Source organism: Intrasporangium calvum DSM 43043 (assembly GCF_000184685.1).
In the GTDB taxonomy this organism is placed as follows: Bacteria; Actinomycetota; Actinomycetes; order Actinomycetales; family Dermatophilaceae; genus Intrasporangium; species Intrasporangium calvum.
Map to the genome: position 1 here is coordinate 3,822,190 of NC_014830.1, position 110,850 is coordinate 3,933,039.

Here is a 110,850-nt window from a genome sequence, read left to right on the forward strand (position 1 = left end):
CGACCCGGTCGGCGATGTGACGGACGACCGACAGGTCGTGGGCGATGAAGACGTACGCGAGGCCGAACTCCTCCTGCAACCGCTCGAGGAGGTTGACCACCTGCGCCTGGATCGAGACGTCGAGGGCGCTGACCGGCTCGTCACAGATGATGATCTCGGGGTTGAGCGCGAGCGCCCGGGCGATCCCGATCCGCTGCCGCTGGCCGCCCGAGAACTGGTGCGGGTAGCGGTTGATGTGGTCGGCGTTGAGGCCGACCAGATCGATGAGCTCGCGAACCCGCGTCATCCGACCCTTCTTCGGCACCACCTCGGGGTGGATGTCGAACGGCTCGCCGATGATGTCCCCGACCGTCATGCGGGGGTTCAGCGAGGTGTACGGGTCCTGCATCACCATCTGGATGTTGCGACGGACCGCGCGCATGTCGCGGTGCGAGACCGTGGAGAGGTCCTTGCCCTTGAGCATGATCGTGCCCTCGGTCGGAGCCTCCAGCCCGACGAGGAGCCGGGCCAGCGTCGACTTGCCGCAGCCCGACTCGCCGACGACGCCGAGCGTCTCGCCACGGCGCAGCTGGATGTCGACGCCGTCGACGGCGCGAACCGCGCCGACCTGCTTCTTGAACACGATGCCCTGCGTCAGCGGGTAGTGCTTCCGCAGGCCGTGGGTCTCGAGAACGACCTCTCCGATCTTGTTCGGGGCGTCGGTCATGAGTCGATGACCTCCCTCCAGTAGTGGCAGGCCGCAATTCGGTTGACGTCGACGTCGTAGTGCGGCGGCTCCGGCGGAACCTTGCAGTTGTCCTGTGCGAACCGGCACCGCGGGTGGAACGCGCAGCCGGGCGGAATGTTCGTCAGCACGGGCGGAAGGCCCTTGATGACGCTCAGCTGCTGCCCCTTCAGGTCGACGCGCGGGATCGACTCCAGCAGCGCCTTCGTGTAGGGGTGGGCCGGCCGTGCGTAGATGTCCCCGACGGGAGCGTCCTCGACGACGCGGCCGGCGTACATCACCGAGATCGAGTCGGCGACGTCGGCGACCACCCCCATGTCGTGGGTGATCAGGATGAGACTCATGTTGTGTTCGCGCTGCAGCTCGGACAACAGATCCATGACCTGCGCCTGCACCGTGACGTCGAGAGCGGTCGTCGGCTCGTCCGCGATGAGGATCTCGGGCTCGAGAGCGAGCGCCATCGCGATCATGACGCGCTGGCGCATCCCACCCGAGAACTGGTGCGGGAAGTCGTTGACGCGCTGCTTCGCTGCCGGGATCTTGACCATGTCGAGCAGCTCGACGGCCTTGGCCTTCGACGCCTGACGGGACATGCCACGGTGCTTCCGGTAGAGCTCCCCGAGCTGGAACCCCACCGTGAAGACGGGGTTCAGCGCCGAGAGCGCGTCCTGGAAGATCATCGCGATGTGGTTGGCCCGCACGCGCCGACGGTCCTCGTCGGAGAGCTTGAGCAGGTCGACCCCGCGGTACAGGATCTCACCGTGGGTGATCTCGGCAGGCGGGCTGTCGAGAATCCCCATGATGGCCTGCGCCGTGACGCTCTTTCCCGAACCGGACTCGCCGAGGATCGCTCGGGTCTCGCCCTGGTCGAGGACGAAGTTCATGCCGTTGACGGCATGCGCCTTCCCACTCGTCGTGTGGAACAGGACGTGCAGGTTGCGGACCTCGAGCGGCGGGGCCGTCATGTCGAGCTGGCTCAGGAACCGGGCCGTCGAGGGGGACTTGACGGAGGTTTCGGTGGTCATCCGGTCACCGCATCTTCGGGTCGAGGGCGTCGCGCAGCGCGTCACCCATGAGGATGAAGCTGAGCACGGTGCCGATGAGCAGAGTCGTCGGGAAGATCAACAGCCACGGTGCCTCGAGGAAGTACACCTGGTGATCGGTGATCATGATCCCCCAGGACTCCTCGGGCGGCTGGAGACCGACTCCCAGGAAGGTCAGCGTCGCCTCGGCGGCGACGAAGCTGCCGAGCGCGATGGTGGCCAGGACGGTCACCGGCGCGACCGCGTTGGGCAGGATGTGCCGGAGCATGATCCGGACGTTGCCGGCGCCCAGCGACCTCGCCGCGAGGACGTAGTCGAGGTTCTTCGCCGACAGCACCGCGCCGCGCATCACTCGGGCGATCGTCGTCCACCCGAGGATCACGAGGACCATCGTGATGGTGAGGATGTTCTGCACCTTCACGACCGTGAGGAACACGAGCGCGCCGAGGAGGAACGGCAGCGACAGGAAGATGTCGACCACGCGGGAGATGATCGTGTCCGCCCAGCCGCCGTAGTAGCCGGCGAGCAGGCCGAGGATGCCGCCGATGAGGACGATGCCCACGGTGGCACCGATGGCGATCGACAGCGACGGCTGCGCGCCATAGATGGCATGCGAGTAGTAGTCACACCCGAGGATGTTGAACCCGAACGGGTGCCCGTCCTGGGGAGGCTGCCGGCTCCGACTGATCAGGCAGTCCCGAGGGTCCTGGTCGGTCCACAACGTCGGGAAGATCGCCATCGAGCCCACGACGAGGATGTAGAGGGACGACAGGACGAAGATCGGGTTGCGGATGAGCTGCTTGCGGGCGTCGCTCCACAGGCTGGCGTTCCCGCCCGAGGTCCCCGTCGACTCCGAGGTGGGCCCCTGGAGGGCGGGCTGGTCCGCGGTGGCGGATGGTAACAGGTCACTCATGTTCTTCTCCGCTCACTCGTATCGGATGCGTGGGTCGAGGACGGCATACAGGATGTCGACCAGGAGGTTCGCGACCAGGAAGATCAGCGCCGCGAGCGTGACGATCCCGATGACGACACTGGCATCGCCGGTTCGTGCGCTCTGGGCCGCGACCCGACCGATGCCGGGCACGTTGAAGATCGTCTCGGTGACGACCGCCCCGCCCATGAGGACACCCAGGTCGACGCCGAGCGAGGTGACGACGGGGATGAGTGAGTTGCGCAGCGTGTGCACGCCGGTGATCCGGCGCGGCAGCAGGCCCTTGGCCCGAGCGGTCCGGACGTAGTCGGCGCGGACGTTCTCGACCATGCTCGTGCGAGTCAGCCGGGCGGTGACCGCGAGGCTGGTCGCCCCCAGGACGAGGCCCGGGATGACGAGGCTGGCCCACGGATACTCGGGTTTGTACCCAGCGGCGAGGAAGCCCCTCGAGATGATTTCCGGGAAGTTCGGGTCAGCGCGCAGCTGGTTGCCGAACTTCACCGCGACGAACTCGCGGATGACGATGCCGAGGACGAAGATCGGCACCGCGATGATCAGGGTCGTCGAGATCTTGACGAAGTAGTCGATGAAGCCACCGCTGCGCAGGCCCGCCAGGACGCCGGCCAGGACGCCGACGACGGCCTCGAAGACGAAGGCGATGAGGGCGATGCGAACGGTGTAGGGCAGCGCGGCACCGATGATGTCGGTGACCTCACGTTGGCCCGACAAGCTGATGCCGAAGTCCCACTGGGCGATGTTGACGAGGCGGTCACCGAAGAGGCCGATGCACGGGTTGCCCGTCTGGGTGAGACAGGGATCGTTCAGGTTCAGGCGCTCGGAGAGCGCCGCCATCATTGCGGGCGTTGGCGTGCGGTCGCCGAACAACGCCCGGACCGGGTTACCGGTCAGCTGGATACCAAGGGATGTGAGGTAGTGCAGCAGGAACATCGTGCCGAGCACGGTCGGGATGAACTGAAGCACCCGCCGTATGACATATCTCCCCACGGTGGGGTCTCCTATCGACGTGCGGTGGCGGCGACGACCCTACTCGGGGTCGCCGCCGCCACCAAGTCTGGATCTGGTCAGCTGGGTAGGACGGGGATCACTTCTGCTTGAGCGTGATCTTGCCGTACTCAGCGTCGGAGATCTTGTTCCAGACGAACTTGTCAACGTTGGAGCTGTACAGCGCCGCGGTCTTGCTGAACCACATCGGGATGACGGGGATGTCCTCGCCGAGGATGTCCTCCGCTGCCTGGTACTTCGCGATCGCTTCCTCGACGTTCGCGGCGGAGTCACCCTCGGTGATCAGCTTGTCGAAGTCGGGGTTGGCGTACGTGGAGTTGTTGCTCGAGGCACCCGTGCCGTAGAGCGGCTTGAGGTAGGTCTCGATGACGGGGTAGTCCGGGCCCCAGCCGAGGCGGAACGGGCCGGTGAACTTCTTGGCGTCTGCCGTGGCGAGGTACTCCGGGAACTGGAGGTTCACGCGGATGTCGTAGTCGATGCCGAGGGCGGCCTTGATCTGGTCACCAACAGCCTGGAGCCACTTCTCGTGACCGGCGCCGGCGTTGGCCCACAGGGTCATCTTGCCGCTCTTCCAGCCACCAGCCTCCTGAAGGAGCTGCTTGGCCTTCGCGACGTCCTGCTTGCAGTACTTGCAGACGTCGGGACGGAAGCCCTCGAAGGTCGGGGCGACGAAGCCCGTTGCGGCGGTGAAGCGACCGTCGAACACGGCGTCGATGATCGGCTGCCGGTCGATGGCCAGCGACAGGGCCTGACGGACGCGCTTGTCCTTGTACTCGTCGCGGTAGAGCGGCAGGCCGACGTAGGTGAAGGAGTCGCCCGGCGCCTCGTACATGAGGTCGCCGTACTGGGCCTTGGCCTCCTTGTAGCGAGCCGGCGGGATGGTGTACATCACGTCGATCTCGCCGGCCTGGTAGGCGGCGTAGCCGGCGTCGACGTCAGCGTAGATCTTGTAGGACAGCTTGTCGGCCATCCCCTTCTCGTCGCCCTTCCACGTGTCGCTCCGGACGAGAGTGACGCCGACGTTGTGCTCCCACTTGCCGTCGATCTTGTAGGGGCCGTTGCCGATGGGCGTCTCGTTGCAGACCTTCGTGTCCTTGATGCAGGCATCTGCCATCGGGAAGAAGCCCGAGTAGCCCATGGTCACCGGGAAGGCCGCGAAGGGCTCCGACAGCTCGACGGTGAACTCGGTGTCGCTGACCTTCTTGAGGCCGGAGAGCTCCTTGGCCTTGGGCTCCGGGGCCGTCTTGGGGCCGTCGCCGTCCGGGTCGGAGGAGGTCATGTCGTCGATGCCGGCGATGCGGCTCATGAAGTAGGCGTTGTTCTGCGCGTTGGGCGAGTAGGCGGCGTAGTTCCACGCACGGATGAACGCGTCGGAGTTGACGGGCTCGCCGTTCTCGAACGTGTAGCCGGGCTTGAGCTTGACCGTCCAGTTCTTCTGGTCGCTCGACTCGATCGACTCCGCGAGGTCCATCTCGGCCTCACCGGTCTCGGCGTTGTACTTGACGAGACCGCGGTACAGCTGGCGGATGACGAGAATGGACGGCTCGTCGTCGCCTGCAGTGGGGAGCAGGAACGCGGGCTCAGAAGCGTAGATCCGAAGATCCCCACCCTGCGCGCCGGTTGCCGCTCCGGTGCCACCATTCGTCGTACCTGGCGTGGGCGTCTCGCTGCTGCTGCTGCACGCTGCCACCGCCATCATGGTCATTGCGGTTGCGACCGCGATAGTCGCGGACCTGCGAACCTTCATCGGCTCCTCCTTGTGAAACCCCGGGGATGACTGGGGGTTGGGGACACACTTGCACCGGATCGGGCGAGTGAGGCACCTCAGCCCCGTCCTGTTATGGAAGCGTTGTCAACGGGGTGTCCAGATCGTGACCTCCCCGAAGCGTCCCCACCCGCTGCCTGAGCGCCCCGACCAGGGCTCCGGCAGGCGCGTTCGGCCCGCCCCCGGCCCCGTGCGCCGGACCCCGCCCGCCGGCGCACGCCCCCTACGCTGGAGCGCATGTCCCTTCACATCGGCGCCCACGTGGACCAGGAAGATCCCGTGGCCGAGGCCCGGGCCCGCCATGCCACGCTCTCGCAGTTCTTCCTCGGCGACCCACAGAGCTACAAGGGCCCGGTCGTGCGCCACGCCGGTGGGGCAGCGGGCCTCAGGGCGGCGGCCGAGACGGCCGGAGTCGACCTCTACGTCCACGCGCCCTACCCGATCAACGTCGCGAGCCTGAACAACCGGATCCGCATTCCCGGCCGCAAGCTCCTCCAGCAGCACCTGCTCGCTGCCGCCGAGATCGGCGCCAAGGGCGTGATCGTCCATGGCGGGCACCTCGGCGTCGACGAGGACAGCGCCCGGGGTTTCGACAACTGGCGCAAGTGCATCGACGGGCTCGAGATGCCCGTGCCGCTCCTCATCGAGAACACGGCCGGCGGCGACCATGCGATGGCTCGCCGGCTCGAGGCGATCGCTCGGCTCTGGGACGCGATCGGCACGGCCAGCGGTGGCGACACGGTCGGGTTCTGTCTCGACACGTGTCACGCGCACGCGGGAGGCAACGACCTCGGGACCATCGTGGACCGGGTCAAGGCGATCACCGGTCGGATCGACCTCGTGCACGCGAACGACTCCCGGGACGCCTTCGACAGTGGTGCCGACCGGCACACCAACCTCGGTTCGGGCCACATCGACGCCGCCGCCCTTGCCGACGTGGTCCGCGCCGCGAGCGCCCCGGTCGTGTGTGAGACGCCGGGGGGCCGGGAGGGGCAGTCGGCCGACATCGAGTGGCTCCGCACCCGGCTCACCTGACATCGAAAGAGCAGTTCATCCCCCCGCGCGTGGGCTCACCCTCCACGGGGACCCGGGGCAAACTGCTCTTTCGATGCCTTCGGGGGATGGGTCAGTCGGTGGCGCGCCGGTTGAAGGCGCGGATCGACAGTGGGGCCAGCACCAGGGTCAGGGCGATGGCCCACAGGATGGTCGACACGATCGGGTGGTGGAGCGGCAGCGCAGCCTCGGGCGGCGGCGGTGGCGCGTTGCCCCAGAGCTCTCGCATCGCCTGGACGAGCGACGAGATCGGGTTCCACTCCGCAACGGTCCGCAGGAACGGCACCATCCGCTCGGTCGGTGCGAAGGTGTTGGCGAGGAAGGTCAGGGGGAAGATCGCGGTGAACATGACCCCTTGCACCGCCTCGGCGGTCTTGAGCGCCGAGCCGGCCAGGATGCCGAACCAGATCATCGCGAACCCGAAGAGCAGGAGGAGCGCGAAGCCGAGCACCGCGTCGCCGAGCCCGGACCGGATGCGCCAGCCGATGACGAGCCCGGTCACGGCCATCACGACGACGCCGATGCTCGAGTGGATCAGGCTCGAGATGCTGCGGCCGATGAGCACGGAGGCTCGGGAGATGGGCAGCGACCGGAAGCGGTCCATGATGCCCTTGTTGATGTCGTTGGTGAGGCCGATGGCGACGATGAAGCAGGAGAAGGCCATCGTCTGCGCCATGATCCGCGGCAGCATCCACTCGCGGTAGCGGCCGAGCTGGCCGTCGCGATCGACCCGAACCGTTTGACGAGGTGCTCTGCCTCGATGGCCGGGCCGTTGAACCGCTCGCGGGCCGGCCGCGCACGCGTGGTGATGGTCATCTGGGTCCCTGTCCGTGGAGGTGTGGCGACCGACGCTACGGGCGCACACTGACAGCCTAAAGACGGTGTGCACGCCGTCAACATGTTTCTGCGGCGGGCGCGGGAGCCACCCACCCAGTCGTATGCCGCTGGGCTGGCTGCCGAGACATGATCGGCTGCGCCCCCTCCCGCCCAACGCAACCCGTCGGTAACCTGACGACCACGCGGGCCCCAGCCCAGCGGCATCCGACCTGAGGAGAGGTTCCATGGAGACCGACGTCGTCGTCGTGGGGGCCGGGCTCGCCGGCCTCGCCGCCACCGCGGAGCTCGCCGAGGCAGGCAAGCGGGTGGTGCTCGTGGAGCAGGAGGGCGAGCAGTCGTTCGGCGGGCAGGCGTTCTGGAGCTTCGGCGGCCTCTTCCTCGTCGACAGCCCGGAGCAGCGGCGGATGGGCGTCCGGGACAGCCTCGAGCTCGCGACCCAGGACTGGATGGGGAGTGCGGGGTTCGACCGGGAGGAGGATCTGTGGCCGAAGCGGTGGGCCGAGGCCTACCTCGACTTCGCTGCGGGCGAGAAGCGGTCGTGGCTGCGCCAGCAGGGGCACCGCTTCTTCCCGGTCGTCGGGTGGGCGGAGCGAGGGGACGGGCGGGCGGACGGGCACGGCAACTCGGTGCCTCGGTTCCACGTCACCTGGGGCACCGGCCCCGGGCTCGTCGAGCCCTTCGAGCGCCGGGTGCGCGAGGGCGTGGCCCGCGGACTGGTCACCTTCGCCTTCCGGCACCGGGTGGACGAGCTGGTCCTCACCTCCGGCGCGGTCACCGGCGTGCGGGGCCGGCTGCTCGCCCCGGACGACGCCCCGCGGGGCCGGGCGACGAGCCGCGACGAGACCGGCGACTTCGAGATCACCGCGCAGGCGGTCATCGTCACGAGCGGCGGGATCGGCGGCAACCACGACCTCGTCCGACGAGCCTGGCCCGCGCGGCTCGGCACGCCTCCGGCCCGGATGGTCGCCGGCGTCCCGGCGCACGTCGACGGAAGGATGGTCGGCATCACCGAGGCGGCGGGCGGACGGGTCATCAACCCGGACCGGATGTGGCACTACACCGAGGGCCTGCGCAACTGGGACCCGATCTGGGAGAACCACGGCATCCGGGTCCTGCCCGGGCCTTCGTCGCTCTGGCTCGACGCGCGGGGGCGACGGCTGCCCCCGCCGTTCTTCCCCGGGTTCGACACGCTCGGGACGCTCCGGCACCTGATGTCGACGGGTTACGACTACTCGTGGTTCGTCCTGACGCAGAAGATCATCGAGAAGGAGTTCGCGCTGTCGGGGTCCGAGCAGAACCCGGACCTCACCGGCAAGGACGTGCGCCAGGTCCTCGGACGGGTGAAGAAGGGCGCGCCCGGTCCGGTCGAGGCGTTCAAGCAGCACGGCGAGGACTTCGTCGTCGCCGCGACCGTCGAGGAGCTCGTGCCCCGGATGAACGCTCTCGTCGGCGACGCCCTGCTCGACACGGGCGAGGTGCGGCGGACCATCGTGGCCCGGGACAACGAGATCGCCAACAGCTTCTCCAAGGACGCCCAGGTCACCGCGATCCGCGGCGCCCGGAACTACCGCGGGGACAAGCTGATCCGGGTCGCGACTCCGCACCGGCTGCTCGACCCCAAGGCAGGCCCGCTCATCGCGGTCCGCCTCAACATCCTGACGCGCAAGACGCTCGGGGGTCTCGAGACCGACCTGTCCGCACGCGTCCTGAGGTCGGGCGGCGAGCCGCTGGCAGGGGTCTATGCCGCCGGCGAGGTGGCCGGCTTCGGCGGCGGTGGGATGCACGGGTACAACTCGCTCGAGGGGACCTTCCTCGGCGGGTGCCTCTTCAGCGGACGGACGGCTGGGCGGGCGGTGGCGGCGGCGCTGTAGCCGCGAGTTCGTTTGAGGTAAAACGCGATTCGATGAGACGGGCGGTTGCCTGACGCGGTCCGCGTGGGCTAGGATCGAACACGTGATCGACATCCAGGGGGGTCCGGACCGGGCGGTGGCGCGGCCCGGCGACGACCCACTGGGCGCCGCTGACCTGGACGGGCTGGTCGCGGTGCTGGCCCTGCTCGACGGGGATGCCGGGGCCGCCGATGATGCAGGTCGCGTCGACCAGCTCGACGCCCTGGAGCGCGTCAAGGCGGCCTGTGCCGCTGCGCAGGTGCGGATCACGGCGCGGTTCGTGGACTCACAGGCCACGGTCGCCGAGGACCACCGGGCACGGGCCGCGGAGCGGTCGGCCGCCAACGACTTCGAGGGCTGGCGGGCGAAGCGAGAGCTGGCGCGTCGGTCCGAGTTCGAGCCGGTCAGCCTGGATCCGCGGGCCGTCCGAGCAGCCGGTGCGCGGCGGCGCGGGACCTTCGACCGGGCCGGCATCGCTGCGCAGGTCGGCCTGGCGCGGCACGAGTCCCCCGCTCGTGGGGCACGACTGGCCACCATCGCCTTGTCCCTGTCACGGGACCTGCCCCACACCCTGGCCGCCCTGGGTGAGGGCCTGCTCGTCGAGCGGCGCGCGGAGCTCGTCGCCCGGCTCACCAGCCATCTCGACCGTGACCAGCGGGGCGAGGTCGACGCCGAGGTCATCGGCGGGGCCGGTGCAGCGGTCCGGACGTGGGGTGACCGGGAGCTGGAGCAACGCATCCGGGCCTGCGCCGACCGGATCGACGCGGCCGCGGCCGTCGCCCGAGCACGCACGGCAGAGTCGGAGCGGCGAGTGACCCTGCGACCGATCCCCGACACCATGGCCATCGTCTCGGCGGTCCTCCCGGTCCGGGAGGCAGTGGCGGTCCACGCCGCGCTCACCCGCGCGGCCGACCGGGCCAAGGGCGAGGGCGACGACCGGAGCCGCGGGCAGGTCATGGCGGACACCCTGGTCGACCGCGTCGTCCGGTCCGTCGCTGCGACCACCGCCTCGGGCGAGGCACCCCCCGACCAGCCGGCGGACGGGCCGGCGGACGGGCCCGTCGAGGTGCAGATCGTCATCACCGACCGCGCCCTCCTCGCCGGTGCCGACACTCCGGCCCACATCCCCGGCTACGGCCCGGTGCCCGCCGGCTGGGCCCGTGAGCTGCTGACGCGCAGCCTCGCCGACGACGTCATCGCCGCTGGCAGCCCGCCTCGCCCAGGCGCTCCGCCTCCCCACCGGGCTCACGAGCGGGCCAAGGTCTGGTTGCGCCGGCTCTACACCCATCCCCACACCGGGGCCCTCGTGGCCATGGAGTCCAAGCGACGACTCTTCCCACCCGGGTTGCGCCGCTTGATCATTGCCCGAGACGGCACCTGCCGGACCCCGTGGTGCGATGCGCCGATCCGTCACGTCGACCACGTCCGGGCCCACCGCACCGGAGGCACCACCAGCGAGCGCAACGGCCAGGGACTCTGCGTGCGCTGCAACCTCGTCAAGGAGCAGGCCGGCTGGCATGCCCGAGTGACCGACCCGGGCCACTCGAGCGGCAGCGAGCAGCCGCACGCGGTCACGCTGACGACGCCGACCGGTCACCGTCACACGACGGCCGCGCCACCGGTGCTGCCGGGCACTGCCTCCACGCGGTCGGACAGCCCCCTGGAGTCCCACCTCGCCCACCTGCTGGCGAGCTGACTCCCGGAAGCGAGCCCAGCGGCATACCGTCTAGCCATGGCTGACCTGCGCCCGGTACGGCGACACGAGCACCTCAGCGCCGGCGGGACGAGCGTCATCGTGGAGATCGGCGCCGACACGATCCCGCGGGTGCTCCACTGGGGACCCGACCTCGGTGACCTCGACGACGCAGCGCTGAGCGCGGTGGCCGACGCGGCGCGGCCTACGACTGGCGACTCGGTCGTCACGCACCAGACGTCGGTTCCGCTCGTCCCGCAGCACGGCACCGGCTGGCTGGGGCGGCCCGGCATCGCGGGCAACCGGATCGTCGATGGGCGACCGGGCCCCGGCTGGTCACCCCTCTTCACCTCGGTGCAGCATGCCCGCGCCGACTCCGACGCGGTGTGCCGCCTCGTCAGCGAGGGAACCGACCCGGTCGCCGAGCTGTTCCTCACGACCGAGGTCGAGGTGCACCCGAGCGGCCTCGTGCGGGTCCGGGCCACGCTGCGCAACGACGGCACCACGCCGTATGTCGTGGGCGGCCTGGAGTGCGCCCTGCCCGTTCCGGCCGCCGCCGACGAGCTGCTGCACCTCACCGGCCACCACACCCGCGAGCGGATGCCGCAACGCCAGCCGTTCACCGTGGGACAGCTCGTGCGCGAGGCACGCGGCGGCAGAGCGGGGCACGACGCCACCACGATCGTCGCCGCCGGCGTCCCGGGCTTCGGCTGGCGGTCCGGGCGCGTGTGGTCGGTCCACGTCGCCTGGAACGGCAACCAGGTCACCGTCGCCGAGCGCACCGACGGCGGCTGGCGGCTGCTGCGCGGCGGCGAGCTCCTGCTGCCCGGTGAGATCGTGCTCGACCCCGGCGACACCTACCCGGGCCCATGGCTCGTCGCCTCGTGGGGAGAGGGCCTCGACCAGCTCGCCGGACGTCACCACGACTTCCTGCGCGCCCGGAACCAGCACCCGACGCGGGCCCGGCCGGTCCTGCTCAACACGTGGGAGGCAGTCTACTTCGACCACGACCTCGACCGCCTGACAGCCCTCGCGGAGGCGGGCGCCGAGGTGGGGGTCGAGCGGTTCGTGCTCGACGACGGGTGGTTCAGAGGCCGCCGCAACGACCGGTCCGGCCTGGGCGACTGGTTCGTCGACGAGACCGTCTGGCCCGGGGGGCTCCGGCCACTGGTCGAGCGGGTGCACGCGCTCGGGATGGAGTTCGGGCTGTGGTTCGAGCCGGAGATGGCCAACCTCGACTCGGACCTCGCGCGCGCCCACCCCGACTGGCTGCTCGGCGTCGGCCGCGGCCCGGGGCCGGAGTCGCGCTACCAGCACGTCCTCGACCTGTCGAAGGACGAGGTCGTCTCCTACGTCACCGAGCGGATGTCCCAGCTCGTCGGTGAGCTCGACGTCGCCTACGTCAAGTGGGACCACAACCGCGCGCTCGTCGACGCGGGCAGCCAGCCGTTCGGCACCCCTGCCGGCCACGCCAACGCCCTCGCCGTGCCGGGCATCATGGCCGAGCTCAAGCAGCGCCATCCCGGTCTCGAGATCGAGTCCTGCTGCGGCGGCGGTGGCCGGATCGACCTCGGCATCATCGAGGTCGCCGACCGGGTCTGGGCCTCGGACTGCATCGACGCGCACGACCGGCTCGACATCCAGCGCGGGACGAGCCTCCTGCTCCCCCCGGAGCTCGTCGGCACCCACATCGGCTCACCGCGAGCGCACACGACGGGGCGCGTCCAGCCGTTGTCGCTCCGCGGCGGCGTCGCCCTGTGGGGCCACCTCGGGATCGAGTGGGACCTCACCCGCGCGAGTGCCGAGGACCGGGCCGAGGTGGCCGAATGGGTCGCCCTGCACAAGGCCCTCCGCCCCCTGCTCCACACCGGCCGGGTCGTGCACGCCGACCTCTCCGGGGACGCATTCCGACTGGAGGGCGTTGTCGCCCAGGACGGCTCACGAGGCATCTACGGGTTGGCCGGGTACGACCGCCCACTCACGTCCTCCTACGGCCGTATGCCGCTGGGCGGGCTCCACGACGACGTGACCTACCGCGTCAGCCTCCTTCCCCCCGGCGACCGGGCGACCGTCGGGCGCCGACCGGTGTGGCTGGACTCGCCCGTCACCCTGACCGGGCGGGTCCTGCGTGAGGTCGGGCTCGAGGTGCCGATGCTGCTGCCGGACGGCTACCTGCTCATCGACGCCAGCGCCGACTGAGGCAGTGAGGTCAGCGGCATACGGCACGATGAGGTGTGTGACGGAGGATCCGCGCGCGTGGGTGCTGCACGTCGACCTCGACCAGTTCATCGCCGCGGTCGAGGTCCTGCGGCGTCCTGAGCTCGCCGGCAAACCGGTCATCGTCGGCGGCCGCGGCGACCCGACCGAGCGAGCCGTCGTGTCGACCGCGTCGTACGAGGCGCGGGAGTTCGGTGTCGGGTCCGGCATGCCGCTGCGGCTCGCCGCCCGCAAGGCGCCCGACGCCATCATCCTGCCGGTCGACGCCGACGCCTACAACGCGGCCTCCGAGCAGGTGATGGCGTCCCTGCGCGCTCTCGAGAGCGAGCACGGCCGGGTCGTCCTCGAGGTGCTCGGCTGGGACGAGGCCTTCATCGGCGTCACCACTGCGGACCCCGAGGCCTTCGCTCGTCACGCGATGGCGGCGGTGCTCGAGGCGACGCAGCTGCACGCGTCGGTCGGCATCGGGGACAACAAGATCCGGGCCAAGATCGCCACCGGCTTCGGCAAGCCGCGCGGAGTCTTCCGGCTGACGAAGGACAACTGGCTGGACGTCATGGGCGACCGGCCCACGATCGATTTGTGGGGGGTCGGCTCCAAGGTCTCCAAGCGACTGGCGGGCCTCGGGATCGACACGGTTCGCCAGCTCGCCCACTCCGACGAGTCGGCGCTCGTCGCGGAGTTCGGCCCGAGGATGGGGGCCTGGTATCGCGAGCTCGGGCGTGGCCTCGGTTCCGCCGTTGTCGACGACAGGCCGTGGATCGCCAGGGGTCACAGTCGCGAGACGACCTACCAGCAGAACCTCACGACCCCCGAGGAGATCCGCGAGGCCATCCGGGTGCTGGCCGAGCAGGCCCACGCGGACACCGCCAAGGAGGGCCGACCGGTCTTCCGGGTGACGTTGAAGGTGCGTTACGCGCCGTTCTTCACGCAGACGAAGGCGAGCAAGCTCAAGGCACCGACCCACGACAGGGACGAGGTCGTCGCTGCCGCCGTGGCTCTGGCGGACAAGCTCGAGGCCGGCCGGGAGGTGCGCCTCCTGGGCGTGCGAGCCGAGATGGTGATGCCTGACGAGGGCGACCCGGCCGAGCGGACGCCGGTCCGCGGCCGGCTCTGAGTCACCTCAGGGGTCGCGGGGGCGGAGCCCCTCCCAGCGGGCGAGCCGGTCGGCGATCTCGCGCTCCTGCTCGAGGTGGAGCCGGGCCCGGTCCTGCTCGGTGGCCGCCGTCATCAGACCTCGGTAGACGGCGAAGACAGCCACCGCCGTGACCGCGTAGGCCACGATCGCGAGCGGGACCGCGCTGCTGCCCCCACTGAAGGCCGACCGGAACAGATGGAGGAACGCCGCCGCCGCCCCGGCGACTCCAGCGACGACGAACCACACGATCGTCGCCCTCGTCACGCTCGAATGCACGGCGTCACTCTCGCACAGGCCGCGGCTCCATCGACAGTGCACCTCCGGCGAGACGGCGGCTTCCGTGTCCCTGCGGACCCGGGCACTAGGTTTGGGTCATGGTCCGCGGAGAACGCAACGTCCTGGGCGGCGACCTGGCGGAGTGCAGCACCGACCCCCTCACCGGGTTCTACCGCGACGGGTACTGCACGGCCGGCCCGGAGGACCGGGGCAGCCACACCATCTGCGTCGTCGTCACCGCCGAGTTCCTCGAGCACCAGCGGAGCGTCGGCAACGACCTGGTCACCCCCCGCCTGGAATGGCGCTTTCCCGGGCTCGAGCCCGGCGACCGCTGGTGCGTGGTCGCCAGCCGCTGGCTCGAGTCGCACCAGGCCGGCCTCGCCGCGCCCGTCGTGCTCGCCGCCACCCATGAGCGGGCCCTGGACGTGGTGCCGCTGCAGCTGCTCCAGTCATACGCGGCCGACGTCCCCGACGACCCCAGCTCGCTGCTCTGAGCGGTCGCGGTCACAGCACGGTTTGAGAGCAATCTGACCATTTCTTCCCACGGCGGGCGCTGAGGTCCGAGAATCAGGGTCGGCGCCCCTGTTGATCCTCCCCGTCCCCGAGCGGCGCCACCGGAGGGGTCCATGCGGGTCGTCCGACTCGGCGTGACGCGCACCGGTGCCGCACTGCTCGCGGCCACCGCGATCGCCGGCGCCTCGTCGTGCTCCACCCCCAACGCGCAGGTCGAGCTGAGCCAGGCACCGGCCGGCTCTCCGGCGTCCCCCACCGTGACGGTGACGGTGCCTGGGTGGCGAACCGTGACCCACACCCTGACGGCGACGACGACCATCGTCACCCCGACGACGGTCCGGGCGACGCCGACGGTCACCGTGACGCTGCCTCCACGGCCGGCCGCGACATCGACCGTCCCGTTCAGCGAGGCGGCCGCCCTGGCCGGCTACGCGGCGATCATCCGCGACATCGCCGCCCTCGACGCCACCGGCGGCGCGGGATCGACGGCGGCGGTCCAGTTCGAGTCCCTGGCCCGCCACCTGACCCAGCTCGAGACGATGGGGGCGCCTCCCGGCCTCGACCCGCCGAGCTGGTTCGGCCGGGTCATCTCCCTGCGGCTCTTCGCCGACGCCGCATCGGCGGAGGCACTGGCTGGCTCGCCCCAGGCTCCTGCCCGCTTCGCGGTGATCCGCTCGGAGGTGGGCGTCCTCCTCGCCATGGTCAACGGTGCCCTCCGCACCAACCTCACGCTCCCTCCACCTGCGTCGCCGACGCTGCGCTGACGCTGACGCGGACGCGGACGCGGCACGGGCCGGTGAACCGCGCAGGCCGATCTGTCGTATCCACATCCGCCAGCCCATCCCGTCAGACCACGCAACCCTGGAAGGACTCACCATGCACCGAACCCGTTTCGTCACCGCCGCGGCCACCCTTGCCGCGGCCGCCGCGCTCCTGGCGCCCACCACCGCCCTGGCAGGAGGCCGGCCGTTCACCACCGACCTCATCGGGGCCGACGAGCCGGCCGGGGGTGACCCGGACGGCATGGGCACCGCCCACGTCTGGGTGAACGTCGGCCAGACCGAGGTCTGCTACGACCTCGCCGTCTCCGGGCTCGACCCCGTCGTCGGCGCGCACATCCACAGCGCGCCGGCAGGCATCATCGGCCCGATCGTCGTGCCGCTCGAGGCACCGGTCGACGGCACGTCACGTGGCTGCGTCGACGTCGACATGTCGCTCGCCAAGGCGATCCTCAAGGCGCCGCAGACCTTCTACGTCAACGTCCACACGACCGCCTACCCAGGGGGTGCAGTCCGCGGCCAGCTCGGCTGATCGCAGTCGAGGGCACGCGGGGTTCGGCGAAACCGTTGCATCCGGCCCCGCCGAGGAGCAGGCTCACCCCACAGACTCAATGGGGAGGACCACATGCATCATCCTTGGCGCTTCCGCGCCGTCCTGGCCGCAACGGTCGGGGCCGTGCTCGCCGTCCCGCTGCTCGTCGCACCGTCCCAGGCCGCCGACGGCCCCGCCGGTCCGGCCGCAGCCCGCCCGGGCAAGCCGCTCACGGCGATGACCCGCAACATCTACCTCGGCGCCGACATCAACCGTCCGGTCCTCGCGGCCCAGCAGGCGGCCGCCCAGCCGGGCGCGACCCAGCAGTCGATCATCACGGCCCTCGCGGTCGCGACCGACGCGACCCGACGCATCGTCGACCAGACGAGCTTCCCGGTCCGGTCGAGGCTGCTCGCCGCGGAGATCGCCGCGGCCGAGCCGGACCTCGTGGGGCTCCAGGAGGTCGCCCTGTGGCGGTCCGGGCCGTTCAACCCGGCAGCCATCGCCGACCCGAGCGCGTCGACCGTCGACTACGACTTCCTCCAGATCCTCCTCGACGACCTCGCAGCCCTGGGTGCCGACTATGACGCCGTCAACGTCGGCGCCCGCGCCGACGTCGAGGCGCCGGCCTTCACCCCCACCGGACAGAACAGGCGCAACGTCCGCCTCACGATGCACGACGTGATCCTCAAGAAGGCCGACAACTCGTTCCGGGTCACCGGCATGGACGACCAGATCTTCGACGCCAACCTGCCCGTGTCCATCGCGGGGATCCAGCTCGACTTCTCCCGCGGGTACCAGTGGGTCGACGTCCTCGCCGGGAAGCGGAAGCTCCGCTTCGTCAACAGCCACTTCGAGGCGTTCAGCTCGACGCTGGCGCTGCTCCAGGCGCAGCAGACGGTGGCTGAGGCGACCGCCGACGACCGGACCACCGTCTTCGTGTGCGACTGCAACTCGGACCCGCTCGACAGCTCGGTCAAGGAGAACGACAACAACGTCCCGCACCAGGCCCCCTACCAGCTGATCACCGGCCCGGGCGGCTACACCGACCAGTGGCTCGAGTGGGCACCCGCCGAGCAGGGCTGGACCTCCGGGCTCTCCGAGCTCGTCAACGACGAGACCGCCGCGAAGTTCGACCACCGGATCGACATGGTCTTCTCGCACACTCTCAGCGGACGGCCGCTCGGGGTGGACGCGGGCTTCATCACCGGCAACGAGGTCACCGACCGTGACCCCACGACCGGCCTCTGGCCCTCCGACCACGCCGGCGTCGTGCTCCGCGTCCGGGGTTGGTGACCCCACCCCGCACCTGACGAGGCCGTATGCCGCTGAGCCCGCTCAGCGGCATACGGCGTGCTTGCGTGGTGGCCGGGAGCGGCAGGGCAGGATGGGGGCATGTCCTCGCGGAGCGGTCACCAAGGAGTCGTCGAGCGGGCGGTCGCCGAGTACCGCGAGCGTCACCCGCAGCTCGTGGAGGCCACCCGCCTCTTCGTCGAGATGGTCCAGGACCTCCTCGACGACGCCGGCATCAACTATCTGAGCGTGTCCGGTCGGACCAAGTCGGTCGACTCGTTCCGCGGCAAGGCCGAGCGGATGGCCGACGGAGTTCCGCTGCACCCCAGGCCGAGCGAGGACATCACCGACGTCATGGGGGTGCGGGTCATCACCTACGTCCAGGCCGACGTCACCGCGGTCGCCGACCTGCTCGCCCAGGAGCTCGCCGTCCTCGACGACCGCGACCTCGGGCTCGAGACGGCCCGCGCCGGACGGTGGGGCTACGCGAGCCGACACCTGCTCGTCGCGGTCGACGCCAGCCGCACCGTGCCCGCGGCGTACGAGCCGCTCCGGCGGCTCAGCGCGTCCGTGCAGATCCGGACGGTGCTCCAGCACGCCTGGGCCGAGTTCGAGCACGACATCCGCTACAAGGGCACGGTGCCCGAGGAGCACGCCTCCGACCTCGACCGACGGTTCACCCTGGCGGCCGGACTGCTCGAGCTGGCCGACCGGGAGTTCGCCGCGATCCGCGACCGGCTCCAGGTGGCGATTCCCGCGGAGCCGCAGGAGGACCAGCCACCTGCCGAACCGCAGATCGGGTCGCAGGACCTCGCCCGGTTCCTCGCGAGCCGGTACGCCGACGCCGGCTGGTCCCGGACCGACCACTACGCGTGGATCTCGGGGCTGCTGCGCGACCTCGACATCACCGACGTCGAGACCCTCGAGAAGGTCCTCGCTCCGGTCGACACCGCCCTGATCACCGCACGGATGGGCTACAAGTACCCGCCCGGGGCCGTCCGGCACCTCGACGACGCACTGCTCGAGGCGTTCGGCAGCCGCTACGTGGAGCTCCCGGGGAACGCGCACCGGCGAACCGCCCTTGCGGCGAGGCTGGCGAAGCTGCGCGCCTGACCGGCCGGCGCGCGGCCCGGGCCTACTCGCGGGCGAGCATCGTCACCCCGAGGCCGATCATCATCGAACCGCCTGTCGCGCCGAGGTGGTCGAGCCGCCTGGGATGCCGCGCGAACCACTCTCGAGCCTTGCCCGCGACCAGCGCCCACACGCTGTCCGAGCAGATGGCCATCACGCCGAAGGCCACCCCGAGCACCGCCATCTGGGCACCGACATGGCCGGCGCTCGCGCGGGTGAACTGCGGCAGGAAGGCGACGAAGAAGAGGATGGTCTTGGGGTTGGTCACCCCGACGACGAAACCGATCCGCAGGGCGTGCCCCCGCTTCGAGGCCATCTGACCCTCCAGAGCCACGCGGGCGGCCGCCCGGTCCCGGATCGCCTGGATGCCCAGCCAGATGACATAGCCGGCACCGGCGATCTTGACGACCGTGTAGGCCGTGGCACTGGCGGCCACCACCGCGCCGAGACCCACCGCGACGAGAAGCACCTGGGTCGTGATGCCGAGGCCGTTCCCGACGACCGACAGCAGCGCCTCGCGACGCCCGACCGTCAGGGCGCGCCCGATGGTGAACAGCAGGCTCGGTCCCGGGACCTGGATGAACAGGATCGAGGCGATGAGGAACGCGATCCACTGGTTCGACGTGGGCACCCCCTCAGTGTGCTCCTGCCCCTCCGACGGCGGGAGGTGCGGTCAGTCGGCGCGGTCCACCGGTGGCAGCGGACCGAACGTGAAGCCGTGCGTGGCGGACTCACGTGAACCCTGCGCGAGCGGCTCCTCGGAGAACCCGTCGGCGAGCGCCGCTGCCACGTCGAGGAAGGCCCGTCTCGTCCCCCGCTGGAGACCGGACAGGGTGGTGCGACCGCCCGCCTCCAGGGTCGCGTCCCACGGCACCATGGTCACTTGGCGGCAGCGGCTCTCGAAGTGCTTGCGGGCGAACTGGACGATGGGGTCGCTCTCCCGCTCGATGCCGTTGACGACGACGACGGCCGAGGCGACGAGCTCGTCGTGGCCGTGCTCCTCGAGCCAGTCGAGCGTCTGCGCGCCGGCCTTCGCGCCGTCGAGCGCAGGGCGCACGACGAGGAGGAGCTGGTCCGCCTCGTTGATCAGGCCCTGGTTGGCGCTGTCGAGGATGCCCGTCCCGGTGTCGAGCATGATGAGGTTGTAGAAGTGGTCGAGCAGCGACACTACCTGGCAGTAGGCGTCCCGGTCGAGGCCCTGGGCGATGCGGGCGTCGTCGTCGGAGGCGAGCACCTCGAGGCGGGACTCCACGCACTGGGACGTGTAGCCCCGCATGTGCGCGAAGGACCGGACCCGGCCCGAGTCGGCGAGCAGGTCGGTGATGGTGCGCTGGCAGTCGCCCGCGATGCGGTGGGCGAGGTTGCCGGCGTCGGGGTTGGCGTCGACGGCGACGACCCGGTCGCCGCGCACGGCCGCGAAGGTCGACCCGACGCCGACGGTGACCGTCGTCTTGCCGACGCCACCCTTGCGGCTCATGACGACGATGCGCCGGGTTCCGTCGAACGGCGTACGGACGCGGTTCATCAGCTGGTTGCGGCGCATCTCGGACAGGCTGGGAGGCAGCCGCAGACGGCCCCCGGTCAGGTCGGTCAGCAGGTGCCGCCAGCCGCTCCGGGCCGCCTGCCCGCGGCGGCCGAGGACGGTGGCCTCACTGAAGTCCGACGCCGTGGGCCGGTGCAGGGGCGCCGGCTCGGACGAGGGCGACATCTCGACCGGGGGCGACGTCTCGGCCGGGGGCGACGTCTCGGCCGGCTCGAACGGCTCGGACGGTTGGGCCAGAGCGTTGTGGAGGGCGTGGGGTTCCATGAGTGACCCTTCATCGGGGACCAGCAGGGCGCAGCCCGGCGCTTGATGTGCCAATTCAACCGTGCTCGTGCGCGACTCGGCACCCGGGTCGGCACATGAGTGCATGTCCACCGCCTCACCGCCGATATGTCCATTGGCAACGCTCGCAGCTTTTGGTTGACTCGAAGCATGCCGACTCGGGTGGCAGCGGATCGCATCGTGGGTTCCATCGAGGCAGCGGCTCGGGACTTCGCCTCCCAGCCGCCGGACCGTCCCGTGCGCCTGGCCAAGCGCACCTCGAACCTCTTCCGGCACGGGAGCGCCCGCAACCGGGCGAGGACCGGTCTAGACCTCGGTTCCTTCCGGGGCGTCTTCGACGTCGACCCCGAGTCGAGAACGGCTCGCGTCGGTGGCCTGACCACCTACGAGGAGCTCGTCGACGCGCTCCTGCCAGAGGGATTCGTGCCCCTCGTCGTGCCGCAGCTGCGCACCATCACCATCGGCGGCGCGGTGACCGGGCTCGGGATCGAGGCGTCCTCCTTCCGCAACGGACTTCCCCACGAGTCGGTCCTCGAGATGCGGGTCCTCACCGGCGGCGCCGACGGCCGCGGTGAGGTGGTCACGGCGAGGCCCGACAACGAGCACGCCGAGCTCTTCCGCGCCTTCCCCAACTCCTACGGCTCCCTCGGCTACGTCCTCGACCTCGTCATCGAGCTGGAGCCGACCTCTCCCTACGTGGCCCTGCGCCACGTCCGCTTCGACGACCTCGACGGGCTCACCGACGCGATCCGGCTCGTCATGGACACCCGGGTGTGGGAGGGCCAGCGGGTTGACTTCGTCGACGGTGTCGTCTTCGGGGCCCGGGAGGCCTACCTCACCCTCGGTCACTGGTCCGACCGCGTCGAGGGGCAGCCGAGCCCGAGCGACTACACCGGCGACCGCATCTACTACCGGTCGCTCCGGGAGCGGCGCTCCGACGTCCTCACCGCGCACGACTACCTGTGGCGCTGGGACACCGACTGGTTCTGGTGCTCCGCGGCGTTCGGCGCCCAGCACCCCACGATCCGGCGTCTCTGGCCGAAGGGCAAGCTGCGCAGCGACGTCTACTGGAAGATCGTCGCCTTCGAGCAGCGCCACGGCGTCATGGCCGCCATCGACGCGAGACGCGGGCGGCTGCCCCGGGAGAGGGTCATCCAGGACGTCGAGATCCCCTTGGACGGGACCGCGGAGTTCCTCACCTGGTTCCTGCACCACGTTCCGATCGAGCCGCTCTGGGTGTGCCCGATCCAGCTGAGACGCAAGGACGGTGCCAGCGGGAGCGAGCCCAGCGGCATACGGCCCCCTCTCGACGAGCCGGGCGACCACGGGAGCCCACCCTGGCCGCTCTACCCGATGCAGCCCGGCGTCCCCTACGTCAACGTCGGCTTCTGGTCGTCCGTCGAGATCCGGCCCGGCGCCCGGCCCGGCGACGTCAACCGGGCCATCGAGGCGAAGGTGACCGAGCTCGGGGGGCACAAGTCCCTCTACTCGGACGCCTACTACGACGAGGCGACGTTCGCGCGCCTCTACGGCGGCGCAGCCATCGCCGCGGCCAAGCGGCGCTACGACCCCCGCGGACGATTCCCCACCCTCTACCAGAAGGCGGTGCAGGCACGATGACGATCTCGGTTGGACAGGCCTTCGAGCGCATCCTCGGCAGGGACGCCCACCTGCGCGTCGTCGCGTGGGACGGCTCCGCGGGCGGTCCCGACGACGGGCTCACGATCCGGCTCCACTCACCGAGGGCCATCAGCTACCTGCTGACCGCACCGGGCGAGCTCGGGGCGGCCCGCGCCTACCTGCAGGGCGAGCTGAGCATCGACGGGATGGACGAGGGCAACCCGATCGAGGTCCTGCGGCACCTCGGTGGTGACTTCAGCGCGAAGCTGCCCGCGTGGCGCGACCTTCGCGAGATCGTCGGCGTCGTCCGAGCCACCGGGATCAGCGTGCCCGAGCTGCCGCCCGAGGAGACGCCGAGCCAGCTGCGTCGCCTCACCTACGGGCTGCGGCACGGCCGACGCCGTGACGCGGCGGCGATCCACCACCACTACGACGTGGGCAACGACTTCTACGAGTACGTCCTCGGGCCGTCGATGACCTACACCTGCGCGGTCTTCGAGACCCCCGAGACGACGCTCGAGGATGCCCAGTTCGCCAAGTACGACCTCGTCGCGCGCAAGCTCGGGCTCGCACCGGGCATGCGGCTGCTCGACGTCGGCTGCGGGTGGGGCGGCATGGTGCGGCACGCGGTGAAGCACTTCGGCGTCACGGCCCTGGGGGTGACCCTCTCGCGGGAGCAGGCGGCGTGGGGGCAGGAGGCGATCCGGCGGGACGGGCTGGAGGGCCGGGCCGAAGTGCGCCACGCGGACTACCGGGACGTCACCGAGCGCGGTTTCGATGCGATCAGCTCGATCGGCCTGACCGAGCACATCGGGGTGAAGAACTACCCCGACTACTTCCGGTTCCTCCGCGAGCACCTCCGGGACGAGGGGCGGCTGCTCAACCACTGCATCACCCGGCCCGACAACCAGCACCCGGGCCTGCCGACCCGCGGCTTCATCAACCGCTACGTCTTCCCCGACGGCGAGCTGACCGGCTCCGGGCACATCGTGCGGGTCATGGAGGACGAGGGGTTCGAGGTGAAGCACCACGAGAACCTCCGCGAGCACTACGCGCTGACGCTGGCCGGCTGGAGCGCGAACCTCTCGAAGCACTGGGACGACTGCGTGGCGCTCGCCGGGGTGGGCCGGGCGCGAGTGTGGGGCCTCTACCTGGCCGGTTCGCGGGTGGGGTTCGAGGACAACGGGATCCAGCTGCACCAGGTCCTCGCGACGCGCACGAGCGAGTCGGGCGCGTCCGGGTACCCGTTGCGCCCGCAGTTCACCTGAGCTCGGCCGGACCGGATGCCGCTGGGCTGGCGCGGCGTCAGCCCATGCCCCCCAGGTCGACGCTGTAGGCCTCGTAGACGAGGTCGCCGCCGGCCTGGCGGTGCCGGATGAGTCGCCCGACGAGGATGGTCAGCTCCTCGCGGAGGGCGAACAGGTCGGAACCTGCTCCATCGTGCTCGAGGCTGGCGAGGTGGTTGTGGATCTGCTCACGGAAGGCCACGTGCTCGGCGAGCAGCCGGGTCACCGCGCCGCCGAGGCGAGGTGCGCTCTGCTGGGCGCGGTCGTAGATCCCGCCCTGGCTCTCGGTGATGGCGATGTGCTCGTCGAAGTCCTGGGCCAGCACGGTCAGCGCGGCTCGTACCCGGTCGCGCCAGGTGCTGGCCTGGGCGATGGGGGCCTCGAGGGCCCGGACGACGCCGCGCACCGCGTCGCGAAGCTCGGCCCGGTGGGCCCGCAAGCGCTCGATGTGCTCGGTGAACTCGCCGCTGGGAGCGGCACCGGCACCGGACGGGGCAGGGTCGGTCTCGGCTGGTGCGTCGGGGAACATCGTGGTGTCTGAACTGGCATCCATGCGGCCTCCTCGGGTGGCTTCCATCGTGGTCCTCGACTGCCCCGTCGTCCACCCCTGCGCGCCGACTTATCCGGCCGCCCGTGTGACCTTCGCCTCAGGCGAGCGAGAGGAAGAGCTTCTCCATGTCGCTGATGTCCATCGCCTCACCGTCGGGGTTGGTGATGCACTCCTTGAGGCCGGTCGCGATGACCGCGAAACCTGCGCGGTCGACGGCTTTGGACACGGCCGCCAGCTGGGTGACGATGTCACGGCAGTCCCGGCCGTCCTCGATCATCTTGACGATCCCGCCGAGCTGGCCACGAGCTCGGTTGAGACGACGGATCACGGACTGCATCTCGGCGACGTCGAGCTCCATGGCTTCCTCCTCCGGTTGAAATATGCGCGAGTTTGGCCCATGATACCCCGCCGGGTATCCAAAAACCTCACATCCGGAACCGGGCCAACCCGGAGGTGTCCTTCGTCAGTCTCGCCGGAGCACGACGACGGTGTCGAGGGCCTCTCGAGGTCCCTCCTCCGTCTCGACCGGGCGGACCCGGATGCCGGCGTGCTCGACCACCACGGGCAGCCCGTCGACCGCGTCGACGACCTCGTCCGGGTCGTAGAGGACGTCGCGCGAGCTCGGGCCGCCCCAGCCCTCGGCGAGGTTGCGCCCGGCATGTCCGACGACGAGGACGCGCCCGCCCGGACGCACGGCCTCGACGCCGTGGCGCAGGGCCACCCGCAGCTCGGAGGCGGGGAGCTGGAGGTAGCAGAACAGCGCGAGGTCGTATGCCGCTGGGCCGCCTGGCGCCGGCACCGTGGCGTCGGCGACGAGTGGGGTCAACCGACCCGCCTCCGCACCGAGGAGCGCGTCCGCCCGGGCCCGCATCCGTTCGACGGCGACGCTCGAGTAGTCGGTGGCCGTCACCGTCCAGCCCTGCTGGGCGAGCCAGATGGCGTTGCGCCCCTCGCCGGCAGCGATGTCGATGGCCGTGCCGGCAGTGAGGGGCGCGACGATCTCCTCGACGAAGCGGTTGGGCTCGGCCGACCAGACCAGGTCAGCCGTGGCGTATCGCTCGTCCCAGTCCTTGGCGTCCATCTCCGCCCTCCTCTGCGCGTCTTCCGCTGCCCCGCTGGGCCCGTCCATTGTGCGCCGCAGCTGGTCCCGGCGCCGCAACGGGTCTGATGGATCACCATCCGGCGCCGGCTGCGCGGGAACGTCCTAGCGTGAGGCGTGGAGACCAAGGGGGTTGGCCCATGAAGGCACTCATCATCCACGAGTCCCTGTTCGGCAACACCAGGGCCGTTGCCGAGGCCGTCAAGCGCGGACTGACGCGCAGCAGACCCGACGCCGTCGACCTGCTCCGCTCGGACGAGGCCCCGGGCGTCATCCCGGAGGAGGTCAGCCTGCTCATCCTGGGCGGACCGACACACGCCTTCAGCATGACGCGCCCGTCGACGCGCACCGACGCCGAGGCCAAGGGGGCGAAGGAGCACGTGCGGCTCGGCATCCGCGAGTGGGTCGACGCCGTCGTCCCACGCCCGGAGCTGCCCGTCGTCACGTTCGACACCCGCGTCAAGGTCAGGCTGATGCCCGGATCGGCTGCCAAGTCCGCCGCCCGGGCGCTTCGCGCGCGGGGCTTCCGGCGGGTGGAGCAGGGCGAGACGTTCTGGGTGGAGGACACCGACGGACCGCTCAGGACCGGCGAGCTCGAACGCGCCGAGGGGTGGGGGCACGAGCTCGGTGCCCGGTCGGACCTCCGGCCGGGCGCGCCGGCGGGGCGCTGAGTCACCTCCCGTTCAGCCGCGCGGCTCCGCGAGCCAGGCTCGGACAATTGCGACGAAACGGTCGGGCACCTCGAGCTGCGGTGTGTGCCCGACGTCGGCGAGTCACTCGGTCCGCCAGCGCGGCGCGGGTCGGCCGCGGCGACCCGGCGCGCCGCCGAGATGGGGACCAGTCGGTCTGCCGCACCGTGGATGAGCAGGACCGGGGCGGTGACCGCGCGCGCCGAGGCCGTGGACGAGGACGAGGGGCGCGACCGACGGGTCCCCGCTGGGACCCGACGGACTCACGGATGCGGGCCCAGCGGCATACGGCCCGGTGCTTCGTCATGACCGAGCGGGATCCCGACTACGTCGTGCTCGGGGAGACCCGGACCTACTCGTTGAGTCGATCACCCGCGCGATCCGCCTCATCGAGAAGGGCGCCCGGTTCATCGCGACGAATCCCGACCCGAGCGGCCCGAGCCCGTTCGGGACCCTGCCGGCCACCGGGTCGGTGGCCGCACTCATCTCGACCGCGACCGGGCGGCAGCCCTACTACGTCGGCAAACCGAACCCCCTCATGATGCGCAGCGCCCTCAACCGGCTCGACGCCCACTCGGAGACGACGATCATGGTCGGCGACCGGATGGACACCGACATCGTCTCCGGGCTCGAGGCCGGCCTGCGCACCGTCCTCGTCCTCACCGGGTCCACGCGCCGCGAGCAGGTCGAGACGTTTCCCTACCGGCCGAGCCGGATCGTCGAGTCCGTCGCCGACCTCATTCGCTTCGTCGACCACGGGAAGCCGACCGCCCACTGAGGTGCCGGAGGCCACCGAGCCGGCTCAGCGGCATACGGCCTGCTCATGGCACGTGCTGAGGCGAGGACAACCGGTCGACGCGCTCGGCGGAGGCGAGCTCCCACGCCTCGACGAAGGCCCGGAACTGGTCGGCGTCCAGCTGCCGGATGACCTCCTGCGCCCCCTCCGTGTCACAGGCGGTGAGGACCGCCTCGAGCGCCTCGCCCGCCTGGAAGGCCTCCACGGCAACGAGCGGGGCGTAGGGCAGGAGCGGCAGGTCGTTGACCGTGGTCCCGTCAAGAGTGAAGTCGAAGCGGTTCTCGGGCAGGCCCTTGCGGGAAGGCGGGATATGGAAGGCCATCGAAAGGGCTCCTTCGGGATGGTGGCCGTTGCCGGTCACTTGGGTGGATGTCGCCACGGCCACGTGCCGCGGGCGATGGGCCGGAGGGGTCTGGTCGGGCTGGCTCCGGAGGTGGCGCTTGAGCTGGTCCCCCTCGACGTCGAGGTTGGGCAGGACCGCCGAGAGTCGGCGCGGCAGCCACCAGGCGGCCTCGCCGAGCACCGACATGACGGCAGGGACGAGGGTCATGCGGACGAGGAAGGCGTCGACGAGGATGCCGACGGCGAGCGCGAGGCCGAACTGCTTGATCATCGGGTCCGCGCTGAAGATGAAGCCCGCGAAGACCGAGACCATGATGATCGCCGCGGCCACGACGACACGGCTCGCCTGGTCGAACCCGTGGACGATCGCGTCGCGACCGCGGTGGCCGTGGACATGCGCCTCGCGCATCGAGCTGACGAGGAACATCTCGTAGTCCATGGCGAGGCCGTAGAGGATGCCCGTCACCATGATCGGCAGGAAGCTGAGGACGGGCCCGGTCGTGTCGAAGCCGAAGAGGTCCTTGAGCCAGCCCCACTGGAAGACGGCGGTCACGACCCCGAAGGTCGCGCCGATGCTCAGGAGGAAGCCGAGGGTCGCCTTGAGGGGGATGACGACGGAACGGAAGACGAGGAGCAGGACGACCAGGGAGAGTGCCACGACGATGCCGATGTAGAGCGGCATGACGTCCGCGAGCTTCTCGGAGATGTCGATGTTGACTGCGGTCAGGCCGGTCACGCCGAGGGCGACGCCCTCGGTCCTGGTCACCGTCGGCCCTGACGCCCGCAGAGTGTCGACGAGGTCGGCGGTTGATGCGGCGTCCGGCCCCTCCTCCGGGATGACGGTGAAGATGGCCGTGCCGCCCTGGGGGTCCGCCCCCATGAGACTGACCGCCTTGACGTCGGGGGTGTCCCGCAGCCCGGTGGTGAGCCGGGCGACGTCCTCCTGGCCCAGCCGGCTGCCGTCATCGGGGGTGGCGACCACGACGAGGGGCGCGTTGTAGCCCTCGCCGAAGCCGCGGGTGATGGCGTCGTAGGCCTGCCGCTCGTCCGTGTCGAGGTTGGCGGTGGACCCGTTCGGCATGCCGAGCGAGATGTCGGCCACCGGGACCGCCGCCAGGCCGAGGACCGCGACGACGCCGACGATCGCGAGCCACCGGTGCCGGACGACGCCTCCGGACCAACGGTGGGCGAGGTGGCGGTGCTCCTCCACCGTGAGGCTCCTCCCGCGGGCGCGCGCCTGGGCACTGGCGATGCGCTCGCCGACGACGCCGAGGAGGGCGGGCAGCAGGGTCAGGGCCACGAGGACGGCGAGGACGACGGTGGCGGCCGCGACGAGGGCCATCGTCGTGAGGAAGCTGATCCCGATGAGACTCAGCCCGGTCAGCGCGATGACGACCGTGATGCCGGCGAAGAGGACCGCGCTGCCGGCGGTGCCGATGGACCGCGTGGCCGCCTCCTCGGCTCTGAGGCCCTGGGTCACGATGAGGCGGCGCGTGCGGTTGACGATGAAGAGCGCGTAGTCGATGCCGACGGCGAGACCGACCATGAGCGCGAGGACGGGAGTGGCCGTCGTCATGGTGATGGTCTGCGAGAGCGCGAAGGCGCCGCCGAGGCCGATACCCACCCCGGTCAGCGCGGTGAGGAGCGGCAGCCCCGCGGCGCGGAGCGACCCGAGCGTGATGAGCAGCACGAGCGCGGCGATGCCGAGACCGATGGCCTCGTGACCGCCCACGGGCGCCTCGATGGGCTTGAGGGACTCGGTGGTGAGGACGTCCACGCCGGTGCCCGCGGTGGCGGCCTCGGCGAGGTCGGTGACCCGTTCGACCGTTCCGTCCGGGAGGTCCTGGACCTGCTCGGTGAACTGGATCTGCAGCATCGCCACGGAGCCGTCCTCCGACACGACGACACCGGGGACCGGCTGGCCGCCCACGACGAGGGGCCGTATGCCGCTGGGCTGGCTCCCCTTGTCACCGGCACGGGCGGCGGGAGCGGGCTCAGCGTCCGGGGCGGACGCTCCCGAGGAGGACGCCTGCTGGCCGCGGTCGGCCACGGTCGGCAGGTCGCCGATGGTCCGTGCCGCGTCGGCGATGCCCTCGGCTCGGTCGCCCGAGTCCAGACGGTCTCCCGCGGGCACGGTGAAGACGACGGTGCCCTGTCCGCCGGCGGCGTCCGGCAGCTCGGCGCGGAGCCGGTCGGTCACGTCCTGGCTCTGGGTGCCGTCGATCGTGACGCTGGAGGAGATCTTGCCGCCGCCGTTGGCGACGGCGAGCCCGACGATGCCGCCGAGGACGAGGAGCCAGAGCGCGATGAAGGCCCACGGCCGCCGGTACGCGGTCCGACCGAGTCGGTAGAGCAGGAGGGACATGGTGAAGCCTTTCGGGTAGGCCGGCATCGCGGCTCGTCGGCCGTGGTGGCCGGGCGGGCTCGGCGGAGGGTCGGCGGAGGGTCGGCGCCGGAGCGGGGAGTCAGAAGCCCTGGCGCAGGTGCGTGAAGACCGTGGTGAGGAACTCCTCGACGGTGACCGCGTCAGCTGGTAGGTCAACTGGGAGGTCAGCGGTCTCGGCCACGGAGGTCGGATCGCCGGGGAACCGAATCGGGACGCGCCCGTCGAGCACGGACATCAGGGCGCCGTAGGCAGCCCCCACCAGGATGTGGCTCGACAGGCGCGAGACGTTGGAGCCGGCCCGTGCGGACACCGCGTCCTGGGCGGTGCGACGGATCTGGAGCTGGACATCGGCGAGGTAGGGCTCGAGACCGCGGTGCTCGCTTGCCAGGCGTCGCAGCTGCTGCAGGAGCGGCAGCATCCCGCCCGAGAGCTGGTGCCGGGCGAGGGCCATGAGCCAGTCGAGGAGGGCCGTGTCCTCGGGGACGCTCGGCAGGGTCTCGAGCCCGTCCTTGAGTCGCTCGACCGCGAGCCCGGTGATCGCCTCCTCCTTGCACGTGAAGTGGTTGGCGAAGGTCCGGCGCGAGTAGCCCGCCCGCGCCGCGACATCGTCGATGGTGAAGCCGTCGACCCCGCGCTCGACCGCGAGGTCGAACGCCGCCTCGGCCAGAGCGTGCGCGGTTGCGCGGCGCTTCGCCTCCCGCAGTCCTGTCTCGGTCATGTCCACAGGATTGCACAATCTTGCCCATTGGGCAATCTTGCCCATTGGGCAGATCAGAGGCGGGCGATGACGGCGTCGAGCATCACCTCGGTCAGCTTGCCGGTGAAGGTGTTCTGCTGGCTCACGTGGTAGCTGCCGAGGAGGCGGACGTCGGTGCCGTCGGGGAGGGCCAGCGCGGCCTCGGCGCCGTGCCCGAAGCGCGGCTTCGGCCGCGGCACCTGCCAGCCCAGGCGGCGGGCCGCTCCCAGGACGCCGTCCCAGCCGATCGAGCCGAGCGCCAGCAGCGTCCGCAGACCGCCCGGTCCGGCCGAGGTGAGCTCCAGGTCGCGGGCGAGCCACCCGGAGCACGTGGCCTTCTCCTCGGTCGACGGCCGGTTGGCCGGAGGCGCGCACCTGACCGTCGCCACGATCCGGATCCCCGTGAGCTCCAGACCATCACCGGCGGCGACCGAGGTCGGTTGCGACGCGTAGCCGGCACGGTGGAGCGCAGCGTAGAGCCAGTCCCCCGAGCGGTCCCCGGTGAACATCCGGCCCGTCCGGTTGGTGCCGTTGGCGGCAGGGGCCAGCCCGACGATGAGCACGGACGCCGCCGGGTCCCCGAAGGACGGACCGGGCCGGCCCCAGTAGGGCTGGTCGGCGAACGACGCTCGGCGCCCCCGGGTCGCCACCGACTCGCGCCACGCCACGAGGCGGGGGCAGGCCCGACACACCGAGACCCGCGCGTCGAGCTCGGCGGGTGTCAGCGCGGCCGCGCCGAGCCGACGCACCTCCGCCGCGGTCGCCGCAACCGGCGTCGCACCGGTGGCCGGGTCGCCCGGCCAGCCCGTCCCCGGCGGCACGGGGGACGGGAAGAGCTGGCCCGTGACCGGGTGTGGGTCGAGGCGCTCACTGGGCATGGACCGACTCTGCCACCCAGCCCCGTCCGTCGGCTGCTTCCCCCGCTCCGAAATGGCCAGCGCGCCAGGCGGCAGGGGGCGCACGAGCGCTCTACAGTGAGGCGACAGGAGAGGACCTACACGTCATGTGGCAAACGGCGACTGCGCGGACGCCCCCGCTCCTCTTCGCCCGCGTCGAGCTCAAGGCCCGGCTGTTGTTGCCGGGAATCCGTCGTTCCGTCGTCGAACAGGCCCGCGAGCTGCGCGAACAGGGCGGCACCCAGCCGGAGCGACTCGCCCGCGCCCTCGAGCGACTCGCCGCGGACCGGGTCAGCGACGAGGCACGCCCTGTGCTGGATCGGGTCGAGTCGGCCCGGCGGGCCCTGCTCCGCAGCGCCGAGCGGGTGCCGTGGGCCGAGGACACCACCCAGTCGGTGGCGCTCATCTGCGCCCGGGCCTCGCAGCCCCCCTCGGGAGCCCGCCTGCTCCACCACGTCGTCGCGGCCTGGCAGCCCACCCGCGCCCTCGAGCTGGGCACCTGCGTGGGCGTCTCAGCGGCCTACCAGGCGGCCGCGATCGCTGGGAGCGGCACGGTCACCTCGCTCGAGGCCTACCCTGCGCTCGCCCGCCAGGCCGAGCAGCTCTGGGAGCGGGCCGGCATCGACAATGCCCGAGTCGTCGTGGGCCGCTTCGCGGAGACGCTCGCCCCCACCCTCTCCGAGGCGCCGTGGGACTACGTCTTCATCGACGGGAACCACCAGGGACCCGCGACGGAGCGCTACGTCGAGCAGGCGGCGCGGGCCACCGCGGCCGGCGCCCTGCTGGCCCTCGACGACATCGACTACAGCGACGGCATGCGCGCTGCCTGGCAGTCCGTGCGCCGGCGGCAGGACGTCGCCGCGAGCGCCGTGGTCGGCAAGATCGGGCTCCTCGCCCTGCGCTGACCCCGGCTGGGGCTCGGGAGCGAGCCCAGCGGCATACGGCCGGCTCGGCGGCGAGGATCATGGGGAGCACGCGGGCGACGCCAGCTCGATGAACCGGAACGACGGGAGCGGCGTCTCCGGGGGCAGGAGCGCCGAGGGAGGTTGGTCAGATGCCGCTCGACGAGGAGGCCGTCGAGGCGATCTACCGCGAGCACGGGCCGATGCTCCGACGCGTCGTGTGGCGGGCGACGAGCGATCCCGACCGGGTGGAGGACATCGTCCAGGAGACGATTCTGCGCGTCTGGCGGCAGGCCCCGGAGGCCGACAGCCTGCGCGCCTACCTCATCACGACGGCCCGGCACCTCATCGTGGACCAGCACCGCGCGGCCGGGCGACGGCCCCAGCAGGCGCGCCTCGTCGACCTCCCCGAGGCGGAGTCGGCGATCGACCGGGCGCTCGACCAGGTCCTCGTCGAGGAGGCTCTCGCGCGGCTGCAGCCGGCGCACCGGGAGGTCGTCACGTGTCTCTACTACGAAAGGCTCTCGGTGGCCGAGACCGCAGCCCGGGTGGGGGTGCCCGAGGGCACCGTGAAGTCCCGCGCCTACTACGCCGTGCGCAGCCTGCGCGTCGTCCTCGACGAGATGGGGGTGACGAGATGAGCGCCGACGGCGAGGAGACCCACGTGCTGCTGGGCGGCTACGTCCTCGGCGGGCTGTCCGACGAGGACCACCGCGCGTTCACCGAGCACCTGCGCACGTGCCCCGCGTGCCAGGCGGAGCTCGGCCAGGTCTCCGGGCTCCCCCGGCTGCTCTCGCTCGTCGAGCGACCACCGACCGAGGAGCCGTATGCCGCTGGGCTCGCTCCCGGAGAGGAGGCACCCGAGGTGGGGGCCGGGTCCGCTGCGGCGGGTCCGCCCACCCTGCCGGGCCTCACCGACCTCCTGGCCGAGGCACGGCGGCGCCGTCGACGGCGGCGGGACTGGCTGGTCGCCGCGGCGGGCGTCGCCGCCGCGGGGGCCTTCGGCGCCGGAGCCTGGCTGGGCCCCGGGCTGCTCGACCCGCCGCCCCCGTCCGAGCACTACACGGCGACCGCACCCGCCGGGTCGACGGCGCAGGTCGGGGTCCACCTCGTCACTCGAGGGTGGGGCACCCAGCTCGACCTCGCCTGCTCGAACATGCCGGTCGGCGAGGAGATCACCCTCTACGTCATCGACGCGGCCGGGCGCGAGTCGCCGGCCGGGTCCTGGCTGGGGACGCGATCCGGCTACGCCACCGTCACCGGGGCGACGGCGCTGCGGCCGGAGCAGATCCGGTCCATCGAGGTGCGCACGGCGGACGGGACCCTCATCGCGGCCGTGCGGACCTGAGGGGGCGCAGTCGTGATCGTGGGCCGGATGCGTGGGAGGCTGACCACATGGCTGACGACCTGCACATCCAGCACCGGATCACGTCTCTGATCGACGAGGAGCACCGCCTGCGTGAGGCCCTCCAGCACGGGTCCATCTCCGCGGAGGACGAGCGGGCCCGGCTCGGCACGATCGAGGTCGAGCTCGACCAGTGCTGGGACCTGCTCCGCCAGCGCCGGGCGAAACGGGAGTTCGGCGCGAACCCCGACGAGGCTCAGGTCCGCGACCCGAAGACGGTCGAGGGGTACCTCGGCTGAGGAAGCCACGACCTCCCGATCGCGTTGAGCGATCCACCCGACCGAGCGCGGCGTCGGAGCTAAGGTCGCTGTCGTGATGATCGACGTTGCGGCGGCCGACGGTCCGGCCGAGGCCTGGCTCGCCCGACCCACCAGCGCGAGAGGGGAGCCCCCCCTGCCCGGGGTCCTGCTCTTCATGGACGCGATCGGGTTGCGGCCCCGGATCTTCGAGATGGCGGACCGCATCGCGTCGTGGGGATACGTCGTGCTCGCCCCGAACGTCTTCTACCGCGACGGAACGAGTGCCGAGACCACACCGGGACATCCGCTGGAATCGGAGGAGGCGCGCCGGGAGTTCTTCAAGGTCGCCTCCGGCCGCATCGCGTCGCTGACGGCGAAGCGCGCGGTCGCGGACATCGCCGCGTACGTCGAGGCGCTGACGTCGCTGGAGGACGTGCGGACACCGGTCGGTGTCGTCGGCTACTGCATGGGGGCGCGGCTTGCCGTCCGAGCGGCTGCCGCCCACCCCGACATCGTCGCCGCCTGCGGCGGGTTCCACGGCGGCGGCCTCGCCGGCGACGCCGCTGACAGCCCGCACCTCGCGCTCCCGGCGTCGCGCGCCGAGTTCGTCTTCGGCCACGCCGACCACGACCCCAGCATGAACGCAGAGGCGGTCGCCCGCCTCGACGAGACGCTCCGTACCGCCGGCCTCACCGCGACGAACGAGATCTATCCGGGAACAGCCCACGGGTACACGATGGCCGACACGGGGGTGTACGACGAGGCTGCGACCGAGCGCCACTTCGCCGCGCTGAAGGACCTGTTCGCGCGCACCCTCGGCTGAGTCTTTCCGCCAGATCCCGTGCCGGGGCCGGCGGGTCGGGATCGGGCTAGGCTCGGTGCCGTGGCTGGTGGCGTGCGGGCAGCGGTGGTCCTGGGGTCGGGTGGGGCGAGAGGCTATGCGCACATCGGAGCGCTCCAGGTGCTGCGTGAACGGGGCCTGGAGGTCGTGGCCATCGCGGGCACGTCCATGGGTGCCCTCGTCGGGGGGGTCGCTGCCGCGGGTCGGCTGGACGAGTACACCGAGTGGTCGTTGTCGCTGACGCAGCGCGAGCTGTTCCGTCTCCTCGACTTCACCCTGTCCGCGCCCGGCGGGGCCATCCGGGCCGAGCGGATCATCGGCAAGGTGGGCGAGATCCTGGGCGGCGCGACGATCGAGGACCTGCCGATCCCCTACACGGCCGTCGCCACCGACCTCGCGGCGCGGCGGGAGGTGTGGTTCCAGCACGGTCCGGTGGTTCAGGCCATCCGAGCCTCGATCGCCATCCCCGGCGTCATCACCCCCATCGTCATCAACGGCCGCACGCTCGTCGACGGCGGCCTGCTCAACCCCCTGCCCATCGAGCCGACCGCAGCCGTGAGCGCGGACGTGACCGTGGCCGTGAGCCTCTCCGGGCCGAGAGCCCCGATCGGCCATGCCACCCCCGTGAAGGAGACCTCCGAGACGAGGCCCTTCGACGAGTGGACGTCCCGGCTGCGGCGCAGCACCGCCGAAGCCCTCGAGTCCGACCGGCTCCGCGCCCTCGTCGGTCGCTTCGGCGCCGGCCACCGCCGTGACGAGACAAGAGAGACCGAGGAGGCGGTCGACGCGACGGCCGACGCGACTGGGGACCTGGTTGCCGCGGCTGCGGAGGCCGCCGACTCAGACCTCTCACCGACGGCAGCCGCCGCGGAGTGGGTGGTCGGGAAGGCCGACATCGGGACGATCAACCTGCTCAACATGAGCTTCGAGACGATGAGCGCGCTCATCACGCGCTACCGGATGGCCAGCAACCCGCCCGACATCCTCATCACGGTCCCCTACAACGCCGTCAACACGCTCGACTTCCATCGGGCAGCCGAGATGATCGACCTCGGCCGCACGCTCACGACCCAGGCCTTGGACCGAGCCGGCCTCTGACCGCAACGCGCTCTGCCGCCCCCGTGCCCGTCTGTCCTCACATCAGGTCATCACGACAACCCCTGGCGAGCACGCCCGGGTTGTTGGGGCGGTGCGTCCCAGCGGCGGACCGGAGAGCGGCGCGCTACTGGCCGGCCAGCTCGGCGACCATCGGAGCCAACACGTCGGCGGAGTCGGCGCCCAGGACGAAGTAGGAGTAGCCGACCTCCTCACGGCGGCGCTGGACCTCCTCGGCAGCGGCGGCGGGGTCGTCCGGGAGGACGGCCAGCGAGTCCGCTTCCCGCAACGCGGCCGGGTCGGTGTCTCGCGCGGACGCCATGAACGGCGCGACCCTGTCGCCGACGACCGGAACGTGCAGCGCGAGCTCGACATCTCGCACGGTGCCCAGGTCGCGGGCCATGCCCGCCACCGCGGCCCGAGTGTCGCTCGCGAACGAGGCGATGGTGACCGTGTCCGCCACTTCCAGGGCGAGCGCTTGCGCCTTCGGCCCCCGAACGGCCATGACAACCGGCGTGTGGCCGTCCGGACCGTCCAGATCTCGCAGTGCCGTCACCGTCTCGCGGACCCGGGCCAGCCTCCCGCTCGGTGATGAGACGGGCAGGCCAAGATCCCGCAGCTCATCCTCGATCCCGGGCCTGCCGGTGCCGATGCCCATCTCGAAGCGACCCTGCGTGAGCACCGACATCGAGTGGGCCTCCCACGCGGCGCTCCAGGCAGGCCGCAGTGGCGAGGCATAGACCCAGGTGCCGACCCGCAGGTTCGTCCGGGCTGCCGCCATGGCGAGCGTCGGAGCGGGGGCGGGCTGCCAGCGCGGCACGTCGGGCATCAGCAGGGTCGAATACCCGCTGTCGGCGAACCGCTGCACCTGGTCCAGCCACGTGGGCACGTCCGACAAGAGGGGCGCGACGACTCCGAATCGAAACGGTCGGATCATGGGGCGTCTCCGTTCACACCGATGGGGCCTCCGCAGGAGCCGATGCCTCGGCCTCACGTGTACGCGCCGCGTCCAGCTCTGCCTCGGAGCGCAGCACGCAGAACTCGTTGTCCTCTGGGTCGGCGAACACCACCCAGCCGGTGCCACGCCCGTCCGTGCCGCGCAGGTCGGCCACCACGGTGGCCCCCGTGTCGATGAGCCGCTGGACCTCCTCGTCGCGGCTGGACTCGCGTGGCCGAAGGTCGAAGTGCAGCCGGTTCTTGGTCTGCTTCTCCTCCGGGACCTCGATGAAGAGGATCCGATGCCCGGTAGCCGGGTCCTGGATCATGCACTCCTCGTGCCCGGGCTGGTTGGGATCTCCCTCGATGTCGCGGTACCCCAGCAAGCTCTTCCACCATTCCGACAGGTCGTAGGCGTTGCGGCAGTCGACGGTCGTATGTGAGACGAGGCAGCCCATGCAGGCATCGTCGCGATATCGCCGTCAGCGCGGCAAGCGCTTTTCCGCGGCGCTGGCCAGCGGGTCACGAGCGCGTCCGCGTGGGGCTAGCCTCAGGGCATGGATGCACCCGAGCCCGGCACCGATGATTCGTCGGAAATCGAGTCCTTCTGGCAGGTCGCCAAGGTGCGAGCCAAGCTCAACCCGACTGGGTACTACACCGGTGAGCGACCCCTGGGGTCGCTACGGCCGCCGGCCTGGGCCTTCGGGGCCACCCCCGAGCAGGCCGACGAGCTCCTCGCGCTTCTCCTCTCCGGCACGAAGACCGCGACTGCCGGCGCGCTGTGGGACTACGAGGCGGAGGGTGAGGAGCTGCCGACGCCTGGAGCGCTCGGCATCGTCACCGACGGTCACGGGGTCCCGCACGCCTTGGTCGTGACGACCCAGGTCGATGTCGTCCCCTTCGACGAGGTGAGCGCCGAGCACGCGCACCTCGAGGGTGAGGGCGACCGGTCGCTCGCCACGTGGCGCGAGGTGCACGAGCGCTTCTTCACCGAGCACGCGGTGCACACTCGGGGGTTCACCCCGAGCATGCCGGTCGTCCTGGAGCGCTTCGACGTGCTCTACAGCGATCCCTCCGCCGGCTCGGACATGGGCTGACGAGGCCGCCAACGCGGTGGCCGTGTGGATGTACCGGCGGACGGGACGCAAGGTCGGCGGCAGGGCGAAGGGCGGCAGCTCCGTGCTCCTGCTCACCGTGGCCGGACGCAGGTCCGGCATGCCCCACACGGTGCCAGTGGCGTACGTGCAGCGCGACGGCGCCTATTACCTCGCGGCGACCGCGGGGGCCAGCCAAGGAGCCTCAGTGGGTCCGCAACCTGCGCGCCGCCTCCACGGCGACCATCGAGATCGGCCGCGACAAGCGGACGATGTCTGTCGAGGTCCTGCGTGGCGCCGAGTCCGACGCCGCGTGGAAGGACATCATCGTCGCGACCCACCCCGCCTTCGCATCGTACGAGACGAAGGCGGGTCGCAGGATCGCGGTTGCGCGACTGACACCGACGGGTTGAGCCGGCCGGGACCTGTCGATGAGGTCAACTGACGCTTACGGCTTCGACTCCAACAGGAGGACGGCGCTGGAAGTCGAGCGACGGGCCATTCGAGCGTCACCTGCCAGCTGACCCCAGGCCCAGCACGGCCATGGCGACGGCCAGCGAGAACCCGGCGGCCACGATGGGGGTCGTCGTCGGGTTCCAGCCCGCCGGCGACAGTGCGCTGCGGACCTCCGGCTCGAGCAGGGAGGCGCAAGCCATCGTCGCACCCAACGACCCGAGAGCCCGCGTCGCCACACGGCTGGGGCCCTCCCCGAGCCGAACGGTCGCGACGGTCTGGATCGCGAGCATGACGACGGGGGCCGACAGGGCCGTCCCGACCAGCCATGAGTCGCGGCCCACCCGTTCCGGCTGTCCACGCCAGCCCAGCAGCGCGATGTCAAAAGCCCGACGCTCACGGAGCGCGACGAGTTGACCCATCACCCCCGCTGCGAGCTGAGCACCAGACACAGCGACGAGAACTCCACGCGAACCATCCGGCAAGCGTATTTCACGCCTGCTGACCGCGACGCTGGTCCCGGGGATCCCGTTGGGCACCCTCACCGGCAAGGCGACGCGGCCGAATCAAGTCCTGATCAGTGGTGTACGACTGTCCGTCGAGGTGGGGCAGGTCAGGTCTCAAGGGCGCCTGGCGAGCAGGTCGGGGCTCGCCGCGGGCAGTTCAGCGCCGCCGAAACACCTGACGGACGCCCTGCATGGCGGCGAGGACCGCGCCACTCACTCCGGGCACCATGATCCACAAGAGCGTCGCGATGACCAGCACACCGATCACGATGATGAGCACGTCCACGTGAAGCACCCTAGGGCAACTCCTGGGCACGCCTCCCGGCTCACGTCGCCGGGCTGACCGCGCGGCTGACGACCACACCGCGGCGCTGGGAGATGCGAATGGCGCCGCAGCGATGCGGTGCTCCTGTGCTAGCCACTGAGAAACTCGTCCATGATGTCGGCGAGCTCTGGGCTGAACAGAGAGGGCCAGATGCCATGCCGGGCACCTTCGACAAGCACCAAGTCGCACGTGTGGCCGGCCTCGCGCAGCGCCATCGCGTAGATACGGCTGTGTTCGCAGGCGACGACCTCGTCGTCGGTGCCGTGCACCAGCAGCACCGGGCCCCGGCGCCGGCGGTCGAGATGGTTTGCGGGGCAGGCAGCCCGGGCGTCGTCCGGGGCTTGACTCGGGCGTCGACCGCCGAGCAGGTCGCGGACGGCGTCGTCGTCGTCCATGAGTGTGAGGTCCGTTGGGGAGGAGAACACGACCGCGCTGGACAGGTTCAATGGGGCGGCTTCTGGGTCCTCGTCCAGCGCTGCCGACCCGTCGGTGGCGTGGACCAGCAGAGCGGTGTGCCCGCCGGAGCTGTCGCCCGAGATGGTGATGCGGTCGGGGTCGATGCCGTACTGATCGGAGTTCTGACGCAGCCATCTGACGGCGGTCTTGGCGTCGTGAACTTGGGCAGGGTGCGGGGCCACCGCCGAGGGGCGGTACTGCACGATCGCGATGACGTAGCCGCGCTCGGCGAACCGGCACAGGTACGACATCGCCGCCCCGAGAGCCTGCTCTCGCCACCCTGAACCCTGAATGAAGGCGATGCACGGATAGCGGCCCGCGAACGCCACCTCCCAGCCGAGCATCGCCGCGTCGCCACTGGGCTGGATGATCTGCAGGTGAAGGTCGAGACCACCACGACGCGCATAGACCACGTCGAGGTGGACGTAGACGTTCGTGCGACCGGGGACCGCGGAGATGACGTGGGCGTTCTCAGTTTGGGGCTGGGACACGCCGTCACCCCATCACCCGGTGTGCTGATGCGCAACGGGTTTGGGACTGGACCGCTGACCGCAGGCGCTACTGGGGTCGAGGGCGCGGCGTCACGGTCTGACCGCCCCACTGCTCGGGCGCGACGTCGACGATCGTCTGGTTGAGGACCCACTGGTGCCCGAACGAGTCATCGATCGTGGCCTGCCGCTCGCCGTACTCCCAGTCGTGCGGCGGGTCGACCAGAACGGCGCCTCGAGCGGTCGCCGTCTCGGCGACTCCCGCGACATCGGCGACCTTGAGCATCACTTGGTGAGAACGCCCGCTCTGAGGGGTTCGCCGCCCGGGCCGAACCTCGGCCACCACGAGCTCGGCCGGCTGCCCGTCCGGCAGGCCGAGCTGCGAGCGGTGCCCTTCACCGATGCGGACGTGTTCGACGAACCCGAAGACGTCGGCGTACCACGCCACCGCCGCCCGAACGTCGGCCACGGTCAGAACCGGTGTCACTCGCGCCTGCGGCGCCGACCGGTTCGTGAGCATCCAGCCACAGTAGATCGGTACGGCCAGGTGCGCACCGACCCGCCAGCTCCCCCGGCAGTCGCCGGAGGGACGCGATTGGGCGCCGTCGCCTGGAACCGGCGACTGCCGGCACGATCGCGCCTACAGCGTCATTGCGGGCGCTGCTGACGGGAGAGCTCGGGTCAGCTCTCGTCGTTGGCGACGGTGTCGATCCAGTCGCCCGCTTCGTCGGTGAGCTGGGTCTGCCCTCCAAGGAGGGGCCGCCCCACCACTGAGCGTTCGGTTCGGCGCCTGCGACGCTGACGATCTCTGCAACGAGTTGGTCGGGCAGCGGCTCCCCATTGTGCTCGATCAGCCACGCGCGGCTCGAGGGGCTCAGGTGCGCGATCAGTGCGCCAGGGCGAGTCGGCCCGCGGCATGACGGCGCGTTGAGGGCCCGCCTCAGATGGTCACTGCGCCGTTGGGACTCAACGGTTCCCCATGGCCTGGCGGGCCTGGATCTCGAGGCCGCGGGCCCGCTCGTGGCCGCGGATGGCACGCAGCTGTGGCCCGAGGTCGTCGTCCGCAAGAACATCCCAGCCCAGACGCTGGTAGTACGGCGTTCCATGGCACGTCCCGGTAGGTCGTCAACGTGATGCGGGGTGTGCCCGCGCCGAAAAGCCCAGTCCTCGGCGGCGGCGATCATGGCTCTGCCGACCCCATGTCGGGCATGCTGGGGCAGGACACTGACCTGCTCCAGGTGAGCCGTTTCGTCGACGATCTCAGTCCGGACGAACCCCGCCAGCGGGCCAGTAGGGAGCTCCGCGACCAGGACGCTGCCAGCCTCCTGAGCCTTGGCATAGTCGGCGGTGGGCGGGGCCGGCGCATCGAGAATGACGTCGACACCGACCACGCCGAACAGGCCGTCTGCCTCGTGCTCGATCCATGCCAGTTCTTCAAGCTCATCCAGCTGTGCCGGACGAATCCTCATCTCCACGCCCTGAACCTAGACACCGGACCCAAGTCGATAACTGACTCCGCCTCCGGGGCGTGTCATACAACGCCCTCATCGGCCTGTCCGTGGAACGACGGCCATCCGACTTGCGGCGTTGTGACGCACGCCGATCTGCACCTCATGCTCCCGATGCAGAGATCCGCGCGGCAACGCCTACACCGCGGCGCAAGCGTCACGCTTCAGGTGTCATCGGGTCGGTCGACGTTGAACACTGCCTCCCCGCTTCCGGCTCTGACGACGATCACCGTAGCCTCCGCCGATGCCGGGTTCCCCTCGCGATGCACCGTGTACGGTGGCACGAAGACAAAATCGCCGGGCTCCGCATCAACCACGTCCTGGCCACCGGGACCGGACTCCATCCGCAACAGTCCCGAGACGACGTAGATGTGACTCTCGTAGTCTCCGTGATGGTGCCACCCGGACACCATCCCGGCCTCCGTCGTGACGTGGCCGGCCCAACTTCTATCCGTGCTGACGGCCTGCTCCCGGCGCATGCCTGGCGTCATCTGGCCTTCTGATCGATCTCCCGGTCGGATCAGCTTCACTCGCCTCTCGTCGCCCACGGCGCCCTCCATGTTGCCCGCGACTTGCTCATCGTTCGACGCTGCTCGCGAACGCACAGATTGTCAAGACGCGCATGACCGCATCCGTGTGAGTCCCACCGAGATCGCCGATCGGAGGGTCGACAGGCGGCGAGGTGGGCTACGGCCTGGTCAGGACGGTCGTGGCGGCGGCGGGTCGGCGGTCAGGTTGCGGGTACCAGTCGGCGCGCACGCCGAAGCCGGGCCCGCCGCGTCCGCACCGAGGTCGTGAGGCCGGGTAGGGCCCTCGACACGCTCCTCTGACGGGTCACCCCCACGTCGGCGCCCGTGACCCCTGGAAACCGTCCAGACTAGAGCGTGTCTCCCAAACTTGAGCGGCCCATCCTGAGAGTGTCGGACTCATGGTGCGACAGGGTCAGGTTTCTGACGAGTTCTGGGCGGTCGTGGAGCCGCTGCTGCCGTGTTCGGCGGGTCGTCGCGGGCGGCGCTGGTCCGATCACCGTCGGGTTCTGGAGGGGATCTGTTGGCGGTATCGCACCGGGTCTCCGTGGCGGGATGTGCCCGAGGAGTTCGGTCCGTGGCAGACCTTGTGGAAGCGGCATTTCCGCTGGTCAACCGACGGCACGTATCACCTGATGATGGCCGCGGTGCAGCAGGCCGGACTGGTCGATGAGAACGCCACCGACGATGTTGAGCACCTCCTGTCGGTGGACTCGACGATCGTGCGGGCGCACCAGCACGCGGCCGGCGCCCGGCACGACTCGGCCACCGCGGAGGTCGTTTCCGAGCCTGCAGGCCACACAGGGGGCAGGATCGAATTACAAGAATCTGCCGCCCGAGCCGGCTGACCACGCGCTGGGGCGCTCCCGCGGCGGACTGTCGACGAAGATCCACACGCTGGCCGACCAGGCCACCGCCACGGTCCAGATCCGGTTGACCGGTGGGCAGGCCGGGGACAACCCGCAGCTGATCCCGCTGATCGAGGACTACCGCTCGGCCGGGAAGCGTCCGCCGTTCCGGCTGCTGGCCGACAAGGCGTACTCGCACCCGTCGACACGAACTCGACTGCGAGCGTTCAAGATTGCGCACACGATCCCGGAGCGTTCCGACCAGATCGCGCGCCGCAAGGCCAAGGGCAGCCGCGGTGGGCGCCCACCGGGCTTCGACCCGGGCGCCTACAAGAAGCGCAACACCGTCGAGCGCAGCTACCTGCGGCTCAAGCAGTGGCGCGGCATCGCCACCCGCTACGACAAACAGGCCCGAACGTTCCTCGGTGGTGTCCTGCTCGGTGCCAGCCTCATCTACTTCACGACCCACTGATGGGAATCAAGAGACACGCTCTAGACGGCTTGAGCAGGTGATGTGGTGAAGGATGGGTCAAGTTTGGGTCCCGTCATGCGGCCAGTCCTGCTGTGGTGACGAGGTCATTCATCGCGGCACGGTAGGCACGGTCGGCTGAGCGGAGTCGCGTGTTGAATTTGGTTGGGGTGGAGGCGATCTGGGCGAGGCCGGCGCGCAGGACGCGGTCGTGGGCGCGGGTCAGGAACAGTGCTTGGGAGTGGCCGGTGTCGGTGACGGTGTAGCGGTGGCCGCCGGGGACGCGTTCGATGAGGCCGTGATCTCGCAGGCAGCGCAGGGCGTAGGTGGCCTGACCTCGGGTGAGTGTGCCCGACGGCGTCCCGAGCAGCGGCTCGAGCAGGTCGCGCAGGTCGCGGTTGGTGAACCCGTGCGGTAGGAGCCGGAAGACGCAGAGGGCGGACAGCAGCGCTTGGGCGTGCGCGTCGGTGAACCGCAGCCCGGGCACGCGCTGTCCGGTGGCGGTGAAGGCGGGGCTGGTGACCGCGGCGAGGGTGGCGGCGCCGTCGGCAGGGCTGTGGCTGAGTCGTTGGACGCCCAGGCGGCGCCGGTTGGCTGAGAAGCCGATCTGCCGCAGGGCGGGCAGGTTGGTCAGCCGCCTGCCGACGTTGAAGCCGTAGGTGTCGTTGATGGTCGTCTCGGTCCGCAGGGCTCGTCCTTCCTTGTGGTACTGCTTGATCGTCGTGTGCTTGTAGTCGACGTACAGGCTCGGGGTGACGTGCGCGGTGATGACCCGGGTGCGGAACCGTCCCGGGGTCGGGCGCTTCCTGCCATTGTGGATGCGGCGGTTGAAGATGAGCTGGACCCGGTCCGGTCGGCCGAGGTCGAGGTTGTCGTGGATGACCTGCTCGAAGAACACTCGACCGCTGACCGGGGCGTCGAGAACCTGGGTCAAGGAGAACTCGGCCTGCAGCACGGAGATGTCGTACCGGTACCCCGCGGCCCGGTCCGCTGCGGAGTAGGGGTGTGGCAGTCGGGCCAGCCACTTGCGCATCAGCGCGTCGATCCGCTCCTCGGTCAGCCCGTCACAGATGGCCTGCACCGCCGCGACGTCGTTCTGGTCGTCGATCGCGGCGAACCCGTTGTCGAGGGCTTGGAAGCGGATGCCAGCCTTGACCGCCTGCCGCTTGGCGTACTGGTGCCCGTTGATGCAGAGCCGGGCGGCGTACGGGAAGTAGGAGCAGAACTTGAGGAAGAACGGGCCGAAGTCCCCGTCGACGGCGTACACGTAGTAGTGGTTGACCACGACGCTCGCCGGCACGATCCAGGGGTAGGGCGCGCCGGTGACCGGGTTGTGCCGCCGCTCGGTGCGGAACACGTGGGCCTTCTCCTGCGCCACCCCGATGAACACGACCTCATCGGTGCCGGTGAACCCGCGCAGCCGTTCGTGCATCACGTCGTCCTTGCGCTGCCCCTTGGCGAAACGCACCACCGGTACCCCGTGCGCGGCGGCGTACCGGTACAGGCCGTCGACGAACGCCCGCGACATCGGCGCAACCAACGCCGTGGAGGCGATCGGGAACCCGTGATCGCGCATCAGGAACCCGGCCACCTGACCCGCCCGCTGCAGCTGCGGGACGTACACGTTCAGGTACATCCGGTCGATCGACTCGACCTCGAACACGACGTGCTCGGACAGGACCTCAGCGACGCTCCGCGGTAATGTCATCACAAGCTCCGATCGTCGGGCCGACCCCAAGCACGGGGTCAACCACCGCCACCAAACGGGATCACGACGAAGACCGCAGGGTCCTCGACAGACCCAACGATCGGAGCCTACGACCAAGCGAGGCAGCCGACGAGACGCACCGCGTCCGCGGGCTGGGGCGGAGCCCCGTTAGGACGTGGCTGCGAGATGATCGACTGGGTTGCCGTCGGCACTGCCGCACGCGCGGCCCAACCCCGAGGCGAGGCGAGCATGACATCCATCGGTACGGCGTCCGCAGGCGCGGTTTTCGCGGGCAGGCAACTGCGTAGCACGCTCTCGGGCGAGGGCGTGCTCACGGTCGAGTTGGTTGACCACGAATGGGCCGCGCCCACCGGCAGCCAGATCCTCGTCAAGGTGGAGGCTGCCCCGATCAACCCGTCCGACCTGGGCCTGCTGTTCGGCCCTGCCGACACCGAGAACGCCGAGTACTCGCCCGGCCGGGTCGTCGCGCGTGTGTCCCAGGGCGCGGTGCAGGCGCTGCGGGCACGGCACGGGCTCTCGCTGCCGGCGGGCAATGAAGGGGCCGGGACGGTGGTCGCAGCGGGCGAGGACCCCTCGGCGCAGGCACTCCTCGGCAAGCGCGTCGCCGCCGTTCCCGGCACCGCCTACGGTACCTACGCCCACGCCGAGGCGAGGATGAGCCTGCCGCTGCCCGACGACGTCAGCGCCGAGCAGGGCGCGTCGAGCTTCGTCAACCCCATGACTGCGCTCGGGTTCGTCGAGACGATGCGCGCGGAGGGCTTCATCGGGCTGGTCCACGCCGCCGCCGCCTCGAACCTCGGACAGATGCTGGTGCGGATCTGCCGCGAGGACGGCGTGCCGCTGGTCAACATCGTGAGAAGCCAGGCGCAGGTGGAACTGCTCCAGGGTCTCGGCGCGAAGTACGTGCTCGACTCGACCGATCCCGCCTTCACCGCGCACCTGGCCGAGGCGATCGGCGAGACCGGGGCCATGCTCGGCTTTGACCCGATCGGCGGCGGCACGATGGCCGGTCGGATCCTCACCGCGATGGAGGCCGCGGCAAGCCGGGGCGCGGCCTATTCGCCCTACGGCTCCTCGACCCCGAAGAGGGTCTACATCTACGGCGGGCTCGATGCCGGTCCGACGATCCTGCACCGCTCGTTCGGGCTCACCTGGGACCTCGGCGGGTGGCTGCTGTTCCCCTTCGTCACCAAGGCAGGCCCGGCGGTGGTCACACGGATGCGCGAGCGGGTGATGAGGGACCTGACGACCACGTTCGCCAGCCACTACAGCGACCGGGTGAGCCTCGAGAGGATGCTCACACAGGAGGCCGTGAGCCGGTACACCGCGCGGCGCACCGGCGAGAAGTACCTCGTGCTGCCCAACGGGTAAGCGCCGCCGGTGCGGGACGTGTCCCTGGTGAAAAGGGGACCCTCGGGATGGGAATGCGATGTGACCGAATATCGAGTGGCACGCGTTACGCGCTCCAGGTCGGCGCCGCGGCATAGGACCACTTCAGGCACCTTGACAGTCGAACGATCGCGTTGGTGGGCCATCGGTCACGCGCTCGTCGGCATCGGCGCCAGCACCTCCGGTGTGACGCGGCTGCATGCGCGTCCGCGCTTCGAGGGAGCCGCACTCGGGTGATCGGGTGATGCTCGGACGACGCTATAGGTCTAGCAGTAGCGCCAGTGTCTCGCGGACCTCGTTGAGGACCACGGGGCCGACATTGCCGGTGCGCTCCTGAATCCGTGTCGTGGCCACGGAGCGTACGTGCTGGCACTGCGCCGAGGAACGCGCCGCAAGGCGGTTGTCCTCATCGGGGTCGATCAGGACCTCGGTGCTGCTCGTGCGGATCGTCCGGGTCAACGGCACGACCTGGACGACGTTGGGTCCACCCCTCAGAATCCGGGCGGCTGTCACGACGACGGCGGGGCGACGGAGTCCGGCCTCGCTACCGGCGGGCATGCCGAGGTCGAGTTCGACGACGTCACCCGGCGTCAGCATCTAGCCACGCCGTCTCATGCTCGGTGAGCGTCGCCGCGAGGTCCCGCGCCATGGCGTCCTGGCGCAGCGCGCGGATGGCCTTGCTCACGGTCTCATCGATCGTTTCGTGGCGTTCGGCCGCCAAGCGCGTAACCTGCGCATGAGTGTCCCTGCTGATGCGGATCGTCGTTGTCTCGGCCACAACCCAACGCTACCTCCTGTAGACAGATCCGTCTACATGATGCCTCGCGGCGGAGCAGGCCGAAGGTAGCTGAAGGAACCGCCGAACCCCCAGCCCCTGCCCCGCTCGCGGCGATGTGACGCGCCTGCGCGAGTACGGATGGGCAAGCCAGGGCCTCGCTGATGGGTGGCCTACGTGAGAGCATCAGGCTCGTGCCCGCCAAGCCCGACGCCCGGCCCCGGACGGTGATACGAGCACGCGGGTACGTGCGGGTGGTCACCGGGTGGGCGGTGGCCATGCTGGCCATCGCCACGACTGCGTTCCTTGACCCGCAGCTCGAGGGTCTGCGCGACCCGGACTGGATGTACTGGCTGTGCGCGATCGTCTTCGCTGCTCTGATCGCGCGCGCACCTTTCGTGGGCGTCGTCGTGGGCGATGACACCGTCCGCCGGCGCAGTTGGCTCCGGACGCAGACGTGGGCTGTCCAAGACGTCTACCGGGTGGGATCGTCTGGGTATTCGGGAGCGCTCACCCGGTACGCGACCTCCAAGCGATACCGCATGGTCGTCTTTGTGCTCAGGCACGGTAAAGGAGGTCAGGACCTCCCTGAGCTGTCCGGCCGTCCCGCCACAGTGGAACGACTCGCCGCCACGTTGAGTGGAGCTCTTGGCCTTGAACAGACCAAAGGGCCTCGAAGTTGATGACAGGCGCGGTGATCCATACGTTCTGGCATCACGGGCGGCGCAGAGCGTCGGGCTCTCGCGGCCTGAGGCGAGAGGCGTCCGGGTCAGTCGCGGCTGTTAGACGATTGTCGGCGGGACCGGTGTCCGGCCAGACTCGGTTCCAGGTGCCCGGTGGGCTGCTCTTCTCGCGGCTGCCCACCGGTGTGATCGGTGTGGCTCTCTTTCGGTTTGCATCCCGCCGGGGGCCGTGACGAGGTGTGGCTCCAGAGGGGACTGCCCTGCTCGTAACAGCAATGCCCGCCTCGCGATCCCTGCAAGTGCACGACGAGACGAGGACGAGGTGGCGACATGGCGATGGTGTTCATCGGGGTCGATCCCCACAAGCTGTCGGTGACGATCGAGGTCGTCGATGACCACGAGAGCGTGCTGGGCACGGGTCGGTTCGCCACCGACAAGGCCGGGTACGCCGCGATGCGCAAGCAGGTGCGGGGGTGGCCGGAGCGGGTCTGGGCGGTCGAGGGCAGCAACGGCGCCGGCCGGCCGCTGGCGCAGCGGCTGCTCGCCGACGGTGAGCACGTCGTGGACGTCCCCGCGAAGTTGTCGGCCCGGGCCCGGTTGCTCGACACCGGCCACAACCGCAAGACCGACGCCCACGACGCGCACGCCGTCGCGGTCGTCGCGGTGCGCACTCCGGGGTTGCGGGTGCTGTCCTACGACAGCGAGCTCGAGGCGCTGCGGATGCTCGTCGACCGCCGGGAGGAGCTGACCCGGCAACGCGTGCAGACCGTCAACCGGTTGCAGCGGCTGCTCTCCGAGCTGACCCCCGGGAAGGCGAAGAAGGACCTGACCGCCTTGCAGGCCAAGGCAATCCTCGCTTCGGTGCGGCCCCGGGACCTGGCCGGCAAGACCCGGCGCCGGCTCGCGGTCGAGCAGCTGACCGAGTTGGTCGCGGCCGACAAGAAGACCAAGGCGCTGAGCAAGGAGCTGAAGGCGATCGTCTTGTCCCGCGGGTCGCACCTGATGGACCTGCGCGGCGTCGGCCCGGTGGTCGCCGCGCGCACGTTGGCCGACGTCGGTGACGTGGCGCGGTTCGCCGACCGGAACCGGTTCGCGTCCTGGACCGGCACCGCCCCGTTGGACGCGTCCTCCGGCGAGCAGGACCGACACCGGCTGTCGCGGGCCGGGAACCGGCGGATGAACCACATGATCCACATCGCCGCGATCAGCCAGATCCGACTCGCCAGCGAGGGCCGGACCTACTACCGGCGCAAGCTCGCCGAGGGCAAGAAGCCCCTCGAGGCGATCAGGTGCCTCAAGCGCAGGATCTCCGACGCCCTCTACCGCCAGCTCGTCGCCGACGCCCGTGCCGTTGAAACGGGCCCGGGAGGGCACTGCGGGGCGACTCAAGAATCCAGCGCGGTCGACGTGCCCCCGCACATCGACACTTCGGATCAGCCACTTCCCGGACCCGCACCTACCACGCTACCGGCCGCCGTGGCCCGTGCGAACCCCCACCCGGGCTCGGCTCCCCAGATGACGCGACGACGCGCCGGAGCCGTCAAGGTGGAGCGCCCCACCGGACGAACGACCTTGACGGCGACCAGCGCCGGCGCACACTCGAAAGAGCCGATCCCGGCCCCTTGACGACAGAGGGGAGCCGAAGTGACGCACGTTCAATACCTGCGCTGCGTCCGGAGGGGCGGACGCGCCACCCTAGCCGTCGACCTCGAGCGGCGGACCCAGCGCAGTCACGCCGTACCTGGCGCCGATCTCAGCGATCCGAGCGGGGTCGGCAGGACCCTGCAGGCCATCGAAATACGCGGCCTGTTCCTCGAACATGCCCTCCAGGCCCGCTGGGGTCGTCGTCCCGAAAGCCCAGGCAGGCTCGTCGCCCACATTCGCGAAGGTGTGGGGGACCTCGCGTGGCAGCCACACCAAGTCGCCGTCGGCGGCTTCGAACCTGCGATCGCCTACGACGAAGGTGATGATCCCGCTGATGACAAAGATGGCCTCGTCCTCGCGCGTATGAACGTGTAGTCCCGGGCCGGAGGTGCGTGCTGGCAGCTTGGCTTCGCCGAAGATCACAGTGCCTGCTGTCCGGTCGGAAGCCGCCAGCACCTGAAACGGTCTTGCGATCGCTGGATCGCGCCTGACGACGAACGGCTCCGTCAACGTCATTGTTCCCACCCTCGCTGCTCAGGAACACCCGGCCGAGTCCCCATCTGCGACCAAGGTGTCACAGGCGCCGCAGGCGTGCGCGCCTCTTGGTAGAAGAGCGCAGGTCCACGAGGAGGTCACGCGGCGAACAGACGCGCTTATCCGCGTCGGTAAGCGTCTCGTCGGTGGTCGATGCGGAGAACCACCACTTCGCCTTGGATCTCGTTGATTCGATACAGGACGCGGTAGGTGCCGCGCCGGGCCGAGTGGATACCCGCGAGCTCCCCCCGCAATGGCTTGCCGACGCGGTGCGGGTTCTGGATCAATGCTCCGGTGAGGAACTCTATGACCGCCGCCGCAACGGCCTCGGGCAGTCCTGAGCGCACGGCTCGGACGGCGGGAGGGGTCAGGACCAGTTCGTACGGTTCTTCGCTCACGAGCGCAGGCCGCGCACGGCCTCGACCCCGCGAACGACGTCACCGGTCGCGTATGCCGCATCGGCCTCACGGATGTCGGCGAGGGCTTCGGGGTCGCTGAGCACCGAGAGGGTCTCCTCCAGCTGCGCCAGGTCGTCCGGGCTGAGGATGACGGCAACCGGGCGTCCATTGCGCGTGACTGTGACCCGCTCGTGCTCATGCTCGACGCGGTCGATGACGTCGCTGAAATGGTTGCGGACATCGCGAAGCGGTTCAACAGTCATGTACACAATTGTGGCGCTTAGGGGGCGCTGGGGTCAAGACGTGTTGGCCCTGGCTTCGCGGGACCGTCACGCAGGCGCGCAAGCCCCGGCCCTGTGGCACGCAGATACGGCGCGGTCGACTCGGACCCCGTGCCTCCGCCCCGTCGGCCACTCCGCGCGGCCACGCGATCTCACACGCCGGCGACGTAGGCGGTCAGGAAGTGGACGCCGTGCCGGTCGAGGTTGCCGCGGGCGCGGTCGTAGTGTTCGGTCGTGCGGGGGTCGGCGTGCCGGGCGAGGATTTGCGCGTCCCGCAGGGGGACGCCGGCGTCCAGGGCGTTGGTGATCGCGGCGTGGCGCAGCGAGTGCGGGCTGATGTGCCGCGGGATCCCGGCTGTCTTCGCGATCCGGGCGACCATGCGGTAGACGTCGCGTCGGTCGATCGGCTTGCCGGAGACCGGTCGCAGCACCAGCGGCCCGCTGGTGCGCTGCCCGCGGCAGGCCTCCAGGACCCGGAGCACCGGGACGGTCAGCGGCATGGTGGCCGGCTTGTTGCCCTTGCCCAGGACGTGCAGCACCCGGTGGCCGCGCAGCGTGTCGGCGTAGTCCTCGATGCGGACCCCGGCGGCCTCGGAGGCGCGCAGGGCGTTGATGCCCAGCAGGTACGCGAGCGCGCCGTGATGCACGGTGATCGTCTGGGCTACTTGGAGGAACCGGATCAGCTCGAGCCGGTCCAGTCCTTGGGTCCGCGTCTTGTCGCGGTGGACCTTGGGAAGCCGGGCGTAGACGGCCGGGTCCGCGTGGATGAGCCCGTCGATGTGGGCGAAGCGGAAGAAGCCGCGCACGCCGTGCATCATCGTCGTTTCCCACGAGTTCACGAAAACTGAAGCCCGTCGTGGCGGGAACTCAAGGGTGGGGTCGCGGTGAGACGCTCATTGGGGTGTGTCGGTTCGCGAACCCGCGGGGTCGGTGGTGAAGGCGTCCAGGTCGGGGTGGCTCACGGTGCGCGCGTAGTGCTCGGCGGTCTCGATTGTGACGCCGAAGAAGTCGCAGATGCGGCGCAGGTCGCTGCCGGCGTTCGCCTCGGCCAGGATCCGGTCCTGGCGCAAGGCGTCTGCGGACATGCCGAGCTTGTCGGTGAGCCAGGGGACGCGGACCTGCTCGGGGGTGGCGGCCGACCTGGCATGGATGAGGAAGTGCGGGTTGATGCAGCCCGGCCACCGCTCGCGTCGGTAGGCGAGGTACCGGTCGAGCCGGGCCTTGGTCGCCGGGGCCAGCAGGATGCTCCGATCGGGCAGCGTGATCCGGTTGTCGCGGACCTCGAACAGGTGCAGGGCGCAGGCCTCCCGGGGGCGCAGCCCGTGGATGCCGATCAGCGTGGTGATGGCGGCGGTGGCGGGGTCGTCGGAGTCGAACGCGGCCCGGATGGCGGCGGTGGCGATGGGCATCGGGGTGCGCCGCTCGAGGGTGCCGACCCGAATCCGCGCGGTCGGGTTGACGAACAGGAGCCGGTGGCCCTTGAGGGTGGTGAATATCGAGCGCAGGGCGGCACCGAGAGTGGCCCGGGGGGTGCCCTCGCCGGGGAGCACGGCGAGGATGTCGGAGCGTGTGATCTCGCGCAGGGAGTGGTGCCCGTCCGCGGCCCAGGCCCGCAGGGTGGGCATGGCCCACAAGGTGCGGGTCCTGATGGTGCCCTCGCTGCGGGGATGGCTGCGTGGCGGGACTGTGCTGCCGTGGTGCAGGACCTCGAACCAGGTCTGCAGCTCGCTGGCCATCGCTTCGGGCAGGCCGTGCAGCTGCCGTGTGAACCAGGTGACCAGCCTCGGAGGACGGTCATCGAACAGCAGGTCGGCCTCGGTCAGGACTGCCATCGGCAACCGGACCCGCAGCCCGTCCTCGATCAGTTGTTGAACATCGGTTGCCCTGACGGGCGGTCCATAGAGACGGGACCGGGCTTGCAGCACCCGCAACGTGATCCGCGTCTCTTTGGTCTGCCGGGTGGTCCAGCCGTAGCGGGCGGCGTGCTCGAGGGTGAGCTGGTCGAGCAGCGCCGCGAACCGGCTGCTGGGCGGGTCACCGAACCCGTACCGGCGGGCTGGATCCTCGATGGGGTGGTACGCGAACAGGTCGAGCTGGCCCGGGCCCGGGGCAGTAGGGGCGGCTGGTTCACCGGCGGTGGGGTCCTCCTCGACCGGGTGGCGCTGGTCCCGGGGCCGGCGGTAGTCCCGCCGGGGGTGAGGCCGGTAGCCGTTGCGGGGGTTGGTCATGTTGAACCGTACTGAGGTTCCCGGAGGGTGGGTTGTTACGCGACCTCCGGGATGGGGGTCACGGTCGTAGCCTGCCGGTGAAGGTGCTCGAACTCAACCGGGGGCAGGTACCCGATCGAGGAGTGCAGCCGCCGGGCGTTGTACCACTGGACCCAGCGGGCGACCTGCCACTCGACCTCGCGGCGGTCCTTCCACGCGGGACCGGGCAGGTCGATGGCCTCGGTCTTGAACAGCCCGATGGTGCTCTCGCAGAGCGCGTTGTCGAGCGCATCGCCGACGGTGCCGATCGAGCCGGCGATGCCGGCCTCGAGCAGCTCAGCGGTGAACGCGATCGAGGTGTACTGGCTCCCGGCATCCGAGTGATGGACCAACCCTGTTGCATCCCAGTGCGATTGGTGACGCTGACGCAGGCTGAGGGCTTGGCGCAGCGCGTCGGTCACCATCGAGGTGTGCTTGCTCGTGGTCACCCGCCAGCCCAGAATCCGGCGGGAGAACACGTCCACGACGAACGCCACGTACACGAACCCGGCCAGCGTCCACACGTAGGAGAAGTCGGCCACCCACAGCTGGTCCACCCGAGTGGGCACGTCCCAGCCCCGCTTGACCAGGTCCGGGTGCCGGGCCGCCGCCTCATCCCGCCGGGTCGTCACGGTGTGGTGCGTTCCTCGGCGTACCCCGCGGATCCCGGCGATCCGCATCAGCCGCGCCACCTGGTCGCGGCCCACGCCAAGGCCGGCACGGCGCGCCTCGTGATAGAGCTTGCGCACCCCGTAGACACGCCAATTCTGTTGCCACAGTGTGAAGATCGCGTTGACCAGATACGCCTCCTCGAGCGCCGCATCGCTGAGCGGGCAGGCCTTGCGGGCGTAGTAGGTGCTCGGCGCGATCTTCATGCCGTGCTCGGACAGCACGGTACAGATCGGCTCGACGCCGAAGCGGGCCCGGTAGGTGTCGATGTAGGCCACGATCACCGCAGTCGGCGGTCGAGCTCCGCCTGAGCGAAAAACGCCGAGGCGGTCTTGAGGATGTCGTTCGCGCGCTCGAGCTCGGCGACCCGACGCTTGAGTGCACGCACCTCCTCCGATTCCGCCACTCGAGCCGAGGCCGCCGGGCGGGAACCCGCGGCCCGTTCCTCGGCCTCGACCCAGTTGCGGATCGTGGCCTGGTTGATGTCGAGCAGCGCGCCGACCTGACGACGCGCCTCGACCTTCGCCTCCCCGTGCTGCTCGAGCCGGTCCAGGTACATCCGGACCGCCCGCTCACGGGTCGCCTCGTCGAACTTCTTCGGTGCAGGCATGAGAACAGTCTCCCTTGCTAGATCAACACCCTCCGGGAAACTCAGGACGATTCATGTTCGCGAACCACAGCTGCTGGCCGGCCTGGTTGGCGCTCAGGACGTCGCGAGGAAGACCGAGCTGGGCCTGACGGGTGAAGGTCTGGGCCCAGCACAGCCGGCACGCCTGGTGCTGGTTGACCGCGAGCTCCCTGTGGCAGCAGATGCATTCGCCGGCCCCGGGGTGAGCGTAGCGCCATGCCGTGCAGGCCAGGCAGAGCCGGCCTCGCAGCCGGGTCACGCCCCAGGCGAGACAGTCGCGACAGGAGTCAGGCGCTTGCGGGGCGAGCGGGTGGCACAGGCGGCACAGCCCACTGGACCAGTAGTCGCCGTCCCGCCCACAGCGGCGGCATGGCAGCGGCCTGCCCTTGGATCCCGGCTTGCAGTCGTAGCACCAGCCTCGCTTCCGGTATGCCTCGGGCCTACGGCTGCAGCCTTGGCACATGGGCGGGGCGGTCATGCCGGTGGCTGGCTCCGGCTCCGGCCCGGGGTACGGCGCCGGCCGGATGAGGCGGTTCGCGCGTTGGCCGTCGTCTTCGTGGCGGGCTTGCGGGCGGCGACTGCCTCGGGCTCGCAGATCAGCAGGTCGGCTGGGGTGCAGCCGAGGACGAAGCAGATCACGTCGAGATCGTCCAGCCGGATCGTGGTCGGGGTGCCGGTCCACAGCCCCGACATCTTCCCGGCGCTGATGTCCAGGCCGGCCTCGGCCAGCATCCGGCGTAGCTCGGTCGACTTCCAGATCCCGGCCTCGGCGGCCTTCATCCGCATGTTCCAACGCATCGGTTCATCGCTCCTGGCGGGTGGTCATGGTCCCGAGGCGGTCCAGGGTCCGCTGGTTCGCAGCAGCCCAGGACGCCTCGATATGGGTGGAGTGGACGTGGATGTACTGGGTGGTCGTGGAGAGCCAGCTGTGTCCCATCAGCTCTTGGATCGCCTTGAGGCTCATGCCTTGCTGGTACAGATGGGACGCGCAGTAGTGGCGCAGCACGTGCGGGGTGAGCCGACCGGTCCACGTCGGCAGCCACGCCTGCACGGCGTGCCCGAGGCCGGCGCGCAATGCCTCGGCGCCGATCCGGGTGGCGTGCCCGGTCATCGCGTCTCGTCGTTCGCTCGGCAGCAGTGGCGCGCTCGGGTCGTCGGCATCGTCGCCGAACTGGTGGCGTACGTCGGTCAGCCACCACTCCAGCAGCGCGTCGACCTCGTCGATGGCCGGCACGATGCGGATCTTGGCGCCGCGGCCGCGGCTGCCCTTGCCGTGTCGCACATGCAGCTTGCCGTGGGCACCGAGGTCGGGGTGCCAGTCGCCGATGTCGAGCATCACGGTTTCGTTGATCCGCAGCCCGACTCGTCGCCACAGCGAGGCCGCGAGGTAGTCCCGGGCCGCCGGCAGGTACTTGCGGGCCACGGGCAGCGCCTGGCCCCAGGAGGCGAACAGGGCGCCGACCTCGTCGGTCGTCGGCGGGATACGCGCTGCGGTTGCCGCGGCAACGGCGCGCGGCCGGTTGAACTCGTCGATCGGCTGGGTGACGACCTGCCCGAACAGCGCATGGATGTCGCCCTGGTAGCGGGCGATCACGAACTCGTAGAACTTCGCCAACGCTGTTGCCTTGCCCGCCACGGTCGAGGTGGCCAGCCGGCGCTCACGACGTGCCGCGCGCAAGTAGCGGTCGGCGTCCTCGGGCTGCGCGCTCCACAACGGGGCACCCAGGAACCGCGCGAACTCGAAGACGACCGAGCGGTCCGCCGCGGTCGTCGCGTCCAGGGTCCCCGCCGCGGCCGACGCCAGCGAGTACTGGTCGATCATCTCCTGCTCGAACGCCTCGACGTCCAGACTGCCGTGCAGGCTTCGGGCCGAGTCCACCGAGCGGACCACTGCCAGTGTCATCGAACCCCCGCTTCACGAAATGAGGTGCTAGCTCTGAAACCTAGCATCAGCGTCAGGAATCCTGAGGATCTGTCGAGGCGTGTTCGGGATCAAGCCGGGCTGCATCGCAGCAGGTCACAGACGTGCCAAGGCTGTTCCCCGTGGATCGAACCTGAGGCAACTGAAATAACGACAGTGGAGTCCATCAGGCCACGCTCGCCGAGACCGCGGATGTACAGCTCGACGTGGGCGCGCTGGATCCCGACCAGCGGGTCGAGCCCGTTGCCCTCGCACCAGGCGAACCACTCCCGCAGCTGGTAGGCGTACAGGACGTGGGTGTGCCCCGAGTAGCGGGCCAGGAAGGACACGGCCGCCAGCTGCGCGGTCGACATCGTCGCCGGCTGGAACGGCAGCAGCGTTGTTGGGCTGGACATGCGGTCACCTCACGCGGCGACCTGACAACCGGCCCTGACCCGCTCGCCCGCTGTCGCGGCCGGGGCAGCGGACCTTCCCGACGGTAGACCCACTCTGGTCGTCGCCAAATGCGTCCGCAGGCGGCGCTGTGACGCGGGTTCGAGACGCACGCCTTGCGGCACGTGCGGACGTTGGCTGTCGGATGCCCATGCTCTGATTGCCGAATGCATGAGGTGGTCGTCGGCGCGCTGGTTCGTGGGGGTCAAGTCCTACTCGTGCATCGGAGTCCGAATAAGCATGCGTACCCGGACGTGTGGGATCTGCCGGGCGGACTGATCGAGGCTGGCGAGTCAGAACTGGACGGGCTCACGCGGGAGCTGCACGAAGAACTCGGCGTGCAGGTAGCGCCGGCCTCGGTTGCTCATCTGTGTCGGCTGACCGTCGGACCTGCAGAGGAGCCGGCGCTCCTTAGCGCTTGGCTTGTGCATGACTGGCAGGGAACGCCCGCGAACGTCGCTCCCGAGGAACACGACGACATCGGATGGTTCGACCTTGAGCAGTTGCCTCCTCTCGCCCATGTACTCGTGCGCACGGCCCGGGTGAATGCGATGCGGAGTCACTGCGGCTGAACTTCAACGCGCTGCCATCGGTATGTCCGTGAAACCCCTATCGGTCAACATGCCGGATTGACGCGCATCCGGGGCCGCATAGGCACTTCATCGTGACAGGCCTACGCCCAGATGGCGGCGTCATGGCCATCGCCGAATCGCTCCGGGGCTAATGGGTGGGAGATGGCCACCCCCTTTGCGAAACGTAATGCAGTCCAGACGGCGGCTGCTGCGTCGAGTACGTCGTCGGTCCCCGCCATCTCACCCGCGATGCCGATGTCTCCTGGAACAGTGATGCCTGCAGAGGCCAGGAGGCCACGTCGTTCCTCGGAGCCTGCCCACGTGGACTTGGGGTGACGTAGATGGCCGCCGCCCATGCTTGCGAAGCAGACCTCCGGGTGCACCTCGATCACTCGTTGGGAGGTTGTGCGCGCCCATTGGTCGACTTCGAGGATCTTCTTACCGAGCCCGAAGGCCTGTTGACTGAGGCCCTTGCCTGTCGTCTTGGCGCTGATCGCCGTCGCCTCCGCGTGGGTACTTGCCGCCAAGGCCGCGCGGATGGGTGTGGAGAACACGGACGACGCGCGCCTACCGACCAGCTTGCGAGCGAGAGCATCGGCCTGCCGTGGCCCCGTCTCTGGCAGCCCGATGGGAATGTCGATCGCGATGACGTGCAGGGCCCCGTCTTCTAGGGCCGACCGGATCAGACTCTCAATGTTCGAACCGAAGTACCCCCGGGCGTCGTTGGTGATGCCGACCCACCCCTTCTTGCAGGCGTCAACGCCCATGACGCGGTACTCACCATCGCTCCCGCCTGATCCTGGATTGTTCACGGAACCATTCTGGCGGGAATTGGGCCACGAGGCCCTGAAGTTCGCCCGGTGCGACCCACCGACCGATCGATGACGCCGCCCGCGCCCCCACGAACCTCCCCCACTCTCGTGAACCCCTTGGACCTCCACAATGAGACTGTGCAGGCCAGCGGGCTCCGAGTCGTCCCGAGCCTCCTTCGCCACTTGCCGGTGAATCGGCCATCGAGGGGGGATGGCACCACTTCCGCCCTGAAGGCGCCTTGTCGCGGCGGAGTGGGGCGCCTCGCCGCCTCTCTGTACGCTGGCCGTCGCTTGATCGACCACCTCGGGGCATGAACGTGCTTGCCGCCGGACTGCGCCGCGGCCCCTGAATTGCCAGAGCGCAGATCAGCCCTCGTCGTTGGAGACGGTCTCGATCCAATCGACCGCCTCGTCGGTGAGCTGCGTCTCCCCCTCCAAGGAGGGACCAGTCCACCACTGAGCGTTCTGTTGGCCGCCTGTGACGCTGAGGATCTCTGCGATGATGCCATCGGGGAGAGGCTCCCCGTTGTGTTCCATGAGCCATGACCGGCTGGAGCTACTGAGGTGCGGCCAGATCCGAGGGAACTCCATCAGGCCATTGTGCTCGGACTATGGCGTGTCCAACTGCGCGCGGGCCTCGGCCGAATCCAGGAAAGTTGGCCTGACGGCCATTGCCGGCTCGCGGCGATGTGACGCACCGAAGAGGTCACGGATGGACTGTCACGGCGTTGCTACTTGGCCCCGGCCCCGCCACTAGTCTCGCGGTATGCCCGAGTTCAACTGGCGACCGGCCAACGACGCGACGAGCGAGGACGTCGAAGCCGTGTTCGACGGCGGCGGCGCCCGCAGGTGCCGCTGCCAGGCGCTCAAGGTCCCGGGCTGGATCTGGCGCGACACGACTCAGGAGGAGCGCGACGCCGCGCTCCTGGAGCAGGCCGGCTGCGGCACGAGCGGCCCCACGTCCGGCCTCGTTGGGTACGTCGACGGCGAGCCGGCCGGCTGGGTCGCGGTCGAGCCGCGGGAGAACTACCCGAGGATCTGGGCCCGGCAGAAGCCGTGGATGCGGATGGACCCCGACCTCGAGGGCGTCTGGTCGGTCACCTGCTTCGTCGTGCGTAAGGGCTTCCGTCGACAGGGGCTGATGTACGAGCTCGCCGCCGCCACCGTCGAGTACGGCAGACAGGTCGGCGCTCGGGTCCTCGAGGGGTACCCCACCGAGCCGCCGCCGGGGAAGATCGTGATCTGGGACGAGGCGTCGGTCGGGCTGCTCCAGGTCTTCCTGGCCGCCGGCTACGAGGTCGAGGCGTCTCCCACCCTGCGCCGGAGGGTGGTGCGACACCGACTCGGCGCCGACTGGCGGCGGATCGGGACGGGCGAGCACACCGGATGAGGTCACTGTCCGCCCGTGGCAAGCCGAAACAGGGCTCGCGAGGCGGCCGTACGGACCCGGGCCACCGGGTCTTCCTGAAGGCGGTCAACTGCCGTCAACGCCTCGTCGAGCCTGTGGCGGGCCACCACCTTCAGTGCCATCTCGCGAACCCGCCAGGCGTCATCGTGCCAGGGCTGCCTCCACGGACGGCAGCGCCTCGTCCCCCCAGACCCAGAGCAGCCCGCGCAGCGCCCAGACCCTCAGCCAGTAGGGCGGGCCCTGGAGGGTCTCCGGTGACGACCCAACGGGCTGGCGGGCCGCCGAGGGCGAGAACCAGTTCTGCGTCGACTTCACGGCGTTTGAGCAGTTCGATGCAGCCCGCGACGACCGCGCCCCTGCCACGATTCGCACACTCCTGCTCGATGCTCTCCCGAGGAGTCTTACCCCAGGATGCCGACGCGTTCATCGACAACAGCGTAGGTTCACTGGACCGTTCTGCCGCAAGAGAACCGAACGCTCATCGAAATGTCCATCAATCCGCTATCGAGGCGGAGTGACGCAGCGCGGTTTGAGACGCACGACTCGCGGCGGTTGCGCGTGTTTGGACGGCGCTACCCGAGGATCACGACTGACAATCGCCATCATGGACGGAGCCGATCCCGACACGGGGACACAACAGGCCACAGACCCACGCGCGGACGCCCTGCGAACCCGCCTCAATGACGCTCTGCTGGAAGTGGAGAACGGGGAATACTTCCGCTCACGCGTCCACGGCTGGATCGCGTACCGCGATGACGCTGACGTCCAACTGCCCGAATCAGTCTCATCACGTCTCACGAGCCCGTTCAATTTCGCGCGCCCCGAGAACGCGGCAGACGTATCCACGCTGGATGCGTTCGTACTGGCCTACCACGCCGCCGAGTCACTGTGCCGCCAGATCCTGGCCCTGATCGACGGCAGCGGCCCGACCGGGTTGCCCCTCATCGCCCTGTCCGAACTGAAGGCCGGGCCCGCGTTCAACGATCGCCTATCTCGTCTCGCTGACCTACCCGATGCGGACCTGTCCCAACTGCTCGACTACCTGTTTCTGCCGACCGAGATTCAGGAGGCGTGGCCGGATGAACCCCCCACGATGTCAAGTGTCCAGCAGTATCTACGGCTCTGGGTCCGCGCCCTGGCTCGCTACATCGCCGAGTGGCGCAACCCGTACAACGCCGCGAAACACGGGCTAGCGGTGGGAGCCCGCCCAACACAGTTCAGCTTCGTCACCGAGGACGGGACCCCACAGCAGGCCCTGAGGCTCATGGATGGTCCAACCCTGCGGACGGTGGAGCATGAGCAGGTCCGCGATAGCCAGGGCGTGCCAGTCAAGGGACCCGATGGCAAGAGGGTGGTTCGCTGGTCCTGGGTGTACCGGGCTGTTGATCCGGAGGAGTTGATCGCCCAGGCCATCGTCACGGCCGACCTGTTGGACTGGCTTCGAAACATCGCGGTCACGCGCCTCCTGGGCCGCCCGGTCCCTGTCACCTATCGCTCGGAGCCTAAGCCGCTTGACATCCAACGCCGCACCACGCCAGGCATCCGCTTCCGTCTCGACCTCGCGGCCCTCCCACTACCGCCGGAGGAGGCGGATGCCCTGCTCTCCGGCATGGACGCCGAGTAACTGCTGTCACGCCATCCGAAGCCCTCGGTTCAACGGGCTCCCATCGGCAAATCCGGTATCCCCGTGCGCCCGGCATGCGGCGTTGTGACGCAACTCCTCGGGTCTCGGTCGTCGAGGGAGCGTGGCACGCGCGAGGGGATCGCCCGTGGGGAGAGCGGCGATGATCAGGCAGTGCCGGGCTTGTCTGTGCTGAACAGCTCGCAGGTCATGTTGTAGTACCGATCGCTCCGACCCTCGTGGCGCATGCCGAGGCGCCGGCACAGCGCCTGCGACGGGGTGTTATCCGGGTGGGTAACTGCCAGCACCTTTTTCAGCCCGGCTGCGAAGGCGTAGCCCAGGCCGAGGCTCGCGGCCTCGTGGGCGAAGCCCTGCCCCCAGGCGTCGGGGTGGAAGTACCAGCCGATCTCGGTCTCACCGGTGGGTTGCAGCGGTGGGGTGCCCGAGCCGGAGATGGCGACCAGCAAAAGGGTGCCCAGCAGGCGCCCGTCATGGTGCTCGACGGCCCAGACCCGGTGCAGATCGTCTTGGCGGGCCTGCCAGCGGCCGATGAGGTCGACAGCCTCCTCGCGCTCGTGGAGCACGCGGGGGTTCACGCCGATGTAGCGCTGCACCTCCCAGCGGGAGCACATGACGAAGACGAAGCTCGCGTCCTCGCGGGACCACTGCCGTAGCCGCACCCGTCGGGACTCCAATGTCTTCACGTGCTGATCTTGGCAGCAGGGGTGAAGGGGGGGAGCCATCGGCCACTGGCGTCGGCCTTGTGTGAAAGCCAAGCAGGTCGACAGGTGGGGAAATATGGCTCTACTGACTGATCCGTGGGTCAGTTCCGGCCGGGCAGGACGGGGCGGTGACCGCCGAGGCTGAGCATGGCCAGGGCGATCAGGGACTCTGGCGAGCGGAACCCGAATGCGATGCGCGTGATCAGGCGGACTTTCGTGTTGACCGACTCGATACGACCGTTCGAGAGGCCGTGCTCGATCGCGGCGAGGATGGAGTCGCGGTGTTTGACGATGCGTCGCTGCAGGGTCACGAACGCCTCGATGCGGCACCGTCGGGCCCACGCGACCCACCGGTCGAGCGCTTCGGCAGCCTGCTGGTGGGGCAGCTGGAAGACGAGCCGCAGGCCCTCCTTCAGCAGGTATCCGCGGTAGAGCCGCGGGTCGGTCCTGGCCACCCACGCGAGCTTGGCCTGCTGCTTCTCGGTCAGATTGCCCGGGTTCTTCCACAACGCGTACCGGGCCCCCTTGAGGTCCTTCGCGTGGCCGCTGGCCCGGCCCGCCCGGCGCCGGGTGACCGCGCCACGCGCCTGGTTCCACGCGTCCCGGCGCACCTCGTCGAGCGCGTCGGTGGCCCAGGAGACGACATGGAACGGGTCAGCGCAGCGGACCGCCTGCGGGCACCGCTGGGTGACGACCTTGGCGATCCAGTCCGCGCCGTCCGCGGACACGTGCGTGACTGCGGCGCAACGCTGCTCACCGAGGGCGTCGAAGAACGCGTGCAGGGTGGCCTTGTCCCGCCCGGGCGCGGCCCACACCAGTCGGCCGCTGTCGTGGTCGACCACGATGGTCAGGTACCGGTGACCGCGCTTGTAGCTGATCTCGTCGATCCCGATCCGTTTCAGACCGGCGAACCGGTCGAACTGCCTCTCGGTGTCGGCCCACACCCTCGTGATGATCGACCCGACCGTGCGCCAGGCGATCCGCATCAGCTGCGTCACGGTCGTCTTCGAGGCCTGCGTGGCCAGCCACGCGACCTGCTCGTCGAACGCGTACGTGTGCCCCGCCCCGTGCCGCGCCCACGGCACCGCCGCGACAACCACCCCGTGCTGACGGCACGAGACGCGAGGCGCGTCCGCCTCCAGCACCACCTGGACGGTGCCCAGATCCAACGCCCGCCACCGCCGCCTGCCCTCACCGCCGTCGTAGCCCGGACACGACCGTCCACACACCCCGCACCGGCTCCGAGCCCGACTCCGAGGACGCACCTGCGCGACCAGCAGCTGCTCGTCCTCGTCGAACTCGACCTGTTCGATGACCGTCTTGTCGACGCCCAACAGGGCACGCCATAGGCTGGCATCACGCACGCCGTTCTCCGCTCCAATGGTTCTGGACCTTTAGACAGCCCAAAACCTATGCGGGAACGGCGTGCCCCCGTTCAGCCAGCCCGAGAACCACCCACGGAAGGGTCAGAGGAGCCGGAAATATGCGCCTTGGATCAGGGCAGAAGATCCCAGTAATGTCGCCGAGCCGGCATCGCGTGGATGATCATCTCCTCGCCGCTCCGGAAGATCAGCACCACGGTCTCCAGCAGGCGTGCATGCGTGTCGAAGCCCAGCCGGAGCTCGCGACGTGGCCACTCCTCTTCCTCCAGGGGCTCGATCCACAGCGACAGGTCGGCAGCTTGGACCGCATCCTCAGCCAGCACTCCGTGCTTGAGCGCACTCGGATTGACCTTCACGCGGCGTAGCCGGCCAGGGCCCGTCGGATCGCCTCGGAGCGCGAGAGGTGTTCCCGCGCGGCGTAAGCGTCGAGGGCCGCGATCTCCTCGGCGGTGAGCCGCACGGCGATGACCTGCGTGGGCTCGGCTCCACGCCCGGGTCGTCCTCGCCCCCGGCGCTTGAGCTGGTCGACGTCATACCCCGCCTCGGCCTCGTCTGCCCACTTGCGAATCTGCTCTTCCGTCACGTGGTCATCACTCACCATGACAAAATCGTATAACGAAAACCGCCGGACGGGAAAGGCTGGATCGACTCCGGACATGGCCGGACGAGTCAGCGCTCTAGGTCATGCGTCTTTGTGGGCGGAGTGGGGCGCCCACAGTGGGCGGTATAGACGCTGGACCCGTTCCCTCCTGCCCGTGAGCATCGGGGTCGCTGTGGATGGCGACCCAACTGCGGAACGATCAGCCGCGTGAAGAAGTACATCCTCTTCGACCACGACAGTGTTGTCGTCGATACCGAGCTCTGGTACTTCAAGGCTGGGGAGCGCGCCCACGCGACGTTGGCGTGACCATCGATATGGACAAGTACCTCCGGGACCTGAGCCGAGGCCACGGTACGTGGGCCCGGGCCCGGGCAGCAGGCGTCGACGAGCACACCATCAACGGCAGCGCGAGGTTTGTGACGCCTACTACCAGGAGTACCAGCCGACCTAGGCCATCGAGATCGGCGGCGTCCTCGACGCTCTCGCAGAGCTGTCGCACCACGTCCGCATGGCCATGGTGACGACGGCGAAACGGGTGGACCGAGCTCATCCACCGAGATCGTGGTGCCGCCATACATGGACTTCGTACTCGTCCGCGAGGACTACACGCTCGCCAACCCCGACCCGGAACCGTATCTGATCGGGTTGAAGCGGTTCGGAGCCGCCAGGGAAGAGGGCTGGTGGTCGAGGACTCAGCCAAGGGCTGAGCTCGGCCGTCGCTGCGGGGCTTGACTGCGCGATCCTCCACAACGAGTTCATGAAGTCACAGGACTTCTCCCTGGCGCGCCGCCGGATCGGGGTCCTGGGTGACCTGACGGACACCGTCCTCAACGCGACCTGACGGAACCGCACCCCGCCGACCACGCAGCGCACCACTTAGCCGACCACCCCGCCCGACCACCCCGCCCGACCGCCCGGCGCGCGCTGGCACCCGGGGACTCAGCGGCATACCTCATTCCGATGGGCGAGGGCGACAGTCAAGAGCATCGTTCGGACCGCCGGAGGCGGGCTCCTCCTCAGCCTCGGCGTTGCCCTGGCAGCCCGTCCAACGCAGGAGGCAGCTCGGCGGGGTCTGCGGTCGGCCAGGCGTCCGGGCCTGGACCGAGGCGCTCGAGGGCCTCGACCTGCTCGCGGCACCAGGCGGAGACGTCGCGTCGTCCCGCGAGCACCTGCACGACGAACTCCCTCCAGTCCACCCAGTCGGTGCCGGCGACTTCGGCCGGGTCGGGCGAGAGCACGCCGTCGACTCGGCCTACCAGGACCGGGCAGAGCTCCCACTCGACGACCCCGTCCATCTCTGCCCGGTAGGAGAACCGCGGGAGCACGAGGCGCAGGTCGTCCACCCGGAGGCCGAGCTCCGTCGCGGCCCGCCGGTGCACGGCCTCGGCGAGCCCCTCGCCCGGTGCCGGGTGTCCGCAGGCTGAGTTCGTCCAGACGCTCGGGAACGTCGCCTTGTCGTGCGCCCGTTGGGTGAGCAGCAGCTGGCCTTGGTCGTTGAACAGGTAGGCCGAGAAGGCGAGGTGGAGGGGGGTGTCGGCTCCGTGGACGCTCGCCTTGGGGGCCGTGCCGATGGCCCGGCCGTCCAGCGAGAGGAGCACCACGAGCTCCTCGGCCGCCTCGGCCGCTGATCTGGTCTCGATCACGGGACCGGTCACCTGACCGGTCTCGCGAGCTCGTTGACGGCCGCACGGAAGGCAGCCGGAAGCGCCGCCGCCGCGGGTACGAGGAGCCGTCGCCCGAGCGCCGGACGGGTCACCTGCACGAGACTGCGGGTCATCAGCGCGTAACGGCGGGTGGCCGCCCGCCACGAACGCTCATAGGAGTGCGGGTCCTCCGCGGCGATGGCCGCCACGGCGGCGCGCGCGTGGGCCAGGCCGAGCGAGATGCCCTCGCCGGTCAGCGCGTCGACATAGCCGCTGGCATCCCCAGCGAGGAGGACTCGACCGGCGACCCGCCGGGTGGTCCGCTGGTGCAGTGGGCCGGCGCCCCGCAGGGACGTGACGACGGGAGCGCCCCCGAGGCGGCCGAGCAGCTCCGGGAACTCGCCGAGCGGCTCCCGGTCGGCCGGGCGCCGGTGGCTCAGGATCGCGACGCCGACGAGGTCGTCGGCCACCGGCGTCACGTACGCCTCGGCGTGCGGACCCCAGTGCACCTCGACGTGGTCGCTCCACGCCGGGACTCCGTAGTGCTGGCGCAGGCCATATCTCTTCTCCGACTTCGCCACCGCACGGTCGAGGCCGAGGAAGCGACGCGTCGGCGAGTGCAGACCGTCGGCGGCGACCACCCACGGCGCGCGCACGGTCGGGCCGGGCGATCCACCCCCCTCGGTGTGGACGGTCACGCCCGCGTCGTCCTGGGTCAGTGCTGCGGCGGCGAACGGCAGGATGGGGATCCCGGCCCCCGCGACAGCATCCAGGAGGGCGGCGTGGAGGACGGTCCGACGGACCCCGCGCCCCGGCCCAGCGGCGAAGTCGGCCTCCGCCGCTCGGCCCTCCGCCAGGTAACGGATCCCCCGCAGCTCGTAGCCGGGCGGGTCGATCCCGAGGTCGACGAGCGCCTGCAGCCCACCGGGCATCAACCCCTCGCCGCACGCCTTGTCGATGACCCCGGTCCGGGGCTCGAGCACCACCGGGGACAGACCTTGGCGGACGGCGTAGAGCGCCGTGGCGAGGCCCACCGGACCGCCACCGACGACGATGAGGTCGCTGCTCTCAGTCGGTGCAGCAGGGTGGCTCATGACATCACCGCGAGCTCTCGGAGGGCATCGTTCTCGACGCGGATCCGTTGGGTGAGCAGCAGTGCATTGGCCAGCGTGAAGACGGTGGCCGTGACCCACGCGGTGTGGACGAGGGGCAGCGCGAGCCCTTCGGCGACGACCGCCACGTAGTTCGGGTGCGGGAGGAAGCGATAGGGGCCGCGGCGGACGAGCGGCAGCCCGGGAACCACGATGACGCGGGTGTTCCACTGGTTGCCGAGCGTCAGGATGCACCACCAGCGCAGTGCCTGGGACCCGAGGGCGATCACGAGCATCGTCCACCCGAGGGCCGGGAGGAACGGACGGTCCGTGAGCCAGGCCTCGGCGACCGCGCCGACCAGCAGTGCGCTGTGGAGCACCACCATGACCGGGTAGTGACCTTGCCCGCGCTCGACCGCCCCACGGGAGAACGCCCAGGAGGCATGGCGATTCGACACGATCAGCTCGGCGACGCGCTCCAGGCCGACGAGCAGGACCAGGCCGCTGAAGAGCCACAGGGAGAGGCTGGCCACCGCACCTCCTTCAGTCGGCCGTGCGGAGGAGGACGAGCTCGAGGCAGAAGCCGGGCCCCATCGCGAGGAGCACCCCCCAGGTGCCCGGATCGGGCGTGCTCTCGCTGAGCGTGTCGGCGAGGACGTGGAGGACCGACGCCGAGCTGAGGTTGCCGATCCGGTCGAGCGAGCGCCACGTGACCCCGAGGGCCTCGCGGTCGACCTCGAGCGCCTCCTCCATCGCCTCGAGCACCTTGGGGCCGCCGGGGTGCGCGACCCACCAGCCGATGTCATCCCGGGCCAGCCCGTGATCACCGAGGAAGCGGTCGACGTCGCCGCGGACGTTGGCGCGGACGAGGTCGGGCACCTCGGCGCCGAGGACGATGCGCAGCCCGGTCGCGCCGACGTCCCAGCCCATGGCCCGCTCGGTGTCCGGGTAGAGGCGGCTGCGGGTCGCGACGACGCGCGGCTGTTCAGCGGCGCCGGCGTGCGCAGCGGCTCGCCTCTCACCGACCATGACGACGGCCGCCGCGCCGTCCCCGAACAGGCCGCTGGCCACGAGGTTGGCGACCGACGAGTCGTCCCGCTGCACGGTGAGGCTGCACAGCTCGACGGACAGGAGGACCGCGACGTCGTCCGGGTGACCGAGGAGGTAGTCGTGGATCCGGGCGATCCCGGCTGCTCCGGCGACACAGCCGAGGCCGACGAGCGGGACCCGTTTGACGTCGTCCCGGAGGCCGATCTGGCCCGCGATGCGTGCCTCGAGCGAGGGGACCGCGAGGCCGGTGATCGTCGTGGACACGATGAGGTCGACGTCGCCGGGGTGGAGGCCCGCCGCGGCGAGGGCCTTGGTCACGGCGGTGCCCCCCAGGTCGGTGCCGACCCGGATGAACTCGTCGTTGGCCGCACCGAAGTCCGGGAGCTGCCAGTAGCGTTCCAGGGGGAGGGCCAGGTGCCGCCGGCTCACGCCGGCGTTCGCGTGGAGCCGCTCGAGCAGCGCCCGGTCCGAGCCGGTGGCGCCGAGCACGTCGGCGAAGGCCGCGGTGATCTCCGACTGCGCATACGTGTGCTCCGGCAGGACGCCCTGGACGGCCGCGAGGTGGCTCACCCGGTCAGCCTAAGCGGAGATCCCGCGATCTCCGCACCCCCGCTCCCCTACGCTCGGACCGTGTCGATCAGTGGCGTGGCCCGCGGCCTGGCGCTCGCCTCGCACCCGGGGCCGACGCTGGCCGTCACGACCTTCACTGCGCTCCTGGCGGCCTCCGCGGGTCACCCGCTCGGACGGGGCGCCCTCGTCACGTCCGCCGTGCTGACCGGACAGCTCTCGATCGGCTGGTCGAACGACCTCGTCGACGCCGCCCGCGACCGGGCCGTCGAACGCTCCGACAAACCGATCGCTCGAGGGGACCTTCCGGCCCGGACGGTCCGCGTGGCGACCGGGGCGACGCTGGCCGCGTGCATCGTCCTCTCGCTCGCGTGCGGGGTCGCGTCCGCGGCGGTGCACCTGCTGCTCGGCGTGGCGTCCGGGTGGGCGTACAACCTGTACTTCAAACGGACGGCGCTGTCTCCCGTGCCCTATGCCGTCGCGTTCGCGGCCCTTCCCGCCGTCGTCACCCTGGCCCTGCCGGCACCGGTGTGGCCGCCGGCATGGGTGATGCTCACCGGCGCCCTCCTGGGGACCGGCGCCCACCTGCTCAACGCCCTTCCCGACCTCGCGGACGACGAGGCCACGGGGGTCCGCGGCCTCCCCCACCGGCTCGGTGCCGGCGTCGTGCGGGTGCTCGCCCCCGCGGTCCTGCTCGCCGGATCGGTGGTCGCCGCCCTCGGTCGGGGCTTCGACCCGCCGGGCGTCGCACTGCTCGGTGTCTGCGTGGCGCTCGCCGCGGTGGCGGTGCAGGGCCGGGGCAGGGTGCCGTTCGTCGCGGCCGTGGGCATCGCGCTCGCCAACGTCGTCAGCCTCGTCGTGAGCCAGTCCTCCTGAGGCACCAGCCCTCCCGTCGAGTGCGCAATGGATGCCGTATGCCGCTGGGCTCGGTCGCCATCGAAGGTGCAGGTGGTGCCGGGCAGGTTCTGCACACTCGACTGAGTGGCGGGAGGGCGCGGACGTCGGTTCCGCGCGGTGTCAGCCCAGCGGCATACGATCGACCGGTGAGCGCCAAGCCAGCGGTGATCGAGGTCCCCGCCCCAGATGGCACCGTCCGTGACGTGCGGATCTCGAGCCCGGACCGGGTGCTCTGGCCGGCGTCGGGGATGGCCGACGCGCAACCCGTGACGAAGCTCGACCTCGCCGAATACCTTCTTGCCGTGGGCGATCCGCTGCTGCGCGCGCTCGGCGACCGACCCGTCACGCTCCAGCGGTTCCCGGAGGGCATCGAGGGGGAGGAGTTCTTCAGCAAGAACCCACCCAAGGGGGTGCCCGACTTCACCCGCACCGTGATGTGCACCTACCCGAGCGGGCGCAAGCACCTCCAGCTCGTCATCGACGAGGTGGCGAGCGCGATGTGGGCCGTGCAGATGAACGCGATCACCTTCCACCCGTGGCCCGTCCGGACCGGCAACGTCGACAACCCCGACGAGCTGCGGATCGACCTCGACCCCCAGCCGGGACGCGGTTTCCGTGATGCCGTCGAGGCGGCGGTCGCGCTGCGCGAGGTCATGGCGGAGATCGGGCTGACCGCGTGGGCCAAGACCTCCGGCAACCGCGGCGTCCACGTCTACGCGCGCATCGCGCCGACGCACGAGTTCCTCGACGTCCGGCACGGTGTCATCGGCATCGCCCGCGAGCTCGAGCGCCGCCTCCCCGACCTCGTGACGACCTCCTGGTGGAGGAGGAGCGGGGCGAGCGCGTCTTCGTCGACTTCAACCAGGCCTGCCGCGACCGGACCATCGCCTCGTCCTACTCGCCCCGACCGCTGCCGGGCGCGCCCGTGTCCACGCCGGTCACGTGGGAGGAGCTGCCCGACACCGACCCGAGGGCCCTGACGGTCCGGACCGTCCCCGCCCTCATCGACGCCCGCGGCGACGCCTGGGCCGGCATCGACGAGGCCGTCGGCGACGTCGCCAGGGCCATCGCCCTGTGGGACCGGGACGTCGAGCGTGGTCTCGGTGAGCTGAACTTCCCGCCCGACTACCCGAAGATGCCGGGTGAGCCGCCGCGCGTGCAGCCGAGCAAGCGGCGCCAGGACAAGGCCGACGCCGAGTACATGGCACCCAAGGCCGAGCGGGATGCCGACCTGCGGGCGCTCTGGGGACCCGTCCCCCCGCCCGTTGCGCCGATGCTCGCCAAGGCGGTCAAGGACTTCGGGGCGGTCAAGGGGACCGTCGTCTACGAGCCGAAGTGGGACGGCTTCCGGTCGATCATCTTCCGCTCCGGCGACGAGGTCGAGATCGGCAGCCGCAACGAGAAGCCGATGACGCGCTACTTCCCCGAGATCGTCGAGGCGGTCAAGGCCAGCTTCCCCGAGCGCGCCGTCATCGACGGCGAGATCATCCTCATCGACCCGACTGAGGGCAACCGGCTCGACTTCGAGCTGCTCCAGCAGCGGATCCACCCCGCGGCGTCGCGGGTGCGCAAGCTGGCTGCGGAGACGCCGGCCAGCTTCGTCGCCTTCGACCTGCTCGCGCTCGGCGACGAGGACTACCGGGGCCGGCCGTTCAGCGAGCGCCGGGCGGCTCTCGAGGGGGCGCTCGCCGGGGCCGAGGCCCCGGTCCACCTCACGGCCATGACCGCGGACCAGTCCGTCGCGCGGGACTGGTTCGACCAGTTCGAGGGAGCCGGCCTGGACGGCGTCATCGCCAAGCCGGTCGACGTCCGCTACGAGCCGGAGAAGCGGCTGATGTTCAAGGTCAAGCACGAGCGCACCGCGGACTGCGTCGTCGCCGGCTACCGCACCCACAAGACGGACCCGACGGCGATCGGCTCTCTCCTGCTCGGTCTCTACGACGGCGAGGGCAACCTCGCCAGCGTCGGTGTCATCGGCGCCCTGCCGATGGCGCGGCGGCGCGAGCTCTACGAGGAGCTCCAGCCACTCGTCGCCGAGTGGGACGAGCACCCGTGGAACTGGGCCAAACCCGAGGAGGGTGTCCGCACGCCGCGCTCGTCCGAGTACTCCCGGTGGAACAACCAGAAGGACCTGTCCTTCACGCCGCTCCGCCCGGAGCGGGTCGTCGAGGTCCGCTACGACCACATGGAGGGCACCCGCTTCCGCCACACGGCCCAGTTCGTCCGCTGGCGCCCCGACCGCACGCCCGAGTCGTGCACCTTCGCGCAGCTCGAGGAGCCGGTCGGCTACGACCTCGCCGACGTCCTCTCCGCCGGCCGCGACTGACCCACCGCTCGGGTGGCTTTCGAGCGCAACCCAGCTCAGCGGCATACAGGACGGTCGGCCCCCCTGACATCAGAAGTTTTCCCAGCGACGCACTGCGACGCGTGGACGATGGGTTGGGCGCCGGCTTTGGGTGTCTGACCGGCCGCGCGTGCACCTCCCGGAGGCGCTCTTCAGACGAGCTGTGTGCCGCCGGACCCCTCACCCGCCGGCCACGGCCCGCCAGACGATGTCGTATGCCGCTGGGCTCGCGGCGGCGACCAGGCCGGGGGCCGCGATGTCGCGGGCGACGTAGGGCTTGCCGTCCGTGCGGCCGACGGCGCCGCCCGCCTCGCGCACGAGGAGCGCGCCCGGCACGTGGTCCCAGGGGCGGGTGGAGCCGTAGAGGAGGTAGTCGGTCTCGCCTTCGACGAGCTTGGGGTAGTCGATGCCGCACGAGACCCACGTCAGCGTCAACGGGGCCAGCCCGCCGAATGCCTTGCCGATCCAGGCGCGCCGCGACGTCCGCCCAGCCAGGGCGTCCCCGTCGGGGACGGCCCGGCGCAGCCGCTCTCCGTTCCGGTAGGCGCCCGCCCCGCGCTCGGCGACGTAGGCGAGGCCGTGCTGCGGCTGCCAGATCCAGGCGCGCACCCCTTCCCCGTCCCGGACCTCGCTGACCATGACGGCGTGGTCCGGTGAGCCGTGGACGAAGTTCTTCGTCCCGTCGACGGGGTCGACCGTGAAGGCGTGGTCGGCGCCGGCATAGGCCTCGAGGAGCAGTCCCTCTGCGGCGTGGGCCTCTTCGCCGAGGACGACGGCGTCCGGGTAGGCGGCGTTGAGAGCCCGGGTGATGAGGACCTCGGCCTCGTGGTCCGCCACGGTGACGAGGTCGCCGGGGTTCTTCTCGTGGACGTCACCGCTGGCCAGCGCCCGGAAGCGCGGCGTGATGACCTCCTCGGCAACGTCCTGCAGCAGGGTCAGCACGGCGTCGGTGTCCACGGCCACAACGTAGCCGCGGCCGGCCGACGGGAGCGAGCCCAGCGGCATCCGGCACCACGCCATCGAGGACAACGGCGGCTCCATCGACCACTTCCAGGCCCGCGATCAGCCAACCCAGCCCACGTGTCACCAAGGTGCCTTCACACACCTGTCCGGGATGTCCCTTCACATCACACTGAGCCGGCTCAGCGGCATACGGCACCTTTTGTCGTGGGCGGGGTCTCAGGGCGTCTCGGCACGAGCGCTCGGGCCCGGCTCGAGCCCGCGGACGAGTGCCTGGAGGCCCAGCTCGAAGCTGTCGCGGTCGATCCGGGCGGCGTCGGCGCGCAGGCGGTGGGCCTGGGTGAGGTGGGGGTAGCGGTCGAGGTAGACCTGGACGTCGTCGGCGAACCCGGACGCGAAGGGCGTCGACGCGGCGCCGATGACCAGGTACTTGACCGCTCCTGAGATCTCGGTCGCCCGCCGCGCCGGCCACCCGGCGCGGACGAGCCCGCCGTGGACGGCGTTGGCCATCCCGAGGAACTCGTCCCGGCGCTGGGTGCCGGTCGCGATGAGGGGGACGGCGTTGGGGTGGGCGGCGAGGGCGGCGTGGTACGAACGGGCCCAGGTCAGCAGGCCATCGCGCCAGCCGGTGGCGAAGCCGCTCGTGTCGACCTGCGCGATGAGCCGGTTGGCGACGGCGTCGAGGACGTCATCCTTCGTCGCGACGTGGGTGTAGAGCGAGGCGGCCTGCACCCCCAGCGTCTGGGCGAGCCTCCGCATGGACAGGGCGGGGAGGCCGTCGCGGTCGATGAGGTCGAGCGCGGCGTCGCGGATGCGGTCCCGGCTGAGCAGCGGCGTCCTCGGCCTCGGCATGCGCCCTCCCTTGTCGAAACTAACAGTGTTAGGTTAACATCCGAACACTGTTAGGTTTGCTGGCTCGCCCGCGGCCACCACCCGAGACGGAGAGAAGCCCATGGCACCCACGACACCCCTCGCCCCACTTCGGCTGTTCGACACCGACCACCTCATCGGGGAGGAGGACCGCGCCATCCGCGACGCCGTCCGGCACTTCGTCGACACGAAGATCAAGCCCGACGTGGGCCAGTGGTACGAGACCGGCTCCCTGCCCGTCCGCGAGCTGGCCCAGGAGCTCGGCGAGCTCGGCGTCCTCGGCATGCACCTCGAGGGCTACGGCTGTGCGGGCACGAGCGCCACCGCCTACGGGCTGGCCTGCATGGAGCTCGAGGCCGGCGACTCCGGCATCCGGTCCCTCGTGTCGGTGCAGGGCTCGCTCGCCATGTTCGCGATCTGGAAGCACGGCTCCGAGGAGCAGAAGCAGGAGTGGCTCCCGCGGTTGGCCGCCGGCGAGGCGATCGGCTGCTTCGGCCTGACCGAGCCGGACTTCGGCTCCAACCCCGGTGGCATGCGCACCCGCGCCCGGCGCGACGGCGACGACTGGATCCTCACCGGCAACAAGATGTGGATCACCAACGGCTCCGTCGCCGACGTCGCAGTCGTCTGGGCCCAGACCGACGACCGGATCCGCGGCTTCGTCGTCCCGACCGACACGCCCGGCTTCTCCGCCCCTGAGATCAAGAAGAAGCTGTCCCTCCGCGCGTCGGTCACGAGCGAGCTCGTCCTCGACGAGGTGCGGCTCCCCGCGTCGGCGATCCTGCCTGAGGCCGCCGGCCTCTCCGGCCCCCTCTCCTGCCTCAACGAGGCGCGCTACGGCATCATCTTCGGCTCGCTGGGCGCCGCCCGGGACAGCCTCGAGACGGCGATCACCTACGCCCTTGAGCGGCAGATCTTCGACCGCCCCCTGGCCGCCTTCCAGCTGACCCAGGCCAAGCTCGCCGACATGGCGCTCGAGCTGGGCAAGGGGATGCTCCTCGCCCTGCACCTGGGCCGGCTCAAGGACGAGGGCCTGCTCCAGTCCAACCAGGTCAGCCTCGGCAAGCTGAACAACGTCCGCGAGTCCATCGCCATCGCCCGCGAGTGCCGCACCATCCTCGGGGCCGCCGGCATCACGCTCGAGTACCCGGTCATGCGCCACGCGAACAACCTCGAGTCGGTCCTCACCTACGAGGGCACCTCCGAGGTCCACCAGCTAGTCATCGGCCAGGCCCTGACCGGTGAGGCCGCCTTCCGCTGAGGCTGCGGGAACGCGGAGCGGCCCGCCGCCGTTGGACTGATCACAGGCTCACCACAGGGGTAAGGAGACCACGGTGACGTTCAGCGAGCAGATGAAGCAGAAGGCCGACGAGGTCGACCTGCAGGCCAAGGCCAAGGAGTTCGGCAACGCCCTGGTCGAGGTCGTCAAGGCGGCAGCGGGTCTCGCCGCAGGCTACGCGGCGGAGAACCGTGACAAGGTCGACGACGTCCTCGACAAGGCGGCCCGGACCGTCGACGCGCGCACCGGTGGCAAGCATGCGGACACCGTGACCAAGGTCCGCGAGCAGGTCGACAAGGGCATCACCAAGCTCGTCGAGCAGAAGGACGCTGCGCCGGCGCCGACCGTGCCCGAGGACAGGTACTCGGCCTTCGACGACGACGACGCTCCCGAGGGGTCGCCGTCCTGAGGCGCCGCCCGAACCCACAGAGGCCCGCCCCGGGGATAGGGTGACAAAAGCCGTTCTGGGTAGAAGATGGGTGGCGCAGGACGCCAATACCACACGGCGTCGAAGTGACCCACCCGCCCCAGCACCCGCGTATCATTCCCGTTGACGAAGGCCCCTGAGATGTCACAAGACGCGCACCTTCCGTCCGAAAGGCCATGGGTGCCCGTGCCATGAACCGTCTCCAAGAGGGATTCGTCCTCGGCGACCGATACCGCCTCGAACAACGCATCGCGTCCGGCGGCATGGCCGACGTCTGGGCCGGCAGTGACGACGTGCTCAAGCGCCCGGTCGCGATCAAGATCATGCGCCCCGACTCCAAGCACGAGAAGCTCTTCGCCCTCCGGTTCCGCGACGAGGCGGTCCACTCGGCCGGCCTGAACCACAACAACATCGCCACGGTCTTCGACTACGGGGAGGACGACGGCCTCGCCTTCCTCGTCATGGAGCTCGTCGCCGGGGAGCCCCTGTCGCTCATCCTCCGCGAGCGCGCTCCCCTCCCCGCCGCAGAGGCCCGCTCGATCATGGGTCAGGCGGCGCTCGCGCTCGCCGTGGCCCACGAGGCCCGGGTCATCCACCGCGACGTCAAGCCGGCCAACATCCTGATCCGGCCCGACGGCGTCGTGAAGCTCACCGACTTCGGGATCGCCAGGGCCCTCGACGCCTCCGGCCACACCCAGCACGGCGAGATGCTCGGCACTCCCAACTACATCAGCCCTGAGCAGGCCATGGGCCAGCCCGCCACCGGCTCGAGCGACCTGTACGCGCTCGGCGTCGTGGGCCACGAGATGCTCTCCGGGTCGCGCCCCTTCGACCGCGGCACCCCCATCGCCACCGCGCTCAGCCATGTCAACGAGCCTCCCCCGCCGCTGCCGGAGGACGTCCCGGACGACCTCGCGCAGGTGATCAACGACTGTCTCCAGAAGAACCCCGCCGACCGGCCCCCGAACGCCGCTGCGGTCGCCGTTCGTCTCGGTCTCGGTGACCAGGAGGTGGCCGGCCTGGCCCTCGGCTTGGCCCGGGCCCTGAACGGGGTGCCCGACGAGATGCTGGCCCCCGAGGAGGTCCCCACCCAGGGGATGCCCTCACCCGCGGACCACTGAGGAGTCAGAAGGGCGGGGCCACCGCCGCCTGGGTCGCCGACGCGAGCAGGGCAGCCCGGATCACCATCGCCTCCTCGGACTGCGTCGCGTCGAGGCCGGTCAGGTCGGCGCAGCGGCGGAGACGGTTGTCGACGCTGTTCGGGTGCAGGTGGAGCAGCTGCGCGGTGCGGCGCCGATCTCGACCCGTGTCGAGGTAGGTCCGCAGGGTCAGCAGCAGGTCCGGGCGATCGGTGAGGGGCGTCATCATCTCCTTGAGCCGGTCGCGGGCGGCGCTCGGCCGCATCAGCTGGTAGTCGATGAGCACGTCGTCGAGATCGTAGATGCCGGGCGGGCGGTGGGTCGCAAGGACGACGTCACAGACGTCCCTGGCGAGGCGGGCCGCCTCGGGGACCCCGGCAGGTGCGGCTGCCGCCCACCCGGTGTAGATGGGTAGGTCGACGACGGCCTGCACCTGACGGTGGGTGAGGGCCAACCAGACCCGGTCGTCCATGGAGAACCAGTCGGACCCTGCGGGATAGGGGACGAAGGCGAGCCAACCGGAGCGTGGGGACGCCCAGAGCACTGGCTCCTCGACGATTCGGGTCGCCTCGATCCGGATCCGGCGGATGGCCCGCCGCTGCGCCTCGTCGTCATCGAGGACCCCGTTCTCCCCGAGACTGAAGGCGACGACGATGTAGGCGGGGGGAAGTCGCACCCCGGCGCGCAACGCGGACTCGTCGCTCGCCGTGCCCGCGAGCAGGTCCGCGACCAGGGTCTGCCTCGTCGCCAGCTCCTCACCGAGGACCGACTGGCGCTCGGTCGTGTAGCCGGTCGCCACCGCGACAGCCACGAGCCGGACCAGGTCGAAGCCCAGGGCCTGGACGGCGATCACGGTCGACGCATCGCCCGGACCCGCCAGGCGGGCCAGGTGCTCGGTCACCACGGCGAAGCCGATGTGAAAGGCGGACATGACCTCTTCCATCGGGATGCCGGACGTCGCGCGGCGCTCGGCCGTCTGGCGGACCGGCGCGAGCATGGCCGCGTCGGGGAGCTCGCGGCGACGGAACGACTCGACGTAGTAGTCGACGAAGCGGTGGGACATGGTCAGCATCGGGCCGGTCGGCTCGTCGCTGGTGACGCGCGCGTAGCTCGGCAGCTCGGTGCCGAGCCGACGGACCATCTCCGCGACCAGTTCCGCACGGTCGCGCTCCACGACCTCGCTGAGCGGCTCGGCACCCAGGAGCAACGGGGCGCGCTGCCATGGCACCAACCCGTCCGCACTGTGATCCATCACAACCTCCCCGCCAAAAGACTAGGGCATGTCCCATTTCGCGCGATTGGATCAAGAGAGGACCATGGGATGTACCCCACCCCTGCATGTCCGCGCCGCTCTGGCAGCGTCGACGATCGCAGCGGGAGCCGAACGTGCTGCGCCACGACGGCGGAGGATGCACCGAGGCGGGTCCGTGGCCGACCTCCACCGGCCGCGGGCCCCAGCGGCGCCGGCGGACCCCCCCGGGTCCACCGAGGTGCTCGGCGACTTCTTGGGTCGCCCTCGCATGCGAGGCGTCGACCGCCTGCGCCAACCCGGTGGAGGTCCGGGCCTTCCAGTCAGCCTGAGCGGACAGACGAGCGAACCCGGTGGACCGAGAGGTCAGTGGGCGGCGGCAGCAGTCTGTGACCGAGCAGTCACCAGTCGGTCGAGCGTGTCGCGGACGGCGGCCTCGAGCCCTCCCGGGACCTGCTCGCGCAGCTCGTAGCGGGCTCGGACGAGCGGCTTGCTGACGCTGAGCAGCCGGCTGAGGTCGATGGGCGTCCCGGACACCACGGCATCGGCGTCGGTGGCCGCGATCGTCGCTTCGATCGTCGCCTCGAGGTCGCGGATCTGCGCTGGCCCGTAGCCCATGGCCGGCAGGATCCCGACCGCGTTCGAGTACTTGGCATAGGTGTAGGCGAGGGACCCGACGGCGTACGGACTGGGGTCGATGATCTCGGCCGCACCGACCGCTCGGGCGCCCACGACGGCGGCCCCGTACGTCATCGAGCCGTGGGTCAGGGTCGGCCCGTCCTCGATGCAGATGACCCGCTTGCCCGCGACGGCGCTGACGTCCTCGACCGTGACCGGGCTGTCGGCGCGGATGATCCGGGCGCGCGGGTTGAGCCGTCGCGACGTCTGCTCGACGGCCTCGATGTCCGACGCCTGGGCGCTGTCGCACTTGTTGACGATGACGACGTCCGCCATGAGCAGGTTCGCCTCACCGGGGTGGTAGGTCTCCTCGTTCCCGGGTCGGAGCGGGTCGACGAGGACGATGTGGAGATCGGGGGCGTAGAAGGGCAGGTCGTTGTTGCCCCCGTCCCAGAGGATGACGTCGGCCTCCTCCTCGGCCTGCCGGATGATCTGCTCGTAGTCCACCCCGGCGTACACGACGAACCCGTTGTCGATGTGCGGCTCGTACTCCTCGCGCTCCTCGATCGTCGTCTCGTGACGGTCGAGGTCCGCGTAGGTCTCGAACCGCTGGCAGGCCTGGGCCGCAAGGTTGCCGTACGGCATCGGGTGACGGATGGCGACGACCTTCTGGTCGAGGTCGCGCAGGATCCGCGAGAGGTACCGGGTCGTCTGGCTCTTGCCGACGCCCGTACGCACCGCGGTCACGGCGATGACCGGCCGACGACTGCGCAGCATCGTGCTCCGCGCACTCTGGAGCCAGAAGTCCGCCCCCGCAGCGATGCAGCGCGAGCCGATGTGCATGACCTGCTCGTGCGGGACGTCGGAATAGGCGAACACCGCGACGTCGGGGCTCTCGCGGCGGAGGAGGCCCTCGAGCTCGGCCTCCTCGACGATCGGGATCCCCGATGGGTAGAGGCCGCCGGCGAGCTCCGGCGGGTAGGTGCGTCCGTCGATGTCGGGAATCTGCGTGGCGGTGAAGGCGACGACCTCGTAGGCGGGGTCGTCCCGGAAGACCACGTTGAAGTTGTGAAAGTCGCGGCCGGCGGCCCCGAGGATGACTACCTTGCGGACGGTGTTCCTGGAAGTGCTCACGACGAACCTCCGGCTGCGGTCGCCGACGGACCGACACACCCGGACTGGGTAGTCCTGGCCTCGGCCACCCGCCGACGCCAGTGTATGCCGACGCCGCCGCCGGACCACCTCAGGGAACTGAGACCCGGCTCACGATGAGGGCCCTCGGAAACCCTTGTGGCCGCCGCGTCTGCGGGGAACGCTGGGCCCATGCAGACCGTCGATGTCAGCTCCCACGAGGAGCACCTGTCCCTGGCCGAGCAGTGGGTGGCCCGCAACTACAACCCCCTGCCCGTCGTCATCGCGAGCGCCCACGGAGCGTGGGTCGTGGATGTGGCGGGGCGGCGTTATCTCGACGCCCTCGCCGGCTACTCCGCGCTCAACTTCGGCCATCTGCACCCAGCTCTCGTGGCGGCCGCCCAGCAGCAGCTCGGCCGGCTGACGCTGACGAGTCGCGCCTTCCACAGCGACCAGCTGGCGCCGTTCTGCCGTGACCTCGCCGAGCTCGCGGGCAAGGAGCTCGTCCTGCCGATGAACACCGGCGCCGAGGCGGTCGAGACGGCGATCAAGACGGCGCGACGCTGGGGCTACCTCGTCAAGGGAGTGCCGGACGGCCAGGCCCGCATCATCGTGATGGGCGGCAACTTCCACGGACGCACGACCACGATCGTCAGCTTCTCGGACGACCCCCTCGCGCACGACCACTACGGTCCGTACACCCCTGGGTTCGACCTCGTGCCCTATGGCGACATCGCCGCGATCGAGGCTGCGATCACCGACGACACCGTCGCGGTCCTCCTCGAGCCGATCCAGGGCGAGGGCGGCGTGGTCATCCCACCAGCCGGCTTCCTCCGCCAGGTCCGCGAGCTGACCACGCGTCGCGGGATCCTCATGGTGGCCGACGAGATCCAGTCGGGTCTGGGGCGGACGGGCACGACGTTCGCCTGCGACCTCGAGGACGTCGTCCCCGACATCTACATTCTCGGCAAGGCACTGGGCGGGGGCATCGTGCCGGTGTCGGCAGTCGTGGCTGACGCGGACGTCCTCGGTGTCATCACGCCGGGCAGCCACGGGTCGACGTTCGGCGGGAACCCCTTGGCGGCAGCGATCGGCCGTGCCGTCGTCTCGCTCCTCGCCACCGGCGAGTACCAGGAGCGGGCAGCGCGACTGGGCAAGGTGCTGCAGGACGGGCTCGAGTCGCTCGTCGGTCGAGGAGTGGAGCGGGTCCGCGTCCGTGGGCTGTGGGCCGGCATCGACGTCGACCCCGCTCTGGCGTCGGGCCGGGAGATCTGCGAACGACTCCTCGTCGAGGGCGTGCTCGCCAAGGACACGCACGGCTCGACGCTGCGCCTGGCGCCGCCGCTGGTCATCGAGGAGGGGGAGGTCGAGCTGCTCGTGGACAGCCTGGCCCGAACCCTCAGGTGATTCCGGAGCGGCCCGCTGGAGGGCTGGGCTGGGCTGGACGCGGGCTGGCCTAGACGGTGGAGCGGCGCGGGTGGTGGTCCGCGCGCCGCGTCACGTTGGAGCGCAGCTGCGACAGCACCTTGGCCTCGGCATCGTTGAGCGCGTCCTTGGGGTCGGTCAGGTCCGAGACACCGACCATGGCCGGAAGTCCTTGCACGTGCAGCTCCAGCGAGGTGCGCATGCCAGGCTGCCCCCGGTCCTTGAACCGCAGCCCGATGTCGACCATCTGCGGGTCGAACCGGGACAGCTGGGCGAAGAGCTGGGCGAGAGCCCGCTCGATGAACCCCAGGTCGTCGGTCGTGGCGCCGTCCTCGAGGCGGACGCGGCCGATGAGGGCGTGGCTGGCTCCGGCGTTCATGTGGACGCTCCTTCAGCGGGGTGACGGCTCTGCGCTCCCACCTTCAGTCTATGAACCGAACTGTGTGACATACGGATCGGAACGGGTGAGACGGGTCACCCCTACCCAGGCCGGTCCCGCTTCACGCCGCCGTGCCCGCTTCCGGCACGAGCCTGCCCGAGCCCGCACAGGCACGGCCGACGTCCGGGCGACGTCCGTCAGGGTCCCGGCTTTCATGGGAGGCTGAGGTATGCGGTCCCACTGCGCCCTCTACGTCGACGCCGGCTACCTCCTCGCGGCCGCGGCGACCCGCGTGACGGGGACCAGCCTGCGGGGCAGCGTCGTCATCTCCTACCCCGACCTGGTCACGGGGCTCGTCGATCAGGCGGAGTCCCTGAGCGGGCTCCCCCTGCTCCGGCTCAACTGGTACGACTCCGGCAACCGCCCGGGTGGCGCCCCGGACGCGACGCAGGAGTCCATCGGCATGCTGCCGCGGGTCAAGCTGCGGCTGGGGCGGACGTCGCCACACGGCGAGCAGAAGGGTGTCGACCTGCGCATCGGCCTCGACCTGGCCGCGCACGGGCGCAACCACGTCGTCGACATCATGTACCTGGTCTCCGGCGACGATGACCTGTCCGAGGCGGTGGAGGAGGCGCAGAGCCACGGCGCCCAGGTCGTCATCCTCGCCGTGCCGGACCAGTCCGGCCGGCCGCACGCGGTGTCGAACCACCTCGTCCGCGAGTCCGACGGCCTCGAGCTGGTCCAGCCCGCCACGATTGACGACACGATCCGCCCGCGCCAGCACCAGCCGGAGACGCAGGGGACGCTGTCCCCCGAGGCGGCCGGTGTCGTCGTACCGCTCCCGGGACCGCGCTCGGTCCCCCGGCCCAGTGCGGAAGACGCTGACGAGCCCGCTCTCTCCCCCGGGGGCGAGCCCGAGCGCCCGACGCCGGCGATCCTCGCGCACAGCAGGCCGCAGCACACGGCAGGCACCAGCGGCTCGGTGGGAGCAGGCGCCGTTGGCGGTGGGAGCAAGGTGGCCTGGTCGAGCAGCAGCGACCACCCGGTGCTCCGGGCCCACACGCTCTCCCCCGCGATGATCGAGATGATCGACGACGTCTGTCGCGGAGTCGTGACCGCCTGGCGTGCCGCGGCGACGAAGGAGGACCACCGCCGGGTGATGAGCGAGCGACCTTTCATCCCCAGCGATCTCGACCGGACTCTGCTGACCGACCTGTCGGCCCGGCTCGACGTGTACGACATCCCCGACGAGATCCGCTACCGGCTGCGCGAACAGTTCTGGGACGCGGTCGACGAGCTGGGTCACTGAGGCGAGGCGCCTTCTCGGCCGGGGACTCCCGAGGTCAGGGGCGCTCGCGGGGCTCGGAGCGGGCGCGGCTGTGACGCCGACGGCGCACCAGCTTGGAGAGCTCCTCGAGCCACAGCACGACCGAGGCCAGCCCGAGACAGAGGGCCCACTGCCCCCAACTCAGGGTCTCGGTCCCGAACGCGGCCTGGAGGAAGGGCACGGAGACCACGGCACCCTGGAGGGCGACGGCGAGAGCGATGGCGCCCCAGAGCCAGCGGTTGTTCGACAGGTGGCGGAAGGCGCTGCTCTCGTCGGACCGGGAGTTGAGGGCGTTGAACAGCTGAGCGAGGACCAGGGTGGTGAAACCCGCGGTGCGTGCGGCCGCGAGGGATCCGGAGCCGTGGAGGAGCCCGCCGGGGAGCACTGCGTCGATGGTCAGGAGCGTCACGGCAGCCATGACCGCACCGATGAACCCGATCCTGCGCCACATCCTCCCGTCGAGGATGCGGTCGGACTGCCGCCGAGGCGGGCGGGCCATCACGTCGTCGACCTCGGGGTCGACCCCCATGGCGAGGGCCGGCCCGGAGTCGGTGACGAGGTTGATCCAGAGGATCTGCGTCGCGAGGAGCGGCAGCACGATCGCCCCGGACTCGTCCGCTTCCGAGAGGCCGATGAGTCCGGCGAGGACGACCCCGAAGAAGACGGTGGCGACCTCACCGAGGTTGGAGGAGAGCAGGTAGCGCAGGAACTTCTTGATGTTGTCGAAGATGACGCGGCCCTGCCGCACGGCGTCGACGATGGTGGCGTAGTTGTCGTCCCCGAGGATCATCCGCGAGGACTCCTTGGTGACCTCGGTCCCCGTGATGCCCATGGCGATGCCGATGTCGGCCGACTTGAGGGCCGGCGCGTCGTTGACCCCGTCGCCGGTCATCGCGACGACGAGGCCGTGGCTCTGGAGGCCGTCGATGATGCGCAGCTTGTGCTCCGGGGCGACCCGGGCGTAGACCGCGGTGTCGAGGACGGCTCGGCGAAGGTCCTCGTCCCCGAGCGCGTCGAGGTCGGCGCCGGTGAGCACCCGCTGTCCGGGCTGCGAGATGCCGAGATCGGCGGCGATGCGGGCGGCCGTGCCCGGGTGGTCGCCGGTGATCATCACCGTCCGGATGCCGGCGCGGTGCGCCTCGGCGACCGCCTGACGCGCCTCGTCGCGGGGCGGGTCGATGATCCCGACGACTCCAAGCAGCACCAGCCCGGTCTCGGCGGACTCGTCGAGCAGCGGTCGGTCGGTCCCGGCGAGGGTGGGGATCCCGGCGACGTCGACGTCGCGGTAGGCGACGCCGAGGGTCCGGTAGGCCCCCACCGACAGGTCGTCGACCGCGCGGAGGAAGCCGGCCCGCTGCGCCTCGTCCAGGGACACCACCGCGTCGCCGCAGCGGACGGTGTCGCAGTGCCCGAGGAGGACGTCCGGGGCTCCCTTGACGAAGAGCCGGTGCTCGTCCTCATCGAGGTGGTGGCCGAGGATCGACATCATCTTGCGTTGGGACGTGAAGGGCACCTCGGCGGCCCGTTCGTAGCAGGCGGCCACGCGCTCGGCGTCCTCGAGCTTGCGCAGCGCCACGAGGAAGGCGGCCTCGGTCGGGTCCCCCTGGATCGTCCACTCGCCGGCTTCCTCGAGGAGCTGGGCGTTGTTGGCGAGCGCGCCGGCGACGACGACGTTGCGGGCCTCGCGGACGAGGTCGGCCTCGGAGCCGTCGGTGGGCCGGTAGCGGGCCTCCCCCTCGGGGCGGTAGCCGGTGCCGGACAGCTCGACCCGGCCGCTCGGGGTGATGATGCGGCTCAGGGTCATCTCGTTGCGCGTCAGCGTGCCGGTCTTGTCCGAGCAGATGACGGAGGCGGACCCCAGGGTCTCGACCGAGTGGAGGTCCTTCATCACGGCGTTGCGCCGGGCCATGACCCGGACACCGAGGGCGAGGACGAGGGACAGGATCGCCGGCAACCCCTCCGGCACGGCTGCCACGGCGAGCGAGACGCCCATGAGGAGGATGGTGGCGGCGTCGGTCAGGTCGTGGACGCCGTTGAGCAGCGCGATCGCGGCCATGACGACGACCGCGATGCCGATGACGAGCAGCCCGAGCGTCTTGGACACGGAGCCGATCTCCCGCCGGAGCGGCGAGGGCTCCTGGTCGGTCCGGTCGAGCAGCTCGGCGATCCGTCCCATCTCGGTGTCCATGCCGGTGCTCGTCACGACCGCCCGTCCGACGCCCTGGACGACGGCGGTGCCGCGGTAGACCATGTTCCGCCGGTCGCCGAGGGCGGTAGGGCCCCCGAGCGGGTCGGCCGACTTCGGGGTCGTGCCGGACTCACCCGTGAGCGACGCCTCCTGCAGCCGCAGGCCGGTCGCGGACAGGAGCCGGGCGTCGGCGCCGACGGAGTCGCCTTCGGAGAGGTTGAGGACATCGCCGCGCACGAGCGCGGTCGAGCGCACGGTCCGCAGGCGACCGCCTCTGAGCACGCTGGAGCTCGCCGCTGTCATCGAGGCGAGCGCCGCGACGGCACTGGCGGCCTTGGCCTCCTGGACGAGGCCCAGCACCGCGTTGGCGACGACGATGAGCGCGATGACGATCGCGTCGACGGGCCAGGACTCGCCCCCCTCCCCCGCCCAGGCGACGAGCGAGATGACGATGGCGACGAGGAGGAGGTAGACGAGCGGGTCCTGGAGCTGGCGCAGCACCTTGCGCCACAAGGGAACCGGGGGACGGCCGCGGAGCTCGTTCGGCCCTTCGTCCGCGAGGCGCTCGTCGGCGGTGGCGTCCGTGAGCCCCACCTCGGGATCGACCCCGAGCGCCTGGGCCACCTGGTCGGCGGGTCGGAGAGTGGGGTCGGGGATGTCGAACGCCGTCGTCGTCACGACGGGGGCCGGCCAGCCGGGCTGGTCGCGGCGCGGTCCACCGTCCGGGTCGCGGCGAGGACCTGCCAGACCGGGCCCCGGTGCACTCGAACCGGCTCCAGGCCGTGGAGGCGCAGGACCGCCTCGATGATCCGGGGCGGGTGGGCGTAGGCCCGGTACTCCCGGCCGGTCAGCCGCGCGCCGACATTGCCGAGAGCCAGACCGACCCGCGACGCGACGTTGCGGGGCGGGTGGGTGAGGATCACACCCCGTCGCGCGTGGTCGGCCGCAGCGGCGACGAGCCGTTCGACGTCGGGGTAGCAGCAGACGACTCTGTGCAGGACCACGAAGTCGTGCGGCTCGGCAACCGAACCGTCCACCGCGATGTCGCCCAGCCGACGCACCATCCGGCCGGTGGCTCCGGCCTCGGCTGCCAGGGCCTGCGCCTCCACGTCGTAGGCGGGGCTCAGCTCGAGGTTGGTGGTCCGGGCCGCGCCTCGGCGAAGCAGCTCGAGCTGGATCTCGCCGACGCCGCCCCCGATCTCGAGGATGCTGGCTCCGGCCATCCCTTGGGCGACGAGCCAGTCGACCACCCGTCGCGACGGCCGATCGAGGCCGCGCTTCCGGTAGCGCTTCGCGACATGATGGGCAAAGCGCGGCCCGAAGACCCGGTCGCAACCCCTGGCGTCACAGCAGCCGGCCATGGTTCGAGGATAGGCCCGAGGACGGGCCCCCGGGCCATGGCCGGCTGTCGGACGTGCGGCGAGGCCTCAGGCGGGACGCGGGCCCGTGACGACGGGTCGACCCGACTGGGCCCACGCAGACGTCCCACCGTCGACGGAGCGGGCGTCCACACCCGCCCGCCGCAGGAAGTCGGCCATCGCCTGGCTCCGGTTCCCCGTGGCGCAGATGACGTAGGTGGTCCGGTTCCGGTCGAGCTCGTGCACTCGCGAGGGCAGCTGTCCCATGGGCATGAGGACGGCGCCGGGCACGTGGCCGCCGACGTACTCCATGGGCTCTCGGACGTCGACCACCGGGGCGCCGTCGGCGTGGGCGGCGGCGAGCTCGGTGATGGTGGCGTTCGGCATGCGTCAGGTCCTTCGGGTCGATGGCGTGGATACCCCCAGGGGTATGGTCGAGGAGGCCAACGCTACGCGACGCCGGTCCATTCCCCGCTCAGCCCATCCGGGACGGTCGGCTGCGCGCGGAGCGAGCCCAGCGGCATACGGACCACGTCGTCGGCGTATGCCGCTGGGCCGGCTCACGCAGCCCGGCTCAGCGGGAGCGGCGCCCCAGCCGGCGCGCGAGGCGGTAGGCGGGCTCGCGCAGCGCGGTGACCCAGGTGGGCGGAGCCGTGCCCTCCAGCCTGCGGACGAGGGGGTCGAAGCGCGGGGACGCCCCGGGAACCTCGTCACCGAGCTCGACGATGCCGACCGGGGACCACGAGCCCCCGTCGAGTCCGACGCTGAGCTCGAACTGCCGCGGCGGGCCCATCCGGTCGTCGCCGATCGGCTGGATCAGCAGGAGCAGCGACGAAGCGCCCGCGTGAACCGGGAGCAGGGTCGTCATCGGCTCACTGATCGGCTGTCGCGACAGGCGCAGCAGGTGACGGCCGACCCGTCCGGTGCCCGTGCTGGCGAACAGCAGGTCCGCGGGCCCGCAGCCGGGGCCGGCTCGGTCGACGCGCAGCGCGAACCCGCCGATGTCCCACCAGCCGTCGGGCAGGCTCATGGCCCGTGAGAGCCGCACGAGGCACGGGTGCTGGCCGCGCTCGGAGAGGAGGCGCACCCCAGGGCCCGTCGTGGGCGCGTCGATCCGCAGGGTGGCCCGGTAGGTCCGGCCCGCGGCGTGCAGCGGCTTGCCTCTCGTGACGGCGGCCACCACGCCGAGGGCACCCGCGAGCGCCCGCCCCGCGGCCTCGGCGCCCGCGGTCAGTGTCGTCGTCGTCATGCCTGCCACATACCCCGTAGGGCTCACCCGGTCACGCAGCCCTGCCTCGTGGCGTGCCCCACATCCGAGCAGCCCCGTTCGCAGCTATCCCCCCGGGGGGTTATTGTTCGAGGCGAACCCGCTGGTTCGCAGACCCGTCAGGAGGGGCGCAGGATGCAGCTCGACGCAGGATCGATGACCGCGATCCGCAACCGCACCAAACGCGCTCACGGCCACCTCGGCAAGGTCATCTCGATGATGGAGGAGGACGCCGAGTGCCAGGACATCGCCCTCCAGCTCTCGGCCGTCATCAAGGCCCTCCAACGTGCGGGTGTCGTGCTCATGACCGACGGGATGAAGGCGTGCTTCGAGTCAGGGCAGGGGCCCGACGACGCGGAGCTGCAGCAGTTGCAGAAGCTGTTTCTCAGCCTGGCTTGAGCCCGGCACCTCACGAAAGGCACATCATGACCGACACCGTTGCCCCGCAGACGAACCACCCGCACGGGAAGCAGGTCCTCCAGGACGTCGCTCCCCTGAGCCGGTCCCTGCGCCAGGCCATCCCCGACGTCTATGCGGGCTTCAGCGAGCTGCACAAGGCCGCGCTCGCACCCGGAGCCCTCGACACGAAGACCAAGGAGCTCATCGCCCTGGCCATCGCGGTGGCCGAGGAGTGCGACGGGTGCATCGCCTCGCACGCCCGCGGCGCCGCCCGGGCCGGCGCGAACCGGCAGGAGGTCGCCGAGGCGATCGGTGTCACGATCCTCATGACGGGCGGCCCCGGCACGGTCTACGGTCCCCGCGCCTACGCCGCCTTCGAGGACTTCGTCGAGGGCTGAGCCTCACCACCCGGCTCCCCCGCCGGTCCGGCTGTCTGGAGCGGCTGCCGTGGCAGTCGGAACCGGGGATCCGGTGCTGCCTCCGTCCCGATCGAACGATGAACCGGGGACAGAGGAACCATGTCGATCACGCCGGAGCAACCCTCCTCGCGGACCCCCGAGGCCGGTTGGTACTCGGACCCCGAGGGCAAACCGATGTCACGCTCCTGGGACGGCTCCAGCTGGACGGACCAGGTCGCTCCGCTCGGCACGTCGGCAGCGGGCCAGCCCGGGGCCGCCCATACGGTCGACGCCGCGGGCCAGCCGGTGAGCCCGGGCTCGCTGCTCCTCAACTGGTGACCGGGCAGACCGCGCAGGACGGACGGCAGGGACTCGTTAGGGGGCGGCCGACCCGGGGTAGGCGCCCTCTGTTCACACCCACCAGGGAAGGAGCTGAGCATGACGGCCTACAACTGGGATCCGTGGAACTACCGCGAGAACGTCTACAGCGCACGTGATGGTGATGTCATGGGCGACGTCGTCGAGGACGCGACCGGCCGGCAGCACGACCTCGTCGGCTTCCGCGTCGAGGCGACGGACGGCTCGATCGGCAAGGTCGACTCGGCGACGGACGAGGTCGGGGCGAGCCACCTCGTCGTCGACACCGGGCCGTGGATCTTCGGCCGCAAGGTGATGCTGCCCGCCGGCACCATCGAGCGAGTCGACTGGGACGACCAGGCGGTCTACGTGGACCGCACCAAGGACGAGATCAAGGACTCGCCGGAGCTCGGCGAGACCGGTTGGGACGACCCGGACTACCGGGACCGTCTCGGCGGGTACTACGGCGACTACTACGGACCACGAGTCTGAGTCGCCTCGGGAGACGGACGGGCGGTGCGTCGGCCAGGGCCGGCGCACCGCCCATTTCCCGAGCCGGGTCAGCGGGCGACGTAGCCGCCGTCGATGTAGAGCTCGAGACCGGTGACGAACTTCGCGTCGTCACTCGCCAGGTATACGCCGAACCCGGCGGGGTCCGATGCACGAGTGGGCGGGATCCGCAGAACCCCGCCCAGCGGCCTACGACACTGACCCGCCCAGCGGGTCAGTGGTACCCACTGACTCACCCAGCGGGTCAGTGTCGTAGCGACCCGAGGGTGGGGTGACCGGTCGGGTCGAGGCACAATCGGGGGATGAGCCAGCCGAGCAGCGAGGACCGGTTCGTCAACCCCACCGTGGGCAAGAAGTTCTGGATCAAGCACACCTACGACCTCCTCGTCGAGACCGCCTCCCGGTACAACGCGGTCATCACCTACGGCACGCTGGCCGAGGAGGTGCAACGCCGTTCCGGGCTGCACACCAACGCTCAGACGCGGAGCTGGGTCAGCGACCTGCTCAAGATGGTCGCCCAGGCCAACCATCTGCGCGGTGAACCCGCGTTGGCCTCTCTCGTCGTCCACGCGAAGGACGGTCAAGTCGGCGCTGGGTTCGAGGAGGTGCTCCGCCTCGAGGGCCGGGCGGTGACGGACCCGCACGAGCGCGAGCACCGCGCCGCGGTCGCGCGTCTGGAGTGCTACCGCCGCTGGTCCGACGACGTTCCCGAGGACGCCGAGCCGACCACGACGATGTCCCGACGGGACAGCGCGCCTCGACAGGGCGGGGTGCCACACGTCGGCGCGCCCCGACAGGGCGGGGCAGGCACCGTCAGCCGTACGGCTCCGCGCCCGCGGTCGCAGGAGGAGCGGCGGGGCCGCATCTGCCCGACCTGCTTCATGGAGATGCCCGTGGCCGGCCCCTGCCCGAACTGCAGCTGACCAGCCGGTTTCAGTCGTCGCAGTCAGTCTTCGCGGCGAACGCCTGAGGCTGGTCCAGCACGTCCTGCAGCACCGCGATCGGCACCGCATAGCTGTTCCCGGGCCCGGTCGAGGCATAGATGACCCCGACCAGCTCGCCCGTGATGTCGACGAGGGGACTGCCCGAGCTGCCGTGCTCGACCGGTGCGGAGTTGAGCAGCATGGGCAGCGTGGACTTCGCGACGGGGTCGGGTCGGTAGCCGAGCACCCGTCCGTCCGTCGTCGTCAGCGGCCCACCGAGGGGGTACCCGATGGCGGTCACCGTCTGACCCACCTCGGGGTTGCCGGGGGCGAGGGTGATCCAGGCAGGGAGGCGCTCGACGGTCCGGACGATTGCCAGGTCCGCCATGGTCGCCGCGCCGGAGGTCCGGACGTCGATGTCCCTCCCGTCGAAGGTGCTCACCTCCAGGGTCGTCGCGCCGGCCACGACGTGCCGGTTCGTCACGAGCAGGTGGTCGCCGATGGCGAAGCCGGACCCGGTCCGCACTCCTCCGCACCCGATGTTGCGGATGCGCAGCGCCGCCCGCTCCAGCTCAGTGAAACCCTCGAGCGTCGGCGCCGCAGCCTCGAGGTCCAGCGGCATCGACCGGGTGACCGCCTGCACGGTCGCGACGCGCGGCTCGGGCGGCGCGACCGGCGCGAGGTCGGCGCAGGCGCTGACGGTCGAGATGAGGCAGGCGGTCGTCACGACGGCGCGCAGGAGCCGCGGCACGTCAGTCCCCCTCCAGCCAGGTGACGAAGGCGTCGCTTGCCGCCTGGGCCTGGTCACACCCGCGGTTGATCTCCTCGGCGACACCGAGGACGACGGAGATGTCGTAGCTGTCGATGTCGATGAGGTAGTCCTGCAGCTCCTGCAGACCCGCGACGCACTGGTCGAGCTGCACGGCGACGTTGCGCGACCGGTCCACGGCGGACCCGAGGACTCCGACGGTGTCCGCGGCCCTCGCCTTCTCGTCGGCCAGGTCGCGGATCCGCTTCGCCGCGTCGTTGTACTCCTCGGTGACCTCGCCGAGCGCTGACTTGGTCCCCGCGAGCGCTGTCTGCGACGCGTCGAGCAGTCCCTGCACCTGACGACGCTGGGCCGTCATGTCGGCGAGCTCGGCCGAGACCTGCTCGGCCCTGACCTGCCACTGCCGGGCCGCGTTGTTGGAGTAGACGTATGCCGCTGAGCTCGCTCCCAGCGCAAGGACGAGCAGGCTGGTGGTCACGATCCAGGCGGTCCGGGCGCGGTCCCGCCGGCGAGGCGGCGTCACCACGTACGGCGGGACGAAGATCTCGTTGGGGTCCCCCATACCGGCCATCGTGGACCAGTTCGACGGCTCCGGCACCTGATTCGGTTGGACGGGTCCATCTCTTCGTCGCCCGGCGCACACAGGGCAGACTGTGGCTGTGCCGGATGACTTCCTCGTGGCCGCCAACCCGGAGGAGGGCAGCTCCTTGCCCTACCTCATCCGGATCCCGCTCGGCCCGGACGGGATCGTCCTCAAGGCGAGGGAAACCTGGCCGCGGACGAGCAAGGTCTACTGCCATCGCGCCGAGGGGTGGCCGGTCGACGCGCAGGTCGTCGAGCGGGTCCCGACCCGGGTCTGCGCGAGCCGGGGCGCCGCGATCGACCTCGTCCTCGACCGCGGACGGGAGAACCGGTCGCAGTTCGTCCTGTCCCGAGCCAAGGGGCGGCAGGTGATCTTCTGGCAGACGCCGCGGACGGCAAAGCAGGCCAGACCGAACGTCCGGATCCCCACGGCGCGCCCGCGACCCGGTGAGTCGGACGCTCCCGGCACCGGGCCCGTGCCGCCGCTGGAGCTCGAGATCCTCGTCGACAGCCATGAGCGGTACGGCTGGAAGTTCACCCGCCAACAGGCCACGACCCGCAAGAAGCCCCTGGCCATCGGGGACTACGCGGTCGAGCTCGACGGCCGCGTCGTGGCTGCCGTCGAACGCAAGTCCCTCCAGGACCTGTCGTCGAGCCTGCTGAACGGGAAGCTCAGGTACGCGCTCGCCGAGCTCAGCGGCATCCGGCATGGGGCAGTGGTCGTCGAGGACAGGTACTCCCGCGTCTTCGCGCTCGAGCACGTGCGTCCGGCAGTGGTCGCGGACGCCATCGCGGAGAGCCAGGCCCGCTACCCCACCGTGCCGATCATCTTCTGCGAGACCCGGGCCCTCGCGCAGGAGTGGACCTTCCGCTTCCTGGCAGCCGCACTTCACGAGGCGCGGCTCGAGGTCGGCGCCTGGCCGCACCTGGATGCCCTCGAGGCAGCGGGGCCCGTGCCGCCGCGCGAGCCGACGACGGCCGAGGTCCGGGCCTGGGCCGCCGCGGCGGGACTGCCGGTCAGTGACCGGGGGCGGCTCCGGCCCGAGATCTGGGAGGCCTACCGCGGGTCGGGTCGTTGACCGCGGTGGGTCTGGCTCCTCAGGGGACCCCCGGCAGCGACCACAGCTGCCCGGTCGAGCTGTCGATCAGGGCTGCTCGCTCGACCGTCCCCGTCAAGGGGAGGACGTCGGCGACCTCCTTGACGACGATGGCGAGCGCCGGACCAGCGGCCCGGGTCGCGACCGACACGTGGGGCACCCAGCGGCCGGGCAGGTAGTGCCGATGCAGCATCGCGCCCGCAGCGACGACGACCCCCGCCACCGTCTCCTGGCGCGTCGCGACGTCGGCCGGGACCGCCGGAGCGAGCGCCGCTCGGCCACGCGGGAACGCGACCGTCCCCTGGAAGCTCACGTCGAAGCCGCCCTTGTCCGGCAGGTCGCCGAGCGCCGTCCGGACGCCGGCGAGGTCCCACTCGAGCAACACCGCATAGGAGAGGTGCGGGTGGTGCCGACCATGGGTGTGCGACTCAAGCGTGCGGATCCCCTTGCCTTCCAGACGCGCCCACAGCTCCCGGATGAGCCGTTCGGTCCGCCGGTCGAAGAGGAGGCACACTGCGAGAGCCACCCCCACAGCCTGCGACATCGGGCCGGGCGGCGGAAGACCGCGCGCTCGACCCGTCGTGGGGGACACTGGGCCCGGAAGGTGATGAACGGGAGGAGGCGATGGGTGAACCGCCACTGGAAGCTGCCCCTCGGCGTCCTCCTGATCCTCATCGGCGGCCTGTGGATCGCTTCAGGGTCTCGGCTACGTCGGCGGCAGCATGATGACCCGCGTGGTCCTGTGGGCTGTCGTCGGTCCGGTCGTCGCCCTCGTCGGTCTGCTCTTCGTGCTCCGGTCGCGGAACCCGCCAGACTGACCGGGGGTCAGCCCTCGGCGAGGCATCTCGTCTCGCATGGTCGTGACCACTCCGATACCTCTGGAGGGCGGATCCGCTGCATGATGGGCCTGTACTCGTCGGTAGGTCGCAAAGGAGCCCTCATGACCAATCTCGCCACGAACCTCGTCGCCACCGCCACGAGGCTGCCCGACAAGGTCGGCATCAAGCTGGACCAGGCCGAGGTCACCTGGAGCCAGCTGCACGGCGCAGCGGCGAAGGTCGCCGGCCAGCTGCGCGAGGCCGGTCTCGAGCCCGGGGACCGCGTCTCGCTCATCCTGCCCAACGTGCCCGCGTACCCGGTCCTCTTCTACGGCACGCTCCTCGCGGGGGGCATCGTCGTGCCGATGAACCCGCTCCTCAAGAGCGGCGAGATCGCGTACTACTTCCAGGACGCCGGCACGAGCTTCTCTTTCGTCTGGCCGGACTTCGCCGAGGAGGCGCGCAAGGGCGCCCAGATCGCCGCGGGCGAGGGCGTCACCACGCAGGTCATCGAGTGCACCGCGATGGGACCGGCCGCGGGCGCCCTGCCGGACGCCGACCCGCTGCCCGAGCCGGTGGAGCGCGCTGACGACGACACCGCGGTGATCCTCTACACCTCCGGGACGACGGGCAAGCCCAAGGGCGCCGAGCTGACCCACTTCAACCTGCACCGGAACGCGGCCCGCTCCTCGGACGACGTCATGGTGATGACCGAGGACGACGTCATCATGGGCTGCCTGCCCCTCTTCCACGTCTTCGGGCTGACCTGTGGCCTCAACACGAGCGTCCTCCGCGGGTGCACCCTGACGCTGATCCCCCGCTTCGACCCGGCCAAGGCGCTCGAGGTCGTGGGCCGGGACCACGTCACGATCTTCCAGGGCGTCCCGACGATGTACGCCGCGATGCTGAACCATCCCGACGCCGACGCGGCGGAGACGTCGAGCCTGCGCACCTGCGTCTCCGGGGGGTCCGCCCTGCCAGAGGCCGTGATGCGCAACTTCGAGCAGAAGTTCGACGCTCAGATCCTCGAGGGCTACGGCCTGTCCGAGACCTCCCCCGTCGCGTCCTTCAACATGCCCGACCGGCCGACGAAGCCGGGCACGATCGGCCGGGCGATCCCCGGCTGTGAGATGAAGCTGGTCAACCTCGACGGCACCGACACGGCTCCGGGGGAGATCGGCGAGATCGCGATTCGCGGCGAGAACGTCATGAAGGGCTACTGGGGCAAGCCGGAGGCGACGGCCGAGGCGATCCCCGACGGCTGGTTCCGCACCGGTGACCTCGCGACGGTCGACGAGGACGGCTACTTCACCATCGTCGACCGGAAGAAGGACATGATCATCCGCGGCGGCATGAACGTCTACCCCCGCGAGGTCGAGGAGGTGCTCTACACGCACCCGGATGTCCTCGAGGCCGCCGTCGTCGGGATCCCGGACGACGTGATGGGTGAGGAGATCGGTGCCGCCGTCGCGCTGAAGCCGGGCTCGGAGACGACGCTCGACGAGGTCCAGGAGTACGTCAAGGAGCGGATCGCCGCCTACAAGTACCCCCGTCGGCTCTGGAGGCTCGACGAGCTGCCGAAGGGCCCCACCGGCAAGATCCTGCGCCGCGAGGTACGCCCGCCGGCCTGATCGTCCGGCCCACCACGAGAGGCCGCATCCCTCCGCGGGGATGCGGCCTCTCCCATCCCCGCCGTATGCCGCCGGGCTCGCTCCCGCGGGACCGTCCAGCTCCCCTCCGGCCGGGTCGCGGGTGGGTTAGCACCTGTGGACGCCGGGGTAGGGGGCGAGGCATGTGAAGCCCCGAGCAGTGCGGGCTCAGAGCATCGTTCTGCGACGCGGTGAACGGCTGCGTCGTGACCCCCGAAGAGGAGCACACATGTCCCAGTTCAGCGACGGACCGTCGTCCGGGAGCCTGCAGGACGCAGGCCCTTCCCAGACGTATCCCACCGACCCGGGCCCCAGCGGCTCGACGAGCGCGACGAGCTCGTCGGGCACGAACCCCACGAGCAGTAACCCGACCGGCAGCAGGACGGAGGCGGCCAAGGAGGCCGGCCGGGAGACGGCCCACGTGGCCAAGGGCGAGGCGAAGCACGTCGCCGAGACGGCGAAGCAGGAGCTCGGCAACGTCACGTCGACCGCCACCGACCAGATGCGCCGCCTGATGGACCAGTCCCGGTCCGAGCTGACCGAGCAGGCCCGTTCGCAGCAGCAGCGGCTCACGACCAACCTCCGCAGCCTGACCGAGGAGCTCGACTCCATGGCCGGCACCGGACAACCAGGCGTCGCGCACGACCTGGTTCGAACGGTGTCCCAGCAGGCCCGGGCACTCGGCGACTGGCTCGACGGCAACGAGCCCGGGGCCGTCCTCGACGAGATGAAGCGGTTTGCCCGGCGCAAGCCCGGCACGTTCCTCGCCGTCGCCGCCGGGCTGGGCCTCCTGTCGGGACGCATGACGCGCGGCCTCGCCGCCACGTCCCAGGACGAGAGCGCCCCGGCGACCGGTGCCTCCCGCGCGGCGTCGGGCTACCCGGCCTACGGCACGCCGTCCTACCAGGCTGCATCCGGCACGCCGGGTGCCTACGCGGGACGGACCGAGCCGGTCATGGACGGCCCGCTCGCCACCACCGGCACGACGGCGACCCTTCCCACGGCGCCGACCGGTGCAACGAACCCGACCGGCACTGCCGCCTCCGGCACCGCCGCCCACTCGGGAACCCTCGGCGCCGAAACCCTCGACGCAGAAGACCTCCGCGCCGACGAGACGGCGCGCGGCGAGTGGATCGATGGGGGTGACGCCCGATGATCGACGCTCCCGGCTCACGTGGGGTGCCGCCGCCGCGCGAGACGACCGACACCCTGCCGGGTGAGCCGTTGAGCTCGCTCGGGGACGTGGTGGCCGACATCGCCAAGGACCTGTCCACCCTCGTCCGCCAGGAGACGGAGCTCGCCAAGGCCGAGCTGCGCGACTCGGCGAGACGAGCGGGCAAGGGATCCGGCCTGTTGGGCGGCGCTGGACTGGCCGGCTGGTTCGTCCTGTTCTTCCTCTCGGTCGCCCTGTGGTGGGCCATCGGGAGTGCCCTCGGTCTCGGCTGGTCGGCGCTCATCGTCGCCGTCCTCTGGGGCATCGTCGCCGCGGTCCTCTACTCGCTGGGCCGTGGAGAGCTCAAGCGGGTGCAGGGCCTCCCGAAGACGACCGAGACCGCCAAGCAGATTCCTGACGCCATGAAGGGGAACGCATCATGACCGACTACGAGACCGAGCGGCTGCGCACCGAGGTGGAGCGCACCCGTCAGGACCTGAGTGACAACGTCAACCGGCTCGGCACGACCGTGTCTCCGAGCACCATCGCCGAGCGACAGAAGGCCAAGATGAGCCAGAAGGTGTCGACCTGGCGTGAGCGGCTCATGGGAGCCGCGGAGGACGCCAAGCACTCCACGATGGGCACCGCCCATGGGGTGACGGACACCGGCCACACGGCCGTCGAGAACGTCCAGGAGATGGGCCACGACATGAGGCTCAAGGCCCGGCAGCAGGCCCAGGGCAACCCGCTCGCTGCGGGGGTGGTCGCGTTGGCCGCGGGCTGGTTGGTGGGGTCGGTGCTGCCGGCCTCCGAGAAGGAGAAGCAGGCGGCTACCGCCGTCAAGGAGCAGGCCCAGCCGTTCGTGGAGCAGGCCACCGCCGAGGTGAAGGCGGCCGGAAGCGAGATGGCCGAGCACCTCAAGCAGCCGGCCCAGGAGGCCGTCGAGGAGGTCAGGACCGCGGCGGCCGACTCCGCCCAGGAGATCAAGAGCCAGACGCAGGGCGCTGCTGACTCCGTCCGGACCGAGGCCGAGTACCAGGCGCGCGACGTCAACAGCTGACCCACGTCGCGTCTTGCGAGCGCGGTCCCGGTCGGGGGGCCTCAGGGCCTCCGACGACCGAGGCCGCGCTCGCGTATCTCGTCCACCGTCCGAACGCCGCTGAGGGCCATGGTGAGGTCGAGCTCGGCCAGCAGGTGCTCCAGGACGGCTCGGGCGCCGGCCCCGCCTTGCAGGGCCAGGCCATGCACCCACGGTCGCCCGACCAGCACGGCATCGGCGCCGAGCGCGAGGGCCTTGTAGATGTCGGAGCCGCTGCGGATCCCGCTGTCGAAGAGGACCGGCACCCGCCCGGCTGCCCGTTCCACGATGGGCGGAAGCGCGTGGAGGGAGGCGATCGCACCGTCGACCTGGCGGCCACCGTGGTTGGACACGACGATGCCGTCCACCCCGATCTCGACCGCCCGAACCGCGTCCTCAGCGGCTTGGATTCCCTTGAGCAGGATCGGCAACCGGGTCCGGTCCCGGAGCCGGCCGAGGTCGCTCCACGTGAGTGAGGGCCGGGAGAAGACCTCGAGGAACGTCTCGACAGCGGCACGCGGCAGCGGTGAGCGGAGGTTGGACCGGACCGGACCGGGCCAGTGCCTGGCCATCGACAGGGCGGCGGCGAGAGCGGCCCGGGTCGGGCGCGGCGTCGGCTCGGGTGGGACCAGGGGGTGCGCGACCCGGTCCTCGACGAGCTGGCGGAAGACAGGGTCGCTGATGTACTGGGCCAAGCCCTCGGCGCGGGTGAACGGCAGGCTGCCGAGATCGAGGTCCATCGTCCGCCACCCCAGCGTGTGGGTGTCCAGCGTGACGACGAGGGCGTCGCTGCCGATGGCCTCCGCCCGACGCACGAAGGACTCGACGAGGTCGTCGTTGCTGCTCCAGTAGAGCTGGAACCACCGTGGGCAGTCCCCGAGTGCCGCCGCAGTGTCCTCCATCGGGGTCGAGCCCTGGCTGGAGATGACGACGGGCAGACCGAGCTCGCGGACCCCTTCGGCCAGCTCGACATCCGCCCGCGGGTGCGCGAGCTCGAGCGCGCCGATGGGGGCGAGCAGCACGGGTGCCGGCAGACGCCGGCCGAACAGCTCGACGGAGAGGTCCCGCGTGGAGACGTCGACGAGCATGCGCGGCACGATCGGGGCCTCGTCGAAGGCCGCCCGGTTGGCCACGTCCGTGCGCTGCTGTCCGGCACCCCCTGCGAGGTAGGCCCAGGCCCGGGCGCTCAGCTTGCGGCGGGCCGCCTCCTCCAGCGCTCGCGGCGCCACGGGAACCACTGGTCGCCGTCCGAAGAGCCCCTCCCGGTAGATCCGGGACTGGACTCGCCGACCCACGCTGTCCTGTTCGCTCATGCGGTCCAGCATGGCGGCTCGTCGGGTCCGCCGGGGGCCCGCGGGGGCCCGCACTGCGGGCCGGACTGGAACTCGAGGTCAAGGTCGCCGCCGCCGGTCACCATCCTGATGTCGCCGCTCGCCAACGCCGCGGCCGAGTCCGCCGGCACTCGTGACGACCGGGCCGGACCCACCCCAGCCACGGCAAGCCCGGGTCGGTGGGAGCGGCTGGCGGTGGACCAGCCCCTCCCCCGATGGCAGGGTGACGACATGCCCTCTCCGACAACCCCGGTGCAAACCCCGGCGCCTCTGCTCACCGACGGCACGGTGACGCTGCGGCGGCACACTCCCGCCGACGCCGACCGCATCGTCGAGCAGTCGACGGACGAGTCGTCGCTGCGGTGGACCACGGTCCCGCGGGGCTACACGGGCGCGCACGCAGTTGAGTTCCTCGAGCAGGTCACGCGCGCCTGGGCGGATCCGGGCGGGACCCGCTCCTGGGCCATCGAGATCACCGGTGATGACGGCAACCCGCAGTTCGCCGGCACGATCGACGTCCGCCCCGGTGCGTCCTGGGACCACGCCTCACTGGGGTTCGGCCTGCACCCTGCGGCGCGAGGGCGTGGTGCCATGGCTCGCGCCGTGCGCCTCGTCGCGTCCCACGCCTTCGAGCACGGGTTCTGGGGTCGGCCGTTGAGGCGCATCCACTGGTGCGCCCTCGCGGGCAACTGGCCCTCACGCCGCGTCGCCTGGGCCGCCGGATTCACCTTCCACGGCACCCTGCCCGGCACCGACGCCGACCCGGTCGACCCGGACGGCCCGGCCCTGGACTCCTGGCACGCCAGCCTCGCGGCCGGGGAGCCGATGCAGCCACGCCACCCCTGGATGCAGCCAAAAGTCTTGCCGGGTGAGCGAATTCGGCTCCGCGGGTGGCGGCCGGAGGACCTGACGGCCATCGAGGAGCGCACCGACCCGGCACACTGGTTCCCGTCGGCCAACCCGCTCCGGCCCGACACCTTCGACGCCTGGCTGCTCCGGCGGCACGAGCTGATGGCGAGCGGAATGTCCGTCGAGTGGGCCATCGCCGAAGCCGACACCGACCGGGCGCTCGGCCACCTGACGATCTTCCTGCGCGGCGGGACGCTCACCGGCGACGTCGCGGAGCTCGGCTACCAGCTCATGCCCAGCGCTCGAGGCCGGGGCCTGACCAAGGCGGCCTGCCGTCTCGCCATCGCCCACGCCTTCGAACCCAGAGAGGCGGGGGGCCTCGGCCTGCGCCGGCTCGTCGCCGAGACCGCCGCCGACAACCTGGCCAGCAACGCGGTGCTGCGAGCGGTCGGCTTCACCGAGTTCGGCCGGGAGCACGCGACCGACGAGCTGCCCGATGGCAGGTTCGAGGACGCGCTCCACTGGGAGCTGGTCCGGCACCCGCCCTTGTAGGGGCCCGCTCCGCAGGGCCTGATGACATGATCGGTCGATGGCCCGCGCGTCACGTCTGCCGATCCGAGACGCCGACGGCGCCGACCGCTTCGAGGCGTTCCTCGTCAGCGCGGTGCTCTCGATCGCGGTCACGCGGATCTTCCTCGCCGTGACGGGCTACCCGCAGCTCGGGGGCGACACCCTTCACTTCGCACACGTCCTGTGGGGCGGGATCCTCATGCTGCTCGCCCTGCTGCTCTTCATGCTCTTCATGAGCCGGACGGTGCGAATGGTGGCGACCATCTTCGGCGGGGTCGGCTTCGGGCTCTTCATCGACGAGGTCGGCAAGTTCGTGACGGGCGACAACAACTACTTCTTCGAGCCGGTCGCCGCGATCATCTACGGCGTCTTCATCGCGATGTACCTCGGGGTGGCATACGTCGTCCAGCGCCACCCCCTCACCGACCGCGAACGGGTCGTCAACGCGGTCGAGCTGCTCAAGGAGTGGGCCGCCCACGACATGGATCCCGCCGAGCGGGCTCGCGCCGTCGACCTCCTCTCCCCGGTGCGGCCCGACAACACCATCGCCGCCTCGCTGCGCTCGGTGCTCGTCACCCTTCCCACCTCGACCGGCTCGAGGTCCCTCGTCTCACGGGTCTACGCGGCGGTCCGTGGTTTCATCGTCGGCCTCCCTCGCCTCGAGTTCATCAAGCGGATCTCGATCGTCGCCTTCTGCCTCTTCGTCGTGTTCTCCGCGGTGGGTCCGGTCGCGGGCCTCCTCGACGACGCGGATCTGGTCGCTTGGGTCTACGCGGGCTTCGCCGTGGCGTCCGTCGCCGTGAGCGGCTGGGCTCTGCTGCGGTGGCGCGCCGAGGACAGACAGGGGTCGCTCCAGCTCTTCGAGCTCGCCCTGCTGGCGCAGCTGTTCATCGTCCAGTTCTTCCGGCTGCTCGAGGAGGAGTTCGCCGGCTACCTCCTCGTCTTCACCAACCTTGCCCTCCTCGGCCTCTGCCGCGCGCTGCGCGTCGAGGATCGTGCGCCGCACCGCTCGGAGGCGGAGCCGGCCCTTCCCATCGGGGAGGACCCGCCGGCCAGGCCCTGACGCCGCGCCTGACGAGGCCGTGTGCCGCCGCGCTGGCTCAGCGGCACACGACATCGCTGCTCTGATGCTCGGTGGAACCGGCTCAGGCGGCGACCGGCCGCTTGCGCGGACGGCCCCGGGGCCGCTTGAACGCGACGACGGCGCCGTCGACGATCAGCTGTCCACCCCAGACCCCCCAGGGCTCACCTCGGTCCAGCGCGCCGGCGAGGCACTCAGCCCTGAGCGGGCACGCTCCGCACAGGGCCTTGGCGAGCTCGACCTCCTCCGGCCGCTCCGCGAACCAGAGCTCCGCGTCGTACTCGCGACACGGGATCGTCTCGCCGTGGTGGAGCACCTCGCCATCGAGGTGGGGCTGCTTGCTCTCCTTCATCGTTCTCCCCTGTGGTCCGGGCGCACCCGTGGAGGCTGCGCGCCTGGCTCTGACGTGGGCCCCGCCGTGGCGCGGGGCCGCTTCAGTGGAACTGACCGGTGAGATCTCCCTTCGTCGGTCCGGCTCTTCCCCCCGGCAGCCGGGGTCAGACCGCCGGCAGCACGGTGTGGTTGCGGTGGAAGGTGTTGTCCGGGTCCCACTGCGCCTTCACCTGCGCCAGCCGCGTGTAGGTGTCAGGCGGGTAGATGTCGTGGATCCGGCCGGGCCCGTCGTCGTAGACGAAGTTGGCGTAGCCACCCGGGGTGCCGTCGCAGAGAGCGGCCTTGAGTGTCTCGAGCCACGGCAGCTGGGCCTCCAGCTCATCCGCCCGACTCACGATCGCCGCGACGTTGAGCATCAGGGCCCGCTGCCGATGTGCGTACGCCGTCGCATCCGTGCGCACCCGAGCGATGGCCCCGCCCAGCGGACGCAGCTGCACCACGGCCATCTGCACCTCCGGCTTCGCGAGCTGCGCCGTCAGCGTGTCGAGGACGAGCTGGGCGCCCGCGCCGTCGACGTCGTCGGCGTAGCCGTTGCGACCCGCGGCGACCGGGTGGTAGTCGTCGGGCTCGGGCTGGAACATCCCGGCGTAGGGCATCTCCTGCAGGAGGTCGGCGAGGGGCGGAGCGAGCGCCCGGAACGGTGCGAGCACGGGCTCGGCCTCGGCCGCGGTCCCGACGAACGTCAGCAACGCGAAGATGACGAGCTGGCCGTGCTGCGCCGGCTCGAGGAACGGCATGGGGGGTGCCGGCATGACGTTGACGATGCAGGTGAGCTCGTCCGGAGCCTCCTGGGCGTGGCGCACGAACCCTGCGATGGTGTCGGCCGTCGCCGGCAGGATCAGCATGCCGCCGAGGACCTGCTCGACTCGGTGCAGGCGGAACGTGAACCGCGTGACCACCCCGAAGTTGCCTCCGCCGCCGCGGAGCGCCCAGAAGAGGTCAGGGTGCTGGTCCGCGTCAGCCACGACGACGCGCCCGTCTGCGGTCACGAGCTCGACGGCGAGGAGGTTGTCGATCGTCAGGCCGTGCAGTCGGCTGAGGAACCCGACACCACCGCCGAGCGTGATGCCGCCCACGCCGACGGAGTCGGTGTCCCCGAACCCGAGGACGAGGCCGTGCTCGGCGAGCGCGACGGTGACCGCCCCCGCGGTCGCACCGCCACCGACCCGGGCTGTCCGGTTGTCGATGTCGATCTCGACGGAGTCGAGGTGGCGCAGATCGATGACGAGTCCACCCTCGACGGTGCTGTGGGCCGCTCCGCTGTGACCACCGCCCCGGACGGCGATCTCGAGGCCGTTGGCCTGAGCGAAGGCGACGGCGGCGGCGGTGTCGTCGGTGTCGCGCGGCTGCACGATGACTGCCGGGGTCTGGTCGAGGTGCCGGAAGAAGACATGGCGGGCGTCGTCGTAGCCATCCGTCCCGGGGGTGAGAACCTCACCGGTGACGGTCTCGGCGAGCCCGCGGAGTCGCTCGCGGTCGAGGGTCGCAGAACCATGTGTGGAGGTCATGGCGTCCATCCTTCGAGTTGAAGTGCACCTGAAGTCAATGCGGCGTGTGCGGCCGGTTCTCGGCCTCCTTTCCATGACGTCGAACGAGGGCACCCGAATCTGACGCGACAGGTGGATCTCTTGTGACACTGCCGCTCGACCGTACGTCGCGCCACCGACAGGCCGAACGATTCTGCGGAGAGTTCAGCCCAGCGGCGTAGGCCGCGGCGGCGCGCCTACGCCCCGGGGTGGAGCCGCGCTCGCCGGTGCGGTCCAGCGCCGGGCCGGACGGTCCGCCAGAGCAGGCCGAGTGCCAGGAGCTGGGTCGCCGCCACGGTGACGACGAGGGCAGGCAGGGAGACGTCGTAGAGCCAGCCGATCCCGGCCCCACCGATGACCGCGAAGGCGCCCTGGATGCCGGCGAAGACGCCGTAGGCCGTCGCCCGGCGTCCGGCCGGAACGAGCTCGGCAACAAGGGCCTTGACGGCCGAGTCCTGGATCCCCAGGGCCAGCCCCCAGACGACCACTCCCGCGAGCACGAGCCCGAAGGACTGGGTGAGGGCCAACGGGGGGACGGCGGCGACGAGGACCGGCACGACGAGGAGGACGTGGGCACCGGCGCGGTCGTAGACCCAGCCCACGAGGAGCGCGGACACCGCCCCGACCGCCATCGCCGCGGCGTAGACGAGCGGCACCGTCGCGAGAGGCACCACCGCGTCGGCAGTCAGGTGGTAGCCGATGATGCCGAAGGTGACGAGGCCACCGGTCGTCAGGCTGGCCGCCACCGCGAACCTGAAGAAGTCGCCGGGCAGGTGGCTGCCGACTGCGTCAGCGAGCCACGCCCGGACCGCACCCCGCGTCCGTATGCCGCTGGGCTCGCTCCCCGGATCATCGCTCGCCGGGGGGTGCGCGGCGTCGGGGGTGCCGGTCACCGCCCCCAGGTCCGGCACCCTGGCCCGCAGCACCAGCAGGACCGCGATGGCGACGACTCCGGGGACCGCGAGGACGAGCATCCCGGGCCAGATCACGCCGGTCGCGGCGACGACCGCGGCGACGACGAGCGGGCCGGCGAAGGCGCCGACCTGGTCCATGGCCTTCTGCACGCCGAAGCCGCGCCCCCGGCCGAGGGCGCCGGCTGCGTGCGCGAGGAGCGCCGACTTGGAGGGGCTGCGAATCGCCTTCCCGCTCCGCTCGAGGAGGATGAGGAGCGCGGCCACCGCCAGCCCGGCCCCGCCGAGGAACGGGGCCACCGCGAGCAGCGGCACACACACCACGGTCAGGGCGTAGCCGCTGATGGTGAGCAGCCAGTACCTCCCGGTGCGGTCGGCGAGCGGGCCGAAGACGAGCCGGAGCACGAGGGCCATCGCCTCGCCGAGCCCGGTGACGACCCCGACGACGAGGCCGCTCGCGCCGAGCGACGCCAGGAGCGGGCCGTACATCGACCGGGCTCCTTCGTAGACCATGTCCGCGGTGAGGCTGATGACGCCGAACCACAGCACGATCCGCCAGCTCGACATCGGTCTCGTCACCCGCACCATGATGCCGCCTCGCGATCCGGTCAGGGTGCGCTCAGGGTGGGGGCCGGGTTACTCCGGATGGGCCGCACTCCGCCGGCCGGGGACCGACGGCTTTCGCCGCGGTCGTCACCAGCGGCGTCGGCGCCGCATCCGTCGCCGTGACGGCCGCGGGCCGGCTCCTCGGGCTTCTCGCCGCGGACCTGCCCACGGTGCTGACCACCGGCGGACCGGTGCTCGTCGCGGCCGGCCTCGCGATCCTCCTCGGCCGGCTCGTCCTCGCGGGTCGTCTCCCGGTCCCGGCCGCCCTCGTCACCGCGCTCGGTGCGGGTCTGCCTGCGCTCCCGTTGGATCTGGTGCCGCTCGGGGCCCTCACAGTCCTTGCCGGCCTGGGGCCGCTGCTCAGACGCGGCTGACCCGGCAAGATGTGGGCATGCGCGCCACGACTATCCACGCCCCTCGCGACATCCGCCTCAGCACCGTGCCCGACCCGACCATCACGGCTCCCACGGACGCCATCGTCCGCGTCCTCGCCGCCTGCATCTGCGGTTCCGACCTCTGGCCCTACCGCGGGGAGAACCCGATCGACGAAGGTGTCACGATCGGGCACGAGGCGGTGGGCGTCGTCGAGGAGGTCGGAGCCGAGGTCACCTCCTTCCGTGCGGGCGACTTCGTCATCGTGCCGTTCGACCACTGCGACAACACCTGTCCCCACTGCCTGGCCGGGGTCCAGTCCGCGTGTGACCACCTCGGCTTCACCACGAGCGGCCAGGCCGAGCTCACCCGGGTCAACCAGGCGGAGGGGTCGCTCGTCAAGACCGAAGGCACCATTGACGACGCACTGCTGCCCTCGCTCCTCGCCCTCTCGGACGTGATGGCGACGGGATGGCACGCCGCGGTCGCGGCCGGTGTGCGTCAAGGCGGCACAGCCGTCGTCGTCGGCGACGGCGCCGTCGGGCTGTGCGGGGTCATCGCCGCGCACGAGCTCGGTGCCGAGCGCATCATCGCCATGTCGCGACACGCCGACCGGCAGGCGCTCGCTCGTGAGTTCGGAGCGACCGAGGTCGTCGCGGAGCGGGACGACGCGGGCGTCGCGGCAGTGCTCGAGCTGACCGGCGGGGTCGGTGCGGACGCGGTCCTTGAGTGCGTCGGGACCGACCAGGCGATCAGAACGGCATTCGAGGTGGCTCGCCCGGGCTCCACGGTGGGCTTCGTCGGCGTGCCCCACGGGGTGGAGCTTCCCGTGCGGCACATGTTCCGCCGCAACATCGGCCTCGCCGGCGGGATGGCCCCGGTGCGGCGCTACCTTCCCGACCTGCTCGACCGCGTGCTCGACGGCCGCATCGACCCCGGCCGGGTGTTCGACCTGACGCTGCCCCTGGACGAGGTCGCAGAGGGCTACCGGGCGATGGACGAGCGCCGAGCCATCAAGGTGCTCCTGCGACCCTGACGCCGGCGGCGTGCGGCCGCACCGAGGCCCGCGGCCGCGGCACAGAGGAGGCCGAGCGTGAGGAGGCCGAGCGTGCGGAGGCCGCGCCTGACAAGGAGGGCCGGGCCGGGGCCCGGCCGCCTCATGTGGCCGCGTTGACGAAGCCGATGACGACCGCGCCCCACCAGCCGACCTGCGAGACCGCCGTGGAGAGCATCATCCGGTGCCACTCGCGCTCGGGCACGTCGACCGGCGACGCGTCCGCGGAGAGCGAGGCCAACCGCAGCCGGACCGGAGCCATCACAGCGCCGTTGACGCAGACGGCGAGGACGAGGGCCAGCTTGAGCAGCGTCAGGGGGGACCCGATGTCGGGGCGGAGCAGCGTGCCGGTGAGGAAGAGGCCCCCGAGTCCGGCCCAGATGATCGGCGAGGCGGCCGCTGCGAGGCGGGTCGACTCGGTCAGGGCCCGACGGCCGGAGAGCCAGAGCAGCCCGTGCCAGTCGACGAGGAGGACGGCCCCGAAGGACACGACGAGGGACATCACGTGAAAGGCGCTGACGGTCGGGCGCCAGGAGTACGACTCGGGGACCAGCCTGGAGAGGGCGATGCACGCCGTGAAGGCCGCCAGCACCACGACGAGGCGATGGAGCGGACCGAGGCGAGCAGTCGCCGCGAAGACCCCGTCGCCCACGACGGCCCTCTCGAGTTCCCGCGCCGCAGCGGCTGCCGGGGCCGCTCCCGCGGCGGAGTCCACCACCCGCGGTCGGACCGGCCTGGACGGGCGGCCGCGCGGGGTGACCGCGCGCCGGCCCGGGGCCGTCGACCCCCCGCGCCCCGTCGCGGGCTCCGGTGGCCGCGTCTCCTGATCAGGCAGAACGGGCAGAACGGGCCAGTCGAACGCGCGCCAGTCCGGCCACTCGTCGTCGATGCGCTGACGCACCGGCCGGGCGTCCCAGGCAGCGTCCGGCCGGTATGAGCGGGGCTGCTGCTCGGGGTCGGTCTGCTCGGGGTCGGTCTGCTCGGGGTCGGTCTGCTCGGGGTCGGTCTGCTCGGGGTCGGTCCGTTCGGGCCCGACCTCGCGGGTGCTCGCATCCCGGAGCCACCGCCGGAGAGTGCTCGCGCTGACTCCGACCTGCTGCGCGGCGCCGGCGACCGTGACGCCCTGGCGGCGGGCCAGGGCGACCGCATCGGCTCGGAACTCGTCGGAATACCGCTTCGGCCGTTCCGGCTTGGTCGGTGGCGCGCGACGGCTCGGCAGGTGGACCACGACCGCCTCGTCCGGCTGGTCGCGGTGCGGGTCCTGGTCCGCTGGGGACCGTTCCATGGGTGGGTGGGACATGAGCAGTACCTCGTACTTCCCCCGGGCCGGGTCTGCCCTGGCAGATCCGGTCAACTCTGCGAGAATAGCGACCCCGACCGGCCTCTGGTGCCCGCACGTCCCGCGGGGACGCGGCAGTTCCGCCTACAGTGGAGCGGGTACGTGTTCGGGCAAAGGCCACATGGGGGTAGTGCGATGACACAGGAGCCAGGCACCCGCCGGGAGCGCCGCGAGCTCGAGCGCCGGGCGCGCGGGCCCGCTGCTGCCGTCGCCATCGTCGTCGTCGCCCTGCTCGTGCTCGGAGGTGCCGTGTGGTTCGGCAAGGACCTCTTCGTCGGGTCCCCGACGGCGGCACCGCTGGCTCCCGCCACCACGGCCGCCCAGACGACCACGAGCCCACCGGCCACCAGCCAGCCCACCACCGAGGCGACCGTGTCCGAGACCCCGACGCCGACCGTCGACCCCGTCGCGGCGGCCGTTGACGAGTGCCGCAGCGCCTGGGCGCGGCAGGTCAAGGCTGCAGCGGCTGCCTCGACGGCCCTGCGGGAGTGGGACGCCCACCTCGACATCATGAACGACCTGCAGGCCGGCAAGATCTCGTTGGCCAAGGCGAAGAAGGACTGGGCGCCCACCACGGCCAAGGCACCCCAGCACATCGCCGCCTTCCACTCAGCCGACCGGACCTACCGGTCGGCGGAGCAGCGCTGCGCCCTCCCCGAGAACGCGCCCACCGGCGACGAGGCGAAGGCCCTCTCGACCTGCGCCGCGAGCATGAAGGTGGTCGACGGGATCCTCGCGAAGGCCCGCGCCGCCGTCGAGCCCTGGGAGACCCACCTCAAGGACCAGTCCCACTTCAAGGCCGGGGGCATCACCGCGATCCGGGCGGAGGCCCTCTGGCGGTCCCTCTGGCAGAAGGGCCTCAAGCGCAACCCGCCCTACTTCAGGGCGGTCGCGGCCGGGGCCAAGGCGACCTGTCCGATCGCCGGCTGAGCGGGATCGCGACGCGGTGCGTCTTTACCAATTCATGGACAGCCCGTTACCTGAACGTGACATCCGCGGACGAGTCGTCTAGTGTCATGCCCAGCCCCTTCCCCCAGTTGGGGCTGGCCCGAGGTGGACGCCGAGTCCTGCCAACGCCTTGAGTCCCGTTTGACCCGCATGGCAGGAGCGGGGGAACCACCGTTCCTCCGAGCGTCGTGGAGCCGGATCGTTCCGGCTGCGCGCCGCTCTTGGGGTGTAGCACCTCGACGACGGCCTCCGGGCCGGAGAAGAGAGCCGGGCAACCTTTCGCCCGAACCCGACAGCTAACCTCGTAGGCGCGAGAGGTTCTCTGTGAAGACTGACAACCGTCCCGGGCGCCATCGGGCGCCGGGTGGCTACAGCCCGCTCGTCGAGCTCAAGAGCATCGCTCGCGAGTCCGCGCAGCCGGCCATGAAGGGCGCCGCAGTCGTCGCCGCCGCCGGCGGAATCGTGGCCACGCTGTCCACCCCGGCTTCGGCCGAGTCCCTGTCCGACACGTCCGCAGTGGCTGCGGTCGCCGCACCGAAGGTCGCCGCACCACGGGCAGCTGCTGTCGTGGGCCCCGCCTCAGCCATCGCTGCCCCCGCGGTCGCCGACTCGCACGCGCTTCGCTCCATCGGGTACGCGACGGCGCCGGAGAAGGCCGCCACGGCGAAGCCGATCGTCATCAAGGACGTCGTCGTCGAGAAGAAGCGCCAAGAGGCTGCCCGCAAGGCTCGGGAAGCGGCCGAGGCCCGCCGTGAGGCCGCCCAGCGCGCCTCTCGCGACGCGACCCGCTCCACGCTGACCTCGTCGACCTACACGTCGAAGTCGACGGTCAACGGCTCGTCCGGCCGGAAGTCCGCGTACAACTGGGGGACTGCCGGCCAGTGCACGTGGGGCGCGCTCAACAAGTGGTACCAGTCCGAGGGCTACTACCCGGGTGGCTGGACCGGCAACGCGATGACCTGGGGCTACGGAGCCGCCAATGCCGGCTACACCGTCACGAGCACCCCGCGGACCCGCTCCATCGTCGTCCTGCAGCCGGGGGTCCACGGCTCCTCGAGCGTCGGGCACGTGGCCTGGGTCATCGGGGTCAACGGCAACGAGATCACCATGGTCGAGATGAACGCGCTCGCCGGGCCGTACAACTACAACACGCGCACGGTCACGCACGTCGGCGGGATGCAGTACATCTACGCTCCGTGACCGGCTGAGAACAACGCAGTTCCGAGAGCGGGACGGGTGCCCACGCACCCGTCCCGCTCTGGCGTCCTGCCAACCCGCGACGCCGCCGCGGGTTGGCCCTGGAACCCCGATCGGTGAGACTGGGGTATGCGGACCGCCTTCGTCGCCGGGTCACTGGCAGCCGTGCTGGCCGCCGGCGCCTGCACGAGCAGCGGTTCCCCTCCCCGCGCCCCCACTCTGATCCCCACTGCTCCGGCCGAGACGCAGCGCTCGTCCACGAGCCCGTCCCCCGTCGCCCCGCCGTCTGCCTCTGCGTCTCCCCCAGCCAGCCCGACGGCCGGTCCCACGGGCGACGGCCGCGAACGGTCCGACCCCGCGTTCATCGATGCGCTCTTCGAGACCGACTTCGACGGCCGCGACCTGCGCCTCGGCCGCGAGGGCGGGAGCACCGACGCCTACCGGCAGTACTTCGTCACCTACCGGGGTGACGGCCTGCGGATCTCGGGGCGGATCAACATCCCGCGCGGCAGCGGCCCCTTCCCCGCCGTCGTCCTCGCGCACGGCTACGTCCCCCTCGAGCAGTACACGAACGGCGCCACCATGCTGCGGGAACGTGACCACCTCGCCCGGAAGGGATACGTCACGCTCCACATCGACTACCGGAACCACGCCCAGTCCGATGACGACCCCGACAACGGCCCCAACCTCCGGATCGGCTACACCGTCGACGCGGTCAACGCCGGACTGGCCCTGCAGCAGCTCGACGCCGTCGACCCCGACCGGATCGGAATCATCGGGCGTTCGATGGGAGGGGGCGTCGTCTACGGCGCGCTGGTCGCCGTGCCGGGACTCTTCAAGGCGGGGGTCGCCTACAGCCCGGTCAGCTCCGACACGGTCGACAACTTCAACCGGTGGGTTCGCCGTGACCGCGACCGAGGCGGCGACGCCCGAGCGGTGCTGCGCCGCCTCGGGGCCCCAGAGCGCGCACCGCGGACCTGGGCCCGGACCAGTCCCCGCACGTACTTCGACCGGATCACCGACCCGATCCTGATCCACCACGGCACGGACGACGAGGACTGCCCGATCCGCTGGTCCGAGGAGACCGTGACCGCTCTGAAGCAGGCCGGCAAGAAGGTGACCTACCACGTCTACTCCGGCGAGCGGCACACCTTCACGTCCCAGTGGCCGCTGTCGATCCGGCGCACCGAAGCCTTCCTCGACACCAACCTGCGCTGAGGGACCGCGGCCGCGATTCACCAATCCCCCACGGGAGGGATCGCCTCAGGTCTACCGTGACAAGCGTGACGCTGGCCACCAGTCACGCCATATGAGAAAACCGCAGGCGGGGGTCCTCATCGCGAGGTGCGGGTCCGCGCCCGACCGAAGGGGACGGATCGATGAAGGTTTCAGGGCGTTTGGCGGCGGCACTTCTCGCCGCCGTGACCACCGTGGCGGTTGGGGGGTCCCCCGCAGTCGCTGCACCACCGACCAACGACATGTACGCCGGCGCCGAGGCCATCGCGGCCCTGCCGTTCGCGACCACCCTCGACACGACCGAGGCGACCACCGACGCGGACGACGCGGAGCTCAACGGCCAGTGCGGCGCACCGGCCATGGATGCCAGCGTCTGGTACAGCTACACCGCCGAAGCGGACAGCCTCCTGCTCGCCGACGCATTCGAGTCCGACTACAGCGCAGGCGTCCTCGTCGCTACTGGCGCGCCGGGGAACTTCCTGGTCCAGGGGTGCGGGCCAGGTGGGGCGGGCTGGGAGGCCATGGCTGGTGAGACCTACTACATCGTCGTCTTCGACGACCAGGAGGACGGGACGGGCAACGGCGGCACGATGAGCCTGACCGTCGACGTTGCACCGCCGGCCCCGGCCATCGAAGCCACCGTGAACCCGCTCGGCTGGTTCGACGCCCGGACCGGATTCGCCACGATCTCCGGAACGGTGACCTGCGACAGCAGCGCCGATTTCGCCTTTGTCGACGTCACGCTCCAGCAGCGCGTCGGACGCTTCATCGTCCGTGGGTACGGCGGCACCGAGGTGTTCTGTGACGGGACGCCGCAGCCGTGGAGCGCCGAGATCTCTGGCGAAACGGGGCTCTTCAAGGGCGGCAGGGCGCTCAGCGTCAGCTTCTCCGTCG

General features: G+C 70.7%; 115 protein-coding genes, 4 pseudogenes, 1 riboswitch and 1 other annotated feature (2 of these 121 cut by a window edge). Of the genes and pseudogenes, 55 read left to right on the plus strand and 64 right to left on the minus strand.

From position 1 onward, the window contains the following. From INTCA_RS17390 to INTCA_RS17410, 5 genes are all read right to left on the minus strand, one after another. Positions 1–706: the 5' portion of an ABC transporter ATP-binding protein gene (locus tag INTCA_RS17390; protein ID WP_013494239.1), read on the minus strand. 326 nt of this gene lie to the left of the window's left edge; only the first 706 of its 1,032 coding nucleotides appear in the window; its start codon is at positions 704–706; the stop codon falls past the left edge of the window. Next, positions 703–1,749 carry an ABC transporter ATP-binding protein gene (locus INTCA_RS17395; protein WP_013494240.1) on the minus strand — a complete coding sequence of 349 codons (1,047 nt, stop codon included), beginning with the start codon at positions 1,747–1,749 and terminating at the stop codon, positions 703–705. Before INTCA_RS17395 ends, INTCA_RS17390 begins: the two co-directional genes overlap by 4 nt. A gap of 4 nt (positions 1,750–1,753) precedes the next feature. After that, positions 1,754–2,680: an ABC transporter permease gene (locus INTCA_RS17400; protein WP_013494241.1), complete on the minus strand. Its 927-nt coding sequence runs from the start codon at positions 2,678–2,680 to the stop codon at positions 1,754–1,756. 12 nt (positions 2,681–2,692) lie between these two features. Then, positions 2,693–3,679 (minus strand): ABC transporter permease, encoded by a 987-nt coding sequence (locus INTCA_RS17405; RefSeq protein WP_234423830.1) that lies wholly within the window; start codon positions 3,677–3,679, stop codon positions 2,693–2,695. A 121-nt stretch (positions 3,680–3,800) separates the two neighbouring features. Then, positions 3,801–5,468 carry a peptide ABC transporter substrate-binding protein gene (locus tag INTCA_RS17410; protein ID WP_013494243.1) on the minus strand — a complete coding sequence of 556 codons (1,668 nt, stop codon included), beginning with the start codon at positions 5,466–5,468 and terminating at the stop codon, positions 3,801–3,803. A gap of 255 nt (positions 5,469–5,723) precedes the next feature. Between INTCA_RS17410 and INTCA_RS17415 the strand changes: the two genes are divergently transcribed. Then, positions 5,724–6,521 carry a deoxyribonuclease IV gene (locus INTCA_RS17415; RefSeq protein WP_013494244.1) on the plus strand — a complete coding sequence of 266 codons (798 nt, stop codon included), beginning with the start codon at positions 5,724–5,726 and terminating at the stop codon, positions 6,519–6,521. 91 nt (positions 6,522–6,612) lie between these two features. Here INTCA_RS17415 and INTCA_RS20410 read toward each other — a convergent pair whose 3' ends face one another. Next, positions 6,613–7,230 carry an ABC transporter permease gene (locus tag INTCA_RS20410; protein WP_083807937.1) on the minus strand — a complete coding sequence of 206 codons (618 nt, stop codon included), beginning with the start codon at positions 7,228–7,230 and terminating at the stop codon, positions 6,613–6,615. Positions 7,231–7,600: 370 nt separating this feature from the next. Between INTCA_RS20410 and INTCA_RS17425 the strand changes: the two genes are divergently transcribed. From INTCA_RS17425 to INTCA_RS17440, 4 genes are all read left to right on the plus strand, one after another. Then, entirely contained in the window at positions 7,601–9,247 is a 1,647-nt protein-coding gene (locus INTCA_RS17425; RefSeq protein ID WP_013494246.1) for an FAD-binding dehydrogenase, read from the plus strand. 82 nt (positions 9,248–9,329) lie between these two features. Next, on the plus strand, positions 9,330–10,961 hold the full coding sequence (locus tag INTCA_RS17430) for an HNH endonuclease (protein ID WP_013494247.1): 1,632 nt from the start codon (positions 9,330–9,332) through the stop codon (positions 10,959–10,961). Between the two features lie 36 nt (positions 10,962–10,997). Further along, the gene (locus INTCA_RS17435; RefSeq protein WP_013494248.1) at positions 10,998–13,157 is read left to right on the plus strand and encodes an alpha-galactosidase; all 2,160 of its coding nucleotides are present in this window, start codon (positions 10,998–11,000) and stop codon (positions 13,155–13,157) included. Positions 13,158–13,185: 28 nt separating this feature from the next. Next, positions 13,186–14,292 carry a DNA polymerase IV gene (locus tag INTCA_RS17440; RefSeq protein WP_013494249.1) on the plus strand — a complete coding sequence of 369 codons (1,107 nt, stop codon included), beginning with the start codon at positions 13,186–13,188 and terminating at the stop codon, positions 14,290–14,292. Between the two features lie 6 nt (positions 14,293–14,298). On the opposite strand, the gene INTCA_RS17445 is transcribed toward INTCA_RS17440, so the two are convergent. Next, the gene (locus INTCA_RS17445; RefSeq protein WP_041307930.1) at positions 14,299–14,589 is read right to left on the minus strand and encodes a hypothetical protein; all 291 of its coding nucleotides are present in this window, start codon (positions 14,587–14,589) and stop codon (positions 14,299–14,301) included. A gap of 98 nt (positions 14,590–14,687) precedes the next feature. Here INTCA_RS17445 and INTCA_RS17450 point away from each other — a divergent pair, with 98 nt between their 5' ends. The 5 genes from INTCA_RS17450 (at position 14,688) to INTCA_RS17470 (ending at position 18,819) form a co-directional block, all read left to right on the plus strand. Beyond that, entirely contained in the window at positions 14,688–15,083 is a 396-nt protein-coding gene (locus INTCA_RS17450; protein ID WP_013494251.1) for a DUF2237 family protein, read from the plus strand. Positions 15,084–15,215: 132 nt separating this feature from the next. After that, positions 15,216–15,866: a hypothetical protein gene (locus INTCA_RS17455; protein WP_013494252.1), complete on the plus strand. Its 651-nt coding sequence runs from the start codon at positions 15,216–15,218 to the stop codon at positions 15,864–15,866. Between the two features lie 112 nt (positions 15,867–15,978). Beyond that, the gene (locus INTCA_RS17460) at positions 15,979–16,413 is read left to right on the plus strand and encodes a CHRD domain-containing protein (RefSeq protein ID WP_013494253.1); all 435 of its coding nucleotides are present in this window, start codon (positions 15,979–15,981) and stop codon (positions 16,411–16,413) included. A gap of 93 nt (positions 16,414–16,506) precedes the next feature. Next, positions 16,507–17,709 (plus strand): exonuclease/endonuclease/phosphatase family protein, encoded by a 1,203-nt coding sequence (locus INTCA_RS17465; protein WP_013494254.1) that lies wholly within the window; start codon positions 16,507–16,509, stop codon positions 17,707–17,709. Between the two features lie 99 nt (positions 17,710–17,808). After that, positions 17,809–18,819 carry a GTP pyrophosphokinase gene (locus INTCA_RS17470; RefSeq protein ID WP_013494255.1) on the plus strand — a complete coding sequence of 337 codons (1,011 nt, stop codon included), beginning with the start codon at positions 17,809–17,811 and terminating at the stop codon, positions 18,817–18,819. 22 nt (positions 18,820–18,841) lie between these two features. Here the strand turns inward: INTCA_RS17470 and INTCA_RS17475 are convergent, their stop codons facing one another. After that, positions 18,842–19,468: a LysE family translocator gene (locus tag INTCA_RS17475; protein ID WP_013494256.1), complete on the minus strand. Its 627-nt coding sequence runs from the start codon at positions 19,466–19,468 to the stop codon at positions 18,842–18,844. Positions 19,469–19,510: 42 nt separating this feature from the next. Beyond that, the gene (locus tag INTCA_RS17480) at positions 19,511–20,644 is read right to left on the minus strand and encodes a nucleotide-binding protein (protein ID WP_013494257.1); all 1,134 of its coding nucleotides are present in this window, start codon (positions 20,642–20,644) and stop codon (positions 19,511–19,513) included. Positions 20,645–20,812: 168 nt separating this feature from the next. Between INTCA_RS17480 and INTCA_RS17485 the strand changes: the two genes are divergently transcribed. Together INTCA_RS17485 and INTCA_RS17490 are read left to right on the plus strand one after the other, a co-directional pair. Further along, entirely contained in the window at positions 20,813–22,282 is a 1,470-nt protein-coding gene (locus tag INTCA_RS17485; protein WP_052338052.1) for an FAD-binding oxidoreductase, read from the plus strand. Continuing rightward, on the plus strand, positions 22,279–23,550 hold the full coding sequence (locus INTCA_RS17490) for an SAM-dependent methyltransferase (protein ID WP_013494259.1): 1,272 nt from the start codon (positions 22,279–22,281) through the stop codon (positions 23,548–23,550). The genes INTCA_RS17485 and INTCA_RS17490 overlap by 4 nt, the downstream gene beginning before the upstream one ends. A 37-nt stretch (positions 23,551–23,587) precedes the next feature. Here INTCA_RS17490 and INTCA_RS17495 read toward each other — a convergent pair whose 3' ends face one another. From INTCA_RS17495 to INTCA_RS17505, 3 genes are all read right to left on the minus strand, one after another. After that, positions 23,588–24,121, minus strand: a complete 534-nt coding sequence (locus tag INTCA_RS17495) for a hypothetical protein (protein ID WP_013494260.1) — start codon at positions 24,119–24,121, stop codon at positions 23,588–23,590. Positions 24,122–24,215: 94 nt separating this feature from the next. Continuing rightward, positions 24,216–24,476, minus strand: a complete 261-nt coding sequence (locus INTCA_RS17500; protein ID WP_013494261.1) for a metal-sensitive transcriptional regulator — start codon at positions 24,474–24,476, stop codon at positions 24,216–24,218. 105 nt (positions 24,477–24,581) lie between these two features. After that, complete coding sequence (locus INTCA_RS17505) at positions 24,582–25,199, minus strand: class I SAM-dependent methyltransferase (protein WP_013494262.1); 618 nt, start codon at positions 25,197–25,199, stop codon at positions 24,582–24,584. Between the two features lie 158 nt (positions 25,200–25,357). Between INTCA_RS17505 and INTCA_RS17510 the strand changes: the two genes are divergently transcribed. Continuing rightward, on the plus strand, positions 25,358–25,888 hold the full coding sequence (locus INTCA_RS17510) for a flavodoxin family protein (protein WP_013494263.1): 531 nt from the start codon (positions 25,358–25,360) through the stop codon (positions 25,886–25,888). A gap of 317 nt (positions 25,889–26,205) precedes the next feature. Continuing rightward, positions 26,206–26,684, plus strand: a pseudogene (locus INTCA_RS17515) (HAD hydrolase-like protein); the annotation flags it as partial. A 43-nt stretch (positions 26,685–26,727) separates the two neighbouring features. On the opposite strand, the gene INTCA_RS17520 reads toward INTCA_RS17515, so the two are convergent. The 3 genes from INTCA_RS17520 to INTCA_RS17530 all read right to left on the minus strand — a co-directional run bounded on the left by INTCA_RS17520 (position 26,728) and on the right by INTCA_RS17530 (position 31,044). Then, on the minus strand, positions 26,728–29,436 hold the full coding sequence (locus tag INTCA_RS17520; protein ID WP_234423832.1) for an MMPL family transporter: 2,709 nt from the start codon (positions 29,434–29,436) through the stop codon (positions 26,728–26,730). 73 nt (positions 29,437–29,509) lie between these two features. Further along, positions 29,510–30,148 carry a TetR/AcrR family transcriptional regulator gene (locus tag INTCA_RS17525; protein WP_169312934.1) on the minus strand — a complete coding sequence of 213 codons (639 nt, stop codon included), beginning with the start codon at positions 30,146–30,148 and terminating at the stop codon, positions 29,510–29,512. Positions 30,149–30,201: 53 nt separating this feature from the next. Beyond that, the gene (locus INTCA_RS17530; RefSeq protein ID WP_013494266.1) at positions 30,202–31,044 is read right to left on the minus strand and encodes a uracil-DNA glycosylase; all 843 of its coding nucleotides are present in this window, start codon (positions 31,042–31,044) and stop codon (positions 30,202–30,204) included. 125 nt (positions 31,045–31,169) lie between these two features. Between INTCA_RS17530 and INTCA_RS17535 the strand changes: the two genes are divergently transcribed. From INTCA_RS17535 to INTCA_RS17560, 6 genes are all read left to right on the plus strand, one after another. Further along, positions 31,170–31,967: an O-methyltransferase gene (locus INTCA_RS17535; protein ID WP_013494267.1), complete on the plus strand. Its 798-nt coding sequence runs from the start codon at positions 31,170–31,172 to the stop codon at positions 31,965–31,967. A 149-nt stretch (positions 31,968–32,116) separates the two neighbouring features. Further along, entirely contained in the window at positions 32,117–32,605 is a 489-nt protein-coding gene (locus tag INTCA_RS17540) for a sigma-70 family RNA polymerase sigma factor (protein ID WP_013494268.1), read from the plus strand. Then, a complete protein-coding gene (locus INTCA_RS17545; protein ID WP_013494269.1) occupies positions 32,602–33,312 on the plus strand; it encodes a zf-HC2 domain-containing protein in 711 nt (236 codons plus the stop codon). Before INTCA_RS17540 ends, INTCA_RS17545 begins: the two co-directional genes overlap by 4 nt. Positions 33,313–33,359: 47 nt before the next feature. Next, positions 33,360–33,608: a DUF2630 family protein gene (locus INTCA_RS17550; protein WP_013494270.1), complete on the plus strand. Its 249-nt coding sequence runs from the start codon at positions 33,360–33,362 to the stop codon at positions 33,606–33,608. 76 nt (positions 33,609–33,684) lie between these two features. After that, positions 33,685–34,431, plus strand: a complete 747-nt coding sequence (locus INTCA_RS17555; protein ID WP_013494271.1) for a dienelactone hydrolase family protein — start codon at positions 33,685–33,687, stop codon at positions 34,429–34,431. A gap of 60 nt (positions 34,432–34,491) precedes the next feature. Then, complete coding sequence (locus INTCA_RS17560) at positions 34,492–35,547, plus strand: patatin-like phospholipase family protein (protein WP_013494272.1); 1,056 nt, start codon at positions 34,492–34,494, stop codon at positions 35,545–35,547. A gap of 124 nt (positions 35,548–35,671) precedes the next feature. Here the strand turns inward: INTCA_RS17560 and INTCA_RS17565 are convergent, their stop codons facing one another. Both INTCA_RS17565 and INTCA_RS17570 read right to left on the minus strand, forming a co-directional pair. Then, positions 35,672–36,481, minus strand: coding sequence for an LLM class flavin-dependent oxidoreductase (locus INTCA_RS17565; protein ID WP_013494273.1), 810 nt, complete (start codon positions 36,479–36,481; stop codon positions 35,672–35,674). A 13-nt stretch (positions 36,482–36,494) separates the two neighbouring features. Next, a complete protein-coding gene (locus tag INTCA_RS17570) occupies positions 36,495–36,938 on the minus strand; it encodes a VOC family protein (RefSeq protein ID WP_013494274.1) in 444 nt (147 codons plus the stop codon). A 99-nt stretch (positions 36,939–37,037) separates the two neighbouring features. On the opposite strand from INTCA_RS17570, the gene INTCA_RS17575 reads away from it, so the two are divergent. Together INTCA_RS17575 and INTCA_RS19285 are read left to right on the plus strand one after the other, a co-directional pair. Beyond that, complete coding sequence (locus tag INTCA_RS17575; protein ID WP_013494275.1) at positions 37,038–37,577, plus strand: ASCH domain-containing protein; 540 nt, start codon at positions 37,038–37,040, stop codon at positions 37,575–37,577. Positions 37,578–37,605: 28 nt separating this feature from the next. After that, positions 37,606–37,987: pseudogene (locus INTCA_RS19285) on the plus strand (nitroreductase family deazaflavin-dependent oxidoreductase). A gap of 96 nt (positions 37,988–38,083) precedes the next feature. On the opposite strand, the gene INTCA_RS17580 reads toward INTCA_RS19285, so the two are convergent. From INTCA_RS17580 to INTCA_RS17595, 6 genes are all read right to left on the minus strand, one after another. Further along, complete coding sequence (locus INTCA_RS17580) at positions 38,084–38,449, minus strand: hypothetical protein (RefSeq protein ID WP_013494276.1); 366 nt, start codon at positions 38,447–38,449, stop codon at positions 38,084–38,086. 241 nt (positions 38,450–38,690) lie between these two features. Further along, a complete protein-coding gene (locus INTCA_RS20515) occupies positions 38,691–38,819 on the minus strand; it encodes a hypothetical protein (protein ID WP_267896158.1) in 129 nt (42 codons plus the stop codon). Between the two features lie 128 nt (positions 38,820–38,947). Further along, on the minus strand, positions 38,948–39,805 hold the full coding sequence (locus INTCA_RS17585) for an alpha/beta hydrolase (RefSeq protein ID WP_013494278.1): 858 nt from the start codon (positions 39,803–39,805) through the stop codon (positions 38,948–38,950). A gap of 67 nt (positions 39,806–39,872) precedes the next feature. Continuing rightward, positions 39,873–40,289, minus strand: a complete 417-nt coding sequence (locus INTCA_RS17590) for a VOC family protein (protein WP_425311128.1) — start codon at positions 40,287–40,289, stop codon at positions 39,873–39,875. Continuing rightward, the gene (locus tag INTCA_RS20700; RefSeq protein ID WP_013494280.1) at positions 40,198–41,271 is read right to left on the minus strand and encodes a GNAT family N-acetyltransferase; all 1,074 of its coding nucleotides are present in this window, start codon (positions 41,269–41,271) and stop codon (positions 40,198–40,200) included. The genes INTCA_RS17590 and INTCA_RS20700 overlap by 92 nt, the downstream gene beginning before the upstream one ends. A gap of 203 nt (positions 41,272–41,474) precedes the next feature. Beyond that, positions 41,475–41,801: a cupin domain-containing protein gene (locus INTCA_RS17595; protein WP_169312935.1), complete on the minus strand. Its 327-nt coding sequence runs from the start codon at positions 41,799–41,801 to the stop codon at positions 41,475–41,477. Positions 41,802–42,238: 437 nt separating this feature from the next. Between INTCA_RS17595 and INTCA_RS19295 the strand changes: the two are divergent. After that, positions 42,239–43,157, plus strand: a pseudogene (locus INTCA_RS19295) (IS5 family transposase). Between the two features lie 73 nt (positions 43,158–43,230). Here the strand turns inward: INTCA_RS19295 and INTCA_RS17610 are convergent. Continuing rightward, the gene (locus INTCA_RS17610; RefSeq protein WP_013494282.1) at positions 43,231–44,862 is read right to left on the minus strand and encodes a hypothetical protein; all 1,632 of its coding nucleotides are present in this window, start codon (positions 44,860–44,862) and stop codon (positions 43,231–43,233) included. Between the two features lie 249 nt (positions 44,863–45,111). Here INTCA_RS17610 and INTCA_RS17615 point away from each other — a divergent pair, with 249 nt between their 5' ends. After that, positions 45,112–46,254 (plus strand): zinc-binding dehydrogenase, encoded by a 1,143-nt coding sequence (locus tag INTCA_RS17615; RefSeq protein WP_013494283.1) that lies wholly within the window; start codon positions 45,112–45,114, stop codon positions 46,252–46,254. A 276-nt stretch (positions 46,255–46,530) separates the two neighbouring features. On the opposite strand, the gene INTCA_RS17620 is transcribed toward INTCA_RS17615, so the two are convergent. After that, complete coding sequence (locus INTCA_RS17620; RefSeq protein WP_013494284.1) at positions 46,531–46,869, minus strand: type II toxin-antitoxin system PemK/MazF family toxin; 339 nt, start codon at positions 46,867–46,869, stop codon at positions 46,531–46,533. Continuing rightward, positions 46,853–47,050 (minus strand): hypothetical protein, encoded by a 198-nt coding sequence (locus INTCA_RS17625; protein WP_013494285.1) that lies wholly within the window; start codon positions 47,048–47,050, stop codon positions 46,853–46,855. Before INTCA_RS17625 ends, INTCA_RS17620 begins: the two co-directional genes overlap by 17 nt. Before the next feature lie 191 nt (positions 47,051–47,241). Between INTCA_RS17625 and INTCA_RS17630 the strand changes: the two genes are divergently transcribed. After that, on the plus strand, positions 47,242–47,730 hold the full coding sequence (locus INTCA_RS17630; RefSeq protein WP_148236665.1) for a hypothetical protein: 489 nt from the start codon (positions 47,242–47,244) through the stop codon (positions 47,728–47,730). Positions 47,731–48,060: 330 nt separating this feature from the next. Continuing rightward, positions 48,061–49,356 carry an IS110 family RNA-guided transposase gene (locus INTCA_RS17635; RefSeq protein WP_013494287.1) on the plus strand — a complete coding sequence of 432 codons (1,296 nt, stop codon included), beginning with the start codon at positions 48,061–48,063 and terminating at the stop codon, positions 49,354–49,356. A 69-nt stretch (positions 49,357–49,425) separates the two neighbouring features. On the opposite strand, the gene INTCA_RS18825 is transcribed toward INTCA_RS17635, so the two are convergent. The 9 genes from INTCA_RS18825 to INTCA_RS17680 form a co-directional block, all read right to left on the minus strand. After that, positions 49,426–49,890: a cupin domain-containing protein gene (locus INTCA_RS18825; RefSeq protein ID WP_052338053.1), complete on the minus strand. Its 465-nt coding sequence runs from the start codon at positions 49,888–49,890 to the stop codon at positions 49,426–49,428. A gap of 137 nt (positions 49,891–50,027) precedes the next feature. After that, the gene (locus INTCA_RS19300) at positions 50,028–50,306 is read right to left on the minus strand and encodes a type II toxin-antitoxin system RelE family toxin (RefSeq protein WP_013494289.1); all 279 of its coding nucleotides are present in this window, start codon (positions 50,304–50,306) and stop codon (positions 50,028–50,030) included. Then, a complete protein-coding gene (locus tag INTCA_RS17645) occupies positions 50,303–50,569 on the minus strand; it encodes a type II toxin-antitoxin system Phd/YefM family antitoxin (protein WP_013494290.1) in 267 nt (88 codons plus the stop codon). The genes INTCA_RS19300 and INTCA_RS17645 overlap by 4 nt, the downstream gene beginning before the upstream one ends. Positions 50,570–50,739: 170 nt before the next feature. Beyond that, entirely contained in the window at positions 50,740–51,426 is a 687-nt protein-coding gene (locus tag INTCA_RS17650; RefSeq protein WP_148236667.1) for a tyrosine-type recombinase/integrase, read from the minus strand. 54 nt (positions 51,427–51,480) lie between these two features. Then, entirely contained in the window at positions 51,481–52,815 is a 1,335-nt protein-coding gene (locus tag INTCA_RS17655) for a site-specific integrase (RefSeq protein WP_013494291.1), read from the minus strand. A 35-nt stretch (positions 52,816–52,850) separates the two neighbouring features. Next, positions 52,851–54,112 (minus strand): IS3 family transposase gene (locus INTCA_RS17660; protein WP_148236513.1). Its coding sequence is split into 2 segments (ribosomal slippage): positions 52,851–53,815 and positions 53,815–54,112, totalling 1,263 coding nucleotides; the frame shifts between segments, so codons are not numbered across the junction. Next, positions 53,694–53,825, minus strand: a sequence feature (AL1L pseudoknot). It overlaps the preceding gene by 132 nt. Positions 54,113–54,604: 492 nt before the next feature. Further along, positions 54,605–54,928, minus strand: coding sequence for a helix-turn-helix domain-containing protein (locus INTCA_RS17670; protein ID WP_013491643.1), 324 nt, complete (start codon positions 54,926–54,928; stop codon positions 54,605–54,607). 4 nt (positions 54,929–54,932) lie between these two features. After that, the gene (locus INTCA_RS17675; protein WP_013491644.1) at positions 54,933–56,033 is read right to left on the minus strand and encodes a tyrosine-type recombinase/integrase; all 1,101 of its coding nucleotides are present in this window, start codon (positions 56,031–56,033) and stop codon (positions 54,933–54,935) included. Between the two features lie 89 nt (positions 56,034–56,122). Next, on the minus strand, positions 56,123–56,446 hold the full coding sequence (locus INTCA_RS17680; RefSeq protein ID WP_041307934.1) for a site-specific integrase: 324 nt from the start codon (positions 56,444–56,446) through the stop codon (positions 56,123–56,125). Between the two features lie 204 nt (positions 56,447–56,650). On the opposite strand from INTCA_RS17680, the gene INTCA_RS19305 reads away from it, so the two are divergent. Further along, on the plus strand, positions 56,651–57,055 hold the full coding sequence (locus INTCA_RS19305) for an NUDIX domain-containing protein (protein WP_013494293.1): 405 nt from the start codon (positions 56,651–56,653) through the stop codon (positions 57,053–57,055). Between the two features lie 101 nt (positions 57,056–57,156). Here INTCA_RS19305 and INTCA_RS17690 read toward each other — a convergent pair whose 3' ends face one another. Further along, positions 57,157–57,867 carry a DUF429 domain-containing protein gene (locus INTCA_RS17690; protein ID WP_148236669.1) on the minus strand — a complete coding sequence of 237 codons (711 nt, stop codon included), beginning with the start codon at positions 57,865–57,867 and terminating at the stop codon, positions 57,157–57,159. Between the two features lie 366 nt (positions 57,868–58,233). Beyond that, positions 58,234–58,458: a hypothetical protein gene (locus tag INTCA_RS17695; protein WP_013494295.1), complete on the minus strand. Its 225-nt coding sequence runs from the start codon at positions 58,456–58,458 to the stop codon at positions 58,234–58,236. A 175-nt stretch (positions 58,459–58,633) separates the two neighbouring features. On the opposite strand from INTCA_RS17695, the gene INTCA_RS17700 reads away from it, so the two are divergent. Beyond that, positions 58,634–59,257 (plus strand): GNAT family N-acetyltransferase, encoded by a 624-nt coding sequence (locus INTCA_RS17700; RefSeq protein ID WP_013494296.1) that lies wholly within the window; start codon positions 58,634–58,636, stop codon positions 59,255–59,257. A gap of 159 nt (positions 59,258–59,416) precedes the next feature. On the opposite strand, the gene INTCA_RS19940 is transcribed toward INTCA_RS17700, so the two are convergent. Then, positions 59,417–59,590, minus strand: a complete 174-nt coding sequence (locus tag INTCA_RS19940) for a hypothetical protein (RefSeq protein ID WP_169312936.1) — start codon at positions 59,588–59,590, stop codon at positions 59,417–59,419. A gap of 289 nt (positions 59,591–59,879) precedes the next feature. Between INTCA_RS19940 and INTCA_RS17705 the strand changes: the two genes are divergently transcribed. Beyond that, entirely contained in the window at positions 59,880–60,899 is a 1,020-nt protein-coding gene (locus INTCA_RS17705; protein ID WP_013494298.1) for a hypothetical protein, read from the plus strand. A gap of 164 nt (positions 60,900–61,063) precedes the next feature. Here the strand turns inward: INTCA_RS17705 and INTCA_RS17710 are convergent, their stop codons facing one another. The 8 genes from INTCA_RS17710 to INTCA_RS17750 form a co-directional block, all read right to left on the minus strand. Then, positions 61,064–61,600 carry a GNAT family N-acetyltransferase gene (locus INTCA_RS17710; RefSeq protein WP_013494299.1) on the minus strand — a complete coding sequence of 179 codons (537 nt, stop codon included), beginning with the start codon at positions 61,598–61,600 and terminating at the stop codon, positions 61,064–61,066. Positions 61,601–61,719: 119 nt separating this feature from the next. Beyond that, on the minus strand, positions 61,720–62,982 hold the full coding sequence (locus INTCA_RS17715) for an ISL3 family transposase (RefSeq protein ID WP_013491425.1): 1,263 nt from the start codon (positions 62,980–62,982) through the stop codon (positions 61,720–61,722). 131 nt (positions 62,983–63,113) lie between these two features. Continuing rightward, positions 63,114–63,356 (minus strand): hypothetical protein, encoded by a 243-nt coding sequence (locus INTCA_RS17720; RefSeq protein WP_013494300.1) that lies wholly within the window; start codon positions 63,354–63,356, stop codon positions 63,114–63,116. After that, positions 63,353–63,601, minus strand: coding sequence for a ribbon-helix-helix protein, CopG family (locus INTCA_RS17725; RefSeq protein WP_041307937.1), 249 nt, complete (start codon positions 63,599–63,601; stop codon positions 63,353–63,355). Before INTCA_RS17725 ends, INTCA_RS17720 begins: the two co-directional genes overlap by 4 nt. A 1,016-nt stretch (positions 63,602–64,617) precedes the next feature. Further along, positions 64,618–65,256 carry an isopentenyl-diphosphate Delta-isomerase gene (gene idi, locus INTCA_RS17735; RefSeq protein ID WP_013494302.1) on the minus strand — a complete coding sequence of 213 codons (639 nt, stop codon included), beginning with the start codon at positions 65,254–65,256 and terminating at the stop codon, positions 64,618–64,620. Beyond that, positions 65,253–66,338 (minus strand): NAD(P)/FAD-dependent oxidoreductase, encoded by a 1,086-nt coding sequence (locus tag INTCA_RS17740; protein ID WP_013494303.1) that lies wholly within the window; start codon positions 66,336–66,338, stop codon positions 65,253–65,255. The genes idi and INTCA_RS17740 overlap by 4 nt, the downstream gene beginning before the upstream one ends. Further along, positions 66,335–66,868, minus strand: coding sequence for an isoprenylcysteine carboxyl methyltransferase family protein (locus INTCA_RS17745; RefSeq protein WP_013494304.1), 534 nt, complete (start codon positions 66,866–66,868; stop codon positions 66,335–66,337). Before INTCA_RS17745 ends, INTCA_RS17740 begins: the two co-directional genes overlap by 4 nt. 10 nt (positions 66,869–66,878) lie before the next feature. Beyond that, positions 66,879–67,955, minus strand: coding sequence for a type III polyketide synthase (locus INTCA_RS17750; RefSeq protein ID WP_013494305.1), 1,077 nt, complete (start codon positions 67,953–67,955; stop codon positions 66,879–66,881). Positions 67,956–68,015: 60 nt separating this feature from the next. Here INTCA_RS17750 and INTCA_RS17755 point away from each other — a divergent pair, with 60 nt between their 5' ends. The 3 genes and pseudogenes from INTCA_RS17755 to INTCA_RS17765 all read left to right on the plus strand — a co-directional run bounded on the left by INTCA_RS17755 (position 68,016) and on the right by INTCA_RS17765 (position 71,175). Beyond that, the gene (locus INTCA_RS17755) at positions 68,016–68,828 is read left to right on the plus strand and encodes a UbiA family prenyltransferase (RefSeq protein WP_013494306.1); all 813 of its coding nucleotides are present in this window, start codon (positions 68,016–68,018) and stop codon (positions 68,826–68,828) included. Between the two features lie 167 nt (positions 68,829–68,995). Then, a pseudogene (gene ligD, locus INTCA_RS17760) lies at positions 68,996–70,032 on the plus strand (non-homologous end-joining DNA ligase); the annotation flags it as partial. A 90-nt stretch (positions 70,033–70,122) separates the two neighbouring features. Beyond that, positions 70,123–71,175: an ATP-dependent DNA ligase gene (locus INTCA_RS17765; RefSeq protein WP_041309032.1), complete on the plus strand. Its 1,053-nt coding sequence runs from the start codon at positions 70,123–70,125 to the stop codon at positions 71,173–71,175. Between the two features lie 198 nt (positions 71,176–71,373). Here INTCA_RS17765 and INTCA_RS17770 read toward each other — a convergent pair whose 3' ends face one another. Together INTCA_RS17770 and INTCA_RS17775 are read right to left on the minus strand one after the other, a co-directional pair. Next, positions 71,374–72,150, minus strand: coding sequence for an inositol monophosphatase family protein (locus INTCA_RS17770; protein ID WP_041309034.1), 777 nt, complete (start codon positions 72,148–72,150; stop codon positions 71,374–71,376). A gap of 222 nt (positions 72,151–72,372) precedes the next feature. Beyond that, entirely contained in the window at positions 72,373–73,005 is a 633-nt protein-coding gene (locus INTCA_RS17775) for a TetR/AcrR family transcriptional regulator (protein ID WP_013494310.1), read from the minus strand. 100 nt (positions 73,006–73,105) lie between these two features. Between INTCA_RS17775 and INTCA_RS17780 the strand changes: the two genes are divergently transcribed. From INTCA_RS17780 to INTCA_RS17790, 3 genes are all read left to right on the plus strand, one after another. Further along, the gene (locus tag INTCA_RS17780; protein ID WP_013494311.1) at positions 73,106–74,284 is read left to right on the plus strand and encodes an acyl-CoA dehydrogenase family protein; all 1,179 of its coding nucleotides are present in this window, start codon (positions 73,106–73,108) and stop codon (positions 74,282–74,284) included. 73 nt (positions 74,285–74,357) lie between these two features. Continuing rightward, a complete protein-coding gene (locus INTCA_RS17785) occupies positions 74,358–74,711 on the plus strand; it encodes an antitoxin (protein ID WP_013494312.1) in 354 nt (117 codons plus the stop codon). A gap of 209 nt (positions 74,712–74,920) precedes the next feature. Beyond that, positions 74,921–75,850 (plus strand): serine/threonine-protein kinase, encoded by a 930-nt coding sequence (locus INTCA_RS17790; RefSeq protein WP_148236671.1) that lies wholly within the window; start codon positions 74,921–74,923, stop codon positions 75,848–75,850. Positions 75,851–75,854: 4 nt separating this feature from the next. Here the strand turns inward: INTCA_RS17790 and INTCA_RS17795 are convergent, their stop codons facing one another. Further along, positions 75,855–77,120 carry a PucR family transcriptional regulator gene (locus INTCA_RS17795; protein WP_013494314.1) on the minus strand — a complete coding sequence of 422 codons (1,266 nt, stop codon included), beginning with the start codon at positions 77,118–77,120 and terminating at the stop codon, positions 75,855–75,857. Positions 77,121–77,483: 363 nt separating this feature from the next. Next, complete coding sequence (locus tag INTCA_RS17800; RefSeq protein WP_013494315.1) at positions 77,484–78,869, minus strand: cyclic 2,3-diphosphoglycerate synthase; 1,386 nt, start codon at positions 78,867–78,869, stop codon at positions 77,484–77,486. A gap of 189 nt (positions 78,870–79,058) precedes the next feature. Between INTCA_RS17800 and rocD the strand changes: the two genes are divergently transcribed. Continuing rightward, a complete protein-coding gene (gene rocD, locus INTCA_RS17805; RefSeq protein ID WP_013494316.1) occupies positions 79,059–80,273 on the plus strand; it encodes an ornithine--oxo-acid transaminase in 1,215 nt (404 codons plus the stop codon). A 49-nt stretch (positions 80,274–80,322) separates the two neighbouring features. Here rocD and INTCA_RS17810 read toward each other — a convergent pair whose 3' ends face one another. Further along, on the minus strand, positions 80,323–80,670 hold the full coding sequence (locus INTCA_RS17810; protein ID WP_013494317.1) for a hypothetical protein: 348 nt from the start codon (positions 80,668–80,670) through the stop codon (positions 80,323–80,325). 229 nt (positions 80,671–80,899) lie between these two features. On the opposite strand from INTCA_RS17810, the gene INTCA_RS17815 reads away from it, so the two are divergent. Further along, positions 80,900–81,979 carry an NYN domain-containing protein gene (locus tag INTCA_RS17815; RefSeq protein ID WP_013494318.1) on the plus strand — a complete coding sequence of 360 codons (1,080 nt, stop codon included), beginning with the start codon at positions 80,900–80,902 and terminating at the stop codon, positions 81,977–81,979. Between the two features lie 34 nt (positions 81,980–82,013). Here INTCA_RS17815 and INTCA_RS17820 read toward each other — a convergent pair whose 3' ends face one another. The 4 genes from INTCA_RS17820 to INTCA_RS17835 form a co-directional block, all read right to left on the minus strand. After that, positions 82,014–84,863 (minus strand): cation-translocating P-type ATPase, encoded by a 2,850-nt coding sequence (locus INTCA_RS17820; protein ID WP_013494319.1) that lies wholly within the window; start codon positions 84,861–84,863, stop codon positions 82,014–82,016. Continuing rightward, positions 84,860–85,546 carry a methyltransferase domain-containing protein gene (locus tag INTCA_RS17825; protein ID WP_013494320.1) on the minus strand — a complete coding sequence of 229 codons (687 nt, stop codon included), beginning with the start codon at positions 85,544–85,546 and terminating at the stop codon, positions 84,860–84,862. Before INTCA_RS17825 ends, INTCA_RS17820 begins: the two co-directional genes overlap by 4 nt. A 66-nt stretch (positions 85,547–85,612) precedes the next feature. Further along, on the minus strand, positions 85,613–85,930 hold the full coding sequence (locus tag INTCA_RS17830; protein WP_013494321.1) for a rhodanese-like domain-containing protein: 318 nt from the start codon (positions 85,928–85,930) through the stop codon (positions 85,613–85,615). A gap of 187 nt (positions 85,931–86,117) precedes the next feature. Next, positions 86,118–86,792, minus strand: a complete 675-nt coding sequence (locus tag INTCA_RS17835; protein WP_013494322.1) for a hypothetical protein — start codon at positions 86,790–86,792, stop codon at positions 86,118–86,120. A 153-nt stretch (positions 86,793–86,945) separates the two neighbouring features. On the opposite strand from INTCA_RS17835, the gene INTCA_RS17840 reads away from it, so the two are divergent. The 4 genes from INTCA_RS17840 (at position 86,946) to INTCA_RS17850 (ending at position 88,456) form a co-directional block, all read left to right on the plus strand. Continuing rightward, positions 86,946–87,209 carry a metal-sensitive transcriptional regulator gene (locus tag INTCA_RS17840; protein ID WP_013494323.1) on the plus strand — a complete coding sequence of 88 codons (264 nt, stop codon included), beginning with the start codon at positions 86,946–86,948 and terminating at the stop codon, positions 87,207–87,209. 26 nt (positions 87,210–87,235) lie between these two features. After that, entirely contained in the window at positions 87,236–87,607 is a 372-nt protein-coding gene (locus INTCA_RS17845) for a carboxymuconolactone decarboxylase family protein (protein WP_013494324.1), read from the plus strand. 120 nt (positions 87,608–87,727) lie between these two features. Then, positions 87,728–87,946 carry a DUF2510 domain-containing protein gene (locus tag INTCA_RS18830; protein WP_013494325.1) on the plus strand — a complete coding sequence of 73 codons (219 nt, stop codon included), beginning with the start codon at positions 87,728–87,730 and terminating at the stop codon, positions 87,944–87,946. Between the two features lie 99 nt (positions 87,947–88,045). Then, positions 88,046–88,456, plus strand: coding sequence for a hypothetical protein (locus INTCA_RS17850; RefSeq protein ID WP_013494326.1), 411 nt, complete (start codon positions 88,046–88,048; stop codon positions 88,454–88,456). Positions 88,457–88,524: 68 nt separating this feature from the next. Here the strand turns inward: INTCA_RS17850 and INTCA_RS20150 are convergent, their stop codons facing one another. Then, positions 88,525–88,710 (minus strand): Rossmann-fold NAD(P)-binding domain-containing protein, encoded by a 186-nt coding sequence (locus INTCA_RS20150; protein ID WP_218916278.1) that lies wholly within the window; start codon positions 88,708–88,710, stop codon positions 88,525–88,527. 66 nt (positions 88,711–88,776) lie between these two features. Between INTCA_RS20150 and INTCA_RS17855 the strand changes: the two genes are divergently transcribed. After that, the gene (locus INTCA_RS17855) at positions 88,777–89,397 is read left to right on the plus strand and encodes a hypothetical protein (RefSeq protein ID WP_013494327.1); all 621 of its coding nucleotides are present in this window, start codon (positions 88,777–88,779) and stop codon (positions 89,395–89,397) included. A 10-nt stretch (positions 89,398–89,407) separates the two neighbouring features. Here INTCA_RS17855 and INTCA_RS17860 read toward each other — a convergent pair whose 3' ends face one another. Beyond that, positions 89,408–90,148, minus strand: a complete 741-nt coding sequence (locus INTCA_RS17860; protein WP_013494328.1) for a S1C family serine protease — start codon at positions 90,146–90,148, stop codon at positions 89,408–89,410. Position 90,149: 1 nt separating this feature from the next. Beyond that, positions 90,150–90,728, minus strand: a complete 579-nt coding sequence (locus INTCA_RS17865; protein ID WP_041307941.1) for a hypothetical protein — start codon at positions 90,726–90,728, stop codon at positions 90,150–90,152. Between the two features lie 97 nt (positions 90,729–90,825). Between INTCA_RS17865 and INTCA_RS17870 the strand changes: the two genes are divergently transcribed. After that, entirely contained in the window at positions 90,826–91,827 is a 1,002-nt protein-coding gene (locus INTCA_RS17870; RefSeq protein WP_041307942.1) for an ERCC4 domain-containing protein, read from the plus strand. Between the two features lie 19 nt (positions 91,828–91,846). Here the strand turns inward: INTCA_RS17870 and INTCA_RS17875 are convergent, their stop codons facing one another. Continuing rightward, on the minus strand, positions 91,847–92,371 hold the full coding sequence (locus tag INTCA_RS17875) for a 2'-5' RNA ligase family protein (RefSeq protein ID WP_041309042.1): 525 nt from the start codon (positions 92,369–92,371) through the stop codon (positions 91,847–91,849). Positions 92,372–92,785: 414 nt separating this feature from the next. On the opposite strand from INTCA_RS17875, the gene INTCA_RS17880 reads away from it, so the two are divergent. The 4 genes from INTCA_RS17880 (at position 92,786) to INTCA_RS17895 (ending at position 96,525) form a co-directional block, all read left to right on the plus strand. Continuing rightward, positions 92,786–94,294 (plus strand): long-chain-fatty-acid--CoA ligase, encoded by a 1,509-nt coding sequence (locus INTCA_RS17880; RefSeq protein WP_013494333.1) that lies wholly within the window; start codon positions 92,786–92,788, stop codon positions 94,292–94,294. Between the two features lie 247 nt (positions 94,295–94,541). Further along, positions 94,542–95,468 carry a hypothetical protein gene (locus INTCA_RS18835; RefSeq protein WP_013494334.1) on the plus strand — a complete coding sequence of 309 codons (927 nt, stop codon included), beginning with the start codon at positions 94,542–94,544 and terminating at the stop codon, positions 95,466–95,468. Then, positions 95,465–95,908: a phage holin family protein gene (locus INTCA_RS17890; RefSeq protein WP_013494335.1), complete on the plus strand. Its 444-nt coding sequence runs from the start codon at positions 95,465–95,467 to the stop codon at positions 95,906–95,908. The genes INTCA_RS18835 and INTCA_RS17890 overlap by 4 nt, the downstream gene beginning before the upstream one ends. After that, entirely contained in the window at positions 95,905–96,525 is a 621-nt protein-coding gene (locus tag INTCA_RS17895; RefSeq protein WP_013494336.1) for a DUF3618 domain-containing protein, read from the plus strand. Before INTCA_RS17890 ends, INTCA_RS17895 begins: the two co-directional genes overlap by 4 nt. A 41-nt stretch (positions 96,526–96,566) precedes the next feature. Here INTCA_RS17895 and INTCA_RS17900 read toward each other — a convergent pair whose 3' ends face one another. Further along, entirely contained in the window at positions 96,567–97,856 is a 1,290-nt protein-coding gene (locus INTCA_RS17900; RefSeq protein ID WP_041309047.1) for an alpha-hydroxy-acid oxidizing protein, read from the minus strand. A gap of 249 nt (positions 97,857–98,105) precedes the next feature. Here INTCA_RS17900 and INTCA_RS17905 point away from each other — a divergent pair, with 249 nt between their 5' ends. Further along, positions 98,106–99,275 (plus strand): GNAT family N-acetyltransferase, encoded by a 1,170-nt coding sequence (locus tag INTCA_RS17905; protein WP_041309049.1) that lies wholly within the window; start codon positions 98,106–98,108, stop codon positions 99,273–99,275. Positions 99,276–99,312: 37 nt separating this feature from the next. Then, positions 99,313–100,356 (plus strand): hypothetical protein, encoded by a 1,044-nt coding sequence (locus INTCA_RS18840; protein ID WP_013494339.1) that lies wholly within the window; start codon positions 99,313–99,315, stop codon positions 100,354–100,356. Positions 100,357–100,438: 82 nt separating this feature from the next. On the opposite strand, the gene INTCA_RS17915 is transcribed toward INTCA_RS18840, so the two are convergent. From INTCA_RS17915 to INTCA_RS17925, 3 genes are all read right to left on the minus strand, one after another. Beyond that, complete coding sequence (locus tag INTCA_RS17915; protein ID WP_013494340.1) at positions 100,439–100,726, minus strand: WhiB family transcriptional regulator; 288 nt, start codon at positions 100,724–100,726, stop codon at positions 100,439–100,441. Between the two features lie 145 nt (positions 100,727–100,871). Further along, entirely contained in the window at positions 100,872–102,275 is a 1,404-nt protein-coding gene (locus tag INTCA_RS17920) for an FAD-binding oxidoreductase (RefSeq protein ID WP_013494341.1), read from the minus strand. A gap of 215 nt (positions 102,276–102,490) precedes the next feature. Further along, positions 102,491–103,792 carry an MFS transporter gene (locus INTCA_RS17925; RefSeq protein ID WP_013494342.1) on the minus strand — a complete coding sequence of 434 codons (1,302 nt, stop codon included), beginning with the start codon at positions 103,790–103,792 and terminating at the stop codon, positions 102,491–102,493. Between the two features lie 137 nt (positions 103,793–103,929). On the opposite strand from INTCA_RS17925, the gene INTCA_RS17930 reads away from it, so the two are divergent. Next, positions 103,930–104,184, plus strand: a complete 255-nt coding sequence (locus tag INTCA_RS17930; protein WP_013494343.1) for a hypothetical protein — start codon at positions 103,930–103,932, stop codon at positions 104,182–104,184. Between the two features lie 17 nt (positions 104,185–104,201). Continuing rightward, positions 104,202–105,218 (plus strand): zinc-dependent alcohol dehydrogenase family protein, encoded by a 1,017-nt coding sequence (locus tag INTCA_RS17935; protein ID WP_013494344.1) that lies wholly within the window; start codon positions 104,202–104,204, stop codon positions 105,216–105,218. A 121-nt stretch (positions 105,219–105,339) separates the two neighbouring features. Here the strand turns inward: INTCA_RS17935 and INTCA_RS18845 are convergent, their stop codons facing one another. Next, positions 105,340–106,536, minus strand: a complete 1,197-nt coding sequence (locus INTCA_RS18845; protein ID WP_013494345.1) for a transposase — start codon at positions 106,534–106,536, stop codon at positions 105,340–105,342. 174 nt (positions 106,537–106,710) lie between these two features. Between INTCA_RS18845 and INTCA_RS19945 the strand changes: the two genes are divergently transcribed. The 4 genes from INTCA_RS19945 to INTCA_RS17960 form a co-directional block, all read left to right on the plus strand. Then, the gene (locus INTCA_RS19945; RefSeq protein WP_013494346.1) at positions 106,711–107,505 is read left to right on the plus strand and encodes a hypothetical protein; all 795 of its coding nucleotides are present in this window, start codon (positions 106,711–106,713) and stop codon (positions 107,503–107,505) included. A gap of 134 nt (positions 107,506–107,639) precedes the next feature. Continuing rightward, a riboswitch (cyclic di-AMP (ydaO/yuaA leader) is annotated at positions 107,640–107,845 on the plus strand. A 2-nt stretch (positions 107,846–107,847) separates the two neighbouring features. Beyond that, on the plus strand, positions 107,848–108,723 hold the full coding sequence (locus tag INTCA_RS17950; RefSeq protein WP_013494347.1) for a CHAP domain-containing protein: 876 nt from the start codon (positions 107,848–107,850) through the stop codon (positions 108,721–108,723). Between the two features lie 126 nt (positions 108,724–108,849). Further along, a complete protein-coding gene (locus INTCA_RS17955; protein ID WP_013494348.1) occupies positions 108,850–109,938 on the plus strand; it encodes an alpha/beta hydrolase family protein in 1,089 nt (362 codons plus the stop codon). 161 nt (positions 109,939–110,099) lie between these two features. After that, a protein-coding gene (locus tag INTCA_RS17960) for a DUF6299 family protein (RefSeq protein WP_013494349.1) crosses the window boundary here: on the plus strand, positions 110,100–110,850 show its 5' portion. It continues 71 nt past the right edge of the window; 751 of the gene's 822 nt are visible here — the first part of the coding sequence; it begins with the start codon at positions 110,100–110,102; the stop codon falls past the right edge of the window.

Bases quoted from the DNA above. Each gene is read 5' to 3' on its own strand.
- INTCA_RS17765 (WP_041309032.1), top strand. From the start codon at position 70,123: ATGCTCGCCAAGGCGGTCAAGGACTTCGGGGCGGTCAAGGGGACCGTC.
- INTCA_RS17455 (WP_013494252.1), top strand. From the start codon at position 15,216: ATGCGGGTCGTCCGACTCGGCGTGACGCGCACCGGTGCCGCACTGCTC.
- INTCA_RS18840 (WP_013494339.1), top strand. From the start codon at position 99,313: ATGGCCCGCGCGTCACGTCTGCCGATCCGAGACGCCGACGGCGCCGAC.
- INTCA_RS17485 (WP_052338052.1), top strand. From the start codon at position 20,813: ATGCCGACTCGGGTGGCAGCGGATCGCATCGTGGGTTCCATCGAGGCA.
- INTCA_RS17675 (WP_013491644.1), bottom strand. From the start codon at position 56,033: ATGACACTGGCAGTGGTCCGCTCGGTGGACTCGGCCCGAAGCCTGCAC.
- INTCA_RS17520 (WP_234423832.1), bottom strand. From the start codon at position 29,436: ATGCCGGCCTACCCGAAAGGCTTCACCATGTCCCTCCTGCTCTACCGA.
- rocD (WP_013494316.1), top strand. From the start codon at position 79,059: ATGCAGACCGTCGATGTCAGCTCCCACGAGGAGCACCTGTCCCTGGCC.
- INTCA_RS17550 (WP_013494270.1), top strand. From the start codon at position 33,360: ATGGCTGACGACCTGCACATCCAGCACCGGATCACGTCTCTGATCGAC.
- INTCA_RS17740 (WP_013494303.1), bottom strand. From the start codon at position 66,338: ATGAGCCACCCTGCTGCACCGACTGAGAGCAGCGACCTCATCGTCGTC.
- INTCA_RS17495 (WP_013494260.1), bottom strand. From the start codon at position 24,121: ATGGATGCCAGTTCAGACACCACGATGTTCCCCGACGCACCAGCCGAG.
- INTCA_RS17780 (WP_013494311.1), top strand. From the start codon at position 73,106: ATGGCACCCACGACACCCCTCGCCCCACTTCGGCTGTTCGACACCGAC.
- INTCA_RS17830 (WP_013494321.1), bottom strand. From the start codon at position 85,930: ATGCCGAACGCCACCATCACCGAGCTCGCCGCCGCCCACGCCGACGGC.
- INTCA_RS17795 (WP_013494314.1), bottom strand. From the start codon at position 77,120: ATGGATCACAGTGCGGACGGGTTGGTGCCATGGCAGCGCGCCCCGTTG.
- INTCA_RS17480 (WP_013494257.1), bottom strand. From the start codon at position 20,644: ATGGAACCCCACGCCCTCCACAACGCTCTGGCCCAACCGTCCGAGCCG.
- INTCA_RS17840 (WP_013494323.1), top strand. From the start codon at position 86,946: ATGCAGCTCGACGCAGGATCGATGACCGCGATCCGCAACCGCACCAAA.
- INTCA_RS17580 (WP_013494276.1), bottom strand. From the start codon at position 38,449: ATGGGTCAACTCGTCGCGCTCCGTGAGCGTCGGGCTTTTGACATCGCG.
- INTCA_RS17775 (WP_013494310.1), bottom strand. From the start codon at position 73,005: ATGCCGAGGCCGAGGACGCCGCTGCTCAGCCGGGACCGCATCCGCGAC.
- INTCA_RS20700 (WP_013494280.1), bottom strand. From the start codon at position 41,271: ATGAGGATTCGTCCGGCACAGCTGGATGAGCTTGAAGAACTGGCATGG.
- INTCA_RS17500 (WP_013494261.1), bottom strand. From the start codon at position 24,476: ATGGAGCTCGACGTCGCCGAGATGCAGTCCGTGATCCGTCGTCTCAAC.
- INTCA_RS17815 (WP_013494318.1), top strand. From the start codon at position 80,900: ATGCGGTCCCACTGCGCCCTCTACGTCGACGCCGGCTACCTCCTCGCG.
- INTCA_RS17545 (WP_013494269.1), top strand. From the start codon at position 32,602: ATGAGCGCCGACGGCGAGGAGACCCACGTGCTGCTGGGCGGCTACGTC.
- INTCA_RS17850 (WP_013494326.1), top strand. From the start codon at position 88,046: ATGACGGCCTACAACTGGGATCCGTGGAACTACCGCGAGAACGTCTAC.
- INTCA_RS17895 (WP_013494336.1), top strand. From the start codon at position 95,905: ATGACCGACTACGAGACCGAGCGGCTGCGCACCGAGGTGGAGCGCACC.
- INTCA_RS17810 (WP_013494317.1), bottom strand. From the start codon at position 80,670: ATGAACGCCGGAGCCAGCCACGCCCTCATCGGCCGCGTCCGCCTCGAG.
- INTCA_RS17655 (WP_013494291.1), bottom strand. From the start codon at position 52,815: ATGACCAACCCCCGCAACGGCTACCGGCCTCACCCCCGGCGGGACTAC.
- INTCA_RS17615 (WP_013494283.1), top strand. From the start codon at position 45,112: ATGACATCCATCGGTACGGCGTCCGCAGGCGCGGTTTTCGCGGGCAGG.
- INTCA_RS17410 (WP_013494243.1), bottom strand. From the start codon at position 5,468: ATGAAGGTTCGCAGGTCCGCGACTATCGCGGTCGCAACCGCAATGACC.
- INTCA_RS17610 (WP_013494282.1), bottom strand. From the start codon at position 44,862: ATGACATTACCGCGGAGCGTCGCTGAGGTCCTGTCCGAGCACGTCGTG.
- INTCA_RS17535 (WP_013494267.1), top strand. From the start codon at position 31,170: ATGTGGCAAACGGCGACTGCGCGGACGCCCCCGCTCCTCTTCGCCCGC.
- INTCA_RS17570 (WP_013494274.1), bottom strand. From the start codon at position 36,938: ATGGGCTGCCTCGTCTCACATACGACCGTCGACTGCCGCAACGCCTAC.
- INTCA_RS17790 (WP_148236671.1), top strand. From the start codon at position 74,921: ATGAACCGTCTCCAAGAGGGATTCGTCCTCGGCGACCGATACCGCCTC.
- INTCA_RS17705 (WP_013494298.1), top strand. From the start codon at position 59,880: ATGGACGGAGCCGATCCCGACACGGGGACACAACAGGCCACAGACCCA.
- INTCA_RS17905 (WP_041309049.1), top strand. From the start codon at position 98,106: ATGCCCTCTCCGACAACCCCGGTGCAAACCCCGGCGCCTCTGCTCACC.
- INTCA_RS17440 (WP_013494249.1), top strand. From the start codon at position 13,186: ATGAGGTGTGTGACGGAGGATCCGCGCGCGTGGGTGCTGCACGTCGAC.
- INTCA_RS19945 (WP_013494346.1), top strand. From the start codon at position 106,711: ATGACACAGGAGCCAGGCACCCGCCGGGAGCGCCGCGAGCTCGAGCGC.
- INTCA_RS17435 (WP_013494248.1), top strand. From the start codon at position 10,998: ATGGCTGACCTGCGCCCGGTACGGCGACACGAGCACCTCAGCGCCGGC.
- INTCA_RS17425 (WP_013494246.1), top strand. From the start codon at position 7,601: ATGGAGACCGACGTCGTCGTCGTGGGGGCCGGGCTCGCCGGCCTCGCC.
- INTCA_RS17845 (WP_013494324.1), top strand. From the start codon at position 87,236: ATGACCGACACCGTTGCCCCGCAGACGAACCACCCGCACGGGAAGCAG.
- INTCA_RS17880 (WP_013494333.1), top strand. From the start codon at position 92,786: ATGACCAATCTCGCCACGAACCTCGTCGCCACCGCCACGAGGCTGCCC.
- INTCA_RS17400 (WP_013494241.1), bottom strand. From the start codon at position 2,680: ATGAGTGACCTGTTACCATCCGCCACCGCGGACCAGCCCGCCCTCCAG.
- INTCA_RS17395 (WP_013494240.1), bottom strand. From the start codon at position 1,749: ATGACCACCGAAACCTCCGTCAAGTCCCCCTCGACGGCCCGGTTCCTG.
- INTCA_RS17620 (WP_013494284.1), bottom strand. From the start codon at position 46,869: ATGCTGACGCCGGGTGACGTCGTCGAACTCGACCTCGGCATGCCCGCC.
- INTCA_RS17890 (WP_013494335.1), top strand. From the start codon at position 95,465: ATGATCGACGCTCCCGGCTCACGTGGGGTGCCGCCGCCGCGCGAGACG.
- INTCA_RS17955 (WP_013494348.1), top strand. From the start codon at position 108,850: ATGCGGACCGCCTTCGTCGCCGGGTCACTGGCAGCCGTGCTGGCCGCC.
- INTCA_RS20410 (WP_083807937.1), bottom strand. From the start codon at position 7,230: ATGCTGCCGCGGATCATGGCGCAGACGATGGCCTTCTCCTGCTTCATC.
- INTCA_RS18825 (WP_052338053.1), bottom strand. From the start codon at position 49,890: ATGACGTTGACGGAGCCGTTCGTCGTCAGGCGCGATCCAGCGATCGCA.
- INTCA_RS17670 (WP_013491643.1), bottom strand. From the start codon at position 54,928: ATGCGTTGGAACATGCGGATGAAGGCCGCCGAGGCCGGGATCTGGAAG.
- INTCA_RS17465 (WP_013494254.1), top strand. From the start codon at position 16,507: ATGCATCATCCTTGGCGCTTCCGCGCCGTCCTGGCCGCAACGGTCGGG.
- INTCA_RS17680 (WP_041307934.1), bottom strand. From the start codon at position 56,446: ATGTCCAGCCCAACAACGCTGCTGCCGTTCCAGCCGGCGACGATGTCG.
- INTCA_RS17470 (WP_013494255.1), top strand. From the start codon at position 17,809: ATGTCCTCGCGGAGCGGTCACCAAGGAGTCGTCGAGCGGGCGGTCGCC.
- INTCA_RS17915 (WP_013494340.1), bottom strand. From the start codon at position 100,726: ATGAAGGAGAGCAAGCAGCCCCACCTCGATGGCGAGGTGCTCCACCAC.
- INTCA_RS17865 (WP_041307941.1), bottom strand. From the start codon at position 90,728: ATGGGGGACCCCAACGAGATCTTCGTCCCGCCGTACGTGGTGACGCCG.
- INTCA_RS17450 (WP_013494251.1), top strand. From the start codon at position 14,688: ATGGTCCGCGGAGAACGCAACGTCCTGGGCGGCGACCTGGCGGAGTGC.
- INTCA_RS17415 (WP_013494244.1), top strand. From the start codon at position 5,724: ATGTCCCTTCACATCGGCGCCCACGTGGACCAGGAAGATCCCGTGGCC.
- INTCA_RS17645 (WP_013494290.1), bottom strand. From the start codon at position 50,569: ATGACTGTTGAACCGCTTCGCGATGTCCGCAACCATTTCAGCGACGTC.
- INTCA_RS18830 (WP_013494325.1), top strand. From the start codon at position 87,728: ATGTCGATCACGCCGGAGCAACCCTCCTCGCGGACCCCCGAGGCCGGT.
- INTCA_RS17700 (WP_013494296.1), top strand. From the start codon at position 58,634: ATGCCCGAGTTCAACTGGCGACCGGCCAACGACGCGACGAGCGAGGAC.
- INTCA_RS17460 (WP_013494253.1), top strand. From the start codon at position 15,979: ATGCACCGAACCCGTTTCGTCACCGCCGCGGCCACCCTTGCCGCGGCC.
- INTCA_RS19305 (WP_013494293.1), top strand. From the start codon at position 56,651: ATGCATGAGGTGGTCGTCGGCGCGCTGGTTCGTGGGGGTCAAGTCCTA.
- INTCA_RS17595 (WP_169312935.1), bottom strand. From the start codon at position 41,801: ATGACGCCAGGCATGCGCCGGGAGCAGGCCGTCAGCACGGATAGAAGT.
- INTCA_RS17510 (WP_013494263.1), top strand. From the start codon at position 25,358: ATGAAGGCACTCATCATCCACGAGTCCCTGTTCGGCAACACCAGGGCC.
- INTCA_RS17920 (WP_013494341.1), bottom strand. From the start codon at position 102,275: ATGACCTCCACACATGGTTCTGCGACCCTCGACCGCGAGCGACTCCGC.
- INTCA_RS18835 (WP_013494334.1), top strand. From the start codon at position 94,542: ATGTCCCAGTTCAGCGACGGACCGTCGTCCGGGAGCCTGCAGGACGCA.
- INTCA_RS17490 (WP_013494259.1), top strand. From the start codon at position 22,279: ATGACGATCTCGGTTGGACAGGCCTTCGAGCGCATCCTCGGCAGGGAC.
- INTCA_RS17505 (WP_013494262.1), bottom strand. From the start codon at position 25,199: ATGGACGCCAAGGACTGGGACGAGCGATACGCCACGGCTGACCTGGTC.
- INTCA_RS17900 (WP_041309047.1), bottom strand. From the start codon at position 97,856: ATGAGCGAACAGGACAGCGTGGGTCGGCGAGTCCAGTCCCGGATCTAC.
- INTCA_RS17525 (WP_169312934.1), bottom strand. From the start codon at position 30,148: ATGACCGAGACAGGACTGCGGGAGGCGAAGCGCCGCGCAACCGCGCAC.
- INTCA_RS17530 (WP_013494266.1), bottom strand. From the start codon at position 31,044: ATGCCCAGTGAGCGCCTCGACCCACACCCGGTCACGGGCCAGCTCTTC.
- INTCA_RS17635 (WP_013494287.1), top strand. From the start codon at position 48,061: ATGGCGATGGTGTTCATCGGGGTCGATCCCCACAAGCTGTCGGTGACG.
- INTCA_RS17695 (WP_013494295.1), bottom strand. From the start codon at position 58,458: ATGGAGTTCCCTCGGATCTGGCCGCACCTCAGTAGCTCCAGCCGGTCA.
- INTCA_RS17555 (WP_013494271.1), top strand. From the start codon at position 33,685: ATGATCGACGTTGCGGCGGCCGACGGTCCGGCCGAGGCCTGGCTCGCC.
- INTCA_RS17925 (WP_013494342.1), bottom strand. From the start codon at position 103,792: ATGGTGCGGGTGACGAGACCGATGTCGAGCTGGCGGATCGTGCTGTGG.
- INTCA_RS17935 (WP_013494344.1), top strand. From the start codon at position 104,202: ATGCGCGCCACGACTATCCACGCCCCTCGCGACATCCGCCTCAGCACC.
- INTCA_RS17565 (WP_013494273.1), bottom strand. From the start codon at position 36,481: ATGATCCGACCGTTTCGATTCGGAGTCGTCGCGCCCCTCTTGTCGGAC.
- INTCA_RS17575 (WP_013494275.1), top strand. From the start codon at position 37,038: ATGGATGCACCCGAGCCCGGCACCGATGATTCGTCGGAAATCGAGTCC.
- INTCA_RS17855 (WP_013494327.1), top strand. From the start codon at position 88,777: ATGAGCCAGCCGAGCAGCGAGGACCGGTTCGTCAACCCCACCGTGGGC.
- INTCA_RS17835 (WP_013494322.1), bottom strand. From the start codon at position 86,792: ATGACGACGACGACACTGACCGCGGGCGCCGAGGCCGCGGGGCGGGCG.
- INTCA_RS17825 (WP_013494320.1), bottom strand. From the start codon at position 85,546: ATGGCCGGCTGCTGTGACGCCAGGGGTTGCGACCGGGTCTTCGGGCCG.
- INTCA_RS17725 (WP_041307937.1), bottom strand. From the start codon at position 63,601: ATGGTGAGTGATGACCACGTGACGGAAGAGCAGATTCGCAAGTGGGCA.
- INTCA_RS17540 (WP_013494268.1), top strand. From the start codon at position 32,117: ATGCCGCTCGACGAGGAGGCCGTCGAGGCGATCTACCGCGAGCACGGG.
- INTCA_RS18845 (WP_013494345.1), bottom strand. From the start codon at position 106,536: ATGTCCCACCCACCCATGGAACGGTCCCCAGCGGACCAGGACCCGCAC.